Source organism: Qipengyuania sphaerica, from assembly GCF_019711595.1.
GTDB lineage: Bacteria > Pseudomonadota > Alphaproteobacteria > Sphingomonadales > Sphingomonadaceae > Qipengyuania > Qipengyuania sphaerica.
Map to the genome: position 1 here is coordinate 1 of NZ_JAIGNR010000003.1, position 113,647 is coordinate 113,647.

Genomic DNA, 113,647 nt, shown 5'->3' on the forward strand with positions numbered 1-113,647 from the left:
AGCGCGTTCGAACCCGCCACATCCGGATCATTGCCCGCCGTGTAGGACGAACCGACCGTGAGCGTGACCGCTCCGGCTCCGTCGCCGCTCTCGTCGAGCACGACATCGGCATCGGCATCGAGTTCGATCGCGACCGAGGGTACATCGTCGATGATGTTGACCGAGATCTCGTTGTTGTCGAGCGGGTTGGTGATCAGGTTGTTCGACGCATCGCGAACTTCATACTCGAAGCTTTCTGCATTCAGCACGGTGTTGGTCGTATTTTCGACCATGTCCGTGTCGGTAAATGCGGTGTCGAGCGTATAGGTGTACGCACCGGTCGAGGCGTTGAGCACGATCGTGCCGTAGGTTCCATCGATGGTGTACGTGTCATCGCTCGTGTCGCCGGGCGTGCCATTGTCGCTGAAGACACCGCCGACCAGCGAATAGTGGAACGGGCCGGTGGCGTTCTGGACGGTGATCTGGCCATCGGCGTCGACTTCGCTGTCCGACCCGCTGTCGCTGCCGTTGGGCAGGCCGGCTTCATTGACCAGCACGTCGTCGTCGAACACGTCGCCGGCGACATTGTCGATGCCGATGGTCAGCTGCGCTTCGGCTTCGTCGCCGTCGGCATCGCGGATCGTGTAGATGAACACGTCCGATGTATCGACATTGGTCGAGTTCGGGTTGGATTCGTAAGTGTAGCTGCCATCGCGATTGATCGTCAGCGTGCCCAGAGTGGTGGCCACGACATAGTTGCCGTTGCCATCGGGCATTGCGTCGACAACGCTGCCATCGAGCGTGCGGACCTGCACGATCGGACCTTCATCGGCATAGCCGTCGGCACCCGCAGAGTCGTTTCCGAGGACGCTGCCGCCGATCGAGCCGCCTTCGTCGACATTGCCTGCCGAGACATTGTCACCGGCGATCGGAGTGTCATCGTCGATGGTTACGGTGAAGCTGGTTGTGCCTTCCGAATCGTCGACATCCGTGACCGACACATCGACGGTGAAGCTAAGGTTGTCCTCGAAAGCGATTTCGGTGTCGGAAAGCGTCGCGGGATCATCCTGAACAGGATGCGCCACCGGCTGGAGAAGCGTGACGGTGTAATCGGCGCCGATTGCGGTGATGTTCGAAAGGGTGATCGTGAAGACGACATCGCTCGGATCGCCCTGGGCGTAGCCGGTCAGCGTGTTCGTGCCGGCATCCCAGCTGGTGACCACCGCAGTCCCATCGAGCGTGGTGAGACCGGTCGATGCGACCGAAAGCGTGATCGCATCGAGCGCGTCCGCGCCCAGCGTGTAGCTGATCGTGCCGGTAGTGACCTGAGCATCGTCGCCGGGGCCGCCGGGATTACCGTCCAGACCGTCGATATTGTCCTCGTCCACCAGCGTGTCGGTGGCTCCGACGTTGCTGATACCCGTGTCGGTGACGTCGAAGGTGACTTCACGGGTGACCGTGTCGCCATCACTGTCGGTGACGGTGTAGGTGAAGGTTTCGGTGACCGTCGTCGGGCTCGTGACATTCGTCGGCGAGGTATAGACGAGCTCTCCGGCGCCGTTGATTTCGAGCGAGCCGCCAAAGCTGGTGGTCGGCGTGAACACGATGTCCTGCAGCGGTCCGTCGAGACCGTCGGCATTGCCGTCGATTCCGAGAAGCGTCGCCGCATCGCCGATTACATGTGCACCGCTGCCTTCGGCGAAGGCTGCACCGTCGTAGTCATTGGCTTCGGGAATATCGTCCGACACGTCGACGTCGACGCGGCCGGTTGCCGTGTCACCATCGATGTCGGTGGCGATGACGTTGACGAAGCCGAGATCGTCGAGCTCGTCGCCCTGGCTCGAATGGCCGAGGTAGTTGTCGTCCAGGGTCGCGGTGACGGTTGCATTGTTACCGCTGACCGTCAGTTCGAGCGTGACGACGAGGCGGCCGTTGTCTTCACCGATGATCGTGTCGTCATCGACACGGGTCCAGGTGAGATTGCCGCCAAGCGTCGAGAGGTCGGTCGCAAAAGTGAAGCTTTCGAATGCGTCCGAACCTTCGGTGAAGGCGAGGACACCGGCATCCTGCTCGGGAGCGGCAGGGGTGCTGCCGTCGGCCAGGTTCTGGTCGTCGAGCGTGACGGTGACCGGATCCGGATTCGGCGGCCCCGCACCGTCGGTGATTTCGATCGGCTGCTCGGCCATGTCGACATCGCCGTCGGTATCGGTCAGCGTATAGGTGAAGGTCACATCGATCGGGCCGGCGGACTGGTCGAGACCCGGGTTCGGGTCAAAGGTCCAGGTGCCCTGCATATCGATCGTGTAGGTGCCATTGGCTGTAACCAAGACTGCATCGGTGCCGTCCTGCGGAACGACGACAGTCTGGCCACCAACGGTGATGGCGGTCACGGTTGCTGCGTCGGCACCTTCGGTGTCGTTGCCCATGACATTGCCGCCGATGGTGCCGACTGCGTCTTCCGCAACCGATGCGAGCGGATCGTCATTGGCAGTCGGGACATCGTCCGACACGTCGACGTCGACGCGGCCGGTTGCCGTATCGCCATCGATGTCGGTGGCCACAACATTGACGAAGCCGAGATCGTCGAGCTCGTCGCCCTGGCTCGAGTGGCCGAGGTAATTGTCCTCGAGCGTGGCGGTCACGGTGACCTGATTGGTGTCGGTGACCGTCAGTTCAAGCGTCACCACGAGGCGACCGTTGTCGTAACCGCGGATGATGGTGGAGCCATCGGCTACCCAGTCGAGGCCGGTGCCAAGCGTGGTCAGGTCGTCGCTGAACTCGTAGCTCACGAAGGGATCGCTGCCCGGCGTGAATTCGAGCACCCCTGCGTCGACAACCGGTGTAGCCGGCGTGCTTCCGTCGGCCAGGTTCTGGTCGTCCACGGTTACGGTGACCGGCTCGGCATCTTCGGGCGGGGCGCCATCAGTGATCAGGATGGGCTGCACGGCGGTGTCGGCATCGTCATCGCCGCCAGGACCTTCGGTGATGGTATAGGTGAAGCTCGCATCGACCGGGCCGTTCGACTGGTCGAGACCCGGAACGGGAACGAAGGTCCAGTTGCCGAACATGTCGATCGTGTAGGTACCGTTTGCGGTGATCAGGACCGCATCGGTGCCGTCTTGTTCCACCGAAACCGTCTGGTCGCCAACGGTGATCGCGGTCACGTTGGCGCCGTCGGCACCTTCGATGTCGTTGGTCATGACATTGCCGCCGATTCCATCCACGGAATCTTCGGCAACCACTGCCAGCGGGTCGTCATTGGCTTCCGGATTGTCGTCGACAATCGTGATCTTCAGTTCGCCCGGACCCGGATCGCCGTCGAGATCGGTCACGACGAGCGGGAAGGTCACCTCGGTCTCTTCATCGTCGCTGGTATTGTCGGTCAGCGTGTAGATGTAGGTGATCGTGCCGAGGCCGGTTACCGGATCGTAGGTATAATCCGTGATGGTGAGCGTGCCGGTTTCGTCGGAAATGACGTCGAACGGGAAGTTATCCTCGTCGTTGAGGAATTCCGCGGTAAGGACGACGTCGCCGATCGTGATCGTCGACACACCGTCGAGCGAGGTGAACTCGATCACGCCCGTGACGGTTTCATCGTCACCGTCGTACTCCGAGCCTTCGGATTCGTCGTCGCGCCTATCTGTATCGGGCGGCAACTGGTCTTCATCGACGACCGTCGCATCGTCGCCGGTCGGGACCTTGGTGATGACCGGCGGCGCATCGCCGATGTAGATCGTCAGCGTGGCTTCGCTGGGCGTGCCGTCGCCATCGACGATCGTGTAGGTGAAGACGTCGGTGCGGTCGCCCGGCGTGTCGTGGAAGCGATCGTAGACATAGTTGCCGTCTACATCGATGGTGAGCACGCCGTATTCGCCGACGAGAGGATCTCCAACAGTGTCGACCGCACCATTGTCATTCGAATAGCCGGTAACTGTGCCGTCGATGCCATAACCGTCCGCGCCGGATTCGTCGGCACCGCCTTCATCGTTACCAAGGACGACATTGCCGAAGATCGGGCCGAAAGTGCCGGCTTCGACCTCGTCCACATCGTCGCGCGCGATCGGGTTGTCGTCGATGACGTTGATCTGCAGGTTCGCGGTCGAGGTATCGCCATCGATATCGGTGACCGTCATCATGAACGAGCCGTCGACCGTCACGGCCACCAGATTGTCGGTCAGCGTGAAGGTAAAGCCGATTTCGCCGATTGCGACATCGATGCTGGTGATGGTGAGGAATCCGCTATCGCCGGTGATCGTGTCACCCAGTTCGATCGCGGGAACGCCATCCTCGATGATGTTCACGCCATTGACGCTGACCGTGTCGACGCCGTCGGGCGCGCTGAACACGATCGTGCCGGCGGCTTTTTCCGAATTGGTTTCCGAGCGCGTGCCCTGCGGTTCGCCCACACCGTCGACGGTGCGCACCGGAAGGCCGTCTTCATCGACGGTCGCGATGGCATTGATGACGCCGGCCGGACTGTCGGGCGTCTCGATGACGATGACCGGATCCTGGTCGGCGAGGTAGGGAATGACCTCCTCTTCTTCCGGCTGCGGGAACTGCAGTTCGGTATAGGGAAGCAGGTTGCCGATAGCGTAGGCATCCTGGATATTGCCCGGATCCTGTTCGAAGTCGCCGCCCGAGCTTTGCGGGTTGCCCGCGGCCGGCTGCGGCTCGTTGCCGGTCAGCAGCGCAGCGAGGTTGGCGGCGGGGACGGTAACGCCATCGACAACGATCTGCGGCACGATGATGGCGCCTTCGGGAATGATGATGCGGGTGCCGTCTTCCATGACGATGACAAGGTCGCGGCCCTGCGCGCTCATGTTCTCGAGGCTGGCACCTTCGGGAAGGACGACCCTGCCGTCGGCATCGGGCTGCAACACCATATCGCCTGCACGCATTGCCCGCGCGGGAGCCTGGTTGCCCTGCATCTCGCTACCCTGTTCGTCCTGGTTAAGACCAGTTTCCAGGTTTTCGGCGAAATCCTTGCCCGTTTCGAAGCTGTCCATGTCATCCGTCCTTCTTGCGCCGGGCGGGGTTGCCCCCGTTGCGGACAGCTGGCGGATGTTCGGGCCGGTGGCCGGCTTAGGATCCCCGGGCAGGCGCACCAAGCACCTGCATTACAAGGATCATCCGTTCTGTCTCGCGGTCCCGACTTGTTGTTCGCCCCCACGGCGAATCGAGCCGCAGGATAGATGTGTCGTTGCATGGGAAGTAACCACTGCTTAACACGAGATGCAATCTTGTTAACTTGATTGGACAGATCCATCGCGAACAACATTTGGGCAGACATGACCCTCAAGCAACTTAACTATCGGATTTAGAAGGATAAGACCGGACCGTGTCATTTCGGGACAGTCCAGGCGTCCAGCTGGGCTTTGTTCACTAACCGGATCGATCGGAATTTCGCGACTCGACAAAAGGGCGATAGCCGATCCCGCCGAGGCGCAAACGCACGAGGACCGGCAACCCTCTGATCGGAAAGGAAAGGTCGTTGCGCCCTATATAAAGGGGCCAAACAGGAGAACTTCCGAATCGGCCAGGGAGAGACGAATCGCCAGCCCTTCCGTTCGCCAAACCGCTGAATCGGAAATGGAAAACTTGGACAAATCCGACACAAAGTTAACCATTGCCCTTAAGGCCTTTGCGAGGCAAGCAATTGAAATGCCGACATAATCGATAATCGTTGCAAGAAAGTTGACCCCGCGGTACATTTGATCCAACTTTAATGGGCTTCGAGAGGAGCCAGCGTGCAACGATCGGCGCAACGGGCCGATAATAATAATCGGGCCGCGCCGGTTCCACACTACCCCTCTCGAGCGGTCATCCGGAAATAGATGCCGGGGCCATGTATCAGATGCGGTGAGCCATCCTTGGGGGGTGCCAGCCGTGAATTCAGACTTGGGGTAATTATTATGTTCAAAGCTTTTCTTCGTGACGAATCCGGCGCTTCGGCAGCCGAATATGCTCTGATCCTCGCACTGGTTGGTGCAGGCATCGCTCTCGCTGCCGGCTTCCTCGGCACCGAAGTCCAGACCGCACTGAGCGGCGCTGGCGGCGAAATCGAAACCGCCAACACCAACAACGGCTGGTAAGCAGCTATAGAAGACCCCCGCGACCAATTGGCCGCGGGGGTTTTTCGTCTTCTGGCATTAATGCCATGACTTAAAGACGAAATTGCAGTATAGTTATGGTGAGGCGGCAACTTTCGCCTCTTCCCAAAGGGGGGCCTGGGAATGCGAGGACGTAACCTCTTCATCCTTGGAATCGCGATTTTCATCGGCCTAATTGCCGTTTACATCGCCAATTCCTATTTCAGCGGAGTGCAGGAGCGCGAAGAGCGCCGCGCCGACGAATTGCGCATGGCGCGCATCGTGGTGGCGACACAGGATCTCGCCTTCGGCACAGCCATAACCGATACCAACACGCGGCTGGTCAACTGGCCTGCCACTTCCGTGCCCGCAGGTGCCTATACCAGCGTGCAGGAAGCGGTAGCGGGCGGCCGTGTCGCCTTGCGCCCGATCACAGTGGGCGAACCCATCCTGGCAAGCAAGGTCAGCGGCGCCGACGGGCGCGCGACGCTTGCCTCCAACCTTCCCGAAGACATGCGCGCCGTGGCTATTCCCGTGAACCGGGTGGCGGGCGTGGGCGGTTTCGTCCGCCCAGGCGATGTCGTCGACGTGATGCTGACCCGGCAGATACCGGGTGATGGCGCGAGCAACGAAGACAAGATGACCACCGTCGTCCTCGAAAACGTGCTCGTGCTTGCGACCGACCAGGTGGCGGACGAAAAGAATACGCAGCCGACTGTCAGCCAGACCGCAACGCTTCAGACCGATCTTTTCGGCGCCCAGAAACTGGCGCTCGCCCGCGAAGTCGGCACTTTCACTCTCGCCTTGCGCAATGTTGCGAACCAGGAAGTCGGCTCGACCGAGACGGTCGTCACATCCGATCTCGGCGGCTCGGGCTACCGGGTTTACGGGAACCGCAATCGCGGCGGCGCGAATGCAGGTGGCGGTTCCACTCAGCCGGTTATCAATATTACACCCGCCATGCTCGGCGGCAGCGCGCAGGCACAGCGCAGCGCCGCCGTGTCCCGCCCGCGCGGCCCGACCATGAGCGTCATCCGCGGGACCGACAGCACATCCTATGAAGTGGAGCGTTAAGATGGCACATTTGAAAACGCCTCTCGCCGCACTCGCCCTGGCGCTTGCCGGAACCGCACTCGCACCAGCTGCCGCGCAAGCGCAGGTCTACGGTGAAAGCGGTACGAGCATGCATGCCGGCACTGTCGACATCGCTGTCAACAAGAGCCAGGTGCTGACCGCCGATACGGCGATCGACCGCGCGATGATCGGCAACGAGGATATCGCCGACATCCTCCCGGTTTCGAGCAATTCGATCTATGTCCTCGGCAAGTCCGTTGGCACGACCTCGCTTACGCTCTACGATCGCGCCAACCGCGTCATCGCGGTGATGGATATTTCCGTCGGCCCCGATGTCGCCGGTCTGCGCGACCAGATGGGCCAGCTTGTTCCCGGCCAGCCGATCGAGACGCGGGTCTCCAACGGGGCTATCGTCCTTTCCGGTACCGTCAGCGATGCCGGCGTTGCGGAACGCGCGGTCCAGCTTGCCCGCGCCTATGCGCCGGAAGACAAGATCGTGAACCTCATGACGCTCGGCGGCAGCCAGCAGGTCATGCTCGAAGTCCGCTTTGCCGAAGTTTCCCGCAGTGCCGGGAAAGACCTCGGCGGAGGCGCCTTCTTCAGCAACGGCACCGATGTCCAGGGCGTTTACGGGAGTGGTTCCAGCTATCAGGACGGCATCATCAATCGCGAAGCCATTATTGGCAGCTTCGGCATCATCCGCGGCATCTTCGACGATGTTTTCGGCCTGACCCTCGATGCAACTCTCGATGCCCTTGAAGAAAAGGGTATGGCCAAGACGCTCGCCGAGCCGACGCTCATTGCCCTGTCGGGCGAAACTGCGTCCTTCCTGGCCGGCGGCGAATTCCCGATCCCCGTTGTCCAGCAGGGCGGCGGCGGCGGCCAGGGTGGCAGCAATGCCGTGACCGTCGAATTCAAGCCTTTCGGCGTCAGTCTTGGCTTCACGCCGACGGTGCTCTCCGACAAGGTGATCAACCTCGTTGTGCAGCCCGAGGTGTCGTCGATCGACCCGACCGCTTCGATCGAACTCAACGGGTTGCAAATTCCCGGCCTGCAGACCCGCCGGGCCAGCACGGTGCTGGAGCTGCGTGACGGCGAGAGCTTCGCGATTGCCGGCCTTTTGCAGCGGGACTTCAAGACCACTGTCAACCAGGTCCCGCTGCTCGGCTCGATCCCGATCATCGGATCGCTGTTCCGCTCGAGCTCCTTCCAGAAGGGCGAGACCGAACTGCTGATCGTGGTGACGCCGCGCCTGGTGGCGCCAATCAAGCCGAGCCAGGTCCGCCTGCCGACCGATCGTGTCTATGACCCGAGCGAGGCCGACGTACTGCTCAACGGACAGGCCTATCGGCCCAAGCCGCTCGAACCCATTACCGGCGAGCTGCCGGCCGAAGCGACCGACGCAGACGGAGGTGACTATGAATATTGATAGCCGCAGCATCGGCATCCTGGCCGTGGCCACTCTCGGCCTCGGTGCCTGCACCACGTCCGATGGCAAGTTCGGTATTGCGCCGAACGACCCTTCATGGGGTGAAGCCAACCGGGTGACCATGGCCGCACAGGTCATCGATCCTTCGCCCGAATACGAAAATCCGATCCCGCCCACTTCGGCGTCCAACGCGGTACGGGCGATCGACGCCTATCGCGAAGGCAAGGTCGAGGAGGTTGAAGATATCAGCACGACCGAATCCATCAGCAACGGCGGCGGGCCGAACTAAGTCTGCAGGCATGAACGATGAAGGCGATCAAAACTAAAAGGTTTGTCGGCGACGAGAGCGGCGCGGTTGCAGCCACCTATGCGCTCGCGCTTATCCCGTTGATCGCCTTCGCCGGTATCGCAATGGATTATGCCCGGCTGATGGGCATGGACAGCGAATTGCAGAACGGGGCCGACCAGGCCGCGCTCGCAGGCGCCAGCCAACTCGACGGCCGGACGGGTGCCTGCTCGCGGGCTGCCGCCGCGGCATCGGCCATGCTTACGAACAAGGCGATCCTTGCTTCCGACGACGATACGATCAGCCTGCCGAACGAAGGCGTATGCGATGCGGTCGGCCAGATCCGGTTCTGGCAGGACAAGGCAAAGACCACCGCCGCCACCAATGATGACAACGCCAATTACATAGAAGTCGGCGTCGATCTGCGCACAGTCGACTATGCCTTGATGCCCATCACCGGGCTAATCTCTTCCCCGCAAATCCGCGGCGTGGCACTGGCTGGCATGGGATCGGCGATCTGCAAGCTTCCTCCGATCATGATGTGCAATCCGAACGAGCCTGGCTCGCTCGAATTCCCGGTCGAGAACTACGTTGGTTATGGTGTCCGCCTTATCGCCAATGATGGCGGAGGATATGTGCCGGGCAACTTCGGCTATCTCGAAACCGATGCCGGGAACGGGGCTATTGCCACGGCGCGGACCCTCGGCAGAACGGAAGTCCCGGGCGACTGCACAGCAACCGACGATGTGACCACCAAGCCGGGCGAGCAGATCAGCGTGCTGGATGCACTGAATACGCGCCATGGCATCTACGCCAATGGTCTGAACAACGTGTGTGGCCAGGGCGATGGCTTGTGTCCGCCCTCCGGCAATGCCCGGATCGACCTGCTCAAGAATCAGGGCAACAATTGCAGCATTTCCAACGCCGGTTTCCAAGTGGGCCCCAACCCCTATCGACCGACCACGACCGGCGCATATAATCCCGCCACTCTCGATCCGATGGGTTACCCGCGCGACAAATGCCACGCAGTCAGCGTGACTGGTGTGTGCGGCAGCTTCATTGGCAATGCCGATTGGGACCGCACGAATTACTTCCGCTCCAATGCGCATGTCTGGCCGGGCGGTACAATGCCCCTCAACAACAACTGGGGGAACTACGGTTACACGGAATTGCTGACCGTCCCGCAGAATACGCCTACGCGTTACCAGGTTTATCGTTTTGAAGCGGCCAACAACAAGCTGGGTTCGCAAGCGGTTGGCAATCTGACGGCGCAGGGAGCGCCTTTGTGCCCGACGCCCACCGGAGCAATCCCGCCCGGCAGCGCACCCGACCGGCGCGTCCTAAGCATCGCCGTCATCAATTGCCTCGACCAGAACGTTCGCGGGAAGACCGAAGATGTGCAGGTTAAGGAATGGGTGGACGTATTCCTCGTCGAGCCGTCCGCGCGCCGCGGGAATGGCGCATCGTTGGTGACCGAAGCAAGCGACGTATATGTCGAGATCATCGGCCGTTCGACACTGGGCGGCGGAGCCGACCGGGGGCAGGAAATCCGCAAGGATGTTCCTTACCTGGTGGAATGAAAAGGCTACGCAACTTCTTGCGCGATACGCGCGCTTCGGCTGCGACCGAAATGGCGCTCATGCTGCCCCTGCTCCTGCTGCTGATGTTCGGCGGCTTTGAAGCCGGCGCCTATTTCTTTGCGGAACAGAAAGTCATCAAGGCTGTGCGCGAAGGCGCACGTTACGCAGGCCGGCAGCCGTTCGCCAGTTTCCCGTGCGGAGGCACTGCAGATGCTACCACGATTGCACAGATACAGCAGGTAACGCTTACAGGCACCGTTACCGGTTCCGCACCCCGGGTGCCTGGAATGGCACTTGGGGATATCGAGGTCACCCATCGCTGCGACGCCAGCTTCGACAGCCAGGGTATTTTTGCCGGAACCACCGGCGGAGCACCGGTCGTTCTCGTGCGGGCGAGAAGCGGCTATCCTTCGCTGTTTGCCGGGATCGGTCTTATCGATGACAGCTTCACCGTCGGCGCGGGCGCTGAAGCTGTGGTGAGCGGCATATGACCCGCTTCGTCGCCTTTCTGCGAGACGTTCGCGGCGCAACCGCTGCCGAATTCGCCATGGTCGTGCCGATCATGATCATCTTCCTGTTCGGGATCATGGACGCAGGCTTCTATGCCTGGACACTCAACCAGGGTGAAAAAGCAACCCAAATGGGCGCCCGTTGGGCCGTTGCGACCGATATGGTCCCGTCAGACCTCAGAACCTATAGTTTCGCCACCAGCGGGGGAATTTCGCAAGGCGAGGTCGTACCCCAGTCAGCGTTCCCAGGCGTAACCTGTACGAATACGGGTTGCACCTGCAAGGGAACCTGCAGTTTCGGACTGAACCGCGACGCTGCCGCTTTCGACCAGATCGTGGCGCGCATGCAGGACTATTACGCAGATATCGAGGCCGAAAACGTCCAGATCGACTACGATTGGTCGGGCCTCGGATTTTCAGGAGACCCCAACGGTCCCGACGTCGCACCCATCGTCACCGTTCGATTGATCGACATGCAGCACGATCCGTTGTTTGGTCTGTTGATCGGATCGTTCGGTCTTCCCGATTTCGCCTATTCGCTGACCGCAGAGGACAGTGAAGGGACTTTTTCAAACTGATTTAACCATGAGCAACTTCGAAAACATAAACACCGTGGAGACAGGAACTATGGCCGGATTGCCGGAACGGGTCTTTGTCTTTGCATCTGCTGAAGCTCTTTCCGGACTGGAACAGCTGGCCGACACCGTGACACTGGTCGAAATCGATCCAGCACATCCGTTGCCGGCTGATCTCGTTTCGCAGGCACGCATCGCAGTCGTGGAGGTCGACCCGGTCGACAAGCGCTCTGTCGCCAGGCTCGATGCCCTTCGAGCTGCCCGGCCGAATCTCGCAATCGTCGCCGGCTTGCCCCAGATCGATTTGTCGATCACCCGGATGCTGCTGCGCAAAGGTATCGGCGATGTCGTGGCCATGCCCTTTACGGTCGACGAATTGTTGACGGCAGTGCTCGACGTCGAGCGCGAACTTGGGGCTCAGGAACCCATCGCGGAAGTGTCGCTCGCCCCCGTCATTGCGGTGCAGAAATGCGTTGGCGGTACTGGCGCGACAACTATCGCCACACATCTTGGGCAGATCATCTCGGAGACCCTCGAACCGGGTGCACGCGTGTGCCTCGTCGATCTCGACCTGCAAAGCGGGGATGCCGCGTCCTACCTCGAACAGCATTCGCGCAAGTCCCTGGTTGACCTCCTCGAGGCTGGCAACAGGCTTGACGACGAACTCTTCAAATCGGTTGCTCTTCAGGTAAGCGAGGGGCTCGATATCATTGCCGCACCGAGCGACATCATGCCGGTGGAAGAGGTCGAACTCGCTGCCTTGAACTCGGTCATCGCGATCGCGCGCCGCCGCTATGACATGGTGTTGTTCGATATGCCTTCGTCGCTGACCAATTGGGCGATGTCGGCCATGCTCGCTGCGGATGCGGTCCTGCTCGTTGGCAACACCTCCCTACCGGCTTTGCGCCAAGTGAAGCGTCGCCTTCGCTTGCTCCAGGATTTCGATTTCGCCCGCGAGCGCATCGCAATCGCCATGAACAATGTCCAGTCGGGATTGTTCAAGAAAGTGCATCGCGGCGGGATCGAAGACGCGCTCGGCCACCCGATTGCTGCCCTGGTCCATTCTGACACACAGCTGATCGAACAGGCTCAGACGCAGGGTATCTTCGCTATGGATGTCCAAAGCCGGAGCCGTTTCGCTTCGGACATCGAAGCGCTGGCCGATCACCTGCTGGCGCTGGTCGGGGAGGGCTGATCCATGTGGAAGATCAAGCAGGCAAGCGAAGGTTCAACCGGCGGCGAGATCGAAGCCGCCTATGTCCCCGACGAGGACGAGCAGGAGCGCATCCTTTTCGGCGAAAAGGACAAGCAACGCGAAGCCATGCTCGATCTCAAGGTGTCGATCCACAAGGCACTTCTGGACCGGCTGAACCTCGGAATGCTCGACAAGACGCCGGTGGAGCAGATCAAGAACCAGATCAGCGCGATCATGCCCGAGCTGGTGGCCGATTTCGACCAACCGCTCAATCGTCAGGAACGGGAAAACCTGATCCAGGAAGTAGTCGACGAGCTTTTGGGCCTCGGCCCGCTCGAACCGCTTCTCCAGGATGCTGCTATCACCGATATCCTCGTAAACGGTTACGAGACTGTCTTCGTCGAACGGCGCGGCCAGCTCGAGCGTGTGCCGACGCGTTTCCAAGATGAAAAGCACCTCATGCGGGTGATCCAGAAGATCGTCAGCGCAGTCGGCCGCCGTGTCGACGAAAGCTCGCCCTTCGTCGATGCCCGTCTTGCCGACGGCAGCCGCGTCAATGCCATCGTTGCGCCGCTTGCGATCGACGGCTCGCTGCTCTCCATCCGTAAATTCGCAAAGAGCCCGATCAGCATCGAAAAGATGATCGGGCTCGGCTCGATCCCCGAAGACATGGCTCAGGTGCTCGAAGCGATCGTCGCCTCGCGCCGCAATGTCCTGATCTCTGGCGGTACCGGCTCGGGCAAGACGACGCTGCTCAACGCGATGTCGACCTTCATCGACGAGAAAGAGCGTATCGTCACGATCGAGGACTCGGCCGAACTCCAGCTGCAGCAATCGCATGTCGCGCGTCTCGAAACGCGCCCGCCCAATATCGAGGGCAAGGGCGAGGTCACCCAGCGCGACCTCGTCAAGAACGCGCTGCGCATGCGCCCAGACCGCATCATCGTGGGCGAAGTCCGCGCCGGCGAGGCCTTCGACATGCTGCAGGCCATGAACACAGGGCATGACGGCTCGATGACCACGGTTCACGCCAATACGCCGCGCGATGCGCTCTCGCGTGTCGAACAGATGATCGGCATGAGTGGCATCGATATTACCGGAAAGAGTGCACGCGCACAGATCGCATCGGCGCTGAATGTCGTGGTCCAGGTCGGTCGCCTTTCCGATGGCCGTCGCAAGGTGAAGAGCCTGTCAGAACTTACCGGTATGGAAGGCGATACCATCACCATGCAGGAAATCTTCCGGTACAAGATGACCGGACGGGACGATGACGGCACCGTGCAGGGTCATTTCGAGGCAACCGGTATCCGACCAAAGTTCCTGCAGGATGCAGAAGCACACGGCATCCACCTGCCGTCGCACCTCTTCCGCCCAGAAGTAAGGATCGGCTAACATGGCCGATACCGCAGTCCGCATCATGTTCTTGGTCGCCGTCTTCGTCGCGGTGTTCCTCATTGCCCAGACTTTTGCGCGCAGCGCAGCGCAGAAGAAGAGCCAGGTTTCGGCCGTTAACCGACGGCTTTCCATGATCCAGTCGGGAGCAGACCGTGACCAGGTCATTGCCCAGCTTCTGAAGAACAGCCCCCGACAGTTCCCAAATCTTCCGCCGATCATCCGAGGGATAGCGGAAAACTTCCAGCGCACGATTTTCGCCTCTGCGATACCGTTCAGCACACCACAGGTGGCCATCATGATGGCTGCAGCTTTCGCGGTCGTATTTGGCGTAACCCTGCTGGTCGCAGCCGGTCTGGGCGCGAGGCTCGGCTTCGGCACTATCCAGCTGGCTCTGCTGTTTACGATCGCGATCGCCATCGCCTTGCCTTATATGGTCTTGCAGCGAATAGCGGCTTCGCGCAGGGCCAAGGTCGAAAAGCAATTTCCCGTCGCGCTCGACATATTCGTGCGTGCGCTGCGCTCTGGTCACCCGGTCGCTTCAGCCATCGAGCTTCTGACCCGGGAAATGGACGATCCCATCGGAACCGAATTCGGCATTGTCGCGGACGAAGTGACCTACGGCGCCGATCTCGTCACCGCGCTCAACTCGATGGCAGAGCGGTGGGACCTCGAAGACATGCGCATGTTCGTCGTGTCCCTTGCAGTGCAGAGCGAAACCGGCGGCAACCTGGCGGAAATCCTCGAAAACCTTGCGCAGGTCATTCGCGAACGGGCGGCGATGTACATGAAGGTACGCGCGCTCAGCTCGGAAGGCCGGATGACGGGATGGATGCTTTCGATCCTGCCCGTCTTCGCATTCGTCACGACCTTCATGGGTTCGCCCAGCTTTTATCTCGATGTGGTAGACGACATCATCTTCCAGGTCGGCTCGATCGTCTTGGTGGTCCTGTATATTATCGGCGTGATCATGATCCGCCGGATGATCGATATCGAGGTCTGATATGGTCGAATTGGCAACCTCGAACTGGATAATCCGCGCAATGGTGCTGGCGCTGCTGTTTGCGCTGGTCGTCGTGTCGGTCTTTATCGTCTCGAACTGGAATGCACGCAGGCGGGCATCTTCCGAGCAGCTCGCCAAACTGGCCAAGGGGGAGTCGGCCGGGTATTCGGGAAGCCTCCTCGAACAGGAGCGAGAGGGCCGGTGGTCACGGATATCTTCCGCGATCGAAGATTCCGGAATCAAGCTGACCGACACCAATGACGACAAGATGGCCAATCTGCTGAGGTCAGCCGGCTATCGCAATGCATCGGCGCCCCGCATCTTTACTCTTGTCCGGGTCGTGATGGTGATCGGTTTCCCGGCACTCTATCTCCTGTCCGCATCGACTGCGGCCGAACCGCCGTCCATCCTCAAGCTCTACTTCTTTTCGGCACTGTTCGCAGTGTTCGGCTTTTATCTTCCCACCCTGTTCGTGCGCGCGAAAGCCGACCGGCGGCAAAATGCGATGATCAACGGGTTCCCGGATGCGCTGGACCTGCTCCTAGTCTGCGTCGAAGCAGGTCTGGGCCTGGAGGCCGCCCTTGCCCGGGTGGGCCGCGAACTTTCCTCGACCCATCCGCTTGTCGCGGAACTGTTCGCCGAGACCACACTGATGATGCGCGCCGGCGCATCGCGAGAAGACGCGTTGCGCCGTATGGGCACGAGCTCCGGTGTCGACGAGATCCGTTCGTTCTCCACGCTCATGATTCAGTCGGACAAGCTCGGCACGAGCATTGCCAGCACCTTGCGTGTCTACGCTACCGAAATGCGCGAGGCGCGCCGCATGCGGGCGGAGGAAAAGGCCCACCGCCTTCCAGTTCTCATCTCGATACCACTGGTCGCATGCATGCTGCCGACGATGATCGGCGTTCTCATTTTGCCAGCTGCAATTGGCTTTGTTCGCAATGTCGTGCCTGGCCTGTCCGGAGGAGGAGGATAATCATGAAGCCTGCCACCACACTCGCGCTTGTCGCGCTCGCCGCCAGCCTCGGAGGATGCAAGAGCTTCGTCCAGGCGTTCGACTTTTCCAAGCACTCCTCGGCGCCGAAATATGCCATCGGACCAGCCGATCTCGAAGAAGGTCGCGATCACCTGCGCGCCGGGCGCTTCGGCAACGCACTTGCGCCCTTGCATCGCGCGGCGCTCAATCCGGAAACGCGCGGCGAAGCGCTCAATGCGCTCGGCGTTGCCTATGCCAAGATCGGTCGTGCCGACCTGGCGGAACGCTATTTCATCGCGGCTGCTCGCGTGGATTCGGGAAATGAGCGGTTTGCGGCCAATCTCGACCGCTTTTATCGCAGCGACCTCGCCAACGATGCGCGGCTCCTATTCGCCCAGCGCGAACGCGCGCGAGAACAGTTTGCCGCCTTCACGCAGAGCGAACAGGCACTCCATCCGGTTGCTGTGAGCGAAGAGCGCATGGTCACGAGCGGCGGGCAGTCGCACAAGATCACGATCTCGCGCGGTGCGACTTCGCAAAGGGTCAGCCGGGTCGCAGATACTCCGGCCATAACGGCCGCGCCGGCAAGCACTCCTGCTCCGCGGGTTCGCGTTTCGGAAGGTACAGGCGTCCAGCAATCGACGGTCGCGCGTCCCGCCGAGATTTCCATCAGCACCAAGGCGCGCCCTGCTTCGCCGCGCGTGCGTGTAGGCAGCGCAGCCTCGACCGGCAATTACCCGGTCCGCGTCCGCTTGCCCGCACGGACGGGAACTGCACGCGGAAACTGATAAATGATGGCCCTTGCGAGCGTCTGGTTCGGCGCCCTTAGCGTATTTTCCGCGACCGGCGCTGCGCTGGATGCCTTCACGCGCCGGCTACCCAACTGGCTTTGCGGCCTCATGCTGCTTGCCGGTCTGGTCCTGGCATTCGTCGATGGCGGCATCAGCGCTCTCGGCCTCCACTTCGCGCATTCAGCCGTAGCACTGGCCATCGGCTACGGACTTTTCGCTATCGGCGTATGGGGCGGCGGCGACGGCAAGTTCTACGCGGCGACGGCCAGCTTCTTCCCGATTACGCAAATCCTCGGCCTGATGGTCGCGATCACGCTGTGCGGCCTGGTCGTCGCGATACTCTGGTTTGGCGGCAGGCAGATTGCGGGAGTGAAGATCAGCAAGGACAGCGATTTCGGCAAGCTGCCGTACGGACTTCCCATCGCGGCCGGTGCCATCGTCCAGGCGGTGATGCTCGCGTCATGATCAGGATGCGCCAGCAGGGCGATCGTTTTCTCGCCGTCCCACCGCGCCGTTATGCGCGATTCATTGTGCTGGCGCTGACGCTGCTCGCAATCGCACTGTTCTCGTGGAGCATGCGCCCGGTATCGAGCGCAGGCGCAGTCATGCGTGTCGCACTCGACCGTGTCCCGGAAGAGCGCGTGGTCGAGTTCGGCCACGAAAACGCGCCCATCCGGATGATCATGCCCGTGCCCGCCGAGGAAGTGCCTCCCGGCGCGGCTTCCGATCCCCGGTCATCGGGCGGAATGCGTGAGACTGAGCGCGACCGCCCGCGCCTCGCCAAGGCCGCTTCGCCTGCGCGCATGGTCAAGCCCGACAAGCATGGCATCCTGCCGATCGGCTATTCGCTGCCCGAAGGCGTGTCGTCGCAGGCCGGTGGGGTCGGCGTGTCGAAAACGCTCGCGTCGGAACAGGGAGCGGCCACCGGGCTGACGATCTTCCTCATCGGCGGATCGCTGATCGAGGTCGACCGCGGCGAGCTGGTAGCCGCACTGGCGCAGCTTGGTGCAGCCGAAAAGGCGAGCAGCCTGCCACCTGCCAGTGAGAGCGGCCGCCTGTCGCTCGACCGCGTACGCACGGCCGGGCTCGACCTGCGCTACGATGCCATACAGGATCGCCTCGTACTGCGACCGTGATCCTGCCGCGGTCTAGGTCTAGATCGCATCCCAGTTGATATTGATTTCGACATTCGCTTCGTCGACGCCGGCGGCACTGGCAATGCGCCTCCGGCTCGACCGGATAATCTCGGCCAGCGACCCGCTTGCGTTTTCCTCTTCCGCAATGGCCGCTGCTTCTCCGAGGCCCGGAGCGCCATAGACCAGCTCCAGCTCGCTCACGCCCAGTTCGCCTGCCAGCCGGCGCATCGTATCATGGCGGGGGCGCACCTGGTCGCCTTCCCATTTCCACAGGGTCGGCTTGCTCACGCCGACGCGCTCGGCAAGGCCGCGCATGGTGAAGTTCTTCGAGGTCCGCAAACGCTTGATCCGCGAACCAAGCGTCTCGTGATCGACGCCGAAGCGTTTCCCGCCATCTTCGTCGATCGAGGCGAGATCGTTTGCCGCCTGCAATTCGTCGTCGGAGATCGGGCTGAGGAAGCTGCAGCCGTACATTCCGTCGGCAAACCACACCACCTTCGCGCCAACGGCCCCGCTCTTGGGAAGGACCACTTCAAGCGGATCGTCGATGGAAAGCTCGGCGCCGGTTTTCACCAGCATGCCGCTGTTGGAAAGGTTCAGGATTTCCGCGTCGAATGCCTTGCCGGCCTGCCCGACGCCCGTGTTGAGCTGCAGGATGAGCCGTGGTTGGCGGCGATCAGGATCGATTTCATTGTCCACCACGGGCATCTCGCGCAAATTCCCCTCCTCTGCGCCCTGCCCCCATCCTAAGCATTTTCGTCATAATTGGAAGGGATGCCTTTGATTGGGCGGCGAAACTTCGTCGAGGCAAGCGATGGCAATCCCATCGCGACCTGTCTGCGGCATATCGCTTGGAGCGAAGGGCAGCGCAAGAATCCAGAAAAATTCCAGATTCCGACAGGGATGGGTTTACCTCGGGAGTCTACAGAAACCGTGGGTCTAAGAAAAACAACGGGATCGTCAAATGTCTACCGCAGTCCTTGCGGCCCTTGCCTATGTGGTCGGGGCTTTCACTGCCAGTGCGCTCATGGTTCGGTACGCGCCTCGCGCGCACACGTCACGCCAGATACGCAGGCACCTCGTCCTCTTCCTCGTCCTTCCGTTACTGCTCACGAAGGATTTCGTGGGGATCATCGAGAAGCTCGGCAAACCTCTGCTACGCACGGCGCGCAGGGCTTTCGAGCGGCTTTCCGGCACGCCCCTCTATTCGAACGACTATAGCGGATCGCGCTACTTCGCGTACGGGCAACGCCGGCGGAAGCTGCGCCGCAGCAAGCGCCCCACGCGGTCCATGAAGGTGCCGGCGAAAATCGCGAAACAGGCTTGAAGCCCGGCGGCCTGGACCGGCCCGCCCTCGCTTTTCGGCACTTTGCAGGTTTGTGCCACAGGGCCGATCCGCCTAAGCGGGTCGGCTCTTTTCGATTCGCTCGATAAGGAGCGAACGAAGATGACCGATCCGGCACCCCCGATGCCCCTGCCCCCGGAAACGGCAAGCAGTGACGGCTGGCGCGACGAGTTTGGCGCGACGCTGCGGCTGAGCTGGCCGCTGGCGGCAGCGAACCTGCTGCAGATGCTGACCTATGCGGTCGACGTGATCTTCATCGCACGGCTTGGCGAAGCGCAGCTGGCAGCATCGGCGCTCGCGATCGCACTGTTCGGCCTGGTGATGTGGGCGCTGTCCGGCCTTACCGGCGCGGTCGCGCCCGTCGCAGCAGCCGAGCTTGGCGAGCGTGCCCCTGCGCTTCGCGCTGTGCGCCGGTCGGTCCGAATGGCGCTGTGGCTCGCGGTGATATCGGGAATAGCGGGTGTCGGCGTGTGCCTGTTGCTCGGTCCGCTGATGCGGGTGACGGGGCAGGAGCCGCACATCGTCGCGATGGCGACCGAATACAACACGCTGCTCGTGGTCTCGCTGATCCCGTTCCTGTTCAACAATGTCCTGCGCAGCTTCGTCTCGACACTCGACCGGCCGATCTTCGCGACCGCGATCACGGCGGGCGGGATTCTCGTCAACGCGCTGGCGAATTACGCCTTCATCTTCGGCAATCTGGGCGCGCCCGAACTGGGCCTGCGCGGCGCGGCGGTGGCGACGATCATCACCACGCTGGTGACATTTGCCGCCTATGTGATTGCGATCCGCCTCGACCCCAAGCTCCACCGCTACCGCATCTTCGGCCGCTGGTGGTCGCCCGACTGGCAGCGGCTGTGGCACATCACGCGAGTTGGCACACCGATCGCGCTCACTATTACTGCCGAGGCGGGCATCTTCGGGGCCGCCGCCTTCCTGATGGGCAATATCGGCGCGACCCAGCTCGCCGCGCACACGGTTGCGCTGCAGATCGCCGCGCTTGCTTTCCAGGTGCCTTTCGGCGTCGGGCAGGCGGCGACCATCCGCGTGGGCTATTTCTACGGCGCGCGCGACAGCGAGGGGATGAAGCGCGCAGGCTGGACCGGCATCGCGGTCGGCACGGGCTTCATGGTCCTGACCGCGCTCGCGATGATCGTCATCCCCAAGCCGCTGCTCGCCATCTATATCGATCCGTGGGACCCGAAGAACGCCGTGCTGGTCGGCTTCGCGCTCAGATACATCGTCGTCGCCGCGGCCTTCCAGCTGTTCGACGGGATGCAGGCGGTGGCTGCCGGAGCCTTGCGCGGTTTGCAGGATACGCGCGTGCCGATGTGGATCGCTGCCTTCTCATACTGGGTGCCGGGGATCGGCTTCTCGCTCTACCTGGGTTTCTACACCCCGCTCGAGGGAGTGGGCGTCTGGATCGGCCTAGCGACCGGCCTTGTCGTGGCTGCGCTCCTGCTTACCTACCGCTGGTCAAGGCGCGAGAAACTGGGCCTCACCACCCGTCCGGCACGCGCCGGCTAGGCCCCTGCACGCCTCGGCGAAAACTCGGAAAATTTTTTCCGCTCCGACCCGTTGACTCCCCGAAGCGGCGCTCCCAAATGCGCCCTGCTGGCACTCTCGTCCGGGAGTGCCAAAGACTGATTCAAACTCATTAGAGAGGTCATAACCATGGCATTTCGTCCGCTGCACGACCGTGTGCTCGTGCGTCGCATCGAAGCAGAAGAGAAGACCGCCGGCGGGATCATCATTCCCGACAGCGCCAAGGAAAAGCCGAGCGAAGGCGAAGTCGTCGCTGTCGGCGCAGGCGCCAAGGCCGAAGACGGCAGTGTCACCCCGCTCGACGTGAAGGCCGGCGACCGCGTGCTGTTCGGCAAGTGGTCGGGCACCGAGATCAAGCTCGACGGCGAAGACCTGCTGATCATGAAGGAAAGCGACATCATGGGGATCATGGGCTGAGCCCTTCCCGCATAACGCTTTCCAACACTCACTAGAATTCCAGGAGAAACACCAATGGCTGCCAAGGACGTCAAGTTCAGCCGCGACGCGCGCGAAGGTATTCAGCGCGGCGTCGACACCCTCGCCAACGCCGTAAAGGTCACGCTGGGCCCCAAGGGCCGCAATGTCGTGATCGACAAGAGCTTCGGCGCACCGCGCATCACCAAGGACGGCGTTACCGTCGCCAAGGAAATCGAACTGAAGGACAAGTTCGAAAACATGGGCGCGCAGATGCTCAAGGAAGTCGCTTCGAAGTCGAACGACGCCGCCGGTGACGGCACCACCACCGCCACCGTGCTCGGCCAGGCCATCGTCACCGAAGGCATGAAGTCGGTTGCAGCGGGCATGAACCCGATGGATTTGAAGCGCGGCATCGACCTCGCTGTCGAGAAGGTCGTCGCCGATCTCCAGGGCCGTTCGAAGGACGTCTCGGGTTCGGAAGAAATCGCCCAGGTCGGCATCATCTCGGCCAATGGCGACCGTGAAGTCGGCGAAAAGATCGCCGAAGCCATGGAAAAGGTCGGCAAGGAAGGCGTGATCACCGTCGACGAAAGCAAGGGTCTCGAATTCGAGCTCGAAACCGTCGAAGGCATGCAGTTCGACCGCGGCTACCTGTCGCCCTACTTCATCACCAACCCGGACAAGATGACGGTCGAACTCGAAAACCCGTACATCCTGATCCACGAGAAGAAGCTCTCGAACCTGCAGGCGATGCTCCCGGTTCTCGAAGCGGCTGTCCAGTCGGGCCGCCCGCTGCTGATCATCGCGGAAGACATCGAAGGCGAAGCGCTGGCCACCCTCGTGGTCAACAAGCTGCGCGGCGGCCTCAAGGTTGCTGCGGTCAAGGCTCCGGGCTTCGGCGATCGCCGCAAGGCCATGCTGCAGGACATCGCGATCCTCACCAAGGGCGAGATGATCAGCGAAGACCTCGGCATCAAGCTGGAAAACGTCACGCTCGGCATGCTCGGCGAAGCCAAGCGCGTCACCATCGACAAGGACAACACCACCATCGTCGACGGTGCCGGTTCGGAAGACGACATCAAGGCCCGCGTCGGTGAAATCCGCACGCAGATCGACAACACCTCGTCCGACTACGACCGTGAAAAGCTGCAGGAACGCCTGGCGAAGCTCGCCGGCGGAGTTGCAGTCATCAAGGTCGGCGGTGCGACCGAAGTCGAAGTGAAGGAACGCAAGGACCGCGTCGACGATGCGCTGCACGCAACCCGCGCAGCTGTCGAAGAAGGCATCGTTCCGGGCGGCGGTACCGCGCTGCTCTACGCCTCGAAGGCCCTCGAAGGCCTGACCGGCTCGAACGACGACCAGACCCGCGGCATCGACATCGTCCGCCGTGCGCTGCAGGCGCCGGTTCGCCAGATCGCCAGCAACGCCGGCCATGACGGCGCAGTCGTCGCAGGCAAGCTGTTCGACGGCAATGACGAGACCCTCGGCTTCAACGCCGCCACCGACACCTATGAAAACCTGGTGTCGGCCGGTGTGATCGACCCGACCAAGGTCGTGCGTACTGCCCTGCAGAACGCCGCTTCGGTTGCCGGCCTGCTGATCACGACCGAAGCCGCGATCGTCGACAAGCCCGAAGACAAGGCTGCGCCCGCAATGCCCGACATGGGCGGCATGGGCGGTATGGGCGGCATGGGCTTCTAAGCCTTACCGACCAGCAGACAGGCTAAACCTGCAGAAGGCCCGGCGGAGAGATCCGCCGGGCCTTTTCGTTTGCGCGCGCGGCACAGGCGCGGCAGGGACGTGCGCACCCAAGGGAGAGAACCATGAAAGCCGCCATTGCTGCCCTGCCGCTGTTCGCGCTGACCGCTGCCTGCGCCACCTATTCCGAACCGCCTGCTACGACCGCCGTCGTCGCCGACAGCGCGACCGAGACCGAGCGGCTGAACGAGTGGTTCGAGCAGAAGTTCATTGAGGAACTGGCCTTCCGCCCCCAGACCCAGACCGAACTCGGCATCAAGACCGATTACGACAAGCTCAACGATTTCAGCATCGAGGGCATGCAGGCCCATGCGAAATGGTGGCAGGACATGGTCGCCGAAATGGAGGCCACGTTCGATTACGACGCGCTGACCGACGAGGCGCAGATTTCCTGGGATGTGGTCAAGTACCGCGCCCGCGAGGCGCAGCTCGAATATCTGTTCGCCGATCGCACCTATGTCCTCCACCAGATGCATGGCGAGCATGCGGCCCTGCCGAGCTTCCTGCTGAGCCAGCATACGGTCGAAAGCGACAGCGACATGGTGGCCTTCATCGCCCGCCTTCGCGCGCTGGGACCCGCGATCGACCAGCTGCTTGCCCGCGCGCAGGCCAATGCCCAAGGCGGCGTGCGCCCGCCGCGCTTTGCCTATGATGCGGTGATAAGGGAATCGCAGGCGCTGATCACCGGCGCCCCGTTCGACGATGGCGAACCGTCGGCACTCTGGGCGGGGACCGAAGGACATCTGGCGAAGCTGGTGGAAGATGGCGCCATCAGCGAGGCGCGTGCCGGCACTTTGCGCGAACAGGCGCGCAGGGCCCTGCTTGAAAGCATGGCGCCGTCGTATCAGCGCCTGATCGACTGGTTCACCGCGGACCGCCCCAATGCCGACGAGCAGCCGCGCGGGGTCGCGGCCCTGCCTGATGGCGATGCCTATTACACCTACAGGCTCGCCGCTTCGACCACGACCGAGATGACGCCCGACCAGGTCCACCAGTTGGGCCTCTCGGAAGTCGCGCGCATTCGCGGGGAAATGGAAGCCATTCGCGAAAAGGTGGGCTTCGATGGCACGCTGCAGGAGTTCTTCGAATTCGTGCGGACGGACGACCAGTTCTTCTTCCCGAACACCGATGCCGGGGCCGACATGTTCCTTGCCAAGGCCAAGGGCTATATCGATGCAATCACGCCAAAGCTGCCGCAGTATTTCGGACGCCTGCCCAAGGCCCCGCTCGAAGTACGCCGGGTAGAGCCCTTCCGCGAGCAACCCGGCGCAGCCCAGCACTACCGCCCCGGCGCACCCGACGGCTCGCGTCCCGGTATCTACTACGCGCATCTTTCCGACATGCGGGCGATGCCGATCCCCAATATCGAGACCACCGCCTATCACGAGGGCAATCCCGGCCATCACATGCAGGTTTCGATCTCGCAGGAAACGCAGGGCCTGCCCCGCTTCCGCACGCAGGGTTGGTGGATTTCAGCCTTCGGCGAAGGCTGGGCACTCTATTCGGAAAGCCTCGCCAAGGAGATGGGCGGCTTCACCGATCCATACCAGGATTTCGGCCGCCTGCAGGCAGAGATGTGGCGCGCCATCCGGCTCGTGCTCGATACCGGCATCCATTCGAAGGGCTGGACGAGCGAACAGGCCGTGGCCTTTGCGCTGGAAAATTCCTCGCGCCCCGAAACCGCGGTCCGCTCCGAAGTGCGGCGCTATACCGTCTGGCCCGGACAGGCGACCAGCTACAAGATCGGCATGATCCGCATCCAGCAATTGCGCGCGCGCGCCGAGCGGGAGCTGGGCGAGGATTTCGATATTCGCGGGTTCCACGACACGGTGCTCGGCGGCGGGGACATCCCGCTCGGCATTCTCGAACGCCGGGTCGATAACTGGATCGCGAAGAAGAAGGCCAGCTAGCCGAACCTGCCCTTGCGCGGCCCCAGATAGCCGAAGAGGTAGGCGCCCACCTTGCGCATCTGGATCTCCTCCGCGCCTTCGGTGATCCGGTAGCGGCGGTGATGGCGATAGATGTGCTCGAAAGGCTTGTGGCGCGAATAGCCGATGCCGCCATGCACCTGCATTGCGCGGTCGGCGGCTTCGCACACCAGCCGGTTCGCCCAGTAATTGCACATGGAAACCTTGTCGGAGATCGTTGTCTCGATCTCCTCATGCGGCATGTTGTCCATTTCCCAGGCGGTCTTGTAGATCAGCAGGCGCAGCATCTCGCACTGGGTGGCAAGCTCGACCAGCGGGAACTGGATCGCCTGGTTGCGCGCCAGTTCCTCGCCGAAGGGCTTGCGGGTCCGGGCATATTTCACGCTTTCCTCGACGCAATAGGTCGCCGCGCCGAGGCTGCTGGCGGCCTGCCTTATGCGGTTCTGGTGGACGAAGCTCTGCGCCAGCGCGAGACCCAGCCCTTCGCGCCCGAGCATCGCGCTTTCGGGGACCCAGACATCCTTCGCCGATAGGCGCGGATGATCGGTGGGCATGTTGAAGATCCACATCCACTCCTCGATCTCCAGACCCTCGGTCGGGGTGGGCACGAGCAGGCAGGTTATCCCGCGCGCGTCGCCCGCCTCGCCCGATGTGCGGCAGAACATCGCGCAATGGGTGGCGACATGCATGCCGGTGATCCACATTTTCTCGCCATTGAGGAGCCAGCCGTCGACCCCGTCGCGCTTTTCGCGCACGGCAGTGGTTTCCATGTGGGTTGCGTCGCTGCCGTGATCGGGCTCGGTCAGGCCGAAGGCGACGCGGCGATTGCCCTCGAAACCGCCGAGGATGAATTCCTGTTTCTGTTCCTCGGTCCCCCATTGTTCGAACATGGCGACGAAGGGGAAATTGCCGACGATCGAATGCTCGTTCTGGAGGTCGTTGTGGAGGCCAAGTCCGGCTTGCGCGAACCGATCCCGGATTACCGCCATCCAGAGGTTCGAGCCATCCTTGCCGCCGTATTTCCTGGGCGCGGAGAAGCGCCAGTGGCCTGCCTCGTCCGCTACCTTGCGCGCCTGACGCAGCAGGTCTTCCCACTCATGGTCGGGCAGCCCGCCGCGTTCCCAATCGGTCCGCGCATTCTCGCGGCGGTGGTCGAAGAAGCGGATGTTGTCGTCCTTCGCGACCAGCGGCTCGATCTCGGCTTCGATGAAGGAGACGAGTTCAGCGTAATAATCTTCGAGATCCTGCGGGATTGTGAAATCCATCAATCGTCTCCCAACCATTTGCGCCGCGCCACCGCGAGCGAGGGGTATTTGGGCGAGTCCGTTTCCAGCTTCGCCATGGCCGCCCTGCGCAGCCGAGCGCCGAGGAGCGGATCGTCGATCGGCTGGCGACCCGAGAGAATCGCCTGCGCCAATTCCCTGTCGGCCCCGCCCCTATCCGATCGGTGATCGCGGGCGATGATTCCCAGCGCATTGCGCGCCACCGCCAGCTGGAACTTGTCGTGGCCTTCCATCCGGTGCTTCACCGTTGCGAGCCATTCGGAAATGGCCTCGGCGATTTCCGCCACATCTGCCTCGCCATGACGATCAGTCGCGTCCCGAATTTCGGTTCGCTTGCCAAACAGGCTGTCAGCTTCGTCAAGGAAAAGCATCAGGTCGCATTCCTGCTCGCTGGTGCGCCGCGAAATGACCACCCGCTCGAGCATCCTGTCTTCGCCTTTGCGCCAGTAGCTCGCCATCTTGAGGCATCCGAGCGCCCACCACACGATGCGATAAATCGTCCAGAACCGGAATCGCACAGGATCGACTGGTCTGCCGCCTGCAGCTTCGTAGGCTGTGAGATATTCCTCCAGCAAACCCAGCCCCAGCGCCGGCATGTCATAGGCACCGAACCGCCAGACCGGCATGCAGCCGAAGGCGAGGTCCTCGTGCCAGTCGCCGAAATGCGCCAGCTCCCAATCCAGCACTCCGGTCAGCTGCGAATCCTCGACCAGCAGATTGCCCAGCCGGAAATCGCCATGGTTGAGCACCGGCTCGACCGGCTCGGGCAGATTGTCCAACAGCCAGCGCAGGCCCAGCGCAATGATCGGCCGGTCGCCACCTGCTTCCTCGAATTGCTCGCGCAGTTTTTCGACGCCCTCGCGATAATCGAGCGTCGGAACATCGGCGGGCAAATCGGCCGGGTCGATGGCATGGATACACGCGAGGTCTGCAGCGGCCTGTTGAACCAATTGTGCGGGCGATGTGCTGGCCAAAATGGTGCGCGGATCGGGCGTTCCGGGAAGTGCGCGCATCACGAAGCCGCTGCCGATGCCGTCGCTCTTCTGGAGCTCGACGACCACCTCCGGGGCCGTAACCCCGGCAGCTCGCGCCGCACGAATGATCGCCGCCTCGGTTGGATGGCCGAAGGGCCGTTCCTCCATGAACGCAAGGCTGGGCGCGCGGCGCAGCACGAAGTCTTCGCCAGCGGCCGAGAAGCGCCAGCTTTCCATCGTCGCACCGCCGGTAAGGCGCGACAGGTTCACGGGCGCGTCCAGCCCGGCCCGCGCCATTGCTTTCGCCAGTCCGACTTCCAGCGCCATCTCTCCCATGCCTTTCGTTGTGACCCAAGGTGGCGGAGCCTACAAGTCCGGACCTCTTGGCGGTCTCGTCCGTTGGTTTTGCGAATAGACAATATCCCAAGGAGACCCCCCAGATGAAACTCCCCCACAAGGCCCATGTAGCAATCGTCGACGGCAAGCACTTCACGGTCATGCAGAACACCGGCCAGCCCTTCGAGCCCAAGCTTTCCAGCGCGCAGAAACCGGATCTGACCGCCTCGAATTTCAGCGCCGGAGTGAAGCACCAGGACGATATCGGCCAGAAGCATGGCAGGACCGACCTCAACGAACTCGCCCACGGCGCCGCTGCGGCAGAATGGCTCAATGCCAAGGCCATTTCGGGCGAGCTGACCGATGTCCTCGTCATCGCCGATCCCAAGACTCTCGGGGAAATGCGCCGGCACTATCATTCGGAGCTGGAAAAGCGCCTGGTCGGGGAGATCGACAAGACCGTCACCGGCGAACCGACCTCGAAGATCGAACAGGTAATTTCCGCCGCGTGATCGGCTAATGAAATTTCATTGCGCTAAAATTGCCGATCGCTGGCACGACACAATTCATCGTTAATCGACTTGCGCAGGAATCCTGCTTTGCGTTAATATTCCGACAACCATGTTTTTGGTATTGGGAGAGCCATGCGGATCATGAAACTCGGACAGCTGCTGGCAGCAGGCGCTCTCGCGCTGACCCTGCCCGTGCAAGTACAGGCGCAGGGCTATGAGGCCCAGTTCGACAAGGTGCTGGGCACCGAAGTTCGTGCGCCTGAAACGTTCGAGGCCGTCTATGACGACGGGCTGACGCAGCGGATCACGCAGCTGGCCGAAGGGTCGCGGGGACGCATCGGCGTCTACGCGGTCGACCTTACCAGTGGCCAGGAAGTGGGCGTGCTCGCCGACCAGCGTTTTCCCATGGCAAGCACGAGCAAGGTAGCGATCGCGGCTGTCTATCTCGCCGGGGTCGATGCAGGGAAATGGACCCTGACGAGCGAGTGGCGCCTGCCCCGTCCCGGCGGTGCCTATCTCTCGGCGCAGGAACACCTCAACCTGATGATCAGCAAGAGTTGCAACTCCTGCACCGACGCCCTGCTTTATGCGGTTGGCGGGCCGGCTGTGGTCAACGCATGGATGCGCGATAAGGCAGGCATCAAGGATTTCGAGCTTACACGCGATATCGCAACGCTTGTGCGCGAGGATGGCCGGGTCGATCCTGCCTCGGCGGTAGACTTCCGCGACAGCGCGACGCCGCGTGCGATGGGCCAGCTTCTTGCCGGTATATATAAGGGCAAATGGCTTAGTGCGGGTTCGCGGGCCGTCCTGATGGATGCCATGCGCTCGACGACCACGGGCAAGAAGCGGATGCGTTCGGCCCTCCCCGTCAGTGCAGGCCTTGCGCACAAGACCGGGACTCTAAGCCGCACGGCGAGCGACATCGGCATCTTCCATACGCCAGACGGTCGCCCGATTGCCGTAGCGATTTATGTGACCGGCCAGAGCAGCTCGATGGCTGCCGAAAACGGCAATCGCGGGCTGAAGCTGCAGGCGCGCCAGCAGCGCGATGCGCGGATCTCGACTATCACCGGTGCGCTCTATCGCGGATTTACCAATCCGGAAGACAATCGCCGCGTCTGGGCGGATGCCGATTACGGCGGCTGACTTGGCCAATTGACGGTCGGCAAAAGAAAAGGGCGGCGCCTCGCGGCACCGCCCTTTCCTGTATCGAACGATAACCGTTCGAAGCGTGCGACCAATTAGTCAGCAGCAGCTTCTTCAACGGTTTCGCCTTCGACTTCAGCTTCAGCTTCAGCCATTTCGCCGTCGACTTCAGCAGCAGCTTCTTCAGCGCCAGCTTCAACAGCTTCCATGTTGGCTTCGGTGTCGGCAGCAGCCGATTCAGCGGTTTCTTCAGCTGCGTCTTCGGTAGCTTCCGAGCAAGCGGCGAGCGAGAGAGCGGCTGCCGAAGCGGCGGCGACGAGTGCGATCTTGCGCATAATAATAATCCTTAAACAGCGAGTTCTGGATGCGAAGGGCAAGCGACCCTGTCCCTTCGCGCAAGGTCCGGCAATTCGGGCCTTACAGTGTCTAAATAGTGGCCGGATTGTGGCGTAGCAAGGGAAATCGCCACATTTCGCCATCATTCGGCCTCAATTCGCCGCAATTCCGCCATTTTTCGTACCACATTTTTTGGCGTTCTGGCGCTCCCCAAGCCCCCGACTCGCTGCTAGGGCGGCAATAATGGCCGACAAGCAGCATCTCTATCTCGTCGACGGTTCCGCCTATATTTTTCGGGCTTATCACCGCTTGCCTCCGCTGACCGATCCCGAGGGCACACCGGTCGGCGCGGTTTATGGCTACACCACCATGCTGTGGAAGCTGGCCGACGATCTCGACAAGGCAGACGGGCCGACCCACCTCGCGGTGGTGCTCGACAAGTCGAGCCAAAGCTTCCGCAACGAGATCTACGATCAGTACAAGGCCAACCGGCCCGATCCGCCCGAGGACCTTGTCCCCCAGTTCCCGCTGATCCGCGACGCCACCCGCGCCTTCAGCCTGCCCTGCATCGAGGAACCCGATGTCGAGGCGGACGACATGATCGCATCCTATGCCCGCGCGGCGCAGGAAAAGGGCTGGGATGTGACCATCGTATCCTCCGACAAGGATCTGATGCAGCTCGTCGGCGAGAAGGACGGCGCGCGCATCGACATGCTCGACACGATGAAGAATGCGCGCATCTATATCGACGAGGTGAAGGAGAAGTTCGGCGTGCCGCCCGAGCTGGTCGGCGACGTTCTCGCGCTAATGGGAGATTCGGTCGACAATATCCCCGGCATCTTCGGGGTCGGGCCTAAGACCGCGAGCAAGCTCATCGATGAGCACGGCAGTCTCACTGCTGCACTCGATGCAGCCGGCGACATGAAGAAGTCCAAGCTCAAGGAGCGATTGATCGAGCACCGCGAGGATGCAGAACTCAGCCGCGTGCTGGTGACGCTCAAGGAGGATTGCGGCCTGCCGGTCGAGCTGGAGGATATGAAGCTCGACGGCGTGCCGAGCGAACCGCTTGCCGCTTTCCTCGAAAAGCATGGTTTCACCAGCCTTCTCAGACGCCTCGAGTCCGGAACGGGCAGCCCCAACCGCGCCACCGATCTCAATCCGGCCAAGCAGGAAACTGCCGGTGCCGCTACAAGCAGCGAGGGCAACACCCAGCCGCTGCCCGAAATGCCCGCAGTCGACCGGTCGGCCTATGAATGCGTGCAGTCGATGGAGCGGCTGGAAGACTGGATCGCGCGTGCGCACTTGGCGCGCTTGGTCGCTGTCGACACGGAAACCGACAGCCTCGATTCGATCCAGGCGAGACTGGTGGGAGTAAGCCTCGCGGTCGGCCCTAACGAGGCTTGCTACATCCCGCTCGCCCACGGCGGCAGCGACATGTTCGCCGAAAAGCCCGAGCAGGTCGACAAGGCCGCAGCGCTCGCAGCGCTGAAGCCGCTGCTCGAGGACGATGCTGTCCTCAAGGTTTTCCAGAACGGGAAATACGATCTCAACGTTCTGGCCCGCGAAGGGATCGCGGTTGCACCCATCGACGACACAATGATCATCAGCTTCGCGCTGGATGCGGGCCGCAGCGAGGCCGGTATCGGCGGCGGCCACGGCATGGACGAATTGTCCGAGCGCCACCTCGGCCACACCTGTCTCAGCTTCAAGGAAGTTTGCGGCACGGGCAAGAAGGCCATCCCCTTCGCCGAAGTCCCGCTCGACAAGGCCACGGAATACGCTGCCGAGGATGCCGATGTGACTTGGCGGCTGCACGCGCATCTCAAGCGCCGCCTGCCGGTCGAAGGCGGGGCGAAAATCTACGAACGTGTCGATCGCCCGCTGGTGCCCGTGGTGGCGCAAATGGAGCGGCACGGGATCAAGGTCGACCGGACGCGACTAGCCAAACTTTCCGAAGAATTCGCAACCGAGACAGCGCGCCTCGAAGGCGAGATATACGAGCTGGCGGGGCAGGAATTCACCGTCGGCAGCCCCAAGCAGCTTGGCGAGATCCTGTTCGACAAGCTCGGCTACAAGGGCGGCAAGAAAGGCAAGAGCGGGCAATACTCGACCGACCAGTCGGTGCTCGAGCGGCTGTCGGGCGAAGGTGCCGATATCGCCGACAAGGTGCTCGAATGGCGACAGCTGACCAAGCTCAAGTCGACTTATACCGACGCCTTGCAGGAAGCGATCAATCCCGAAACGGGTCGGGTGCACACCAGCTACAGCCTCGTCGGCGCGCAGACCGGGCGCTTGTCCTCGACCGACCCGAACCTGCAAAATATCCCTATCCGCACCGAGATCGGGCGCCAGATCCGCGAGGCATTCGTGGCCGACGAAGGCAATGTCCTGCTGGCCGCCGACTATTCGCAGATCGAGCTTCGCCTCGCCGCGCACATGGCCGATGTCGCGCCCTTGCGCGAAGCCTTCGAGAACGGCGAGGACATCCACGCGCGCACCGCGACCGAAATGTTCGGCGAGGTAACCCGCGACACGCGCGCCCGCGCCAAGACGATCAACTTCGCCATCCTCTACGGCATCTCGCGCTGGGGACTGGCCGGTCGTCTCGATGTCGAGCCGGACGAAGCGCAGGAGATGATCGACACCTATTTCAAGCGCTTCCCCGGCATCCAGAAATACATCCTCCACACGCTCGAAAGCGTGCGCGAAAAAGGATATTCGGAAACGCTGTTCGGGCGGAAGACCTGGTTCCCGCGGATCAACTCGAAGAATCAGGCCGAACGCCAAGGCAGCGAGCGTGCGGCGATCAACGCACCGATCCAGGGTACCAGCGCCGACATCATCAAGCGCGCGATGGTTCGCATGATGCCCGCACTGGAAGAGGCAGGGCTCGGCCACGTCCGCATGTTGCTGCAGGTGCATGACGAACTGGTGTTCGAACTGCCCGAAGGCGATGTCGAAGCGGCATCGAAGGTGATCGAGCAGGTCATGGCCAATGCGGCAGAGCCCGCCTTGAAACTTTCCATCCCGCTCGGTGTCGACATCGGCACAGGCAAGAGCTGGGGAGCTGCGCACTAGCAATGCCGCTGGGGAACCTCATCTGGCGGAGGCGACTCTCGAACGCGGCACTGCTGCTCCTGATCGGCACGGCGATGCTGGCGCTGATCTTCCTCGTCTACCAGACCCTCGAAGCCGAACGCATGCAGCGCGAGCGATCGCAACTGACAGCCGACATTCTCGAAGAACTGGAGCGGGTGGACACTGCCGCGCTCAACGGGGAAACCGGCCAGCGCGGCTATCTCATCACGCTCGACCGGCGCTATCTCGAGCCGTACCGGCAGGGAAGCGAACAGATCGATCCTGCCCTGCGGCGGCTGCGCGAACTGATGGGCGATACGGCCACGACCCGGCAGGAAGAGCTGCTCGACCAGATCGATGCGCTGTCGAAAGCGAAGTTCTCCGAAATGGAGAACACCGTCATGCTGCTCGAGGATGGCCAGCTCCTCGAAGCCCGGCGAGCGGTCCTGACCGACGAGGGGCAGGAAACCATGGAGCGCCTGCGCCGCGCGCTCGATGAAATGGAAGAAATCGAACGCGAATTGCTCGCCGACCAGGCTGCCGAAACCGCGCGCATCGAGGGACGGGTCCTCCCGCTGCTGGGAATGCTTATCGCGCTGATCGGCATTTCGATCCTGCTGGGGTCGCGGCTGGTGTCGAGCGCCGCCCGCCACCAGGCCGAGGCGGCCCAGGCGCTGGAACTGGGAGAAGCACGCGACCGGGCGGACCTGCTCGCGCGCGAGCTCAACCACCGTGTGAAGAACCTGTTCGCCGTGGTTCTCGCGATCGTCCAGATGAGCGCTAAGGACAAGCCCGAAGCGAAGGAGGTCACCGACGTGATCGCCCAGCGGGTGCGCGCCTTGCTGACTGCACATGAGGTAAGCCAGGGCGAACTAGACCGCGATCTCGCCTCGTTGGAGACGCTGATCGAAACCACGCTTGCGCCCTATCGCTCGCAGAACCAGACCGCCGATGTCCACGGCCCCGAGGTCCTGCTGCCGGCCAAGCGCATTTCCCCGCTCGGCCTCGTCTTCCACGAGCTGACGACCAATGCCGTGAAATATGGCGCCTGGAAGCATGGCGGGACGATCGATGTGTCGTGGGAGTGGCAGGGCGACAGCATTCGCCTGACCTGGCGCGAAAGCGGCGTTCCGATCGAGGCAGCTCCCGAGCGAAAAGGTTTCGGTAGCCTGCTCATGGAGAGCGCGGCCCGACAGTTCGGCGGAAGCGTGAGCCGTGAGTTCACGCCCGACGGGCTGGTCGTCACCATCGACCTGCCACAGGCGCAGAACACGCCAAACCTTGCAACCACCCCGCCTGCCCCATAGAGGCGCGCTCGATGCCCGATATCCTTGATCGCTACCGTCCGGAAAACTGGCCCTTGTCCTACGAAGGGCTGATCCACACGCTGATCGCGCTCGGTCCGACGATCTTGGTCGCGCTCGGCGCGCACTGGCTCATCTTCCGTATCCTGAAGAAGATAACCTCGGCTTCGTCCAGCGTGATGGACGACGTGGTAGTCGCCAAGGTCCGCAAGCCCGTGCGCTGGGCGATGATCGCCTTTGCCATCTCGATAGCTGCCGACAACGACGCGCTGGTCGGGGATGGATGGGACAAGTTCGCCGATTTCCTGGTTCCCGCGGTGATCGGCTGGGTCGCATTCGGTCTCGTGAAAGGCCTTGCTCTGGGATACGAACGCCAGATCGATATCGATGGCGACGAGGTCGCCAGCCGTGGCTATCGTACCCGCATCGCCATCCTTTCGCGTACGGCGAGGGTGGCGATCATCATCATCACCGCATCCTTGATGATGTTGAGCATTCCGGCGGTTCGCGATGTCGGCACGACCATGCTGGCCTCCGCCGGTCTTGCTGCTCTCGCCATCGGTGCGGCCGCCCAGCCTGCGCTCAAATCGCTGATTGCCGGCTTGCAGATGGCCCTCACGCAGCCTTTACGCATCGGTGACCTCGTAAAAGTGGACGGCCAGGCCGGCCGGGTCGAGGAAATCCGCATGAGCTACGTCACGGTTCGCACGTGGGACGAGCGCGTGCTCGTCGTGCCCACCAGCCGCTTCCTCGACCAGAGCTTCGAGAACTGGTCGCGCGTGAGCGAGAAGCTGACCGGCCCGATCATGCTTCACCTCGATCCGGCTGCCGAAGTCCAGCCGATCCGCGAGGAGTTCGAGCGGTTCGTGAAGACGCACGAATTGTGGGATGGCCGCAACCTCGCGCTGCTCATGACCGAGGCCTATCCCGAAAGCATCGAACTGCGCCTGTCGATGAGCGCGGACACCATCGGCGACCTGTGGACGCTGCGCTGCGCGGTCCGCGAACACATGCTCAAATGGCTGCGCGAGAACCAGCCCGGCGCGCTGATCCGCCACCGGCTCGAAGTCGAGGCCGCGAACCAGCGCGCGAAGGGCGGCTAATCAGCTCTCGATATTCTCGTGCTTCTTGTCGCGAGTGGATTCGACCATGCCCTCGTGAATGAAGCCGATCGGCTGCACTTCGGCGGCGCGCTTTTTCAGCTCGCCGCGCATTTTCTTGTATTCGGCCTCCATCTTGCTGGTCACCGTTGCTCGGCTGTCCTCGAGCGCTTCGGTAAAGTCAGCGGCAGTTACCTTTTCGACATCGCCGCCCGCGCGCTTGAGCGCGTTGAGCCCCGCGCGGCGGACCACGTCTTCCAGATCTGCACCGGTGAAGCGTTCGGTCTTGCCGGCAATTTCGGCAAGTTTGATATCGTCCGCCAAAGGCATGTTGGCGGTATGGATGCCGAGGATTTGCTCGCGGCCCTTCTTGTCGGGCGTGCCGACATAGACCAGTTCGTCGAAACGGCCAGGACGCAGCAGCGCCGGATCGACCAGCGTCGGTCGATTGGTCGCACCGATTACGACGACCGACTGAAGCTCCTCCAGTCCGTCCATTTCGGCAAGTATCGTATTCACCACTCGCCCGGTGACCTGCGGCTCGCCCTGCCCTGACCCGCGCGCCGGAACGAGGCTGTCGATTTCGTCGATGAAGACGACGCAAGGCGCGACGGCACGGGCGCGCTTGAACATCTTTGCGATCTGCTGCTCGCTCTCGCCATACCATTTGGACAGGAGATCGCTCGACTTCATCGAGATGAAGTTCGCTTCGGCTTCTTTCGCGACAGCCTTGGCGAGCAGGGTCTTGCCCGTTCCCGGGGGACCATAGAGCAGGAAACCCTTGGCCGGCCGGATGCCCAGGCGGTGGAAGGCGTCCGGGTTCTTCATAGGAAGCTCGATGCCTTCCTTCAGCTTCTCGATCGCATCGCCAACGCCGCCGATATCGGACCAGCCGACATTGGGGACCTGCACCATAACCTCGCGCATGGCCGAGGGCTGGATGCGCTTCAGTGCGGAGAGGAAATCCTCGCGCCCGACGTATAGTTCGTCGAGCACTTCGGGCGGGATCGTCCTCTCGTCGAGGTCGATCTTGGGCATGATCCGGCGCACCGCGTCGATCGCCGCTTCGCGTGTGAGCGCGGCAATATCGGCACCGACGAAGCCATAGGTGGCCTTGGCGAGCTCGGTCAAATCGACCTTGTCGCCAAGCGGCATGCCGCGCGTGTGGATGCCGAGGATTTCGCGGCGCCCCTTCTCGTCAGGCACGCCGATCACGATCTCCCGGTCGAACCGGCCCGGACGGCGCAGGGCCTCGTCCATGGCATCAGGGCGATTGGTGGCTGCGATCACCACGAGGTTCGAACGCGCTTCGAGCCCGTCCATCAGCGTGAGCAGCTGTGCGACGAGACGTTTCTCTGCCTCGCCCGGCACGCGGTCGCGCTTGGGGGCGATGGAATCGATCTCGTCGATGAAGACGATCGCGGGCGCGGCCTTGGTTGCCTGCTCGAATACCTCGCGCAGCGCCTTTTCGCTTTCGCCGTAGCCGGAGCCCATGATCTCGGGACCGTTGATAGTGAAAAACTCGGCATCGCTCTCATTGGCAACGGCCTGAGCGAGACGGGTCTTGCCCGTACCGGGAGGACCATGGAGCAGCACGCCCTTGGGCGGATCCACGCCAAGACGGGTGAACAGTTCGGGATAGCGCAGCGGCAGCTCGACCATCTCGCGCAGTTGCTGGATCGTGTCCTCTATGCCGCCGACATCGTCGTAATTGACCACTGCGCGGGCATCGCGCGGTGCCTCGAATTCCGCGCGCAATTCGACTTCGGTATTCTCGTCGATATGGACGATGCCCTTCGGCGTCGTCGAGACAACCGAGAGTCGGATCTGGGTGAGCGCGTAGGCAGGTGCGTTGAACATGCGGCGTACTTCGGGGGGCATGTTCTGGACGGGCTGCTGGCCGGTGGTCGCTACAAGGTCGCCCGCCATGAGCGGCTTACCTGCGAAATTGCGTTTCAATGCCTGTGCGGGTCCCTGCAGGCGCATCTCGCGATTGGCGGGCGCGAAGACGACGCGTGTCGCGGGGCGTGATTCTGCCGAACGGACAACGACGTGTTCGCCGGAACCCACTTCTGCATTCCCGCGCTGGAGGCCGTCGAGCCGGATGACTTCGAGCGACTGGTCCTCGTCATAGGCTGCCATGGCAATCGCCACGGTGGCGCGCTTGCCGGTGATCTCGACCGGGTCTCCCTCGGTTATGCCGAGCGCCTGAAAAGCCGAGCGCGGCATCCGGGCAATGCCCTGCCCGCTTTCTTCCTGCCGCGCTGCCGCAACTTGCAGTCTTACCGTTTTCTCATCCACCGCTGTCGCAGCGTCCGCATCGGCCATATGGCGCAACTCCCTCGCAAAATCATGTCTAACGCCTGCCGGAGATGGGGAGACGTGACAGACATGCAATGAGCGAGAGGGCCCAAGGGGTCCGTATCCGGTCCACAACGGACAAGAAAAAAGCCCGGCTGGAAAACCAACCGGGCTGGAAAAGTCTTGGGAGAGGATGCCTGAAAGGCACGAGGAGATATGCGCCCCGCGCCCTTTTTGTGCAAGTGCGAAATAGACAAGGTTTGTTGCATCGGGCGCAAGTTACAGATTTAAGTCGCTGTAAATCAAAGGCCCTGATTGCACGCTATCTCGCAGATGCAGCACAGGTGCGCCACTGCCGCGGGTTGGCATCCGTGCCCAGCCACGCGTTGAATCTCGTGGTTTCGCCGGAAAACTCGTTTCGGCACGGGCCCCTTTCGATCGTAAGCACGAAGGGAGCCGGATCGTCGGGAATTGCCCCTTCCTTGCCGCGGAAAGTCCAGACACCCGCGTTGCTCGAGGCCGAAACCTCCACCACGCGATAGGACGGTCCTGAGTAGCTCTGGCTGATCGCCATCTTCGAACCGCGGTTCTCGAACCCGATGAAAGGTTCGCCGAAATTCGCCTTGAAATCTCCGCGCGTGGCATCGGCAGAAAGATGGTCGACGCGCTGGGCTTCCTGTTTGACGATGACCGGATCGGGCTGCTTGGGTTCCGGCTGCGGCGTGGGTTCGCGCTCGCAGGCAGCAAGCATGGGAACACAAACCACTATTGCGAGCGCGCGCATCGAGAACTCTCCTTTTGCGGGGGTGACTTATCACAAACACCCCGCTAGCAGCCATGCCGTAACGGAGGTCCGATGAACAAGCTCTTTCCCGATGCCGCTTCCGCCCTCGAAGGGCTTCTCCACGACGACATGCTGATTGCCAGCGGCGGCTTCGGCCTCTGCGGAATTCCCGAGCGCCTGCTCGAGGCGATCCGCGAAAGCGGCGTCAAAGGCCTCACTTTCGCCAGCAACAATGCCGGCATCGACAATGAGGGCATCGGCATGCTGCTGCGCACGCAGCAGGTAAAGAAAATGATTTCCAGCTACGTCGGCGAGAACAAGGAATTCGAACGGCAATTCCTTTCGGGCGAACTCGAGGTCGAATTCTGCCCGCAGGGTACGCTGGCCGAACGCATGCGTGCTGGCGGCGCCGGCATCCCCGGTTTCTATACCAAGACTGGCGTGGGAACACAGGTGGCCGACGGCAAGGAAGTGAAGAATTTCGGGGGCGAGGACTACATCCTCGAGCGCGGAATTTTCGCCGACCTTGCGATCGTCAAGGCGTGGAAGGCGGACGAGACGGGCAATCTCGTCTTCCGCAAGACCGCGCGCAACTTCAACCAGCCCGCCGCAACTTGCGGCAAGGTCTGCGTGGTGGAAGTCGAGGAGGTGGTCCCTGTCGGCAGCCTCGATCCCGATTGCATCCACCTGCCCGGCGTTTACGTTCAGCGCATGATCGTGGGGGCGCCCTACGACAAGAAGATCGAATTCGTGACGACCCGCGAAAGGGAAAGCGCATGATCCGGACCGGCCTCCTTTCGCTGGCGGCAGTGGCGCTTGCGGCATGCGCAACCATGCCCGCCCCCGAGCCCGAAGTACCTCTCGCCAGCACCGATGCTCCCGACAGCATGCAGTGGCTCTACGGCTCGGGAGAGGCAGCAGGTGCCTCGATCCAGGCCTGGCGCAATCTTGCCGATTACGCGATCGCCCGCAGCCGCGAGCGGCGCGTACCGCAATCGGTCGCGATGGGGATCGGCGGCTCAGTGGCAGAACCGCAGCTGTGCTCCGACGGCGACACCATCAAGCCGCTCGCAGTCGTCTTCGACGTCGACGAAACGGTGATCCTCAATAAGGGCTACGAGTATTTTCTCGCCGGCGGGCATGAGTATTCGCGCGAAAGCTGGAAGCTCTGGGAAGAGACGGGCTTCAACTACGTGAAGCCCGTGCCCGGCGCCGTCACTGGCCTGCGCCGCCTGCGCGAAGCGGGTATCACCCCGGTTTTCAATACCAACCGCCAGTACAGCCCCGAAGGTGCGGCCGCGGCCATTGCGGTCGCCGGTCTGGGCGAAGCCGTGCATCTCGACACGCTGTTCCTGCGCGGCGATGACGGGACGGACAGCGGCGGCAAGGACGGTCGGCGTGCCTTGATCGCCGAGCGCTACTGCATCGTTGCGCTGGCCGGAGACAATCTCGGCGACTTCGCCGACGTGTTCAACGATGATGCGCTTGCACCGTCCGCACGTCGCGAGCTGGCCGCGCGCGGCGATCTTGCCCAGCTATGGGGCAATGGCTGGTTCGTCTTGCCCAACCCTGTTTACGGAGACTCGCTGAAAGGCTCCATTGACGAGGTCTTCCCCGAAGGCATGCGCTGGACGCCAGAAACCGTGCCCTCCGACGCGCCCGCAATCATGAACGAAGGCAACTGACATGTCCGATACCGCAACCAAGACCGGCTGGGACCGCAACCAGATGGCCGCGCGCGCCGCACGCGAGCTGGAGGACGGCTATTACGTCAACCTCGGCATCGGTATCCCCACTCTGGTCGCCAACCACATTCCCGAAGGCATGCATGTCACGCTGCAGAGCGAGAACGGGATGCTCGGCATCGGTCCCTTCCCCTATGAAGGCGAAGAGGATGCCGACCTGATCAATGCGGGCAAGCAGACGATCAGCGAACTCCCGCACAGCGCCTATTTCGACAGCTCGCAAAGCTTCGCCATGATCCGCGGCGGGCATATCGACCTGACCGTGCTCGGCGCGATGGAAGTGGCCGAGAACGGTGACATCGCCAACTGGATGATCCCGGGCAAGATGATCAAGGGCATGGGCGGCGCGATGGATCTCGTCGCGGGAGTGAAGAAGATCATCGTGGTGATGGATCACAACGCCAAGGACGGCAGCGCCAAGTTCATTCCCAGCTGCACCTTGCCGCTGACGGGACAGAACGTGGTCGACATGATCATTACCAATCTCGGTGTATTCCGCCGCAAGGATCATGCGAGCCCCTTCCAGCTGATCGAACTCGCTCCCGGCGTGACTGCCGAGGAGATCGCCGACAAGACCACGGCGAAATACGAGGTCGCGCTCGGCTGAGGCAGTATGGCCGATTGGCTCGAAAACCCGCGTAACGAGAACAGTCCGCTTGCGGGCCTGAAGGTACTCGAACTGGCGCGCGTGCTCGCAGGACCGTGGGCAGGACAGATCCTCGCCGATCTGGGCGCCGACGTGATCAAGGTCGAGAGCCCCGAGGGCGACAACACCCGCATCTGGGGACCGCCCTGGGTCGAGCATGGCGGAGAGACGACCAGCGCCTATTACCACGCCTGCAATCGAGGGAAGCGCGGGATCGTCGCCGATTTTCGCAATGCCGGGGACCTGGCGCGGGTGGCAGAACTGGCGAAAAGCGCCGATGTGGTGCTCGAGAACTTCAAGCCCGGCGGTCTCGCCAAGTTCGGCCTCGACTACGAAACCCTCGCCAAGGCCAATCCGGCACTCGTCTATTGCAGCATCACCGGCTTCGGACAGGATGGCCCGCGCCGCGACGAGCCGGGGTACGACTTCGTCATCCAGGCGATGAGCGGTTTCATGGCGCTAACCGGCGAGCCAGAGGGCGACCCTATGAAGATGGGCGTCTCGATCAGCGACCTGTCGACCGGCCTTTGGGCGGCCAACGCCGTGCAGGCCGCGCTGCTGATGCGCCACCGGACCGGCAAGGGACAGTGGATCGACATGAGCCTGCTCGATTGCTCGGTCGGCCTGCTCGCCAACCAGGCGATGAGCTTCCTCGCGACCGGCAAGAACCCGCCCCGCATGGGCAATGCCCACGCACAGGTCAGCGCCTATGGCGTATTCCCGACACAGGATGGCCCGGTGGTGCTGGCGCCTGCAAATGACGGACTTTTCCGGCGGCTGCTCACCGTGCTCGGACGCGATGACCTTAAGGACGACGAGCGCTTTGCCGACAATGAGGCTCGCGTCGCCAACCGGCATGTGCTCGATGCGATCATCGCGGAGGAAGCGTGCAAATGGACAGGGCAGGACCTGCTCGATGCATGCGCCGAGGCAGGCGTGCCCGCCGGCCCGATTAATTCTCTCGACGAAGTCTTCGCCGACAAGCAAGTACGCTTTCGCGGCATGCGGGTCGATATCGATGGCCGGCCCGGCGTGCGCAGCCCCTTTACCTTCTCCGATGCCGAACTCGCGCTGGAGCGGCCGTCGCCGCTGTTGGGCGAAGACACACCGCAGGACTAGCTCAAAGAAGTGCCTCGATCTTGTCCATCGTGGCGCTAAAATCGGCGATATAGTCGCGATAGACATCGGGCTTGGTCATATCGAGCCCGGCCTTCTTGAGGATCTCGACCGGGTAATCCGACCCGCCTGCGCGCAACACGCCAAGGAAAGCCTCACGCTCCTTCTCGCCGCCATCGAGGATCGACTTGGCAAACCAGTTGCCCGCCGAAATCGACGTCGCATACTGGTACACGTAGTAAGGCGAACCGAAGAAATGCGGGACCATCGACCATTCGTGAGCGATGTAATCGGGCAGGATCATGTCTGGCCCGTGATAGCGCCGCAGGATGTCATGGTAGGTTTCGGCAAATTTGCGACCTGACATGCCCTCGCCCTTCTCGCCCATCTCATGCGACCTGAGTTCGAATTCAGCGAACTGGACCTGGCGGAAGAAGACCGAGCGCGCGTCTTCCATCTGCATTCCGAGATAGAAGAGTTTCTCTTCCTTCGATTGCGCCCGCTCGAGCATGTAACGGCTGAGGAAGACCTGGTTGACTGTCGAAGCGATCTCGGCGGTGAAAGTCGAATAGCGATAGGTCTCGTAGGGATTATTGGCCTTGGCCAGCAGCGTATGGATCGCATGGCCCCACTCATGCGTGTAGGTCGAGAGGCTCGAATAATCGTCTTCGAGATTGAGCAACAGATAGGGATGCAGGTCGTAAAGGTTGCCGTTCATATAGGCCCCCGAATACTTGCCCGGGCGCGGGAACGGATCCATCCATTTGCGCCCCGTCGCATCGACCAGCAGATCGACATATTCGCGGCCAAATGGCTTGAGCGAGTCGATCGTGATCGCCCGCATCTGGTCGAGCGAGAATTTCCGGTCGAGCGTCACCAACGGCGGATAGATGTCGTAATAACCAATATCGGGTAGCCCGAGGATGCGTCGTCGCAGGTCGAAGTAGCGATGCAGTTCAGGCAGACCCTTATTGGTCTCGCTGACCAGGTTTCGATAAACGCTTTCAGGAATATTGGGGCCGTCAAGAGATGCAGCCAGCGTATTGGGATAATTGCGCGCCTTTGCGCGGAAAATATTGCCCTTGATCCGTGAAGCATATGCCGCACCAAGCGAATTGCTGAACTCGCCGTACGAGCTAAAATACTTGTCGAAGACGAGTTTGCGATCATCGCGGTTAGGGAAATATCGCGCCGCCTGCGCACCCTGGTCATCCAGCTTGAGCTCGCGACCATCGGACAAGGTTACGGTCGGGCGCGGAATGTCGGAAGCAACCAGTTGGCCTCGCACATCGCCCGGGCCTGTCAGCGGGCCGCTGGCCAAGGCCAGCAGGCTTTCGCCTTTCTCGTCCAGCACATGCTCCGCCCCGCGCAAAGTTTCGCGCAGGTCGAGGGCGAAGCGTGTCCGGAGCGTCTCGTCCTCGGCGATGAAAGCTTCGACTTTTTCCTCGCCGAGCTCGAGCACTTCGGGAAGCACCCAAGATATCGCTGCGCCGAACGCAGTGTACATTTCGCTCGACTGACCAAGCCGCTCCTGGTTCTCCGCAATCCGCACATCCTCGTCGCTGATCATCTTGGAAAAGCTATAGACGCGCGAAGCAGCTTTCCTGATGTCGGATATTTCGCCGAAAACCTTGGCCATGGAGGAGGAGCTGGAACCGAGCGTACCCTGATACGCGGTCAGCCGCGGGAGCGCATCGAGCACGTCCTGCCGGGCTGCATCCCATGCCGCCCAGTCCGAGAAGATCTCGCTAAGGTCCCATGCTCCGGTGGATATGGATTCCCCCACCTGCGCAAAAGCGGGCACAGCACCGGCAATCGGCAAGGAGGCGGCGATGGCAAGCGCGCCGCGGCGATCGGTTTGAAGCATTTGGGCGGTCCCCTGTCTGACGCCCTCGAACGGAGGCGTGATTGGGACGAAGCCTAGGCGGTCTGCAGAATCTAGCAAGCTCTGCAGGAACTTTGGTCGCATGATCTGCGTAGCTTGTCGAAGATCGGGCGGATAACCGCCAAAGTTGAGTCCTTAGCCCAGCGCCGCTTTCAGATCATCAACAAGATCGGTGCGCTCCCAGGGGAAATAATCACCGTCCGCCTGCCGGCCGAAGTGGCCATAGGCAGCGCTGGGCCGGTAGATTGGCTTGTTGAGGCCGAGATGGGTGCGGATGCCGCGCGGGGTCAGGCCGCCGAGCTTTTCGATCGTGCGGATGGCGTCTTCCAGTCCCTCGTCGGTCACGCCGTCGGCGCAGGTGCCGTGCGTATCGACATACAAAGACAAGGGCTTCGACACGCCGATGGCATAGGATAGCTGGATCGTGCAGCGCGACGCGAGGCCCGCCGCCACGATGTTCTTTGCAAGGTAGCGGGTGATATAGGCTGCCGAACGGTCGACCTTGGTCGGATCCTTGCCGCTGAAGGCGCCGCCGCCATGCGGTGCTGCGCCGCCATAGGTGTCGACGATGATCTTGCGGCCGGTAAGGCCGGCATCGCCGTCGGGACCGCCAATCTCGAAGGCCCCTGTGGGATTGATGTGCCACTCGGTTTCTTCGGTGATCCAGCCATCGGGGAGGATGTCGGTGACGACGCCCTTCACATAAGCCTTCAGCTCGGCTTCCTTCTCACCCTCGTGATAGCCCTTGCCGTGCTGGGTCGAGACGACGATCGCGGTGCAGGCGACCGGCTTGCCGTTTTCGTACCGCAGCGAGAGCTGGCTCTTGGCGTCGGGCTCGAGGAAAGGCGCGGCCCCGCTCTTCCGGTCGGCAGCCAGCCGTTCGAGGATCTTGTGCGAATAGTCGAGCGTCGCCGGCATCAGGTCGGGCGTCTCGTCGCAGGCGAAGCCGAACATGATGCCCTGGTCCCCCGCGCCCTCGTCCTTGTTGCCGCTCGCATCGACGCCTTGCGCGATTTCCGAGGACTGTCCGTGGAGGTGGTTTTCGAATTCGAGCGTCTGCCAGTGGAATCCGTCCTGCTCGTAACCGATTTCGCGCACCGTGCGGCGCACCGCCTGCTCGATCTCGTCCTTCGCGCCCGGTGCCCATCCGCCGTTATCGGCCCAGTCGGGATTGTTGCGGTCGTACATCGGCGCGCAGCGGATCTCGCCCGAGAGGATGACGCGCTGGGTAGTCGTCATGGTCTCGCAGGCCACCCGCGATTCCGCGTCTTTCGACAGCATCAGGTCGACGATGGCATCGCTGATCTGGTCGGAAACCTTGTCGGGGTGCCCTTCCGACACGCTTTCGGAAGTGAACAGGTAGTTGCTGCGCATGAATGACCCCGAAGACTTGGATAAGGATATAAAGAAGGCTTTATGTTTCCGCCTGTGGGTAACGAAGGCGCAGGCGCATTACAACAACAGAGGCGAGCAAAAACGCTATCCCCCACACAAGCGTAAGCCAGTGTCCGAATTTCGAGAAAAGCGTGGGCGCGCCTGCAGGCGGAACCAGCGTATCGATCCGGTCGGCACGGTTGCGGCCGATATACTCGCGAACTACGCCGCGGGCATCGATGATCGCGCTGATACCGGTGGTCGTTGAGCGGAGGACCGGCAAGCCCTCCTCGATTGCCCGCATGCGCGCCTGTGCGAGGTGCTGGGGCGGGCCCCATGCACCGAACCAGCCGTCGTTAGAGGGGTTGAAGATATAATCGGGCCGGTTGCCCCGCTCGGCAACCTCGCCCGAAAAGATGATTTCGTAACAGATCTGCATGCCCGACTTGCCGTAAGGGCCCAGATCGATGGTCTGCGGCCCCGGTCCCGGATTGAAGTCGATCGATCCTGCCACGAGGCGTGACATGCCCAGCGGTTCTAGCAAAGTGCGCAGCGGCAGATATTCCCCGTAGGGCACGAGATGCGCCTTGGAATAGCGCTGCCCCAGATTGCCTTCGGCATCGATCGGAGTGATCGCGTTGTAAGCGCCCACCGCCTTCTCGCGCCCGCCGACCTCGCCGATTTCGAGATCGACCGCGCCGGTCAGGAGCAGGCTGCCCTCGCCGATGGTCTGGCCGATGCGATAGCGGGCGAAGGCCGGATCGGCGCCCGCCGTCATCTGGATATAATAGCGCAGCGGATAGCCGTCGCGAAGGTAGTCGGGAACGCCGCTTTCCGGCCAGAGGACGAGGCGGCGACTGACCTCGCGCTGCGGCTTGCTGAGTGCGGCGATACGCTGGAACTGCTCTTCGAATTTGGTCGGATCGTCGAGCTCTTCCTGCCTCAGATTGGGCTGGACGAGCGTTACGGGAAGGTATCCTTCCTCGGCTTCGCCCGCCGGCAGGAGCATGCCCGTAGCGATCACAGCGGCAAAGACAGCAGCCGGCACCCAGCGTTTGCTCGCGATGAACCACGCCATGAATCCGGCAGCACCAACTGCCAGTCCGGACAGTGCATATGTGCCGAGCCAGGGCAGCACAGCAGCTGCACCGGGCCGTTCCCAATCGCCCAGCAGCATCATCGAGAACGGGCCCCAGATATAGCCGGTAAAAACCCAGCTGCGCAGCCATTCCGCGGCGATCCACAAGGCCCCGAAGGCCAGGATGAAGGCTGGCATGCCGCCACGGCGCGCAAGCATCCACGCCCCCAGACCTGCCAGCGCAGGCCATAATGCCAGATAAAGGGAGAGCAGCGGGACCGCGACCCAGCCGAGCGCCGCGGGCATCTCGGCCTGATAGGTGAAGGCCGTCGCGATCCAGTTGTTGGTCAGCGTGAAATGCGCAACGCCGAATAGCCAACCGGTAAGGAATACGCTGCGCCTGCCTTCCTGCCGGAACAGCAGCCACACGAGTGCGGCCATGGCGGCAAGGCCGACCGGCCACAAGTGGAGCGGCTGGAAGCCGGTTGCCGACAGCAGGCCGAGCAGCAGCGCGGACCACTGCGGGTGGCGCTGCATGAAGTCAGGGATACGATCCATCGCGACCCCTGTTACGGTTAGTCGCGATGGTGGCAAGCGAAAGAAGGCGTGCGCGCGATCAGCCGACCGCGCTCACATCCTCGTCTTCGCTCGGCTTGCGTGAGCGGCGCCGGGGCGCGGGCTTTTCGTCGCCGCCGATCGCGGGCGGAAGTACCGCCATGTCGATCTCGCCTTCGTTACCCGGAGAGCCTTCTTCGCCCTTCTTGGCCTTGCGCGGGGCGCGGCGCTTCTTGGGCGCCTCGTCCTCGTCGTCATTGCGGACGAAGGGATTGTCGTCGCTTTCGAAAGCCTCGTCCTCGTCGTCATTCGCCTTGCGGCGCGGCTTGCGCTGACGGTTGCTGTCCTGCTGGCCATCCTGATCGTCGCGGCGACCGCGCGAACGGCGATTGTTGCGACGATCGTCGCCGTCGTCATCCGAATCGTCGTCGTCGGAAGAGTTGCGATCGTCCTGGCGCTTGGATTTGGCCTCTTCCTGGCGCGCCTTGTTGTCGGCGATCACGCGGAAATAGTGGTCGGCAAACTGGAGATAGTACTCGGCCTGCACGCGGTCGCCATTGTGCTGGGCGTCCTGGGCAAGCTTCTTGTACTTGTCGAGCAGCTGCGGCGCATTGCCGCGAGCCCGGCTGTCGATCCGGTTGGCCGAGTTGCCGCCGCCCTGATTACGGTTGTTGTTACGACCGCGGCGACGGTTGTTGTTACGATTGTTGTTCAAGGAAATTCCGTCCTTTTATGGCGCGGCACGAACCCGTTGGTCCGCCTGCTGGCCGCGTAATCCATCGAGCATGCTGCACCCTCTCGCAGCATGTGCGCTCCTGTCTGTGCATGGTATGCTAGGCCAAGGCCTGCACCGTAACTGCCATGTCGGAGCTTCGAACCGGCGGGTCGGAATAGTCCGCGCACCGCTGGCCTGTGGCCAGAGGTAAAGCCTCGAATCGGCTTTGCCAACCCCTTTATGTCAAAATGAGCACCCGCGGCCGATTTGCAAGGTCGCGGCGAAGGGCGACATCGAAACCGCATCCTTGCGCAATTTCTGTGACGGCGGACGATTGTTCGTGTCCGATTTCGAGAATAGCGATGCCTTCCTCTCTCAGGAGATTACGCAATTGGGGAATGATGATGCGGTAATCATCGAGACCTTCGGGTCCGGCAAATAAGGCGGAGTGCGGTTCATAATCGGCCACATCACTATCGAGATTAGCGGAGCTTTCGACATAAGGCGGGTTGCATAGGACGAGATCGAAAAGGCCCAAATCTCGCTCCCAGCCCGCTTGCGACCAGTCGCGATAGAGGAATTTCGCCTGCTTCCTTCCTAGCCCGAGCAGCTGCGCATTGTTCTCGGCCACATGAAGTGCTGCTTGTGACGAATCGATCGCGACACCTGACGCACCTTCGATTTCGAGCAGCGCGGTTATCAGCAGTGCGCCCGATCCCGTTCCAAGATCGAGTATGCGACCGGCATTGGGTACCAGTTCGAGCGCGGCATAAATAAGGGTCTCGCTGTCCGACCGCGGGATCAGGACATCGGGCGTGACCCTGAAGGAGCGGCCATAGAACTCCGCGTGTCCCAGTATGTAGGAGAGTGGCTCCCGCGCGAGACGTCGCTCAACAAGGAGTTCGAACTCTGTTTGCGGAGGAGCAATGCCATCGATATCGAGCCGCCAGAGATCGGCCCGCCCCAGTCGTGCGGCCTTTGCCATCAGGTATTCGGCATCGAGCATCGGCGTGTCGCTGACCTCTGCCAGCCGCTCGCCGGCTGAACGGATCGCGTCGAAAACTTTCACCCTCGCAGATCTCAATCTGCCATCGCCGCGAGACGTTTCGCCTCGTCTTCGGCGATCAGCGCGTCGATCAGTTCGCCCAGCCCTGGCCCGGCGATGATCTGCGGCAATTTCTGCAGCGTCAGCCCGATGCGGTGATCGGTCACGCGGCCCTGCGGGTAATTGTAGGTGCGGATGCGTTCGGAGCGGTCGCCGCTGCCGACCATGGCCTTGCGCGCCTCCGCCTCTGCACCCTGCGTCGCCTCGCGCTGCGCATCGTAGAGGCGGGTGCGCAGGACCTGCATCGCCTTTTCCTTGTTCTTGTGCTGGCTGCGCGCGTCCTGGCAGGTGACGACCGTGCCGGTGGGCAGGTGCGTGATGCGGATCGCGCTGTCGGTCGTGTTGACGTGCTGGCCGCCCGCACCGCTGGCGCGATAGGTGTCGATCTTGAGGTCGTTCGCGTCGATCTGCACGTCGACCTCGTCGGGTTCCGGCAGCACTGCCACGGTCGCCGCCGAAGTATGGATGCGTCCGCCGCTTTCGGTTTCGGGCACGCGCTGGACGCGGTGGACGCCGCTTTCGAACTTCAGCTTGGCGAAGACATTGCTTCCGGTCAGGCTGGCGACGATTTCCTTGAAGCCTCCGACCTCGCTCGCATTCATGCTGACCGGCTCGACCTTCCAGCCCTGCTCGGCGGCGAAGCGTTCGTACATGCGGTAGAGATCGCCTGCGAACAGCGCCGCCTCGTCGCCGCCCGTGCCCGCGCGGATTTCGAGCATGGCGGGCTTGTTGTCGGCACTGTCGCGCGGGAGCATGGCGATGGCGAGCTGGCGTTCAGCCTCCGGAAGGCGTTTCCGGAGGGCCGCAAGCTCTTCCTCTGCCATCGCCTTCATTTCCGGATCGGCGAGCATTTCCTCAAGGCTCGCGATTTCCTCGCGCGCCGCTTTCACCTCGGCGGCCACCTTGGCGACGGGCTCGAGCTCGGCATAGTCGCGGCTCGCCTGGACGAATTCGTCGCCTTCGAGCGTACCCGAAGCCATCCGCGCCTCGAGCTCGGCGAAGCGATGGGCGATCTGGTCGAGGCGTTCGGCGGGGACTTGCATGGAAGGTGAGGCTCGGTGAGTGAAGTTGACGGAGTTGACAGTGTGCCGGGCGGGGTTTTGTCGCGTTAGAAGCTGTTATTGCTTCAGAAATCGGCAAAGAGCGAAGTTGACACTATGCAAAAAAGAGTTGGCGTTTTGAGAAGGGGGATTTCCAGAACGATAGGCGAGAAACCGCCAAGTAGGAAAGCCTCACCTTGCCGTCATCCCGGCCTCCGAGCCGGGATCTCACTTGCTTTGGGTGCTCCAGAAGACAAGCGGGACTCCGGATCAAGTCCGGGGTGACGAATACCTTAACGATTGAATATCCGAAATTCCCGTGTCGCTTTGTTCTCAACGACATGAAACCTTGCTTCGAGTGCTTCGCGAAGTCGACCTCTCACTTTTGGCGCGCTGTCAATGTTCAGGTCACGAATGCGAATTGTGAGGAACTCGTCGGCTATTTTTCCTACAGCAATCGCGCGATATGATCCCGCTTTCTTGGCTTTATCGTAATCTTTTCGAGATGGTTTTCGAAAAGCCATGTCGCAGCTAATGCCGCTTTCCCTCAGGACTCGAATAAGCTGAACGCACGGCAATTTGTCACTCTCCTCGTCAGGGAGAAAAACAAGCTCAGTCTGCTCAATCGCAGGCTCCACCAGCATCGCCAGCCGTTCGATCCCCGCAGCCCAGCCCACCGCTGGCGTTGGCGCGCCGCCGAGGCCTTCCATCAGCCCGTCGTAACGCCCCCCGCCGAGGATCGTGCTCTGGCTGCCGAGCTTGCCCGCCGCCTCGCTGCCCTCGTCGGGAATGAATTCGAAGGCGGTGTGGCGATAATAGTCGAGGCCGCGCACCAGGCTTTCCGCTCTCGTCCACTTCACGCCAGCTGCATCGAGACCGCTGGTCACGGCGTCGAAAAACCCCCGCGCCTCGTCGGTCAGGAAATCGTCGATCTTGGGTGCATCGGCAACGAACGCCATGTCGCGGCGGTCCTTGCTGTCGAGGATGCGCAGCGGGTTCTTCTCCAGCCGCTCCTGCGAATCCTCACTGAGCTCGTCCTTCACCGCGCGGAAGTGTTCGACCAGCGCGGCGCGCCATGCCTCGCGGCTGTCGCCATCGCCCAGCGTGTTGAGGTGCAGCGTCACACCATCGATGCCGAGTTCGCGGATGATCTGGTCGGCCATCGCCAGCAGTTCGACATCGGCCTGCGGTTCGGCAGCGCCGATAATCTCGGCATCGATCTGGTGGAACTGGCGATAGCGGCCCTTCTGCGGGCGCTCGTAACGGAACAGCGGGCCGTGCGTTGCGAGCTTTACCGGCGCATGCTGCTGCCAGCCGTTCGAGAGATAGGCGCGCGCGATGCCGGCGGTGAATTCGGGGCGCAGCGTCAGCGATTCGCCGCCGCGATCCTCGAAGGAATACATCTCCTTCGACACGATATCGGTCGTCTCGCCGATCGAGCGGGCGAAGACCTCGGTCTTTTCGAACACCGGCATTTCCACCCGGCGGAAGCGGTAGAGCTTGCGCACACGCTCGAAGGTTTCGACCACGAAGGCGAAAGCCTCGGCGTCGGGTCCGAATATATCCTGGGTGCCGCGGATGGCTTGGGGCGTTTTCGACATGGCGTGCGCGATTAGGACTATAGTCCCCCTTCCGCAATCCTTCGCGAGGCGCTAGGGCGCGCCGCGAAGTCTTTCTGGGGAGAGGGGCACACAACACGAACCGTCAATCTAGAGAGCATCAATGCGCATCGACATGATCCCCGTGGGCGACAATCCGCCCGAAAGTCTCAACGTCATCATCGAAGTCCCCACCGGCGGCGAACCGGTGAAGTACGAATTCGACAAGGAAAGCGGTGCGCTGTTCGTCGACCGCATCCTCCACACGCCGATGCGCTATCCGGCGAACTATGGCTTCGTGCCGCACACGCTCAGCGACGACGGCGACCCGCTCGATGCGCTGGTCATCTCGCGCTCGCCCTTCATTCCGGGCTGCGTGGTGCGTGCGCGCCCGATCGGCGTTCTCAACCTCGAAGACGAGCATGGCGGCGACGAGAAGCTGATCTGCGTGCCCGTGGACACGACCTTCCCCTATTATTCCGACGTCGGCCAGACGAAGGACCTGCCCTCGATCATCTTCCAGCAGATCGAGCACTTCTTCACCCACTACAAGGATCTCGAAGCCGAAAAGTGGGTGCGCATCGGCAATTGGGGCGATGCCGACGATGCGAAGCGCATCGTCCTCGAATGCATCGAGCGCTACGAGAACGCCAAGAAGTAGAAGTTATTCGACCGGGCGGGAGTGGTCGAGCAGGTCCTTTTCCTGCTCGCCGCCCGCCTTGGCGCGCTCTTCATCCACCATGTCGGCGATTTCGTTGGCGGGGCGAATGTCTTCCGGAGCATCGCTGGCCGCGACCCGCTGTACCTTCTTGGGCGCTTGCGCGCCCTTCTGCGCCTGTCCCTCGACGATATTCTCGAACGGCAAGGTCGCCGAGCGCGGGTCGAACCGGAGGCGGTAGATCGGCTCGGGCAAGCCGAAGCCTGCATCCTCCAGCGCTTCCTTGACCGCCGGGATCGCCTGGCTCTGCGCTTTCCACCAGTCGGTCTCGCGCTGGTCGATCCATCCCAGGAAGCGGATCACGACATTCGAATCCCCGACCTCGATGATTCGCGCTTCGGGCGGCGGGTCGTCGAGGATGAAATCGAGCCCGGCCAGCGTTTCGCGCCCGAGCTGGCGTGCGGCGCGGGCATCGTCGTCGGCATCCACGCCGAGATCGAACTGGAAGCGGCGTTGCGGGTTGCGGGTGAAATTGGTGATGACCGCACGAAACACCTGCCCGTTGGGAATGCGCAGATGGTTGCCTTCGAGCGTCATCAGGATGGTCGCGCGGCTGGTCAGGCGGATGACCCGGCCTTCAAGGTCATCGATCAGCACCCAGTCGTTGGCCCGGAAGGGCTGGCGCAGCGATAGCATGAGCGAAGCGAGGTAATTCTCGATCGTCTCGCGCAGCGCAAAGCCGAGCGCGAGGCCGATTACGCCGGCCCCGCCGAGGACCGCGCCGAGCAGCGCGCTCGCCCCGATGATATCGAGCGCCACCACCAGTCCGCCGACAACGAAGATGAAACGGATCGCGCTGGCGATGAGGTCGGCAAGGAAGCTGTTGGGCGCAAGCCGGTGCCACAGCGCGCCCAGTCCCGCGATAAGATAGCCGACCAGCGCGATCCCCGCCCAGACCAAGAGGGCAAGGCCGATCAGCGGCAGCATGTCGAGCAGGCCGTTCCACTTGTCTGCCAGGCTGGCGATGCCCGAACCTTGCGCGGAAAGCGACACGTCACGCTCCAGTCCGTTTTCGATCGTCACCACTCCGGTGACCCGGCTCGCGATCGCTTCGGCGCGTCCGATGGCTTCCTGGTCGGGGACCGTGCCGGACAGGGTGACGACACCCTGGCTTACCGCGACATCGACCGCCTCGAACGCGGGGAGCTCGGAAAAAATTCCCGTAATGCGCTCCGCAATCCGCTCGTCCGCACCCTCGTCGACCGTATCCTCGATGGCCTGCGCCGGCGCGGCGGGTTCGGCCGCGGGCTCGGCCTCCGGCGCACTCGGCAGCATGGCAGCGGCCGGTGCGGCCAGCATCAGTGCGAGCGCGGCGAAGGCCTTCTTCATTCGCCCGCCACCGTCATCCCGTCGATCCTGAGCGTGGGCACGTTGATAGAGCGGTACATCTCGAGGTCGTCAGCCGGGGTCAGCGCGCGGAACATGTCCTTGAGATTACCCGCTATCGTGATCTCCGCAACCGGCTCGGCGATTTCGCCGCCGCGGATGCGGAAGCCTGTCGCCCCGCGGCTGTAATCGCCGGTCACCGTATTGACGCCCTGACCGAAGAGCGAGGTGACGTAGAGACCGTCCTCGATATCGGCCATCAGCGTTTCGGGGCTGACGCTGCCCCTTTCCATGTGGACGTTGCTGGCGCTGACACCGGGCGAGCCTCCGCCGCTGCGGGAGGCATGGCCGGTCAGGGCCAATCCCAGCTGGTCTGCAGAAGAGACATTGGTGAGCCAACCGAAAATGCGGCCGTTTTCGACCAGCGCGCGGCTGGTGCACGCAACCCCTTCGCCATCGAAGGGGCGTGAGCGCGGTCCGCGCTGCCTCAGCGGGTCTTCGACGATGCGGATGGCGGGGTCGAAGAGCTCGTCCTTCTCGAGCCCGAGAAGGAAGCTGGCCTTGCGCGCCGCAGCGGGCCCCGACATCGCACCGAGCAAATGGCCCACCAGCCCGCCCCCGATGCGCGGCTCGAACACGACGGGGAGCTTGCTGCTGGGGATGGAAACCGGGTTCAATCGCGCGACTGCCCGGCGACCTGCCTCGCTTCCGACCTCTTCGGGAGATGGCAGGTCGCTGCGAAACCGCGCATTGCGCGAGGCGTAGTCGGTCTGCATCGCCCCGCCTTCGCCTGCAATCATGCTTGCCGAAAGCGAAAATCCGCTTCCCGCATAGCCGCGCGCAAAACCGTTCGAGGTCGCCAGCGCGACTACGGCGCGGCTCGCGCTCGCGCTGCCGCCATTGCTGTTGGTGACGCCTGCCACCGCGCGCGCCGCTTCTTCGGTGGCCAGCGCCGCCTCGCGCAGGGATTCAGGATCGGGCTGGTCGGGATCGTCGAGCTCAAGTTCGGGCAGCTCGCCGGCAAACAACGCCTCTTCCGGGGCCAGACCCGAGTGTTTGTCCTCGGGTGCATGACGGGCCATCTGCACTGCGCGTTCGGCCAGCGCCCTGAGGCCGTCTTCCGCGAAATCGCTGGTGTTGATCGAGGCCGACCGCTTGCCGACAAAGACGCGCAGGCCGATCTCCTCGCTCTCGGATCGCTCGACTTCCTCGAGCTTGCCCAGGCGCATGCTCACCGATTCAGAGGCATTGGCGCGCGCGACGGCATCGGCGGCATCCGCACCCATTCGCTGCGCGAGCGCGACGAGGTCCTGGCAGCGCGCCAGCGCGGTGTGCTTGTCGATCATATGGAAATCAAAACTCCGCTACCCTTGGAAGGGTCCGGCTAGGGAGCGGGAGCGCGCGGCGCAAGCCTCAGGCGGTTGCGGCGAAAATGGCCTTGAGCAGGCCGGTGATGAGAAACGGCAGTCCGATCGCCAGTACCCACAGCATCAGCTGGTCACGGCGGAACGCGGAACGCAGCGTTTCGTCGCAAGCTGCCTCTGCGCTCATGTCCTTCCACCGGTTTTCGAACCAGCGGCAGGCAGGGATGATGCCGGCAACGAGGATGATGAGAGCGAAATAGGGGAGGATGGAAGAGAAACCCTGCTTGAGGGCGTGGACCGTCACAAAAATCTGGAGGCCGGTATAGACGATCAGCGCGAGCGCGATGTTGTCGCTCATGGCCTTGGGCCAGTTGCGCACATGCGCAGGGCCCGCCGAAGCTTCGTGATCGTTTTCGATAGCCTTGCCCACGCGAGTCTCCCCAGACTTCCTCTCCGGATAACCATAGTTTCAAATTTGTTGCGCTCTGGCAAGCGATCCGACGCGGGAGCGCGATTTTCATGCAGTCCATGCAGGAATCCTGCCAATTCGTCGATTGACCCGGCCTCGGGGGTTTTCCTCGCGCATTCGCGTGCTATGGCCCCGCTCATGGCCGAAGATCTCCTGAGCGCAGACAACGAAGCCGTCCACGACGCCGCCCCGCCGATCCCGCAGGGAGGTCTCGAGGTGATCTCGATCGCCAAGAGCTACGACAAGCGCCAGGTGCTCACCGATATCTCGCTCACCGTGGGCAAGGGCGAGGTGCTCGGCCTGCTCGGCCCCAACGGCGCGGGCAAGACCACCTGCTTCTATTCGATCATGGGCCTCGTGCGTCCCGATGCCGGCCGCATCCTGATGGATGGCGAGGATGTGACGAAGCTGCCGATGTATCGCCGCGCGATCCTCGGCCTCGGCTATTTGCCGCAGGAAACCAGCATCTTCCGCGGCATGACCGTGGAGCAGAACATCAACTGCGTGCTCGAAATGGTCGAACCGGACAAGGATACGCGCCTTGCGGAACTCGACAGGCTGCTCGACGAGTTCGGCCTCACGCGGCTGCGCGAAAGTCCGGCGATGGCATTGTCGGGCGGTGAACGCAGGCGCGCCGAAATCGCCCGCGCGCTGGCGGCCAAGCCCTCGATCATGCTGCTCGACGAACCCTTCGCCGGGATCGACCCGCTCTCGATCAGCGACATCCGCGACCTGGTGAAAGACCTCAAGACCCGCGGGATCGGCGTGCTGATCACCGATCACAACGTGCGCGAGACGCTCGAAATCGTCGACCGAGCCTGCATCATCTATGGCGGACAGGTGCTGTTCGCCGGAACGCCCGAAGCGCTGGTGGCGGACGAAAACGTCAAACGCCTCTACCTCGGCGAAAACTTTACGCTGTGACTACGGCGCGCGCCCGGAGCTGAGGTCATGGCGCTTGGTCCGAGGCTAGACCTACGGCAAACCCAATCGCTGGTGATGACGCCGCAGCTCCAGCAGGCGATCAAGCTGCTGGCTCTGTCCAACCTCGAGATCGAGAGCTTCGTTGCCGAGGCGCTGGAGAGCAATCCGCTGCTCGAGATCGGCGAGGTGAGCCGCGAGAAGGGCGACGACACAGCCGAGCCAGCAGTTGGCGAACACGAAGCCACACCGGATTTCGACGGCGATGCGGCGCTCGATATTGCCGATTACGCGCGCGACACCGAAAGCGCTCCGGGCGATCGGGGCGACTGGGCTCAAGCCGGCGGGAGTGGCCCGGGAAGCGAGGGCCTGCCCGATCTCGAAAACCGCTCCACCGATGGCCCGAGCCTCGCCGAGCATCTCTCCGGCCAGATCGGGGCGCTGGCGCATGATCCGCGAGAGGCGCTGATTGCGGGAAGGATCGTCCACGAACTCGACGAAGCGGGTTACCTCCACACTGACCTGCGCGAGATTGCCGAGGAAATGGGCGCGCCGCTGGCCGAGGTCGAGCGCGCACTGGTACTCGTCCAGTCGCTCGAACCCACCGGTGTCGGGGCGCGCAACCTGTCCGAATGCCTTGTCCTGCAGGCGAAGGAAGCCGACCGCTACGATCCGTGCATGGCGCGACTGATCGACAATCTCGACCTCCTCGCTCGCGGAGAAATCTCGCGGCTGCGCAGGCTGTGCGATGTCGACGAGGAAGATTTCGCCGACATGCTGGCCGAACTGCGCAGCTACGATCCCAAGCCCGGGTGCCGCTACGGTGGGACCAGCGAGGCAGCCATCGTGCCGGATGTCCTCGTCACTCCAGGCAAGGACGGCGGCTGGCAAATCCGCATCAACGAGGCGAGCTTGCCGCGGCTGGTGGTGAACCGCGAATATTACGTCGAGCTTGAAGCCGGTGCGCGAGACAAGGCCAGCCGCGCATGGCTCAATGAGCAGCTCGGGGAAGCCGACTGGCTGATCCGCGCACTCGACCAGCGCCAGAAGACCATCCTGAAGACCGCGAGCGAGATCGTCACCTTGCAGGAAGGCTTCTTCCGCGAGGGCGTGTCGGCCATGCGCCCGCTCACCTTGCGCGAGGTGGCAGAGCGAATCGAGATGCACGAATCGACCGTCAGCCGCGTCACCAGCAACAAGTACCTCTCGTGCCCGCGCGGGACCTTCGAGATGAAGTATTTCTTTTCGAGCGGCGTCGCGGCCGCCGATGGTGAAGGCGCCAGCAGCGAGGCGATCAAGGCCCGCATCCGCGCGCTATGCGATGCGGAGGACCCGAAGAAAGTCTTGTCCGACCAGAAGCTTGCCGACCTCCTTAACGAGGAAGGCTTCGATCTCGCGCGCCGGACGGTGGCAAAATATCGCGAAGCGATCGGGATCGGCTCCTCGGCGGAAAGGCGGCGGCAGAAGAAGCTCAGAGGCCTCTGAGTCATTCCTGCCACAGGGAAAAAAGTTAACGCCTTTTACCTCACGTTAACCTTTTCCATTCACACCCCAAATGGTTAACAAGGGACAACGCTTCTTCTCAGGGGGAGAGGCATCGGAAACCAGGGCTAGGGGGACGACCCATGCGTGTACTGCTGATTGAAGACGAGCCGACAACCGCGAAAGCGATCGAGCTCATGCTGACCACCGAAGGCTTCAATGTCTACTCGACCGATCTCGGCGAGGAAGGCCTCGATCTGGGCAAGCTGTATGATTACGATATCATCCTGCTCGATCTCAACCTGCCGGACATGCACGGCTACGACGTGCTCAAGAAGCTCCGCGTCGCCAAGGTGCAGACGCCGGTCCTGATCCTTTCGGGCGTTGCCGAGATGGACAGCAAGATCCGCAGCTTCGGATTTGGTGCCGACGATTACGTAACCAAGCCGTTCCACCGCGAAGAACTGATCGCCCGCATCCACGCCGTGGTGCGCCGTTCGAAGGGCCACAGCCAGTCGATCATCCGCACTGGCAAGCTCGCCGTGAACCTCGATGCGAAGACCGTCGAAGTCGACGGCGCCCGGGTCCACCTCACGGGCAAGGAATATGCGATGCTGGAGCTGCTTTCGCTCCGCAAGGGCACCACGCTGACGAAGGAAATGTTCCTCAACCACCTTTACGGCGGCATGGACGAGCCCGAACTCAAGATCATCGACGTCTTCATCTGCAAGCTGCGCAAGAAACTCAGCCATGCATGCGGCGGCGAGAATTATATCGAAACCGTCTGGGGCCGTGGCTACGTGCTGCGCGATCCGGGCGAAGAGGCGGAAGCCGCGTAACGCAATCATCCTTGGATGGGACAGCGAGACGCCCGGAAGCCACGGCCTCCGGGCGTTTTGCCATTCGTTTCAGGTTCATTTGGTCTGAAATAAGTATCCATACGTAGAATACTCATTCCCTCGGCCCGGCTAAGCATGCGATTGAGGGATGGACGAATAAAGTGAAGGGGTCGGCTATGAACACGCCGCGCATCGCAATCGTCGAGGACGACGATATCCTGAGCTTCCTTTTGGCGGAGGTCTGCAAGACTGCCGGCTGGGAAGTCGTGGGTTGCGTGCGTAATGCGCCCGATGCCCTGCGCCTGCTGGCCGATACGCATCCCGAAGCGGTCATCCTCGATTTCGCACTCGAAGGCGATCAGGACGGCATGGATATTCTCGACGCCGTCCGTAGCGAGATGCCGCAGATGAAGACCATCCTCTATACCGGCTGGGATTACGGCAAGCTGCGCCAGCGGATCGATTTCGTCGAACCCGACCACATGCTCCGCAAGCCGGTCATGCCGCACGAACTGAACGCGCTGCTCGCCAAGCTCAGGCGGCAGATCGAGGCCGTGGCCCTGCCCCACGCAGCCTGATCGCGCGCTTTCGAACGCACTGGACAATCTGCGCCCTTTTCGCCTAGCGGCGCGGCCATGTCAGCATTCAAGGAAGGCGATCCGACCACACTGAACCGGCTTTACGGCCGCAGCCAGGGCAAGCCCCTGCGTGCCGCCCAGCAGGAATTGGTCGACAAGCTGCTCCCGCAAATCTCGGTGCCTGCCGGAGGACCGGTCACGTCCGAAACGCTGTTCGGCTTCGACCGCCCGCTGCATTTCGAGATCGGTTTCGGCGCGGGCGAGCACATGGCCTATCGCGCCGACCTGCTGCCCGATCATGGCTTCATCGGCGCCGAACCTTTCCTCAATGGCGTAGCGCAGGCGCTCACCCATGTGCGCGATGGCAGCCTTGCCAATGTCCGCATCCACCACGGCGATGCGCTCGATGCTCTGGCGCGTGTGCCCGATGGCGCGCTCACCATGGTCTATCTCCTCCATCCCGATCCCTGGCCCAAGAACAAGCACGCCAAGCGCCGCATGATGAACGATGGCCCGGTCCGGATGATCGCGGACAAGCTGAAACCCGGCGGCGAGTTTCGCTTCGGCACCGACCATCCGGTCTACCTGCGCCACGCGCTAATGGTGATGCGCCGCTTTACGAATGAGTTCGAATGGGTCGTCGAGGATCGCCACAGCTGGGAGACCCGTCCCTCCGGATGGTGCGAGACGCGCTACGAACACAAGGCGCGCAACACTTATGGCCACGAGGTCTGGTACTTCCGATTCCGGCGGAAGTAGGAACGGCAAGGGAGCGCAGCGATTGGTCAGGTGAGACCAGATGGAGCTTCTCCTTGATCACCACTACCAACCCCGCGACCGGCGAAACGATCGCCGAATACGAAACGCTCGACGAAAACGGCATCGACCGGAAGCTCGAAGCGGCCGCCCGCACCTATCGCGATTGGCGCAGCACGTCGCTTGGCGAGCGCACGAAGCTGCTATCGGCGCTGGGCGATCTCTACGAAGCGAACAAGGACGACCTCGCCCGGCTGGCCGTCACCGAGATGGGCAAGCCGATCACACAGGCGCGCGCCGAGGTCGAGAAATGCGCCAGCCTGCTGCATTACTATGCCGAACACGGCCCGCCGATGCTCGAATCGAAGTTCTGGAACCTGTCCGATGGCGGCCGCGCCGAGGCACGCTGGCTGCCACAGGGGCCGGTGCTGGCAGTCATGCCGTGGAACTTCCCCTATTGGCAGGTCATCCGCTTCCTCGCGCCGACGATCCTCGCGGGCAATGTCGGGCTGCTCAAGCACGCCAGCATCGTACAGGGCGTCGCCGCGCGGATGGAAGAACTCGTGCTCGAAGCCGGTGGGCCCGAGGGCCTGTTCCAAAACCTTTGCGTCTCCTCCGACCCGATTGCCGATGTCATCGCCGATACGCGCGTGGTGGCTGCCACGCTGACCGGCAGCGAGGGCGCGGGTAGTGCCGTGGCAGCGCAGGCGGGCAAGCACCTGAAGAAAGTCGTGCTCGAACTCGGCGGCAGCGACCCTTTCATCGTGATGCCGTCCGCAGACATGAACCAGGCGGTGAAGGACGCGGTCACCGCGCGCATCCAGAACAATGGCCAGTCCTGCATCTGCGGCAAGCGCACCATCGTCCACGCGGATATCTACGACGATTTTGCCGACCGCTTCATCGCCGCCCTGAAGGACGTAAAGCTGGGCGACCCGATGGAGGACGACACCGAGCTCGGGCCCCTGTCGAGCGAGGGCCAGCGCGACACGGTGCTGGAACAGGTCGAAAAGGCGAAAGAGGAAGGCTGCACGCTTCTGTTCGGCGCGGAAAAGATCGACAAGCCCGGCGCGTGGATGACTGCCGGCCTGCTCACCGATGTCCCGCTCGCCAGCGAGACCGGGACCGACGAGATTTTCGGACCCGTCGGCCAGCTCTACGAGGCCAGGGACATCGAGGAGGCGACGACGATCGCCAACGCCATCCCCTACGGCCTCGGCTCGGCTGTCTGGACCAATGACGAAGGCGAGAAGGAGCATTTCGCCAATGCCATCGAAGCGGGCATGACCACTTTCAACGCAGTCAACGGCTCCAAGATCGAAGCGCCCTTCGGCGGTATCAAGCGATCGGGCCACGGGCGCGAACTGGCCGAGTTTGGCCTCCATGAATTCATGAACCTGAAAACGCTGGTCCACGCGGCCTAGGAGACTTTGAAATGAGCAAGCACGTCCTCATCGTAGGCGCATCGCGCGGCATTGGCCTGGGCCTGGCGGAAGAGTTCAAGTCACGCGGCTGGGAAGTGACCGGCACCGAGCGGTCGAAAAGCGAAGAGCTTCACGCGCTCGATGGCGTGAAGATCGCGACGCTGGATGTCACCGATCCGTCCACCTTCGAGGTCGATGGCGAGTTCGATGCAGTGATCGTCAATGCGGGCATCACTGGCGCGAAGCACCAATCGAGCGAGCAGGCCACACCCGATGAAGTTGCCGAAGTGATGATGACCAACGCGTTCGGCCCGGTGCATCTCGGCAAGAAGCTGCTGCCGCAGATCAGGCGCGGCGGTTCGCTGTCCTTCATGAGTTCGCTGATGGGCTCGATCGAGGACAGCTCGGGAGGCTACGAACTCTACCGCACGAGCAAGACCGCGCAGAACATGCTCGCCAAGGGCGTGTCGGAAAACGAGGCCAAGGAGCGCGGTGTCGCTGTTCTCTCCCTGCACCCCGGCTGGGTGCAGACCGACATGGGCGGCCCCAATGCCAAGATCACGGTAGAGGAAAGCGCAAAGGGCCTCGCCGATGTCGTCGAGAATGCGAGCGGGAGCTACGCCTACGTCGACTACACCGGCAAGGCCCTGCCGTTTTAGGTCTATCTAGCGCTTAGAAGCGCAGGCCCAGTCCGGCCACGATCTGGTCGGTCGTCACTTCGCCGAATTCGCCCGAGGCCGAATCGTCGTATTTCGAGCGACGGTATTCGAGGCGTGCTTCGAGTGGGCCGGGCAAGGCGACCTGCAGGCCCCCGCCAAAGCGGAAACCGCCGCTGTTTTCCTTGAGCTCGCTGAGCGAACCTGCCGAGGTAAAGGCGCTCGTGTCGAGCGAAGTGTATCCTGCCTTGCCATAGGCAGCGATGCCGGGGGTCAGCGCCAAACCGGCGCGGGCGCCGACATAGTACTGGCCGCTGGTCTTCAGGCCGTCGTAGGCTGCACCGGCACCGCTGGGGAACTCGGCCGAGCTGTCGCTGGTCGAAATCTCGCCTTCGACGCCGACAAAAGCGCTACCGAGCGACAGGTCGTAACCGGCCGTAAGTCCGTAAACCGCGGCATCGCCATCAAGCGTCACGCTCGATCCGGCACTTTCTACGTCGACTCCCTCGAAGCCTGCGAGTGCGCCGACATACAGGCCGCCAATGGCTTCATTGTCCTGCGCCATGGCGGGCGTAGCTGCGAGGCCTGCGCCGAGAACGGCGAGAGCGAAAATCTTCTTCATGAAAAGTCCTTTCCAGTGCGATCCCTTGCACGTGGGAAGCGACAAACCGCCGCGCCGCTTGCCGTCTGATTAACCGCCCCGGAAGCCTTCGACGAACCGTGCGAGCGGCTCGTTCAGGCGAGACAGTCGGCGAGGGTCTGGAGCAGCGCTTCGCTGTCGGCGGGCGTATTGTAGAGATGCGGGGTGACGCGCAGCGAAATGCCACGCAGCGAGACATGCACCTTCTTCTCCGCCAGGCGCTCGGTCAGCCCCTTGGGAACACCTTCGGGAAAAGCCAGCGAAAGAAAATGCGGCGCACGTGTGCCGATGGGGGCCGAAGCGAGTCCCAATGCCTGCGCTTCGTTTGCCAGTGCTTCGGTGCGCCGCCCGAGTTCTTCGGAGAGCGCCGCGATGCCAAATTCCATCAGCATCTCCATCGCCGCTCCCGCACCCATAAGCAGCGGCGGGTTGGACTTCTCGCCCATGTCGAAGCGCCTCGCACCGGGCTGGAAATCGCTACGGTAATCGACCAGCCGGGCGAAATCCTCCGACCCCGCGCGATTGATCCAATTGTGCTCGATCGGTTCTCCCTCGTGGTGCTTTGAATCGACATAGAGCATCGCGATCCCATACGGCCCGAGCAGCCACTTGTAGCAGGCGGCCACGGCAAAATCGGGCTTCACCGCCTCGAAATCCAGCGGCATCGCGCCGAGCGATTGTGTCAGGTCGAGCACCAGCGCCGCGCCAACGCTTCGAGCCTTCTCCCCCACAGCGACGAGGTCGACCATGCGTCCATCCGCCCAATGGTTGTGCGGCACAGCCACCACCGCGGTATCGGGCCCGATGGCATCGAGTACCGCCTCGCTCCAGCAACTTTGCGAGGGGCGCTCGACGGAAACGACGGTCCCCCCGCTGGCACGTGCCTTCTCCTGCCAGATATAGACATTGGAAGGAAACTGGTCGCCCAGCGTGACGATGGTCTGCCCCGCAGACACCTGGACGTTCCGCGCCGCGACCGCGAGCGCGTAACTGACCGAGGGAACCACTGCTACATTGTCGGGCGATACGCCTGACAACCGCCCTGCCCGCTCGCGAAAGGTTTCGACCACTGAGAAGAAGTCAGTCGGACGGAAGTTCCACGGCTCTTCCTTGAGCCGCGCACCCTCGACCATTGCCGCGCTCACCTCCTGCGCCAGCGGGCCCATGTAGGCGCAGTTCAGATAGTGGACGTCCTCGGGAATCGAGAACCGGTGACGCTGGTCTTCGATCACCCCACCACGCCCGCGCTGGCAAGTACGGCAAGCGTCAGCAGGTCGGGTGCGATCGCCGTCATCGGGGCTATCTGCACGGGCTTTTCGCTGCCGATCATCATCGGTCCGACGGTGGTTTCCCCGCCCAGCTCGCGCAAGAGCTTGGCCGAAAGATTCGCCGATTGCAGGCCGGGCATGATGAGGACGTTTGCGGGTCCGGACAGGCGGCTGAAGGGATAAAGCTCCATCACCTTGCGATTGAGCGCGGCATCGGGCGCCATTTCGCCTTCGTATTCGAAATCCACGCCCTGGTCTGCATCGAGCAGAGCCACCGCATCGCGGATATTGCCCAGCCACTGCCCGCTCGGATTGCCGAAGGTCGAATAGGACAGGAAGGCGACGCGCGGCTCGTGGCCCATGCGGCGTGCGACGGCGGCGGTTTCCTTGGCGATATGCGCCAGTTCCGCGGCGGTCGGACGTTCGTTGATCGTGGTATCGGCGAGGAAGGTCGTCTGGTTCTTGCCGATCATCATGTGGATGCCGAAGGGCGTCGCACCTGGCTTGGGATCGATCACGCGGGCAACCTCGCGCGCGGTCTGTGCGAAGGTGCGGGTCAGGCCCGTGATCATCCCTTCGCCATGGCCGAGTGCGACCAGCAGAGCGGCAAAAACGTTGCGCTCCTGGTTGACCATGCGGCCCACGTCGCGCTCGGTATAGCCGCGGCGCTGCAGGCGCTTGTAGAGATAATCGACCATCGCCGGCACCTTGTCGGAGACGTTCGAGTTCTCGATGATCCAGTCATCGGGATCGTCCACCGCCAGCTCGACCAGCTTCTCCCGAACCTTTTCCGTACGACCCACGAGGATCGGCTCGCCATAGCCGTAGTCGCGGTACTGGATGGCGGCACGAAGGGCGACTTCCTCTTCTGCCTCGGCGAAGACCATCGGCTTGGGATTGTTGCGGGCGATCTCGTAAATATTGGTGAGCGCCCCGGTGGTCGGGTTGAGCCGCACCTTCAGCTGGTGGCGATAGGCATCCATGTCCTCGATCGGCGCCTTGGCCACGCCGCTGTCCATGGCCGCCTGCGCGACGGCGGAGGACACCAGCTCCATCAGGCGCGGGTCGAACGGCGCGGGAATGATGTAGTCTTCGCCAAACTGGTGTGAGACACCGTAGGCCGCAGCCACTTCTTCGGGCACGCGTTCGCGGGCGAGCTGGGCGATGGCGCGGGCGGCGGCAATCTTCATTTCCTCGTTGATCGCAGTTGCCTGCACGTCGAGCGCGCCGCGGAAGATGAAGGGGAAGCCAAGCACGTTATTGACCTGGTTGGGATAATCGCTCCGGCCCGTCGCGATGATCGCGTCGGGACGGACCGCCTTGGCCAGTTCGGGCATGATTTCGGGCGTCGGGTTGGCCATGGCGAAGATAATCGGCTTGTCGGCCATCTTCTCGACCCATTCGGGCTTCAGCGCCCCTGCAGCGGAAAGGCCGAGGAAGACATCGGCACCGACCAGCGCTTCCTCGAGGCTGCGCGCCTCGGTCGGGTTGGCGTGCGCGCTCTTCCACTGGTCGACATCGTCGCGGCCCGGGTAGATCGGACCCGAGCGGTCGCACACGATGACGTTTTCGTGCCGCACGCCCATCGCCTTGATCAGCGCGGTGCAGGCCAGCGCCGAAGCGCCCGCGCCGTTCACCACCATCTTCACGTCGGCAAGGTCGCGGCCGGTCAGATGACAGGCATTGATGAGGCCCGCTGCCGAGATGATCGCAGTGCCATGCTGGTCGTCATGCATCACCGGGATGTTCATCTTCTCGCGCAGCGCCTGCTCGATGATGAAGCACTCGGGCGCGGCGATGTCTTCGAGATTGATGCCGCCGAAGCTCGGCTCCATCAGCGCGACCGCATTGATGAAGGCTTCGGGGTCCTCGGTATCGAGTTCGAGGTCGATCGAATCGACGTCGGCGAAGCGCTTGAACAGCACCGCCTTGCCTTCCATCACCGGCTTCGAAGCCAGCGCGCCGAGATTGCCGAGGCCGAGAATGGCGGTGCCGTTCGAAATCACCGCGACGAGGTTGGAACGGGCCGTATAACGCGCCGCGTCCTGCGGGTTGGCGGCAATCGCCTCGACCGGGGCGGCCACGCCGGGCGAATAGGCTAGCGCGAGGTCGCGCTGGGTCGCCATGGGCTTGGAAGCTATGATCTCGATCTTACCGGGACGGATCGTCTCGTGATAGAACAGCGCCTCGCGCGTATTGAAACCGGTCTGCTTTTCTTCGGCCATCTGGGTCCTCTGGTGTCTTGGCCAAAGCCCCTAAGAGCATTTTCGGCGAAGTCATAGGGGAAAGGCCGCTTGCCCCGACTCCCGAATCGCCGCAGCCCTCGCTAGGCCGGATGCTCATGGCCGACCAACCCACCCCCATGATGCAGCAATATCTCGCGCTCAAACGCGAAGCGGGCGACGCATTGCTGTTCTACCGGATGGGCGATTTCTTCGAGCTGTTCTTCGACGATGCGAAGGTCGCCTCACAGGTGCTCGATATCGCGCTGACCACGCGCGGCGAGCATGGCGGCGAGCCCGTGCCGATGTGCGGCGTGCCGGTCCATTCTGCCGAGGGATATCTGGCTCGTCTGATCAAGGGCGGCTGCCGTGTGGCAATCGCCGAGCAGACAGAGACGCCCGACGAGGCCAGGGAGCGAACGAAGCGCGAAGGCAAACCCGTGTCGAAGGCGCTGGTCTCGCGCGACATCGTGCGCTTCGTCACCGCTGGAACGCTGACCGAGGAAACTCTGCTCGAGCCGCGGCGCGCGAACCTGCTGGTTGCGGTGGCTCCGGTGCGAGACGGGGTGGGCATCGCCTCCTGCGATATCTCGACCGGACGGATGGAGTTGGAGGAGTGCGAACCCGACCGGCTCGATGCGGCGCTGGCACGGCTGGGTGCGAGCGAAGTGGTCGGCCCGGACGATTGGGCGGATGCGCCTTCGGACACCATCCCCCGCCCCCGCCTCGATTTCCGCAGCGACGATGGCGAGGCGCGGCTCAAGGACATTCACGGCATCGCGACGCTCGACGGGCTGGGTGATTTTACGCGCCCGATGCTGGCGGCGGCTGGCGGTCTCATCGCCTATCTCGACCATGCCGGACGCGGGAAGCTGCCCTTCCTGCTGCCGCCGGTGGCAAGGGGAAGCGGCGCGCATCTGGCGATGGATGCTGCAACACGCAGCAGTCTCGAAATCCTTGCCGCGCAAAACGGCGGGCGCGAGGGAAGCCTGGTTGCCTGCGTCGACCGCTGCGCGACCGGAGCAGGTGCGCGGGAGCTGGCGGAAGACCTGTCGGCGCCGCTCGCCGACCTTGCCGCCATCGAAATGCGGCTGGCGAGCGTGCAGCATTTCCATGCCGACCCGCTGCTGCGCGCGGACCTGCGCTCCGTATTGAGGCAGGCGCCCGACATCGGGCGCGCGCTGGGAAGGCTTGTGGCAGGACGTGGCTCACCTCGCGATCTCGGACAGATCCGCGACGGCCTGTCCGAAGCGCAGCGGGTACGCGAGATGCTCTCTGCAAGCGCTGACCTCCCCCCGCTACTTGCGCGGCTGATCGGCGATCTCGGCGGACATGCCGCGCTGGTCGATCATCTTGCCCGGGCGCTGGTGCCCTCCCCTCCGACCGAGCGCAGCCAGGGCGGCTTCATCGCCAGCGGTTACGACCACGCGCTCGACGCTCTGCGCGAGACGAGCGGAAATGCGCGCAAGGCGATCGCCGCGCTCGAAGCCAAATATCGTGAGCAAACCGATACCGCCTCGCTCAAGATCAAGCACAACAAGGTACTCGGCTATTTCATCGAAGTGCCTGCCAAGCACGGCGACAAGCTGATGGCGCCCGACAGCGGCTTCACCCACCGCCAGACCATGGCGGGCGCGGTGCGGTTCAATTCGCTCGGGCTGCACGAGGAAGCGACGCGCATCGCCGAATCCGGCGCACACGCGCTCGCTGCCGAGGAAGCGCATTTCGAGGAACTGGTCGGCGAAGTCGTCACCGCGCGCGAGGCGATTGCCGCGACTGCCGCCGCGCTTGCCCGTATCGATGTCTCCGCCGCGCTGGCAGAGCGCGCGGTCGAAGGTGACTGGGCCCGGCCGGAAATCTTCGATGAACCCTGTCTCGAAGTAAGCGGCGGACGCCATCCGGTTGTCGAGCAGGCGCTGGCCAAGACCGGCGAACGCTTCGTCGCCAACGACTGCTCGCTCGGCAAGGAAGACCGGCTGTGGCTCATCGGCGGTCCCAATATGGGCGGCAAGTCGACCTTCCTGCGCCAGAATGCGCTGATCATGCTTCTGGCACAGGCAGGCAGCTTCGTACCTGCAAGCTCCGCCAGGATCGGCATTGCCGACCGACTGTTCAGCCGCGTCGGCGCATCGGACAATCTCGCGCGGGGTCGCTCGACTTTCATGGTCGAGATGGTCGAGACCGCCGCGATCCTCTCACAAGCCACCGAGCGCAGTTTCGTCATCCTCGACGAGGTCGGGCGCGGGACCTCTACCTATGACGGCATGGCGCTTGCCTGGGCGGTGGTCGAGGCAGTTCACGAGCAGCTGAAATGCCGCTGCCTGTTCGCAACGCATTACCACGAGCTCTCGCGCCTTGCAGATACTTGCGATGCGCTCAGCCTCCACCATGTCCGCGCCCGCGAATGGAAAGGCGACCTCGTCCTCCTCCACGAACTGGCGAAGGGTGCCGCCGACCGCAGCTACGGCCTTTCGGTCGCGAAGCTCGCAGGCGTGCCCCAGCCGGTCATCAAGCGCGCCAGGGCGGTGCTCGACAAGCTTGAGAAGGGCCGGGCGGAAACCGGCGGGCTTGCGGCAGGTCTGGGCGACCTTCCCCTTTTCGCCGTCACGGCGCAGGCCGAAGAAGAAAAGTGCGATTCCCTGCGCGAGGCCCTCGATGCGCTCGACGTGGATTCGCTCTCGCCGCGGGAGGCGCTGGAGGAACTATACCGGCTTAAATCCGAGGCAGCGAAAAGCCGATCTTAACCATTGGCGCTGTAAATCTCGAAGGTCATGAAGCTGCGCACGACCATTATCGCCATGTTCGTCCTGATCGCGATTTGCGGCGGCGCGCTCTATGCGATGCAGAGCTATTTCAGCCGCGATTCGCAAATGCGCGATGCGGAGCTCGCCTTTCGTGACACCCATGCAGACGAGATCGCTGCAAATCGAGCTGCCCTCAATCGCAAGGTGCCCCGCGAGGACGAGGTTCAACCCGTTGTCGAAGGCGAGGAACCGCTTACCCTCGATGACTGGTATGCCGATGCGGGCTCGTCTACCGAGCCATTCGATCCCACGCCCGAAGACAACAGCTATCTGATCAACACGGCCGAACCCTTCGAATAATCCGGAACCCTCGTGCGCCTGACCCGCTAGTGACGCATGGCAGACGACGAGCAGACGAAGGACAAGAGCACCGAGTGGGCGGAATTCCGCACCGATCTTGCAGAAGACCGCAACATCATGGCGATGGAGCGGACTTTCGCCGGGTGGATGCGCACCGCCTTTGCCGCAATCGGTATCGGGCTGGGATTTCGCGCTGTTTTCGGTGAGTTCGATCCGCCGTGGCTAGCCAAGGCCATCGCCACCATGTTCATAGTAGGTGGAGGCTGGCTGGCGATCACTGCCGAGCGAAGAGCTTGCCGCACGCTGGAACGCCTCGATCCGCACAAGTTCGAAGCAATTCCCGCACCGCGCTTCAGGGTAATGGCCTATGCCGTCGCCCTGGGATCCGCCGTCCTGACCGCAGGTCTGTGGATCCTGAACGACGGCGATATTACCGGCTGATCAGTCGTTTTCGTTGGGCAGGTCGGGATCGACCTCGTTCGACTTTCCGTACTTGCCCTCGTTGTCGTCATGGTTCGGTTCGCCGCGATAGGCGTCCATGTCGATCCGGCCCGAACTTTCCATGTCGCGCATGTGATCGACGGTATCCTGCGTGGAATCGCCCATCAGCCCGGATTTGTTGTCGCTCTTGGTGCTTTCCGTCGGACTGCGAAGGCTTTCGGCCTGCGCATCCTGCGAGACGGTCTGCGCCTGGCTGCGCTCGTCGTCTTGCTCGTCATTGTGCGTTTCGGGGGCCATGCCCTGGGGGGTACTCATTTCCGTTTTCTCCTTTGTCGGATCAACGGGCAGTCCCCCCTGCTAGTTCCTACCGCGTGGGCTGCGGCTCATCGCCCGAATAATCGTAGAAACCGCGGCCGGTCTTGCGGCCAAGCCAGCCGGCCTCGACATATTTCACCAACAGCGGCGCTGGGCGATACTTGGTGTCGCGCGTAGTCTTGTAGAGCACCATCAGGATGTCGAGACAGGTATCGAGCCCGACGAAATCGGCCAGCTGCAGCGGCCCCATCGGGTGGTTGAGGCCGAGACGGCAACCCTTGTCGATATCCTCGATCCCCGCCGTCGACTGGCCGAGCACGAAGACGGCCTCGTTGATCATCGGCAGCAGGATGCGGTTGACGACGAAGCCGGGTTCGTCCTGGCTCAGCACCACTTCCTTGCCCAGCGCTTGAGCAAGAGCCTTGGTCCGGTCGGTGGTGGTAGGAGCAGTGGCGAGGCCGGGAATGACCTCGATCAGGCCCATCACCGGCACGGGGTTGAAGAAGTGAAGCCCGATGAAGCGCGCCGGATCGGGCGAATAGTTCGCCATGCGCGTGATGGGGATCGAGCTGGTGTTCGAGGCCATGATCGCGTCGGGACCAAGCTTTTCGCCCGCCTTTTCGAAGATGGCTTTCTTGATCTCTTCCCTTTCGGTCGCCGCCTCGATGATGAATTCGGCCTCGCCCATGCGCGCGTAATCGCCCACCGGGGTGATGCGCTTCATCGCGCTTTCCGCATCGGCGATCTCGATCTTGCCGCGGCCGACCAGCTTGCCGAGAGCCTTGTCGATCCCGGCAACCGATTTCTCCGCGACCTCCAGGCTGACGTCGGCCAGCATCACATCCATGCCGTGCTGCGCGATGGTCTGCGCGATGCCGGAACCCATCTGGCCTGCACCGATAATGGCGATCGTCTTGCTCACTTCAATTGTCCTTCGCACCTGCAGCAAAACGCGCGGTGTAACGAGGGCGTCCGGCCTTGGCTAGCGATTAGCGCCGGGAATCCACTTCACGTCGCCGCCTTCTGTCGCATTGGCCACCCGGGCCAGCACGAAGAGGTAGTCCGACAGGCGGTTGATATAGGCCAGCGCCTGGGGATTGGTGGCATCGGCAGCAGCCAATGCGGTCATGGCGCGCTCGGCGCGTCGGGCTGCGGCGCGCGCCACATGGAGGCGCGCGGCAGCTTCGTTCCCGCCCGGCAGCACGAAACTGGTCAGGGGTTCGAGACCCTCGTTCAGCGCGTCGATGGCCCCTTCGAGCCATTCGACCTGAGCCGGGACGATGCGCAATACCATCTCGGAAGGTGCGAAATCCTCGCCATCGACGGCGGGCGTGGCAAGGTCGGCGCCGAGATCGAACATGTCGTTCTGGATGCGGAAAACTGCCTCCGCATGGCCGGTCCCGCTTAGCGCAACAGCAGCGAGCCCGAGTGCCGAATTGGCCTCGTCGACCGCGCCGATGGCTTCCATCCGTTCCGCGTGCTTGGGCAGCCGCGATCCGTCGACGAGGCCGGTGGTCCCGTCGTCTCCGGTGCGGGTGTAGATCTTGTTGAGCTTGACCACGAGGGCGCGGCCGTCAGGTCGCGACGCCGAGAAGGATCGCGATGACGACGATCGCGATAGCCTGCCACTTCACGCGCGCCATCATGGCCCTGTTCTGCTTCAGCTGCATTTCCGTCGCATCGACTTGTTCGCCCGTCTGGAGATCGACCTTGGTGCTTTGCAGGAAAGCAATGACCCCGCGAACAAGCGAAAAGAGAACCATGGCCATGGCCGCAACGAGCAAAATGACGAGGAAAGTGTTCATGGGCCCTATCTAGGCGCTCGCGAGCGTAATTCCAGCAGGGAATAGTCCGAGGCGCAGCTGTTCTGCCAGCTCCTTGCCATCTTCCCCCGCCTTGCGCCGGTCGGCGAGGCTTGGCGAACCTCGCCGCTTGGCCAGTTTCTCGCCGTCTTCGCCCAGCAGGATCGGGTGGTGGTGCCACATGGGTACGGGCAGTCCGAGCAATTCCTGCAGCACGCGGTGGATATGCGTCATGGCGAAGAGGTCCTGCCCGCGCGTGACCAGCGTCACCCCGTCGGCGGCATCGTCTAGCGTGGCCGCGAGATGATAGCTGGCGGGAGCGTCCTTGCGCACCAGGATGACGTCGCCGAAGGGACGCGGGTCGGCGATCTGCGTGCCATTGACTTCGTCCTCCCAGAAAAGTTCGGGCAATTCCGCCATCGCCCGGTCGACGTCGAGCCGGAGAGCGACAGGCTTTTCGGGGTCGAGCATCTGTCCCTTGCAGGTTCCGGGATAGACCGCGCCTTCCGGCCCCAGCCGCGGTTTGAGCGCCATGATCTCGTTCCGGGTGCATGTGCAAGGGTAGAGATAGCCGCGCGCCAGCAGGTTGCGAGCGAAAGCCTCGTAGGTTTCGAGCCGCGTCGACTGGGCCGGGACTTCCTCCCATTCGAGGCCCAGCCACGCGAGATCCTCGCGAAACTCGTCGGGCTTGTCGGGAAGCGAGCGGACCCCGTCGATATCCTCGATCCGCAGCTGGAACTTGCCGCCGCGCTGCTGCGCGATGTCATGTGCTGCAATTGCCGAAAAGGCGTGGCCAAGATGCAACGAACCATTCGGGCTGGGGGCGAAGCGGGTGACCTCCATCCGCACCTCCTAGGCCCTCTCTTGTGGATATGCACGGGAAAAGCCTGTGGAAATCGGGTGTGTAACAGTCTTGACGCGGAATCCTGCAAATGGATGTATCGCAACAGAGATCGGGAGGGACACGCAAATGTTCAGGGCCGAACTGCTGGAACGGGCCGCGAGGTTCCGAAGTACCGCCGAGGATCCGACGCGAAACCTGCAGTCGTGTCCGAGCCTCGTCCTCAATGCGGACTATACCCCGCTCTCCTATTACCCCTTGAGCCTGTGGCCGTGGCAGACGGCGATCAAGGCGATCTTCCTCGACCGGGTCGACGTGATCGCGACCTACGACCGCGAGGTCCATTCGCCCAATCTCGACATGAAGATTCCCAGCGTGATCGCGCTGAAGCAATATGTGAAACCGAGCGAGTTTCCCGCGTTCACCCGCTTCAACCTGTTCCTGCGAGACCGGTTTTCCTGCCAGTTCTGCGGCGACATGAACAATCTCACCTTCGACCACGTCGTCCCGCGCCGCCTCGGCGGCAAGACGACCTGGGAGAACATCGCCACCGCCTGCGCGCCCTGCAACATGAAGAAGGGTGGCCGAACGCCGAAACAGGCGGGCATGCAGCTCTATTCCGAGCCAATCCGCCCGACCCACTGGCAACTGCAGCAGCACGGCAAGATGTTCCCGCCCAACTACCTCCACGAAACGTGGCGCGACTGGCTTTATTGGGACATCGAACTGGAAGCGTGAGTTCTGCGGAAATCCACTAATATCTTCCGCCATTAAGTATCGACAAAGAATTTGGCGGCATTAAACCGGTCACGCCTCCACTCCGGAGGCAGGGATCGTATTAACAGGGACTCAAATGAACAAACTTTACACCGCACTCGCGGCCGCTGCGGCCGTGGGCCTTTCGGGTTGTGCCACCGTCGTGAACGGGCCGAACCTCGACTATGCCGTCAACACCACTCCTGAAGGTGCCGACATTACCTTCCTCGATGGCCGTACCTGCACCACGCCTTGCGAGCTGGTCATGCCGCGCAAGGACTCGAGCCGCGTCGACATCGTGCGCGAAGGCTACGAACCCACCTACGTCCTGCTCTGGAGCAAGGCTGGCGGCGCTACCTTCGGCAACATCCTGCTTGGCGGCGGGATTGGTGCAGCCGTAGATGCAGGCAGCGGCGCAAACCGCTTCCTCTCGCCGCGTCCGCTGATCGTGCGCCTTGCGCCTGTCGGCTCGGGCGAAGAAGCCGTCCTGCTCGACAAGAAGGGTGAGGTCATCATGACCGTCGCCCAGCATAACGCCGAAGCCTACGAAAAGGTCGCCAAGCAGATCGGCGATGCGGCTGGCGAAGCTCCTCTCGAAGCGACTGCGGAAGCAACGGCTGAAGAAGTTGCCGTGGAAGAAGCTGCTGCGGAAGCGGCCACCTCGGAATAAGCTTACGGCTTATAAGGAATTGCCCGGGCCGCCTCCTGGCGCGCCCGGGCTTTTTCATGTGACGGCTGCGCGGGTTCGGAATTCCTCGCGTTGCCATTCGCTGCTTTCGAGCACCTCGACGAGGTGGCGGGCGGCCTCGGCCATGTCCTCGAAGCGGAGATAGGCAGGCGCGAAGCCGAAGCGAAGGATATCGGGATCGCGGAAGTCGCCGATCACGCCGCGGGCGATGAGGGCCTGGCAGATTGCGTAGGCTTCAGGATGGCGGAAGGAGAGCTGGCTGCCGCGCTGCGCCGGATCGGTGGGACTGACGAGGTCCAGCTCGATGTCGCTTTCCGCAAGGCACTGGCGGAAGAATTCGGACAGCTTCTGCGATTTCGCATAGAGCCGCTCGACCCCGATTTCGGCTATCAGGTCCACGCCGACCTCGAGCGCCGACACGCCGAGTATGCCCGGCGTGCCGCATAGCAGCCGCTCGATACCGGGAGCAGGCCGGTAATCGTCGCTGAATGCGAAAGGCTGCGCATGTCCCATCCAGCCCGATAGCGGTTGCTGCGTATCATGGAGATGCCGCTCGGCCACGAAGGCATAAGCCGGGGCACCGGGGCCGCCGTTCAAATATTTATAGCCGCAGCCGACGGCGAAATCGGCCCCGCACGCATTCAGGTCCACGGGCAAGGCGCCGCCCGAATGCGACAGGTCCCACAGCACCAGCGCGCCGGCCTCATGCGCAGCGCCGGTGAGCCGCGCCATGTCGAAGATCTCGCCCGTCTTGTAATGCGCATGGGTGAGGAGAAGGAGCGCGACGTCCCCGTCCAGCGCGTCGACAAGGCCATCGCGCGAAGCCAGGCGCCGCTGGGCAAGCCCCTGCTTCTCGAGCCCCTCGATCATGTAGATGTCGGTCGGGAAATTTCCCGGTTCGCTCAGCACCACCTTGCGCCCCGGGCGCATGGCAAGCGCCGCGGAGATCAGCTTGAACAGGTTCACCGAGACGCTGTCGGCAACGACCACCTCGTGCGGCTGCGCCCCGATCAGAGGCGCGATCTTGCCGCCGACCTTGGCGGGAAGGTCGATCCAGCCCGCCGAATTCCAGCTACGGATGAGGTCCCTGCCCCACTCCTCGCGCACGACCTGCTCCAGCCGCTTGGGCGTTTCCATGGGGAGACAACCCAGCGAATTGCCGTCGAGGTAGATGACGCCTTCCGGCACATCGAACCGCTCGCGGAATCGGGCCAGCGGATCGCCCGCATCGAGCAGCCGTGCCCGCTCAAGCATCGGCCAGCTCCCGCAGGATCGCGCGGCACAGGCCGGCATCCCCGCCTCCGACCTTCAGCGGTAGCGCGATGAGTTCGTAACGACCGGCAGGAACATCATCGAGCACCAGCCCTTCGAGGATCCGCATGTCGTGTTCCAGCACCGCGTGGTGCGCATCCATCGTCTTGCTTTCCTGCGGGTCGACGCTCGGCGCATCGGTGCCAACCAGCTTGACGCCCTGCCTTGCAAGCCACCCGATAGTCTCCGCCGCAATCGGCAGCCAGTCGCTGCGCCATTTGTCGTGCGGGAAGCTATCCCAGGTGCGGAACAACACGCGTTCGACACCCGCAATCCCGGGCAGGTCCGATACTTCGATCGCGCCCTTCGCATCGCGCGCATCGACCACAAGGCATGGGCCTAGATAGGGCTCGATCCCCATGCTTGCCGCATCGAGACCGTCCTCGGCATAATGCAGCGGCGCATCGGCATGGGTTCCCGAATGCGTGCTCATCGTCATCTTGCCGACATTCACCGGCGAACCCTGATCCATCCGCCACGTCCGCTCGAAAGCGAAATCCGTATCGCCCGGCCAGACAGGCAGGCCGGGCCTCAGCACCTGGCTGATGTCCCAGATGCGCCCGGTCACAAGGCGGTCCTCACGCTGAGGAGTTCGGGGAAGAAAGCGGCTTTCAGAACACCTGCGAGATAGGGCACGCCGGGTGTCCCGCCGGTTCCTTTCTTGAAGCCGATGATCCGCTCGACAGTTTTCAGATGGCCGAAACGCCAGCGCTGGAAATGGTATTCGAGATCCACCAGCTTTTCGGCCAGCTCATAGAGGTCCCAATACTCCTTGGGATCCCGATAGATTTCGGCCCAGGCGGCCTCCACCGCGGGCGAATGTTCCCACGGGCTGGCGTGATCGCGCCCGAGCACCTCTTGCGGGATGTCGAAACCGCGGCGGGCAAGCAGGTCGATGGCCTCGGCATAGATGCTCTTGCGCGTCAGTTCCTCGCGCAGCGCCCCGGCCACCTCGGGCGTCGCCTCGTGCATTGTGATCATGTCCGGGTTACGCCCGCCGAGGAGGAATTCCATCATCCGGTATTGCGCGCTCTGGAAGCCGCTCGATCCGCCCAGATGCGGCCTTATGGTCGAATAGTCGTGCGGGGTCATAGTGCTGAGAACGTCCCAGCTCTGGATCAGCTGCCCCTGCGCGCGCGCCACGCGTGCCAGCATCTTGAAGGCGGGCCGCAGGCGGTCGGCCTGGATGCACTCGCGCGCTTCCTGCAATTCGTGGAGGCAGAGCTTGAGCCACAGCTCACTTGCCTGATGGACAATGATGAACAGCATCTCGTCATGCGCATCGCTCGACGGGTGCTGCGCCGACAGGATGCGGTCGAGGTCGAGATAGCTCGAATAGGTGACGTCTGAAGACATGGGCGAGAGCACTAGCGCCCCTGCCCGATAACGCAAACTACTGGTCGATCACCCGGGTCTGCGGATGGTGCTTGTCGAGATGTTTCTTGATCGTCTTCAGGTTCTTGGTGTTCGAGCGATACACCAGGTCGAAGGCATCGCCCACCAGCGGCACCGCACCCAGCGCGGTATCGAAACCGACGCGGCCCATCATGTGCCAAAGCTTCCACTTTGGCAGGCCGAGGTTGCGCGCTTCCCAGACGATATAGCTGCCCATTGCGGCAGTGATGATGTCGCCCAGGACCGGCACGAGACCCACGATCGTGTCGAGGCCGATCCGGTAATTCGTTCCCGGCAGAACCATCGCCCGCTCGAGGATTGCCTCCATCGCCTCGATCCGGCGGCGGACCGATTGCGGGTCGGTGCCCGTGGGAAAATCGAACCGCAGCGGGCCGGCATTCCCGGCCCCCGCGAAGCCTTCGTCGCGGCTCCTTTCAGGTTCGATCGGCGTCAGGCGATTGTCTTCCATTGCGCCTAGATGGGGGCACGGGACAGCGGGAACAAGGGATGGAAAGCCATGGGGTTTTCAGAGAACCCCTCGACACCTGCGCGCACCTGCGACCAGCGGATCGGCGAACCCAGCGGGATGTATAGATTGGTCTGGGTCAACACCTGCTCGGCTTCGGCGAGATAGGACGCGCCCTCGGCCGGGCTCTCCGCGTCGAGAGAGAGATCGACAAGGTAATCGGCATCTTCGCTGCAAACAGGTGCGGAGAGCGCGCAATTGAACTGGTTCAGGAACCAGCGCGCACCGGCATAGCGTGCCGTCGTGTCGCGGAGCACGAGGTCGGCTTCGTCACGCTCCGTAACGCGGCGTAGCGAAACGCCGATTGCTGCCAGGTCGCGGGATAGCGCGCTGAAGAGGAAGTTCGCGCCGGGGCCGCGCGGGAGAAAGATCGATACCGATGCGTCTGCCCCAGAACCTTCCTCCCATTGCTGCACGATCCCGCCCGCTCGTGCCCGGCGTTGCTCGATGGACTGGTCCGCCCAGCGCTCGCCGACGCTCCCGTCGTCTCCGGGCAAGCCTGCGCCGACAATCCGGGTGGAACCCGACCAGCCGCCGAGATTGAATTGCTGCATCAAACCGGGTCGATCGATCGCCATTGCCAGCGCGGCCCGGTTCTCGGCGGTGGCAAGGAATCCGGTCGGTCGGACCACATCGAGACCGAACAGCCCGATCGCGGAATCCAGCCGGACTGTTCCGCGCGAAAGCGCGCCGGTGATTGCGAGAGGAAGCGTTTCGAGTCGCCCGCCGAGCAGCAGGTCTACTTCGCCCCGGGCGAAGGCCTCGGCTGCCTTAGCGGGCGCATAGGCACCGATGCGAATTTCGCTGACGATATCTTCCCAATCGCCTTGCGCGGATAAACCGCGCTGTTCGGGCGGAATGGCGTCGAGGATGGCTGTCGAGCCGTCGAGGCGTGCCACCATGGGACCCGGGTCGCCTTCACGAAGCGCGATGCCGAGCTCTGGCTGCGCCATAAGCTGGAGGAAGCCGGGCATGGGGCTGCGCAGGCGGATTTCGATGACGCGCCCGGTCATCGCGCGGATGTCCTGTATCTTTTCGAGATCGAGGCCGAGACTCGTCCCGTCGAGCTTGCGGACCGCGCCGCGCAATTCCTCGGCGACAGTCTGGGCCGTGAGCCGTTCCCCGCTCGGCAGGTCGAACTCGGTAATCCGGAAGATGTAGCTTTCACCATCGTCGGTGACGATCCAGCGCTCGGCAAGCGCGGGGACGACCTCGCCCACTTCGTTGAAACGCACCAGCCCCTGCCGCTGCGCCGAGCGAAGGATCTGCGCCCCCGGTTCGAGCTCGGGATCGGAGGAAAACAGTGAGGCGGCAGTGCCGATATAGGCGACATCGACCACGCCGTCCTCGTCCAGCCGATCGCAAGCCGCAACGAGCAGGCAGGCGGTCAGCAGGAAAGAGGCGGCGCGCATGTCTCCGGCAGGTAGCACTCCTGCCGGGTCAGGCAAGCACGTGTATCAGAGCTTGCGCACGCTCCACTGGTCGCTCCTGGGTGCGACTGCCGGACGCGAGTAGCGCGGAGCTTCGGACTCGCCCGAATAAAGCTTTGTGCGCGCAGCGGCTGCATCGATCTCGTCGTCGAAGGCGATGCCGATCTTGCCGTTCTGTTTCCAGGCGACCTTGCCGGCAACCTCGCCGACCTGGCGCAGCGAGACCACCAGCCGCTGGCCCCGCTCGGCGATCAGCCCGCCGTCGATCATCATGCCCGAATTGGAAAGGTTGCGGACCTTGGCCTGCACGGCGGAAGTCGCTCCGTCGAGGCGGATTTCGGCCAGCAGGAAGAGACTGTCCCGCTTCAGGTTACGCGTATCGATTGCAGTCATTACGCTTGCTTCCCGTATATTTTCGCGACCCGGTTTTCCCGGATTTGAGAATCAGCGGGTTAGCGCGCGCGGGATAAGCAAATGTTGAGGGAAAAGGTTAATTCGCTAACTCTGTAAGGCAATGTCCTGCCTCAATCGTCGCGCGAAATCTTCTCTTTGCGCTCGTGGGCTTCCTGCGCTTCGACGGTCATGGTGGCGACCGGGCGGGCGATCAGGCGGCGCAGGCCGATGGGATCGCCGGTCACTTCGCACCAGCCGTATTCACCCTGGTCGATGCGGCGAAGGGCCGAGTCGATCTTGGAAATCAGCTTGCGCTGGCGGTCGCGCGTGCGCAGTTCGATGCCCCAGTCGGTTTCGGAGGAAGCGCGGTCGTTGAGGTCGGGTTCGCGGATCGGGCCGTCCTGCAGCGATTGCAGCGTCTGCCCGGCAGCGTCGTGGATGGATTTCTTCCAATCGAGCAGCAGCATACGAAAATAATCGAGCTGGCGGTCGCCCATATATTCTTCGTCGTCACTCGGGACATAGTCCGGGTCGACCGCGGCTTTTGCCTTGGCAAGCTTTTCGGAAACATTCGATGCCGACGTGGCCATGTGAGCCTGTTCTCCCAACTCTCTCCTGTTCGAAGAGCCGCCATTCCCGCCAGCCCGGATTTTTCCGGTGCCTGCGACGCTCCGATGGCGCGGCCTATAGGAGTGGCTTCCCTACCCCGCAAGCCGCTTTCCGGAATTACATAGCCTGTGACTGATTAAGCTCAGCCTACCGGGCTTCCCGCTTGGGAAAATAGTTGAGGTCGGCGTTAACCATTTATTGACCATAAGGGCCGACATCTTGGTGGACCGGCTGGGGAGCCGGGATTTGAACGGGGGAGTTTTGTTATGGAACTCAAGTCCATCGAAGGCGGCGCAGGCCGCATCGAACAGAGCGATGAAGCACTTGTCACCATCGCCGAATATCTGAACGAATACGCCAAGGGCAGCGTGGATGCGCTCTATGACCTGGGCGTGGCCTTCTCGACCGGCAGCCATGGTTGCAGCACCGACATGATCGAGGCGCACAAGTGGTTTAACATCGCCGCATCGAAGGGACACGAGGAGGCCGCTTGGTGCAGGGCCGATGTTTCGGACGAAATGACCGCTCGCGAAATCGCCGAGGCACAACGCCGGGCCCGCGAATGGCTGATCGACGGACAGCGCAAGGTTGCCTGAGCTAATCGGTTTTCCGGAAGGGCGTTCTTCGCTCGAGATAATTGCGGTCGGCGGCCACGCCTTCGCGCTCTCGCTCGAGGAACTCCGCCACCGCCGCGCCGAAGCCCGGATCGGCGAACCAGTGTGCGCTGAAGGTTTCGACCGGTTCGTAGCCGCGGGCCAGCTTGTGCCCTCCCTGGGCTCCCGCCTCGACCCGCGATAGGCCTAGCTCGATGGCGGCATCGATCGCCTGGTAATAGCACAGCTCGAAATGCAGGAAGGGCAGCTGCTTCGTGCAGCCCCAATAGCGCCCGTAAAGCGCCTCTCCCCCGATGAAATTGAGCGCGCCGGCAATCGGCTCGCCATTCTCCAGCGCCAGCACAAGCACGATCTTTTCGCCCATGCGCTCGCCGAACAGGTCGAAGGCCTCGCGCGTCAAATAGGGATGGCCCCATTTGCGCGCGCCGGTGTCCTGGTAGAAATGCCAGAAAGCGTCCCAGTGGTGCGGCCTGATGTCGTCGCCGGTGAGGCGGACTATCTCCAACCCCTCCTGCGCCGCCGCGCGCTCTTTGCGCAGGTCCTTGCGTTTACGCGAAGTCAGCGTGGCGAGAAAGTCCTCGAAACTCCCGAAATCACGGTTGAGCCAGTGGAACTGGATATCGCTGCGCAGCATCCATCCCGCGTGCTCGAACAGCGGCAACTGGTCCGGCTCGATGAAGGTCGCGTGGGCGGAGGAGAACCGGTTCTGACGGCAGACCTGCTCGGCCGCCGACAGCAAGGGCGCAGCAAGCGACGGATCGGACAGCAACAACCTCGGCCCCGTCGCGGGCGTGAAAGGCGCTGCGATCTGGAGTTTGGGATAGTAATTCCCCCCTGCCCGCTCGTATGCATTGGCCCAGCTGTGGTCGAAGACATATTCGCCCTGGCTGTGCCCCTTGGCATAGGCGGGCATGGCGGCGAGCGGCGGGCCTCCTTCCGAGGAGATCACTATCGGGACGCTCTGCCAGCCGGTGCCCGGCCCCACGCTGCCCGAATCTTCGAGCGCGGTGAGAAATTCGTGGCTCATGAAGGGATTGTCGCCCGCCAGCACATTCCATGCCGCCCGGTCGAAAGCGCCGACCGACCCGGCAATCCGCGCGGCAAGCCCCTCCTCGCTCACGCCAGCCCGTCTCCTTCGGCGATCAGCGCATCGGCATGGGCCTCGCCGGTCCGGCGCGTTTCGGCCGAATTCACCGTCCAGGTCAGCACCGGCATCCCGCGCGCTCGCAGCACGGCGACCATGGGATTGGGCAAGGCGAGGACGTGGTAGGCGATGAATTCTGGCCGTGCCGCCCAGAGCGCGACATGGCGCTGCCATGGCTTCTGCGTCATGCCGACCTCGTCCTCGCGCATGACGAGACCCCGCACAGTTTGCGGAGAGTGTTTGCCGAACCATACGCAAACGCGGGGATCGAAACTCATGACCGCGTGCTTGCCCGCATAGCCTTCGAGCGCTTTCGCCACCGCGCGGCAGCTGCGCTTTACCTCATAGCCGCGCCGCGACTTGATCTCGATCAGGATCGGCACCTGCCCGTCAAGAACCGGAAGCAGATCGTCGAGCCGCGCCAGCTTGTGCTCGCTATCGAGGAAGGCGATCTGCGCGAGTTCCTCGGCGCTATGGTCGGCGAGCGGTCCGTGCACGCCGGTCAGCCGGTCGAGCTCCCAGTCGTGGACCAGCATCGCGCACCCGTCGCGGCTGCGCTGGATATCGCATTCAATACCGAGGCCGCGCCCGGCCGCGAGCGCATAGCCGGCGAGCGAATTTTCGGGCACGCCCTCCCCGTGCAAGCCGCGGTGAGCATAGGTCCACTCACGCAGCCAGCCGACCCGCACGGGGTCGGGCGGGCTTACGATCAGCCGGTCAAGCGGGCTGAAGAGCGACAATCGCGTCCACTTCCACCGCGGCATCGAGCGGCAGCACCGGCACGCCGACAGCGCTCCTCGCATGGCGGCCCGCATCGCCGAACACTTCGGCCATCAAATCGCTGCAGCCGTTCACAACCTTGGGCTGGTCGGTGAAGTCCGGCACGCTGGCGACGAAACCGCCCAGCTTGACCACCTTCTCCACCCGTTCGAGCAGGCCGGCAGCCTTCAGCTGCGCAAGGATCATCATCCCGCAGGCGCGCGCAGCTTCCTGCCCGCGTTCGAGCGTCACGTTCTGCCCCAGCTTGCCGGTGACGAGCTGGCCATCGACGAAGGGCAGCTGGCCCGAGATATAGGCGGTGTCGCCCGAAACCACGAGCGGCTGGTAGCTGGCGACGGGCGCCGCCGCTTGCGGAAGGTCGATACCCAGTTCTTCGAGTTTCGCGGCAATGCTCATGCTGTTTCCTTTTGCAGTTGCGCACGCAGCCACGGCAGCGCTTCGTCCCAGTGATCGATCCGCGCATCGGCATGGCCCGAGGTGTGGGCGCAATCGATATGCGGAGCGAGCATGGGCTCGCCGCACAGATGGAGCGTGGTGATCTCCGAAATCGTTTCGCGCGCCGAGCGGTGGTGCTGCGCGAGATCGTCGATGAAGATGGCCTTCGATGGATTGTATTCGGCGAGGATATTCTGCAGCGCCGGACCCTTGGGCCCCTGGTTGGTGAAGACGCGCGCATTGACGCCGTGGCCCGCCAGCTGCTCGGTCCGCATCTGCTGGCGCTTGTCGACGAGATTGGTGAGGATGACCACGTCGGCCTCCTCGGCCAGCGTATTGATGCCCTCGATCGCGCCGGGAATGGGATTCTGGCGGTACATCTCGGTATCGAAAAACAGGCCGAGCTTTTTCCAGATATCGTCGGGCTCCAGGATTTCGCCGCTGTCCTGCCAGCGCAGCGCCTTGGAAAAATCATTGCCGACCATACGGAATTCGACGCCCTGCGTTTCGGCGAGCCATTCCTTGAAGGGCGTGACCATATAGAGCAGCACTTCGTCGCAATCGGAGATGATCAGCGGGCGGGTCATGAATTGAGTGTCCTAGCGGCTGCGACCAAGGTTTCGGGTGTCGTGTTCAAAGCGTCTGCGGCCGAGATAAGGTCCGGCTCGTGATTTGCGAGGAATTCCAGCACAGCCGCCTGCACGCTGCGATCGTCGATCCCGTGGCGCAATCGCTCCGGCGTCAGGCCGGTCAACGAAAGCAGGCGTTCGGCGCGCTTTTCGTTGGTCAGCGCCCAGCCGAGAGCTTCCAGCGCCAGCACTTCGGGCGCCCGTCCGTCTCCGCCTGCCGATTTATTTCGCTCTAGAATTGTAAGTCCTTCCGCTTGGCTCTAGGCCCTGCCAGCTCATTCGCAGGAGACATTGGCCCCGTGGCAAAGAGAATCCTCGTTGTCGAGGACAACGACCTCAACCGTAAGCTGTTTTGTGACGTGCTGAAGGCGAACGGTTACGAGGTGGTGCCGGTTTCCGACGGGAACAACTTCCTTGCCACGGCGAAGAAGTCCGATCCGCAGCTGGTCATCATGGATATCCAGCTGCCCAATGTCAGCGGGGTGGACCTGATCGCCGAGCTCAAAGCCGACAAGTCCATGGAAAGCGTGCCGGTTCTCGCCGTCACCGCCTATGCCGGAAAAGGCGACGAAGAGCGGATCAGGGATGCAGGCGCGGAGGATTACCTTGCCAAGCCGGTGTCGATCGGACCGTTCATGGCGGCGGTCCGCAAGCTGCTTTCCGACTGAGCCGACGCACGCGAAAACTTGACAAATCCGCGCGGAAACCGCTTTGCCGCCCCATTCGTTAAGACCTGCAACCCTGCGGGTCGCACTGCATTTGAAGAACTGGACCCGTTTATGGACCGCGCAGAAGTCGACGCGAAAATCCGCAGCCTCATCGAACCCTTCAACAAGAAGGGTGTCGAGATCAAGGATGAGACCACCTTCCAGAACGATCTCGAATTCGACAGCCTGACGGTGATGGATTTCGTCGCCGAGATCGAGGACGAATTCGACATCATCATCAGCATGAACCAGCAGGCCGAGATCGAGAATTACGGCCAGCTCGTCGATGCGGTCCACAAGCTGCAGGCCGACGCATGAGCGAAGGCATCATCCAGCCGGACCAGCCCGAAACGCACGAAGCGCACGCGGGCGACAAGGACCTCTTCTCCAAGTTCGACGACATCATTGCGCTGCGCGAAGGCCTGCTTTCGCAAGGGCGCGAGGATCCGTTCAACCTGGTGATGGAAAAGGTCCTCTCGCCCACCCGCGCGATCTGCAACGGGCGCGAGACGATCCTGCTCGGCACCTACAATTACATGGGCATGACCTTCGACCCCGACGTGGTCGAAGCGGGCAAGCAGGCGCTGGCCGATTTCGGTTCGGGCACCACGGGCAGCCGCGTTCTCAACGGGACCTACCAGGGTCACAAGGAATGCGAAGAGGCGCTGCGCGAATTCTACGACATGGACCACGCGATGGTCTTCTCGACCGGCTACCAGGCCAATCTCGGGATCATCTCCACCATCGCGGGCAAGGGCGATTACATCGTCCTTGATATCGACAGCCACGCCAGCATCTGGGACGGCTGCGCGATGGGCAATGCCGAGGTCGTGCCGTTCAAGCACAATGATATCGAGGCGATGGAAAAGCGCCTCAAGCGCATCCCCGAAGGCGCGGGCAAGCTGGTGGTATTGGAAGGCGTCTACTCGATGCTTGGCGATGTCGCGCCGCTCGCCGAAATGGTCGCGGTGGCGAAGAAATACGGCGCCATGGTGCTGGTCGACGAAGCGCATTCGATGGGTTTCATCGGCGAGAACGGTCGCGGCGTGGTCGAGGATGCGGGCGTCATCGACGATGTCGATTTCATCATCGGCACTTTCTCCAAGAGCGTCGGCACGGTGGGCGGTTTCTGCGTGTCGAACCACCCCAAGTTCGAGATCATGCGGCTCGTCTGCCGTCCCTATGTCTTCACCGCCTCGCTGCCGCCGTCCGTTGTGGCGACTGCGGCGACTTCGATCCGCAAGCTCATGCACGGATCGAACAAGCGCGCGCATCTCTGGGAGAATTCGAAGAACCTGCACTCAGGCCTTCGCGAGCTGGGCTTCAAGCTGGGCACCGAGGAACCGCAGAGCGCGATCATCGCGGTGATCATGCCCGACCTCGAAAAGGGCGCGCATATGTGGGAAGCGCTGATCCGCAATGGCCTCTATGTGAACCTTGCAAGGCCGCCGGCAACGCCCGCGGGCATGACCCTGCTGCGCTGCTCGCTCTGTGCTGAGCATAGCGAGGAGGAAGTTGGCCAGATCCTCGAGATTTTCGAGAAGGCGGGCAAGGAAACCGGAATTATCTAAGGCAAAAAGGACCAGCCGGAGGGTCGCAATTCCGGCCGGTCCTTCCGTTCAGGCGGCGCTATGCGCCTGCCCCTCTCCAACCTGTTCCTGCGGAATGCTGCCGAACAGCGGCCACGCCAGCTGCTCGCCGAGCGAGGTCTCGGGCAGGTTCTCGACCCCGTAGCTTTCCGGATAGCTGCGCGTGATCTTCGCCGTGCCGAACAGCACGTCCCAGAAGAACAGCAGGTTCCCGTAATTGCCCTTGTAATGGACCGCCGGATCGCTGGCATGGCGGCCGTGATGCGCGTGATGCGTGGCGGGGGTCGAGATCGTGCGCTCGGCCAGCCACATGACGGGCGAGAGCCACTTCACCTTGTAGAGCGGCCTGTCCCAGGCGACGTCCGAATGCGCGCCGGTGATGACCGCCAGCTTGACCACGATATAGCCCGCATAGACCCAGCCCAGGCCGAGGTAGATCAGCACGCCCGACAACCAGATGCCGGGCATCATCATGTAATAGAACAAATTGTTCCGGTAGACGAGGCGCACGCTCATGTAGCGCGCATTATGGTGCGGGCGGTGGAGGTTGTAGAGCCACGGAAAGGTGTGCGCGGCGCGGTGCCACCAGTATTGCATCATGTCGTCGAGCACGAGGAACAGCCCGATCGCCGCGAAGACGTTGAGCCCCGCCAGCGCATTGGCGTATTGCGGGGCGATCTCTCCTGCCAGCCAGGCCGAGGCGAACAGCACGGCAGGCTGCGTCAGGCCCAGCAGCACCACGATGCTCACCGCCTCCACGATCCCGTCGTCGCGCGTCTGTTCGGGCTTGGCGAACAGGTTCGAACGCCACAGTTCCAGCGCGGCAAAGCCGAGGTAGATGGCGAGGATGGCAATGGTCGACGAGGGCATGGGCTCTCTCCCGGAATCTTGTCGAATCGGGGTCTAGCCTTTACCGGACCGAAAGAATGTCCAGAATTTTACAATTGAACGCGACTCGGCGGTCGCTCGTCACGCCGATGCTGTTTTCGGCGCTCGAGAGCGCGCTGCAGTCGCACCTGCTTCGTCTCTCGCAGCTGCGGACATTCACCGACGGCCAGATCATCCAGCAGCGCGGCGATCCGGCGGACGGCTTCTGGCTGATCGAGGAAGGCGCGGTACGCGTGGGCCAGTTCCTGCCCGAGGGCGAGTTCCGCGCGGTCGCACTGCTCGGCCCGGGCGATTCCTATGGCGAGCTGGCGGTCTTCTCGGGCAAGCCGCGCATCGTCGATGCGATCTCGCGCGGGGAAAGCCGCGTACGGTTGGTCGCGGCCAGGCCCTTCCTCGATGCGCTGGGCAATTACCCCGCCTCCTCGCGCGCTCTGCTCGGCGCCTTGTCGGAGCAGCTGCAGGATACGCTCTCGATCCTTGCCGGACTGCGCCACGGGACCAACCCCGCACGGCTTGCCGGACTACTCGCGACGATGGCAGGCGATGCCCCGGACGAGGCGAGCGTCACCATCACACAGCAGGAACTCGCCGATTTGCTCGGCGTCACCCGCGCCACGGCCAATGCGGCATTGCGGGACCTGGAAAAGCGGCGGCTGGTGAAGCGCGGCTACGGGACAATTGCGATTCCCGACCGCGACGCCCTGTCGCGATTTGCGCTCGGCTAGATCAGCCTGCCGCCGGGTTGACGACCGTTGCGGCGGAACACGGACCGTCGTCCTCGTCCTCGCTCCCGCCGAGCTGGGTAAGCACCAGCACACCGCCGACGACCAGCACCACGAAGGCCGTGGTGACCCAGCCGAGGTATTTGTCGATCACCCGCTTGATCGGCGCGCCGAAGACGCGGAACAGGATCCCAACGGTCATGAAAATGAGCGCGCGGGCGAACAGGCTCGAGAGTACGAAGGTGACGAGGTTCATGCCGACGAAACCGGCGGTGATGGTCAGCAGCTTGAACGGCACCGGCGTCGCGCCCGCGATCAGGATCGCCTCGAAGTCGTATTCGCGCAAATGGCAGGCGGCGACGGGGAAAGCCTCGGTCAGGCCGAGAGCCCCGATCAGCCACACGCCCACCGTGTCGTAGAGCCCCCAGCCGATCGCATAGCCAAGCAGCGCGCCCGCCACCGATGCCAGCGTGGCGACGATCGCGAACTTCACCGCCTTTTTCGGTTCTGCAAGGCACATCAGGCCGAGCAACGGGTGCGGCGGGATCGGGAAGAAGGAGGATTCGACGAAGCAGAAGAACGCCAGCCACCACACGGCATGCGGGTGGGCGGCCTTGTCCATCGTCCAGTCGTACAGCCCGCGCAGCGGTTTCATCAGCATTTGGGGGGTGATTCCTCGCGTCCCGTAAGGTGGTGCGGATTTAGGCCAGCAGGAGGCTGTTGGCAACGCTCTCCGGTATAACCTATTTGGTTCTTTTTTCTTGACATCGTTGCCCTATTTGGCTAGACAAAAGGAACATCGCGATAGTGTGATTCGAACGGGCGAGGCCGGAAGGGCCACCGCCCTTTTTCGTGTCCGCTGTTGGCTTCGGCTCGGGAGGGAGGCGCGTATGGCAAAGAAAAACTGGGAGCGCATTTTCCTCAATGCGCTGGCCGAGACGTCGAATGTGAAGGCGGCCTGCGAACTCGCCACTGTCAGCCAGAGCCTGGTCTACAAGACGCGGCGCGAGAACGCCGATTTCGCGCGGCTATGGTATGCGGCGCTCGCCGAAGGGTACGACAATCTGGAGATGGAACTGCTCAGCCGCCTGCGAGAAGGGCGGCTCGAGGATGTCGACGCGGATGGCAACAAGCGCAAGTTCGATATCGGCACCGCCTTCCGCTGCCTGATCGCGCACCGCGAGACGGTGGCGAAGGAAAAGGGCCGCGCCACGCTCGACGACGAGATCGCCACGATGAAATCGATCAATGCCAAGATCGACGAAATAAGGCGGCGCGAGGAAAAGGCGGCCGAGCTCGAAGCGAAACGGGCGGCGAAACGCGATGGCAAGTGAACCGCGCGCCACTCGCGGAAGCTGGTTCAGGGCAGAGGGCGACAAGGGCTTCGCCAGCCGCGCCGACCTCGACAAGCTGCTCCTGCCGCACGAGCGGAAGGCACTCGCCAGCTGGCACTGGGAAGTCTGGGGCCGCGACGAACAACTGCCCCCGCCGGGCGACTGGCGCGTCTGGTTGATCTGCGCCGGGCGCGGCTTCGGCAAGACGCGCGCGGGCGCCGAATGGGTGCGCGATGTGGCGCGCCACGAACCCGACGCGCGGATCGCGCTGGTCGGCGCTTCGCTGGGCGAAGTGCGCAGCGTGATGGTCGAAGGCGAAAGCGGCATCCTTGCCGCCGCCCCCGGTGCGCTCGCGCCCGATTACGAGCCCTCGCTGAAGCGGTTGTCCTGGCCCAATGGCGCGCAGGCCTTCCTCTATTCGGCTGGCGAGCCGGAGAGCCTGAGAGGCCCGCAGCACAGCCACGCCTGGTGCGACGAGGTGGCCAAGTGGGACAATGCCGGAGGCCGCGCGCTGTCCGCCTGGGACAACCTCCAGATGGGCATGCGGCTGGGCGATCATCCGCGCCTGCTTGCTACCAGCACGCCTCGCCGCGTGGCGCTGATGATGCGCCTGCTCGAAGAAGCGCGCGACGGGGCGGTGGCGGTGGCCAAGGGCCGCACTGCGGACAATGCCGGCGCGCTGCCCGTCGCCTATTACAAGGGGATGCTGGCGCAATACGAAGGCTCGACGCTCGGACGTCAGGAGCTTGAAGGCGAGATGCTGGCCGAGGCCGACGGGGCCTTGTGGACCCGCGCATTGCTGGAAGAGTGTCGCACCGACGGCAAATCGGAAAAACTGAGCCGCGTGGTCATCGGCGTCGACCCGCCCGCCAGCGAGCGCGGCGATGCCTGCGGTATCGTGGTCTGCGGCCTCGGCACATCGGGTGTGGCGCAGGTGCTCGCCGATTGCTCGGTCGAAAAAGCCACGCCCGAACGCTGGGCCCGGGCGGTCGCCAATGCCGCCGAGGCATGGTGTGCCGACCGCGTGGTGGCCGAGGCCAACCAGGGCGGCCAGATGGTCGCCAGCGTGCTGCGCGCCGCCATGCGCGTGGCCAATGGCTGTGGCCCGACGGGGTGGACACACCGCTGGTCGAAGAGGTCGAGGCCTATGAAATCGGCTTCGGACCGATCGATATTCCCTACGCGACATGGTCGACGGGACAGCAGGCATACGAGTTGCCCGCCCTACTCGTCGCTTCGCTGGTCGGGACCTACGGCGTGGGCCCCTTGTGGGTCCGTCAAATCGGCAGCCTGGCCAAATCGCAAGCGAGCCTGATCTGCTCGCTCCTTTAGCTGCAAGTCCAATACCCAAGGAGGAGCCCGCATGGCCGACCCCGCAAGTTCTAATGACACTACTCCGCGCCATTCGCTGCCCTTCCTGTTCGCAGGGCAGTCGCAGAAGGAATTTACCGTCAACGAGGCATTGGCCCGGATCGATTTTCTCCTGCAGCCCGCCATTGCCGGTGAGCTTGGCAGCCCGCCCCCCACACCGGTGGCGGGTGATTGCTACATCGTCGCTTCCAATCCGGACGGCGAATTTACCGGCAAGAAAGATGCGATCGCCAGCTGGGATGGTCAGCAATGGTCTTTCGCCGTCCCGCACAATGGCATGAAAATCTTCGACACCGGCCTGGGCGCCTATCGATCATTCGACGGACAATGGACGGTCCTTGCCAGCCCCGCCGCTCCCAGCGGTGGCGCGACCGTTGATGACGAGGCTCGACAGGCAGTCCAGGCCATCCTGGATGCGCTGCGCAGTTTCGGGATTCTTGGGTGAAACCGGGGAACCGAGCGGGACTTCTGCCGTTACGCGAGCGTCATCATGGGGATTATGCTGCCGGCTCACACAGGTAAGCGACGGGAATTGCGACATTCTTGCAACAGTGCCCGATATTGCCCGCTTGCCACCATGAACAGGCGACTATAGATAAGTTTCACTCGGTGGCTCCAATTCGCAAAAAGGGGAAATCAATAATGCGGAAATTAGTCATAGGAATGGCGTTGGCCTCGACGGCCATTGCATCGCCAGCCCTCGCACGAGATAATTCGTGGTACATCGGTGGCGGTTTCGGCCCGATGCTCGCGGAAGATCTCGAATATACTCTCGAAGATACTGACGACCTCATCGCAACGGCATATTTCGATGAAGGTTACGACGGCGCCGCTTTTGTCGGTTACGATTTCGGTGTCTTCGTTCTGGAAGCAGAAGTCGGCTATCGTGAGGCCGGTCACTCGACCGTCAACCTTTTCGGCACCGACGCTTTCCCGACCAATGGTTCGACCAGCGCGCTTTCGTTCATGCTCAACGGCATGTTCGACTTCGGTCCCGATGATGGCCTCCAGGGCTTTGTAGGCGGCGGTCTCGGCGTAGCTCGCACCAGCGTTGAAGCACGCCTCTTCGGTGCCGGCTTGACGATCGACGATTCGTCGAGCGACCTCGCATGGCAGATCCTTGCAGGCGTTCGCGCTCCGCTGACCGACAATCTCGACGTCGGCCTGCGCTATCGCCTGTTCAACGCGACGGGCGTTGAAGTCGTCACCAGCACCGGCGCGCCGCTTGATGCGCATTTCCGGACGCACTCGCTGCTGGGCACGCTGAGCTACAACTTCGGTGCTCCGCCGCCCCCGCCGCCGCCTCCGCCGCCGCCGCCGCCGCCGCCTCCTCCGCCCCCGCCGCCTCCGCCGCCGCCTCCGCCGGCTCCGGTTTGCCAGCAGGGCCCGTACATCGTCTTCTTCAACTGGGACGAATCGACGATCACTCCGGAAGCGGCAACGATCCTCGACAACGCGGTTTCGGCTTACGCCAACTGCGGCACGGCTTCGGTCATGCTCGCTGGCCACACCGACACCTCGGGTTCGGCGCAGTACAACATGGGCCTCGCCCAGCGTCGTAACGACTCGGTCCGCGACTACCTCACCGCTCGCGGTGTCCCCGGTGGCCGCATCTCGAGCGAAGCCTTCGGCGAAAGCCAGCTTCGCGTTCCGACCGCCGACGGCGTTCGCGAACTGCAGAACCGCCGTGTGGAAGTTACCTACGGCCCGGGTTCGGGCATGTAATCACTCGCAAGAGTTGAAAACACGAGAAGGGGCCGGAGCGATCCGGCCCCTTTTTCGTTGGGTTTGCAAAGCTTCAGCAATTCGGGACCCAATACCATGAGACTGATCCTCGCCGCCTCCTTGCCTGCACTGGCACTTGCTGCCTGCTCAACCGTGGCAGACCTGCCGACGGAGCGTGTCGGCGAAGCGCGGCTCGATTACGCAAACGGAGTACCTGCAGGGACCGCACAACTGCTTTCCGACGGTCAGACCCTATCGCTGGCTGTCGCCGCCACGGGATTGGAACCCGGCGAGCATGGATTCCACCTTCACACTACCGGGCGCTGCGAGGGGCCGGACTTCAAAAGTGCAGGCGGTCACCTCAACCCTGCCCAGCGTGAACACGGTTCACTCAATCCCAAGGGCAAGCATCTGGGCGACATGCCCAACCTCGTCATCGGCGCATCGCGCAGTACCAGCACGCAAGTCGATCTCGGCGCCGATACGGCTCAATTGCGAGACAGCATTTTCGATGCCGACGGCACTGCGATCGTCATCCACGCAGGTGCGGATGATTACCGCAGCGACCCCGCCGGCGATGCGGGTGCGCGGGTTGCTTGCGGGGTCTTGACCCCTGCTAGCTGACTAGACCTCTTCACCCGCTTTGCGCGCGCGTTCGAGGACCGTTTGCTCCGCCTTCGGCACGGTCCGATAGGCGACCAGTAGCAGAACCAGCCCAATCGGAACGGCGATGAGCAGGCTCAGCCCCCCGGTCGAAAGGCTTCCCGACATCGTCGACACCTGTCCTGCCATGTAGGGCCCAAGCGCCAGACCCACGAGCGTGGTGGACAGAAAGAAGGTGGCCGTCGCGGTCCCGCGCATTCTCGGCAGCACGAGGTCCTGCGTGGTTGCGGCCGCCGCGCCGAGTGCGGAACTGCCAAACAGGGATTGCAAGAAGGCCGCAATGTAGAAGGTCGTGGTGTCCTGCGTCGTGAACATCACATACAGAAATGGCGCTGCGCCGACGAGGCCGACAGCGACAACGATGAGCCTGCCCGCGGCAAGTCGTTTGCGCAGGAAGTCGGCTAGCCAGCCACCAGCAATCACTCCGAGGAAACCGCCGAGCGCGCCCGGACCGCCGATCCACCAACCTGCTACCGAAGGCGCTTCGCCCAGAATGCGGATGGCATAGGGCGCTGCCCAGAATGAGGCCGCATAAGACATGAATGCGACCATGCCATAACCAAGGATCGTGGTGAGGAAGGCAGGCGTTCCCCAGATCAAACCGAAGGTTGGGGCATCGCGCCTCTTGAGCGTCGTCGCCCACGAGTAGATCGCGTAATATCCAATGCCCACTGCGCCCCATTGCTGGGCGTTGCCGGTATAGTCGGCCATCAGCCAGGCGATGCCGCCGATGACCAGCGCACCCGCAAGATTGATGAGGATTCCCCGCGTACCGGCTTGCGCGGCTCCGATCAGTGTGAAGGGCGGAATAACCGCGACAAGTTCCTTGAAGAAGCCACGAAACGGATCCTTCGGCGGTGGGGTGACGATCCCTTCGCTCTGGCCGCGCAGGGGTTCGCGAAGAGTGAAGACGAGCATCGCCAGCAACAGCCCGGGCAATCCGACGATGATGAAGGCCGCCTGCCAACCGGCGAGACCCAGCGGCGCATCGACCGGGTAGGCCGCATTCCAGTTTTCGACGATTGCACCGCCAATCAACAAGGAAATGCCGCCACCGATGTATAACCCCGACGAATATATCGCGAGCGCAGTGGCGCGCATGTTCTTCGGAAACCAGTCCGAGATCAGCGAATAAGCGCTGGGGCTGGCCGTCGCTTCACCAACGCCCACGCCGATGCGCGCTACACTGAGCGCGGCGAAATTCTTCGCAAAACCCGAAAGCGCCGTGAAGGCAGACCAGACCGCGAGGCCGATGGTCATCAGCCGGACGCGGTGCCAGCTATCCGCCAGCTTGCCGAGGGGGATGCCGAACAGAGCGTAAAACACCCCGAAGGCAGTGCCATAGAGGAACCCGATCTGGTCGTCGCGCAGTCCCAGATCCGCCTTGATGTCCTCGGCGAGGATCGAAATGATGTTCCGGTCGACGAAGTTCAGGACATAGACGACCACCAACACGCCCAACGCATACCAGCTGTAGGCGGGGACCTTCGCCTCCGCCTCGCCTGCTGGAATTTCGGTGGGTTCGGCAGGCGATGTCTGGCTCAATTCTCTACTCCGTCAGGGCGGGTGCGTCCTTCGAATAGACAGTCGTATCGACAAGTCCCGCTTCTTCAAACCCTTTTCGGCGCAGGCGGCAGGAATCGCAGGCCCCGCAGGCAAGCCCCTCTGGCGTCGGATCGTAGCAGGACCAACTCCATGCCGGATCGAGGCCGAGGCGGTTACACTCGCGCGCTATGTCAGCCTTGCTCATGTGCTGGAGCGGCGCGTGGATCGTAAAGGGTTTTCCCTCGACACCCTGCTTGGTTCCGAGGCGTGCGGTCTCTGCGAAGCTGGCAATGAATTCGGGGCGGCAGTCAGGATAGCCCGAATAGTCGAGCGCGTTGACCCCGATGAAGATGTCGCGCGAATGCGAGCTTTCGGCAAAAGCTGTTGTCAGGGCGAGGAACACAAGGTTGCGCGCCGGGACATAAGTGACGGGAATGTCGTCGCCCACACCGCCTTTCGGCACATCGATATCCGCAGTCAGGGCGGACCCGCCGAACCGGCGCAGGTCCAGCGGCAACTCGACATGACGCCCGACACCCAAACGTTCGGCGATGGCTTTGGCCGATTGCAGTTCGCGGACGTGTCGCTGTCCGTAATCGATGGTCAGGGCATGGACCGCGAAACCCTGCTCCCGTGCCAGCGCAGCGGTGACCATGGAGTCGAGCCCGCCGGACAACAGAACGACGGCGGGAGCGGGAGATTCATGCTTCGGCTGGTTCATGCGGGCCAGCTAGGCGCTGGCGGCGTCATCGGCAAGCCTATCGGCAGGATCCGGTACGGCGCGCTTCGGCGGTAAACTGGAAGGGGCGACCGTCGATAATCCCCTGGCTGTCGATCTGGACCAGCGCAGATCCTTCCTTGCGCACATGCGTCCGGCCATAACCGTTACCGCGGCAGGTATATTGCACGGTCACTTCCTGCTCCGCGTCGACTACGACAAAGCGATTGCAGCCGCTTTCCTTGTGCCGGAGCTGGATGAATTCGCGCCCGTTGCGCACGCAGATGTTTCGCGGTGTACTGCCGTCGCGATACCGGATTTCCCAGCCGCCACGATCAAGCGTATCCAGCATGGCGAGCGACGCCTGCGCAAGCGCAGGCCCGCCCAGCAGCACGGATGCTGCTAACGCCGACATCCCGGCGATCATGCGATTCGAAAACGACTTCATGTCTTACCTATACCACGAATTGTGCAGGATCCGGCTTACCAAACATAGTATATCCCTGCGATGAACCGTTTCGGGACAGCGCCGAACCGAATAAGCGCACGGTAATACGGATGAGAGGGTTAAGCCTCGATCGGGAATTTCCTCGAGCAGAATGCGCAATCGACCACAATGATCCCGTCATCGTTGCGCATGTCCTCTCGATCCGCCTCGGGGAATTTCTGCAGCACATCCCGATAGTGCTCGATCGAGCAGCGGCAACCGCGCTCGATTTGCGCGCCATGTTCGATCCGCACCTCGTCCTCCTCGTGGAAAAGGCGCCAGACGATTGCCTCCAGCGATAGCTCCGGATCGAGGAGCTCTTCATATTTCAACGAGCCGGCGAGCACCGCGACGTGCTCCCATTCGGGATGATCGAGCCGGGCATGCAGCCGTTCGCGCCCTTCCTCACCGTCGGGAAGGTGCTGGACCAGCATACCGGCAGCGGTGGATTTGCCGCCTTCGGAGCGCACTGCGGTGCGGATCAGCGTCGGCACCTGTTCGGACTGGTAGAAATAGGTCTCGCAGGCCTCGGCCAAAGTTTCGCCCTCGAGCGGGACGATACCCTGATAGCGGCCCTTGCCCTTCGCCACATCGAAGGTGATGGCGAGGTAACCCTTGCCGAACAGCGCGAACAGCGAAGGGTTTGCGCCGAGTTCGGCCAGCCTGGCATGGTCGAAATCGACATACCCGCGCAATTCCCCGCCCTTGTAATCGCACACGAGGAGATTGACCGCGCCGGCCTCGGTCTGGGCCTGCATTGTAACCTGCGAACCATCGTCCTTCAGCAGCGAACCCATGAGCGTGGCAAGCACCAGCGCTTCGGCCAGGAGATGCGTGATCGGGGCAGGATAGTCATGCGCGGCGAGAATTTCGTCGAGCGACCTGTCGAGGCGTACGATACGACCGCGCGTGTCGCGCGAGGGAATGGTAAAGGCCAGCGTGCGGCCGGCATAGGTCTCGTTATCTGCTTGGGGGGTCTGCGTCATGCGGGCGCATATGGGTGCCCGCTGCGCAGTTGAACAGGGGCAGTTAGGTCCCGAGCAGCCCGTGACACCATAGCAGGATCGATTTCTGCGCGTGGATGCGGTTCTCGGCCTCGTCGAAAACGACCGATTGCGGACCCTCGAATACGGCTTCGGTCACCTCGTCGCCGACATGGGCCGGCAGGCAGTGCAGGAACTTCGCATCGGGCTTGGCCTGCTCCATGAGCGAGGCCCCCACCTGGAACGGCGCCATGGCCGCAAGCTTGTTGTGTGCGTGCTGCTGGCCCATCGAGACCCAGGTATCGGTCACGATGATGTCGGCCCCGCGGGCCGCCTCGCCCGCGTCCTGCGTCAATGTGACGGTGGAGCCGCCCCTGCGCGCCATCTCGACGAATTCGCTCTCCGGTTCGTATCCCTGGGGCACCCCGACACGGACGTTGAATTTGAACAGGCCGGCTGCCTCGAGGATCGAGTGCAGGACGTTGTTGCCATCTCCCAGCCAAGCCAGTTCGAGCCCGGGCAACGCCTTGCCATGCTCGACCATGGTGAGGAGATCGGCGACGATCTGACAAGGGTGCGATCGATCGGTCAGCCCGTTGATCACAGGAACGCTCGCGTGATGGGCGAGCTCTTCGGCCTTGGCGTGATCGTCGGTGCGAATCATGATCGCATCGACCATCCGGCTCAGCACACGCGCCGTATCGGCAATGCTCTCGCCGCGGCCCAGCTGGCTCGTTCCCGAATCGAGGATCAGCGCCGACCCGCCAAGCTGGCGCATGGCGATGTCGAAGCTCGCCCTTGTGCGGGTCGAGTTCTTTTCGAAGATCATCGCGAGGACGTGGCCGGAAAGGGGCGCATCGGCGTCCACCCTGCCCTTGGGCCAGTCCTTGCGCGCGGCCTTGCGGTCCTGCGCGTCGGCAAGCATGGCGGCAATCGCATCCCCGCCCGCGTCCGAGAGGTCGAGGAAGTGCTTCACCGCCATTCTCCTCAGGCGTCCGGGTGGAAGCTTGCCGCGCCCGCGGACAGCTTTTCCATGAATTCGTCGAATTCGGCATCGTCAGCCACCAGCGGGGGCAGGACGCGCAGAGTCTGGTCGCCCGCCGCCACTGTCAGCAGCTGGTGATTGTCGCGCAGGTGGACGAAGAAAGGCCGGCTTTCGACCTTCATGCGAATACCGAGCATCAGCCCCTTGCCGCGCACGAAATCGAACAGGTCGGGATAATTACCGATGAACTGTTCGAGACGGCTGCGCAGGCGCTCGCCCTTCTCGGTGACTTCGGCCAGGAACTCGTCGTTGGCGACCGCGTCCATCACCGCCATGCCGGCAGCCATGGCGAGCGGATTGCCGCCATAGGTCGACCCATGCGTGCCGAAGCCCATGCCGCGCGCCGCCTTTTCCGTGGCGAGGCAGGCGCCCAGCGGGAAGCCGCCGCCGATCCCCTTGGCGCTCGCCATGATGTCGGGCTCGATGCCGTAATGCTCGTAGGCGTACATCTTGCCGGTACGCGCGACGCCGCACTGGACTTCGTCGAACACCAGCATGAGGTCGTGCTCGTCGCACATGGCCTTGAGGCCGTGCATGAACTCGTCCGATGCGGGGCGGATGCCGCCCTCGCCCTGGATCGGCTCGATAAGGAAGCCGGCAGTCTTGTCGCTGACCAGCGCCTTCGCGCTCTCGAGATTGTCGAATTCGGCATACTGGAACCCGGCGAGCAGCGGCATGAAGCCCTTGTGCATCTTCTCCTGGTTCGAGGCGCTGATGGTCGCCATTGTGCGGCCATGGAAGGCATTGGTGAAGGTGATCAGCTCGGTGCGATTGGAATCGCCATCCTCGTGCTGGTGATAGGCGCGCGCGGTCTTGATTGCCGCCTCGACCGCCTCGGCGCCCGAATTGGTGAAGAACACCGTGTCGGCGAAAGTCTTGTCGACGAGCCGCTGCGCCAATTCCTCGCCCTGCGGGCTGCCGTAGAGGTTCGAGACATGCATCAGCGTTTCGGCCTGTCGCTGGATCGCACCGATCAGGCCTTCGTGGCTGTGGCCGAGCAGGTTCACCGCAATACCGCTGGCAAAGTCGAGATAGCGCGTGCCGTCCTCGTCGATCAGGTGGCAGTGATCGCCCTTGACGGGGCGCACGCCGCAGCGGGGATATACGGGCATCAGCGGGCTGATCGACATGTTCGGATACTCTCCTCGGGGAATCTGAAAGACAAATGGCGGCCCCGAAACGGGAGCCGCCATCTGCGTGTTTGCCAGCGATCTATTCCTTTGCGCGGGTTTGGTCAAACGTCGCGAAAGGGTCGGCCCTGCGCCTTATTCGGAGGCAGGGACCAGGTTGACCGCGGAATATTTGCCGCGTCGGTCGACTTCGAGGTCGAACTCGTAACGCTCGCCCTCGTTGATTTCCGACAGACCCGAACGCTCGACCGCGCTGATGTGCACGAATGCATCGGGCTGGCCATCGTCACGGGTTAGGAAGCCGAAGCCCTTCATCGAGTTGAAGAACTTGACCGTGCCGGTCGCCTTCTCGCCCGTGAGCTCGCGCCGGGGCGCTTCGCTCTTGGTTGCAACGGCGATGACATCGCCAACGACCTGCAGGTCCTGTGCGGACACCTTGCCGCCGCGATCCACGAGGTTGAACTCGAGTTCCTGGCCTTCGGCAAGACCTTCGAGGCCGGCACGTTCGACTGCGCTGATGTGCACGAAGATGTCTTCGCCGCCGGTTTCCTGCTGGATGAAGCCGAAGCCCTTCTGCGAGTTGAAGAACTTCACCGTACCCTTGCCGGTGCCGACGACCTGTGCGGGCATGCGGGCTCCGCCGCCGCCACCGCCACCGCGCGGACCGCCGAAGCCGCCGCCGCCACGATTGCCGCCGCCGAAACCGCCGCGATCGCCACCGCCGAAGCCACCGCCACGGTTTCCACCGCCGCCATAGCCACCGCGATCACCGCCGCCGAAACCGCCACGGTCGCCGCCGCCGAAGCCGCCACCACCGCCACCGAAATCTGCCGGAGGACCACCGAACGGATCGTAGCTGTCTTCGCCGATATTGTCCCGCTTGTCCCGTCCGCGGCGCCGCCCTTTGTCGTAACCCATAAGTCGCAAATAACCTTGTCGTGCAGCCCGGTATTCAATGCGAGAGGCACGTGGTCTGCAAGGCGTGCCAACCGCATGCGGGTGCCAAGATTTCCGAGTGAAACCCTCCCGCATCAAACTCGGCATAGCGCGAAAGATCGCGAGATGCGAATAATTTAACCCTGCCATCTCTTGTCGCGCACAAATGTGACATTTTCGCATGGCGAGTGCCGGACCTGTTTTGCTTGCATGGCTCCGCGCGCTTGGGCATCGAGCACGCCATGGACCTGATAACGCTCTTCTCCGATCCCGCGGCCTGGCTGGCCCTGCTCACCCTCATCGCGCTCGAAGTGGTGCTGGGGGTCGACAATCTGATCTTCATCGCGATCCTGTCGAACAAGCTGCCGGAACACCAGCAACAGCGTGCGCGACGGATCGGCCTTTCCCTCGCGCTTATCATGCGCATCGGCATGCTCATGCTCATCGGCTGGCTGGTCACGCTGCAAACACCCTTGTTCGACCTGGGAATCGTCGGTCCGCCGGTAGAGGGGACCAACAAGGCCAGCTTCGAAACCGCATTTTCGGGACGCGACCTCATCCTGCTGGTTGGCGGGCTGTTCCTCCTGTGGAAGGCAACCAAGGAAATCCATCACTCGATGGAGCCGGACGACAACTCGGGCGATCTGCTCGACAAGACTCCGGGCGTCGTCGATGCCGCCAAGGCCAGTTTCGGTACTGTCATCGCCCAGATCGTCGCGATCGACCTCGTTTTTTCGGTCGATTCGATCCTCACCGCGGTGGGCATGACGGACGAGATCCCGATCATGGTCATCGCCGTCGTCATCACTGTCGGCATCATGATGGTCGCCGCCGATCCGCTCGCCCGGTTCATCGAGAAGAACCCGACGCTGGTGATGCTGGCGCTCGCGTTCCTCGTAATGATCGGGCTGGTCCTGATCGCCGATGGCTTCGGCTTCCACGTGCCAAAGGGCTATATCTATGCGGCAATGGGCTTCTCGGTCGGGGTCGAAATCCTCAATATCGTCCAGCGCAACCGGCGAGCGCGCGCAATTGCATCGAAGGAAGGTGAAATCGCATGAGCGAGTTCAAGAGACTGAACGAAAAGATGCTGGCGGCCGGACAGATCACGGCTGACGACGTTGCCCGCGCCGGTGACGAAGGCGTATGCCTCATCATCAACAACCGGCCCGATGACGAAGTCGAGGGACAGCCTAGCGGAGCGCAGATCGAGGCCGCGGCTGGCGAGCAGGGCATCGCTTACAAGGCCATCCCCGTCAGTTCGGCCGGTTTCAGCCTCCCGCAAGTCGACGAGATGCGCGCTGCTCTCGATTCGACCGAGGGGAAAGTGCTGGCCTTCTGCCGCAGCGGGACACGCTCGACGATTCTCTGGGCGCTGGCCGAGGCGAAGGCCGGCCGCGACCTCGACGAAGTCGCGCGAGAGGCCGAAGGTGCCGGTTACAACACCGCCCCCGTCCGCCCGACGATGGAAATGCTCGCGCGCGGCTGAAGCTACTTGCGGTAGTCCAGCGGCGGAGCACGATCGCCGAGCAGCGATTCGTAGACATAGTCCGCGCCCAGCGCCGCCTCGAATTCGGCCCTCGCCGTCTCCCGCAATTGCGGGTTCGTATAGAGTTCGACGGCAGCGAGGATCATCGCTTTTGCTGCATGCTGTGCGCCCTTCGCGCCATAGCTGTGCCCGCTAGCTGCCACCGCTTGCCAGCTATGCGCCGCGGTTCCCGGGACCCAGGCAGCAGTGCGGACGCTCACGGTTGGCACTGCGCGCGAGACATCGCCGACATCTGTCGAGCCATAGCCCGTCTGCACCATCCACGGCTGGACCTCGTAGGCTGACGCCTGCGCCGGGGCGTCCTCGCCGAAGCTTTCGCGAATTGTATCGGCCCAGGCCAGCTCTTCTGCCGTGTATTGCAACGGATCGAGCTGCTCCAGCTTGGCGGTCATCATCCTCTGCAGCGATTCGAGCGGCAGGGTGGGATTGTTGCCGTGGATGATCTCCCAGTCGACCTCGGTTCCCGTGCCCATGGCCGCACCCTTGGCCGCCGCCTCCAGCCGCGGCCAAAGCGCGCGCACCTCGTCTGCATCCGAGTGGCGCACGTAATAGAAGACTTCGGCAAAGTCGGGTACGACATTGGGCGCCGCCCCGCCCTCGGTGATGACGTAATGGATGCGCGTGTCCATTGTCGTGTGCTCGCGCATCATGTTGACCATCATGTTCATCGCCTCGACCCCGTCGAGTGCGCTGCGCCCACGCTCCGGCGCGCCAGCTGCATGGGCCGAAACGCCGCGGAAACGGAACTTGCCCGAACGGTTGGCGAGGCTCATCCGGGAGGTGGCGCTGTTGCGATCGGCCGGATGCCAGTCGATCACGAAATCGGCATCGTCGAACAGGCCTGCACGGGCCATGTAGACCTTGCCCGAACCGCCTTCTTCGGCAGGCGTACCGTATAGCCGGACCCGCCCGGGCGTGCCGGTCGCCTCGAGCCAGTTCCTGATCGCGATTGCCGCGCTGAGCGAGCCGGCGCCGAACAGATTGTGTCCGCAGGCATGGCCGGCATGCTTGCCCTCGACAGGATCGCGTGTCGGAGCGGTGGACTGGTTGATGCCCGGAAGCGCATCGAATTCGGCAAGCAGGCCGATGACAGGGCCGCCCCTGCCCCATTCCGCGACGAAGGCTGTGGGAATCCCGGCAACACCGGGCCGGATATCGAAGCCTGCTTCCTGCAACTCCTCGACCAGCAGTGCGCTCGATTTCGTCTCGAGATATCCAAGCTCGGCGAATTGCCAGATTTCCTTCGCGACCCGCTCGGTTCGCGCCTTTTGTGCCTCGACCTGTGCGATCGGATCGGCTTCTTGCGCCGCCACCGGCATGGCAAGCAGCGCGCAGCTGGCTGTGAGTGCTATACGCAATTTCATCGGGATCTCCCTCTTCCCCACTTGCTTGCCGCAAAGCGCTCCGCGTGCCAATCGGCAAGTGTGATGAAGCTCGACCCGCAAATCCTGCAATTCCTCGGCTCGCTTGCTGCAATCCTCGTGCTCGCAGCGATCGCTTGGGGGTTGAAGCTCGGACCCGAAAGGCGGCTGGAGGACGAGGCGAGCGCGCGGCGGGCGGCAAACGAAGCGGTCGACGGCTTCGAACCGCAAGATGTAGCACTCGATAGGAATGGCCGGGGGGCGCTGCTGCAGGACGGAGCGGGCGCGATCCTGCTCCTGCGCCCTCACGGCACCCATTTCGCCGGTCGCATCCTCGGCCCATCGGCTACGGCCCGTGTCGAAGATGGCCTGCTCGTGATCGACACCGCCGAGAAGCGGTATGGAGCCGCTCGTCTCGACATCGTGGATGCTCAAGCTTGGGTTAAGCGGATCGAGGCTATAGGATAGCGATCCACCATGCCCGATTTCTCGCCCACCGAATATGCCGTGCCCGGTTTCGTAGCGCTCGTCCTGATCGAGATGATCTGGGCTTGGCGCAAGAACCGGCATGCCTATGAACCGAAGGATACGCTGACCAGCCTCGCCTTCGGTCTCGGCAGCACGGTCGCGGGCCTTCTGTTCGGCGGGCTGTTCTTCGCGCTCTACCTGTTCCTGTGGGAATACCGGCTGTTCGACATCGGCTGGGCCTGGTGGGCGTGGATCGCCTGCTTCGTGCTCGACGATCTCAAATACTACTGGGTTCACCGCTTCGGACACCGCGTGCGCTGGTTCTGGGCGAGCCATGTGAACCACCATTCGAGCCAGCATTACAATCTTTCGACCGCGCTCAGGCAGACCTGGACCGGCTTCCTTACGCTCGGTTTCGTCTTCGCCTTGCCCTTGGTGCTGCTGGGCTTTCATCCGGCGATTATCGCCATCTGCGGCGGATTCAACCTGATCTACCAGTTCTGGATCCACACCGAGGCGATCGACAAGATGCCGCGCTGGTTCGAGGCAGTGATGAACACGCCGAGCCACCACCGCGTCCACCATGCCACCAACCCGCGCTATCTCGACCGCAATTATGCGGGAGTCTTCATCGTATGGGACAAGATGTTCGGCACCTTCGAACCCGAAACGAAGGACGAGAAAATCCGCTACGGCATCGTCAAGCAGCTGGGTAGCTTCAACCTGCTGTGGGCGGTGTTCCACGAATGGATCGGCATTGTGCAGGACATGTGGCGCGCCCCCTGGAAGCACAAGCTGTCCTACCTGTTGCGCGAGCCCGGCTGGACGCATGACGGCAGCCGCCAGACCAGCGACCAGATCCGCGAGGCATGGCTGAAAAGGCAGGGGCAGATCGCGCCCGCGAAACAGGTTTCATCGGAAAACCCGATTGCGGGCGAGGCCGAGCCTGCCTAACCTCTCGAATCGAGAGGAGTTTTGCATGGACGAGTTCGACGTAGTCGTCGTGGGCGGCGGTAGTGGCGGCAGTGCGGTCGCAGGGCGGCTGGCCGAGGCCGGCAAGAGCGTATGTCTGCTCGAGGCGGGAGGCCGCAACAACGGCATGCGAATCACTATGCCGGGCATGCTCGCTATCCCGAACAAGACAGCCAACTACATGTACGAGACCGTGCCGCAGAAGGGGCTCAACGGCCGCATCGGCTACCAGCCGCGCGGCAAGGGCCTGGGCGGCAGTTCGGCGATCAACGCCATGGTCTATATCCGCGGCAACCAGTGGGACTACGACAATTGGGCCGCGCTCGGCTGCACCGGCTGGGCGTTCGACGATGTTCTCCCCTACTTCCGCCGGGCCGAGCACAATGTTCGCGGCGAAAGCCATTTTCATGGCGAAGACGGCCCGCTGTGGGTGAGCGACCAGAAATACATGAACGAGGGCAGCCTCGCCTTCGTCGAGGCGGCACAGGAATTGCAACTACCGCTCAACGCCGATTTCAACGGCGAGAAGCAGGCTGGCTTCGGCATGTACCAGGTGACGCAGAAGGACGGCGAACGCTGGTCCGCGGCGCGCGCCTATGTCGAGCCGAAGCGCGGATCGGACAATCTCGACATCCGCATCGGCGTCACTGTCCAGAAACTCGAGATCGAAAACGGCCGGGTGACCGGCGTTACATATTCGGCCGGCAAGCGCCGACGCACGGTAAAAGCGCGCGGCGGCGTGGTGCTGTCCGCAGGCGCTTTCAATTCGCCCCAGATCCTCATGCTGTCGGGCATCGGTCCGGCAGAGCATTTGCGAGAACACGGCATCGACGTTCTGATCGACAAGCCTGCCGTCGGTTCGGACCTGCAGGACCACATCGACTACGTATCGAGCTGGCAGACCGATAGCGACCAGTTCATCGGCAGCACGATCAAGGGCACTTACCGCATGGCCAAGGCGATCCTCGAGCATCGTCGCCATCGCACCGGCCCGATGACCACGCCCTATGCCGAGGCTGGCGGGTTCTGGACCGTGATGCCCGATGCCCCCGCCCCCGACATCCAGTGGCATTTCGTCCCCGCCATGCTCGAAGACCATGGCCGCACGACGGTGAGAGGTTATGGCTTTTCGCTCCATGCCTGCGTGCTGCGCCCAGAAAGCCGCGGCACAGTAAGGCTGGCCAGCAGCAAGGCAGAAGATGCACCGCTGATCGACCCCAACTTCCTCGACGACGAACGCGATATCGCCACCTTGCGCGAAGGCGTGCGCCTGTCGCACCGGATTGCCGATGCGCCAGCGCTGCAGAGGTACGGCCCCAAGGACCGCTACGCGATCGATTTGCATGACGATGCCAAGCTCGACGAACTCATCCGCAACCGCGCCGACACGGTCTACCACCCGGTTGGCACCTGCCGCATGGGGGCGGACCAAAGCGATGTCGTCGATCCCACGTTGAAGGCACGCGGCGTGGACGGTCTCTGGATTGCCGATGCCAGCATCATGCCCAGGCTCGTATCTGGCAACACCAATGCGCCCAGCATCATGATCGGCGAACGCTGCGCCGATTTCGTGAAGGCAGCACTTGCATGATGCTTGGTTTTTTCGGGCGACCATTTGGCCGCAGGGCATCATGACCGGCGAACGCTGCGCCGATTTCGTGAAGGCCGCGCTAGCTGGGTAGGCTCGCCGACTGGGCGAAGGCGCTCAAACGCGATGTCCTCGCGCTGTGGCTCGCGGCGCGCGATCCGCGCACGCCGCTGGTGGCCAAGCTGCTGGCGGGTGCAGTGGCAGCCTATGCGCTAAGCCCGATCGACCTCATCCCCGATTTCATCCCCGTGCTCGGACTGCTGGACGACCTGCTGATCGTGCCGGCGGGAATCTGGTCCGTCCTGAAACTCGTTCCCAAGGACCTCATGAGCGACTTTCGCGAGCAAGCCGCGAAGCTCGCCGCGCAACCCCAATCCTCCGTCGGCCTGCTTTTCGTCCTCGCCATATGGCTTAGTCTTGCTGCCCTCATCGGACTGTTCCTGATCCGATAAAAAGGGGCCGGAACTTCCTGGAAGTCCCGGCCCATCGGTAGGCTATGTTCGCAGGAGGAACATGGTTAGGCGGGGCCGCCCGGAGGAGAGAGAGGAGAGAGGGCGGCCCCGCCAAACTGGTGTCAGTTGTAGGCGCGCTCCCCGTGTTCGGAGATATCGAGCCCGTCGACTTCGGCTTCTTCGGTGACCCGGAGGCCAACCAGCGCCTTGACGATCAAGCCGGCGACCAGCGTGCCAATACCGGCCCACAGGATCGTGACGATCACGCTGAAGGTCTGGATTCCGAGCTGGGCGCCGAGTGCGGTCGAACCGTCGCCCGGTCCGCCGAGGAAGGGCTGGTAGACAACAGCCGTGCCGATCGCGCCGACGATGCCGCCGATGCCGTGGATGCCGAAAGCATCGAGGCTGTCGTCATAGCCGAACTTGGCCTTCACCTTGGCGACGAAGAAGTAGCACACGGCGGCCGAGAGGATGCCGAGCAGGATCGCTCCGAACGGGCCGGAGTTTCCTGCCGCCGGGGTGACCGCCACGAGACCCGCAATCACGCCCGAGCAGAAGCCGAGGGCCGAGCCCTTGTGGCCTGCCAAGCGTTCGATCACCATCCAGGACAGCGCACCTGCTGCAGTAGCGACGAAGGTGTTGATCATCGCAAGGCCGGCCGAACCGTCCGCTTCGAGCGCCGAACCGGCGTTGAAGCCGAACCAGCCGACCCACAGCAGGCCGGTGCCGACCATGGTCAGCGTCATCGAATGCGGCATCATCGGCTCCTGCGGCCAGCCACGGCGCTTGCCGAGGAGGTATGCGAGGACGAGGCCCGAGACGCCGGCATTGATGTGCACCACGGTGCCGCCTGCAAAGTCGAGCGCGCCGTCCTCGAACAGCAAGCCGCCGCCCGCCCAGACCATGTGCGCGATCGGGAAATAGACGATCGTCAGCCAGATCGGCACGAAAGCCATCACCGCGCTGAACTTCATGCGCTCTGCCGTAGCACCCAGGATCAGGGCGGCAGTGATGGCGGCGAAGGTCATCTGGAAGCTGATGAAGACATATTTGCTGATGACTTCATCGGTGAAGGTGGCTGCCGTGCTGCTCGCATCGGTACCGGCGAGGAAGTAGCTGCCCCCGCTGATAAAGAGGCCGAGCGTGCCTTCATAAGTGGTGTCGCCGAAAGCGAGGCTGTAGCCCCACATGACCCAGATGATCATGGCCAGTGCGGCGGTGGCGCCGATCTGGGTCATGGTCGAGAGCATGTTCTTCGAACGGGTCAGGCCGCCGTAGAACAGCGCGAGGCCCGGCAGGATCATCAGCAGGACGAGGATCGTGGCGGTCATCATCCAGGCATTGTTGCCCGGGTTGGGAACGGCCGCGGCTGCCTCGGCAGCTTCCTGGGCGTGAACGGCAGTGGTGGCGAAAAGCGCGGTCCCGGCAGTGATGGCGGCGCGCGTGAAATTACGCATGGTCATGGGTTCCCTCCAAGGATTCACAGCGCGGTGTCGCCGGTTTCGCCGGTGCGGATGCGAGTGGCGCTGGCGAGGTCGAAGACGAAAATCTTGCCGTCGCCGATGGCTTCGGTGCTGGCGGTTTGCTGGATAGTCTCGACCACCTGGCCGGCGAGATCGTCTGCAACCGCGATCTCGAGCTTCACCTTGGGCAGCATATTGGTCGAATATTCGGCCCCGCGATAAATTTCGGTCTGACCCTTCTGGCGACCGAAGCCCTTGACTTCGGTGACGGTCATTCCGGCCACTCCGATCCCGCCAAGTGCTTCGCGCACCTCGTCGAGCTTGAATGGCTTGATGACTGCGATGATGAACTTCACGCCTTCACCCCCTTCTAAGAATTGCGCACCGGCCAAAGCACCGGCTTCGCACATGCAGCAAAGGGCGTGCCAAAACCGCGAGAGACGCAAAAATGCGTCATGAGAAGAAAGAAATGGGATTTAATTGCCCAGAAATTGGGCTACTGGTTATTTTTTAATCAACTCCAGTCGCGCGACGACGGGCAAATGGTCCGATGCCACCGCCGCCAACCCCGTGTGGTGGACCTCGGCCTCGACACAGCCCCAGTGCTTGCTGGCCACGATCCGGTCGAGAGTGGCGACCGGCTGGCGCGAGGGGTAGCTCTTGCCCGGTGTCACCACCATCCAGCGATCGGCGAATTCGCGCATCGCACCGGTCGCACGGCCCCATTGGTTGAAGTCACCCATGATCACGGTGGGCAGGTCGCGCGAGCAGTTCTCCACGAAACCGACGAGCGAGCGGATCTGGTCGCGTCGCCGCAGGCCCGAAAGGTCGAGATGTGTCCCGATGACCCTTATCCTGTGGCCCTCGACAGTGATCTCGCCGCAAGCAGCGCCTCGCGGCTCGAGCGTCGGCAGGTCGAGCGCCTCACCTTCATGAATGTCGATCTCGCGCCGTACCAGCAGCGCATTGCCGTGCCAGCCAATGCTGCGCGGGCGCTTCGCCACTTCGACCACGCGCCAATGGGAATCGTCGATCTCTGCGCGAGGGATACAGGTTTCGCGCGCACCGATACGCCGGTCCGCCTCCTGCAAGGCAATCACATCGGCGTCGATCTCGTGGAGTACCGACAGTATCCGTTCCGGATCGCGCTTGCGATCAAGGCCGACGGCTTTGTGGATGTTGTAGCTGGCAAAAGTTAGCTGCACGGGTCCTCAACGTGGTTGGGCCAAGGTCGTTGCACGCCCGCTTCAATTGCCGGAAATATATCGGTCGGTGGTCCGAACCGGGATGCCGTCGATACTGCTGTCGCGCCCCTGCTGCCTTGCGAGCCACTCCTCGGGATCGCTCTGCGCCTGCGCTTTCTTCAGAGTGCGACGCTCGTCGCGATACTCCATGAAAGGCACGCCCCAACCACAGCTGGTCTGCACGGTTTCGACCGCGATATCGAATATCTGGCGCGTGCCGGGCAGAAGCTCGAAATGAGCCGAAAGTTCTGGCCAATCCCGGTCCTGCGGCAAGACCGCACGACCTGTCCCGTAGATCCTGAGAATCAGCGCAGGGCGGTCGAAATTGCAGAACATCAGCGTGATGCGTCCGTCGGCGGCGAGGTGGGCGTGGGTCTCGTTCCCCGAACCGGCAAGGTCGAGATAGGCGACCCGCTGCGGTCCCAGGACTCGAAAGGCGTCATAGCCTTTGGGACTGAGGTTGATGCGGGCATCTTCGGCGGCGGTGGCGACAAAGAAGACCGGCTGCTTGCCGATCATGGCGATATGCTTGTCGTCCAGAGCGTCGAAGAATTCTGCCATCAGAGAAAATCCCTTATCGTCTTCATGAACCGGTCGAACTGGTCATGGTGGAGCCAGTGTCCCGCATTCTCGAACTCGATCACCTTCGCGTTGGAAAAGTGGTCGAGCCTTCCATCGCCCTCGGGGTTCGAGGCCCAGCTGTCGGCCCCGTATAGCAGCAAGGTCGGCGCGGTGATCGCAGCCCAGGTCTGCTGCAGAAATTCGTCGGCGATATCTTCTATGTGCCAGACATTGAGGTGGGGGTCGAACTTCCAGCTGTAGGTTCCGTCCTCGTTGCGGTTGACCCCGTGGATCGTCAGATGGCGGGCCTGCTCCTCGGTGAGATAGCTGTTTTCCTCGATCATCCGCGCGAAGGCGGCTTCGATGCTTTCATACTTCCGAGGGGTCCGGCCCGAGGCGGCACGCTTCTTGCCGATCCATTCGGCCATGCGTTCGGGATAGGATTTCTCGCGCATTTCGGCCTGCCGTTTGGGGCTGGGACCTAGGCCCTCGATGGCGACGATCTTCTTGACCATATCGGGGAAGGTCCCGGCATAGCGCAGCGAGACATTGCCACCCATCGAGTGGGAAACAACGGTGACGGGTCCGACACCCAGCTGATGCACGAGCTGGGCAAGGTCGTAGACCATGTCATTGACCTGGTAATTGCCGTCGGAAACCCAGTCGCTGTCGCCATGCCCGCGGTGGTCCATCGCCACGACATGCCAGTCATTGCGTAGTTCTTCGGCGACCCAGTCCCAACTGCGCGCATGGTCCCGCCCGCCATGGACCAGTACCAGCGGCGGCTTTCCGCGGTTGCCCCAGTCGAGATAGTTGAGCCTGAGGCGCTGCGAGATGAAGGTCTGGGAAGTCGGTCCGGAAATCGTCATGTGCGGCCTTTGCATGCGCGCCACAATTGATTCAACCTCACCGTTCCTTCGTAGCGGAGAAGGTCAGCTCCGGATTCTTCTCTTCTTGGTAGTTCACGTCCCACGGGCTCTTGGCCATGAACACCAGATCGCCATCGCGATCCTTGGCAAGGTTGGAGAGGTTGAACTTTTCGAATTCGGCGAGCGATTTTTCGTCGCCCTTGATCCAGCGGGCGGTTGCAAATGGTGAGGCTTCGAGTTTCGCCTCGACCTTGTATTCCGCCGACAATCTCGAAATCAGAACGTCGAGCTGGAGCTGGCCGACCACGCCGATGATCCATTGGCCGCCGATCTCGGGATAGAAGACCTGGATCACGCCCTCTTCGGAGAGGTCGTCGAGCGCTTTTCGCAACTGCTTGGTCTTGGTCGGATCGACCAGCGCGACGCGGCGCAGGATTTCGGGTGCAAAATTGGGCAGGCCGGTGAAGCGGACCTGGTTCTTCTCGCTCAGCGTATCGCCGACGCGCAGCGTGCCGTGGTTGGGAATGCCGATGATGTCGCCCGGCTCGGCGGTATCGGCGACCTCGCGGTCCTGCGCGAAGAAGAGGATCGGCGAATGGATCGCGACCGGCTTGCCGAGGCCGCTGGGCGTCAGCTTCATGCCGCGTTTGAAGGTGCCCGAGACCTGCCGCATGAAGGCGATGCGGTCGCGGTGGTTGGGGTCCATATTGGCCTGCACCTTGAAGATGAAGCCGGTGACCTCGTCGCGATCGGGCGAAATCTGCTCTTCACCAGCAGGCTGCGGGCGCGGCGGCGGGGCGTATTTGGCGATCGCCTCGATCAGCTCCGTGACGCCGAAATTCTTGAGCGCCGAGCCGAAATAGACCGGCGTCAGATCGCCATTGCGATAGGCGTCGAGGTCGAACTCCGGATAGCCGATCTGAGCCAGTTCGATATTTTCGGCCACCGCTTCGGGGAGGTCGAAATCGGCTACCCGCTTGCCCTTGAATTCCTTCGACGGGCCTTCGGGCATTACCACCTCGCCGCTCGCAAAATCGAGGATGCCCTGGAACTCGCCGCCCATGCCGACCGGGTACATTTGCGGCGAGACATCGAGCGCCAGCATGTCGGCAATCTCGTCGAGCAATTCGAAAACCGGACGGCCCTCGCGGTCCACCTTGTTGACGAAGGTGATGATCGGCACGCTGCGCAAGCGGCAGACCTCGAACAGCTTGCGCGTCTGCGGCTCGATCCCCTTGGCCGCATCGATCACCATGATGGCGGAATCGACCGCGGTCAGCGTGCGATAGGTGTCTTCGGAGAAGTCCTCGTGCCCCGGCGTGTCGAGCAGGTTGAAGGTGATCCCGTCTCGCTCGAAGGTCATGACGCTGGAAGTCACCGAGATTCCGCGCTGCTGCTCGATCTTCATCCAGTCCGAGCGCGCCCTGCGCGCCGCCCCGCGCGCCTTGACTTCGCCCGCGAGATGGATCGCGCCTCCGGTCAGCAGCAGCTTCTCGGTCAGCGTGGTCTTACCCGCGTCGGGGTGCGAGATGATCGCGAAAGTACGGCGGTCTGAGGTCATGCGTCCTGTCGTTTCGAATTGATAAGCCGACGGAGGGCAATCACAGCTCCCCCATAAAGTAGAAGTATCCCAGCCACGATCATGATGATGAGTCCCCCGATCGCTCCGTCACCGGACCTTGCCAGCGCCGGCCACGCCAAGCTTGCGAGCAAGCCGCACGCAAGGGCGAGTAGCACGGTTGAAACCTTAGTCGGAAGGAGAGCAAGAAGAGTTGGGAACCCCGCAAGGACCATTATCAAAGCAATCCAATTAGACCGATCATGTGTGTCGAAACCCAGGTACAGCTTCCCCCAACCTAACAGGATGGAGACGCCCAACCCGGCAACGAATACACCTGCCGCGAAAATCCAGCCGCGCATTCTCACTTTGTATCGCGCGCCACCCTGAAGCCGGCAAAGTCCTGGCTTACCGGCATCAGCTCGAGGCGGTTGATGTTGAGGTGCGGGGGCAGTTCGGCGATCCACAAAATCGTGTCGGCGATGTCCTGACCGGTCATCGGGTCGGCGCCGCGATAGAGGTCGTCGCTGGCCTCCTGGCTGCCGGTGCGCACCAGCGTGAATTCGGTTTCGACCATGCCCGGCTCGATGCTGGTCACGCGCACGCCGGTGCCGTGAAGGTCGGCGCGCAGGGCCAGCGTGAAGTGGTTGGCGAATGCCTTGGAGCCTGCATAGACGTTGCCGCCCGGATAGATGTAGCTGCCCGCCACAGAGCCGATGGCAATGATCGCGCCCTTGCGCTCGATCAGAGTGGGCAGGAGCTTGCGGGTCAGAACCACCATGGCCGTCACATTGGTGTCGATCATGGTCTGCCAGTCGTCGAGATCGGCTTCCTGCGCGGGCGAAAGGCCTTGCGCGAGACCGGCGTTGTTCACCAGCAGGTCGATGCCCGCAAAGTCATCGGGCAGCGCGTCAATCGCCGCATCCATCGCCTCGCTATCGCGCACGTCGAAACAGGCGGCGTGGACCTTGTCTGCACCCAGTTCAGCCACGAGCGCGTCGAGCCGCTCCTTGCGCCGCCCGGTCGCCACGCAGCGCCAGCCGCTCGCGACGAGCGTGCGGACGGTCGCCTCGCCAATGCCTGCAGTGGCTCCGGTGACGAAGGCGGTCTTCACCCGCGAAGCTCCGCGCCCTGCTTGGCGGCGTTTTGCACGATGCTGTCCGAGATCGCCTTGATCTCTTCATCGGTGAAGCTCTTTTCGCCCGGCTGGAGCACGACTTCGACCGCGACAGATTTCTTGCCTTCGGGCACGCCTTGCCCTGCAAAGACATCGAACACGCGCGCATCGACCACGGCCTTCTTGTCCGCACCGCGCACGGCCTTCACGAGATCGCCCGCCGCAAGCTCTGCGGGGACGAGGAAGGCGAAGTCGCGGGTGATCGCCTGCAAGGCTGGCGGCGAGTAGGTCGCACGCGCAAAGCCGCCGCCGCCCTTCTTCGCCGGGATCGCATCGAGGAAAATCTCGACCGCCATCACCGGCCCGTCGATATCGAAGGCCTTGAGCGTATTCGGATGGATCGCGCCGAAGCGTGCGAGCACGTTCTTGGGGCCGAGGCGCAGCGTGGCCGACTGGCCGGGGTGGAACTGGTCGCCCGCCTCGCCCATGACCATCAGGTTTGCGACCGGCGCACCGGCGGCTTCGAGCAGCGCCACGGCTTCTGCCTTGGCGTCATAGGCATCGAATTTCGCTGCCTTGCCGCTGGCCCAGCCGCGCGCAGTCTTCTCGCCCGAGAGCACCACGCCTAGCGTCGGTTTCTCGTCGCTCGCGCCGTTTTCCCCGCGGAAATAGCGGCGGCCGATTTCGAACAGGCGTGCCCCGTCCGCACCGCGGTCGGCATTGCGCTTGGCGGCCGAGAGCAAGCCCGGGATAAGCGAGGGGCGCATGGCCTTCATGTCCTCGCTGATCGGGTTTTCGAGCACCCACAGCTCGGCACCATCGGCGAAGTGTTCGGCTTCGTCGGTGGGCAGGAAGGACCAGGTGATTGCCTCGTTCAGGCCGCGCGCGGCCGCGGCGCGGCGCAGCTTGCGCTCGACCTGCTGCAGCGGCGTTGCGGTCGGCAGCGCGACACCGGGACGTCGCGGCAGCGGCGTGCTTGCAACATTGTCGATACCGTGGATGCGCACCACTTCCTCGACGAGGTCGGCAGGGCCTTCGATGTCGTGGCGACGCGGAGGGCAGGTGACCATCCAGTCATCGCCGACCTCGAAGTCGAGCGAAGCCAGGATCGCGCGCTGCTCTTCGTGCGGGACCGCGATACCGCCCAGACGCTCGGTCAGCTCGGGGTCGAACTTCACAGTCTTCGCCTCGGTCGGCGCCGTGCCTGCACGCGTGACCTCGGTCGGCGTGCCACCGCAGGTCTTGAGGATAAGATCGGTCAGCAGCGCGAGGCCATCGTCGAGGAAGGCCGGATCGACACCGCGCTCGAACCGCGTGCGCGCGTCCGAAGCGAGGCCCAGCTTGCGGCCCGTCACGCCGATCCGTTCGGGATCGAAATAAGCGATCTCGAGCAGGACGTCGGTCGTCCCCTCGGTCGCGCCCGAATGTTCGCCGCCCATGATGCCCGCGATATCGTGCACGCCAGCCTCGTCGGCGATCACGGTCATCGTGTCGTCGAGCGTGTAGGTCTTTTCGTTGAGCGCTTCGACCGTCTCGCCGTTGTTCGCGCGGCGGGCGACGACTGCGCCCGACAGCTTGGCGAGGTCGTAGACGTGCGCCGGACGGCCGCAGGCAAGCATGAGGTAGTTGGTGCAATCGACCAGTGCCGAAATCGGACGCTGGCCTGCCGAGATGAGGCGGCGCTGCATCCATTCGGGCGATG

General features: G+C 62.9%; 112 protein-coding genes (1 of these 112 cut by a window edge). 57 read left to right on the plus strand and 55 right to left on the minus strand.

Annotation, left to right across the window (positions count from 1 at the left end):
- A partial coding sequence (locus K3178_RS09770; protein WP_247713718.1) for a beta strand repeat-containing protein occupies positions 1–4,985 on the minus strand: 4,985 nt, incomplete at its 3' end.
- A gap of 906 nt (positions 4,986–5,891) precedes the next feature.
- On the opposite strand from K3178_RS09770, the gene K3178_RS09775 reads away from it, so the two are divergent.
- The 14 genes from K3178_RS09775 to K3178_RS09840 all read left to right on the plus strand — a co-directional run bounded on the left by K3178_RS09775 (position 5,892) and on the right by K3178_RS09840 (position 18,017).
- A complete protein-coding gene (locus K3178_RS09775; protein WP_221571246.1) occupies positions 5,892–6,071 on the plus strand; it encodes a Flp family type IVb pilin in 180 nt (59 codons plus the stop codon).
- 141 nt (positions 6,072–6,212) lie between these two features.
- Complete coding sequence (gene cpaB / locus K3178_RS09780; protein ID WP_221571248.1) at positions 6,213–7,142, plus strand: Flp pilus assembly protein CpaB; 930 nt, start codon at positions 6,213–6,215, stop codon at positions 7,140–7,142.
- 1 nt (position 7,143) lies between these two features.
- Positions 7,144–8,571, plus strand: a complete 1,428-nt coding sequence (locus K3178_RS09785) for a type II and III secretion system protein family protein (protein WP_221571250.1) — start codon at positions 7,144–7,146, stop codon at positions 8,569–8,571.
- Entirely contained in the window at positions 8,561–8,860 is a 300-nt protein-coding gene (locus tag K3178_RS09790) for a hypothetical protein (protein WP_221571252.1), read from the plus strand. The genes K3178_RS09785 and K3178_RS09790 overlap by 11 nt, the downstream gene beginning before the upstream one ends.
- Positions 8,861–8,877: 17 nt before the next feature.
- Positions 8,878–10,437: a TadE/TadG family type IV pilus assembly protein gene (locus K3178_RS09795; RefSeq protein WP_221571253.1), complete on the plus strand. Its 1,560-nt coding sequence runs from the start codon at positions 8,878–8,880 to the stop codon at positions 10,435–10,437.
- Positions 10,434–10,928 carry a TadE/TadG family type IV pilus assembly protein gene (locus K3178_RS09800; protein ID WP_221571254.1) on the plus strand — a complete coding sequence of 165 codons (495 nt, stop codon included), beginning with the start codon at positions 10,434–10,436 and terminating at the stop codon, positions 10,926–10,928. The genes K3178_RS09795 and K3178_RS09800 overlap by 4 nt, the downstream gene beginning before the upstream one ends.
- Entirely contained in the window at positions 10,925–11,524 is a 600-nt protein-coding gene (locus K3178_RS09805) for a TadE/TadG family type IV pilus assembly protein (RefSeq protein ID WP_221571255.1), read from the plus strand. The genes K3178_RS09800 and K3178_RS09805 overlap by 4 nt, the downstream gene beginning before the upstream one ends.
- A 49-nt stretch (positions 11,525–11,573) precedes the next feature.
- Positions 11,574–12,716, plus strand: coding sequence for a CpaE/TadZ family protein (locus K3178_RS09810; RefSeq protein WP_221571256.1), 1,143 nt, complete (start codon positions 11,574–11,576; stop codon positions 12,714–12,716).
- 3 nt (positions 12,717–12,719) lie between these two features.
- Positions 12,720–14,108, plus strand: a complete 1,389-nt coding sequence (locus tag K3178_RS09815) for a TadA family conjugal transfer-associated ATPase (RefSeq protein WP_247713720.1) — start codon at positions 12,720–12,722, stop codon at positions 14,106–14,108.
- A gap of 1 nt (position 14,109) precedes the next feature.
- Complete coding sequence (locus K3178_RS09820) at positions 14,110–15,111, plus strand: type II secretion system F family protein (RefSeq protein WP_221571257.1); 1,002 nt, start codon at positions 14,110–14,112, stop codon at positions 15,109–15,111.
- A gap of 1 nt (position 15,112) precedes the next feature.
- Entirely contained in the window at positions 15,113–16,090 is a 978-nt protein-coding gene (locus tag K3178_RS09825; protein ID WP_221571258.1) for a type II secretion system F family protein, read from the plus strand.
- A gap of 2 nt (positions 16,091–16,092) precedes the next feature.
- Positions 16,093–16,878, plus strand: a complete 786-nt coding sequence (locus K3178_RS09830; RefSeq protein ID WP_221571259.1) for a tetratricopeptide repeat protein — start codon at positions 16,093–16,095, stop codon at positions 16,876–16,878.
- 6 nt (positions 16,879–16,884) lie between these two features.
- Positions 16,885–17,346, plus strand: coding sequence for an A24 family peptidase (locus K3178_RS09835; protein WP_221571260.1), 462 nt, complete (start codon positions 16,885–16,887; stop codon positions 17,344–17,346).
- Positions 17,343–18,017 (plus strand): hypothetical protein, encoded by a 675-nt coding sequence (locus K3178_RS09840; protein ID WP_221571261.1) that lies wholly within the window; start codon positions 17,343–17,345, stop codon positions 18,015–18,017. The genes K3178_RS09835 and K3178_RS09840 overlap by 4 nt, the downstream gene beginning before the upstream one ends.
- An 18-nt stretch (positions 18,018–18,035) precedes the next feature.
- Here K3178_RS09840 and K3178_RS09845 read toward each other — a convergent pair whose 3' ends face one another.
- Positions 18,036–18,725, minus strand: a complete 690-nt coding sequence (locus K3178_RS09845) for a PilZ domain-containing protein (RefSeq protein ID WP_247713737.1) — start codon at positions 18,723–18,725, stop codon at positions 18,036–18,038.
- Positions 18,726–18,981: 256 nt separating this feature from the next.
- On the opposite strand from K3178_RS09845, the gene K3178_RS09850 reads away from it, so the two are divergent.
- The 5 genes from K3178_RS09850 (at position 18,982) to K3178_RS09870 (ending at position 24,992) form a co-directional block, all read left to right on the plus strand.
- The gene (locus K3178_RS09850) at positions 18,982–19,344 is read left to right on the plus strand and encodes a hypothetical protein (RefSeq protein ID WP_221571263.1); all 363 of its coding nucleotides are present in this window, start codon (positions 18,982–18,984) and stop codon (positions 19,342–19,344) included.
- A 120-nt stretch (positions 19,345–19,464) separates the two neighbouring features.
- Positions 19,465–20,889: an MATE family efflux transporter gene (locus tag K3178_RS09855; RefSeq protein WP_221571264.1), complete on the plus strand. Its 1,425-nt coding sequence runs from the start codon at positions 19,465–19,467 to the stop codon at positions 20,887–20,889.
- 147 nt (positions 20,890–21,036) lie between these two features.
- The gene (gene groES / locus K3178_RS09860) at positions 21,037–21,324 is read left to right on the plus strand and encodes a co-chaperone GroES (RefSeq protein WP_221571265.1); all 288 of its coding nucleotides are present in this window, start codon (positions 21,037–21,039) and stop codon (positions 21,322–21,324) included.
- Positions 21,325–21,378: 54 nt separating this feature from the next.
- The gene (gene groL, locus K3178_RS09865) at positions 21,379–23,025 is read left to right on the plus strand and encodes a chaperonin GroEL (protein WP_221571266.1); all 1,647 of its coding nucleotides are present in this window, start codon (positions 21,379–21,381) and stop codon (positions 23,023–23,025) included.
- 122 nt (positions 23,026–23,147) lie between these two features.
- On the plus strand, positions 23,148–24,992 hold the full coding sequence (locus tag K3178_RS09870; protein ID WP_221571267.1) for a DUF885 domain-containing protein: 1,845 nt from the start codon (positions 23,148–23,150) through the stop codon (positions 24,990–24,992).
- Here the strand turns inward: K3178_RS09870 and K3178_RS09875 are convergent.
- Positions 24,989–26,275, minus strand: a complete 1,287-nt coding sequence (locus K3178_RS09875; RefSeq protein ID WP_221571268.1) for an acyl-CoA dehydrogenase family protein — start codon at positions 26,273–26,275, stop codon at positions 24,989–24,991. The two genes, K3178_RS09870 and K3178_RS09875, sit on opposite strands and share 4 nt — an antisense overlap.
- A complete protein-coding gene (locus K3178_RS09880; protein ID WP_345719887.1) occupies positions 26,275–27,594 on the minus strand; it encodes a phosphotransferase in 1,320 nt (439 codons plus the stop codon). Before K3178_RS09880 ends, K3178_RS09875 begins: the two co-directional genes overlap by 1 nt.
- Positions 27,595–27,707: 113 nt before the next feature.
- Here K3178_RS09880 and K3178_RS09885 point away from each other — a divergent pair, with 113 nt between their 5' ends.
- Positions 27,708–28,115, plus strand: a complete 408-nt coding sequence (locus tag K3178_RS09885) for a baeRF12 domain-containing protein (RefSeq protein ID WP_221571270.1) — start codon at positions 27,708–27,710, stop codon at positions 28,113–28,115.
- A gap of 132 nt (positions 28,116–28,247) precedes the next feature.
- Entirely contained in the window at positions 28,248–29,264 is a 1,017-nt protein-coding gene (locus K3178_RS09890) for a serine hydrolase (RefSeq protein WP_221571271.1), read from the plus strand.
- 95 nt (positions 29,265–29,359) lie between these two features.
- Here the strand turns inward: K3178_RS09890 and K3178_RS09895 are convergent, their stop codons facing one another.
- On the minus strand, positions 29,360–29,599 hold the full coding sequence (locus K3178_RS09895) for a hypothetical protein (RefSeq protein ID WP_040966285.1): 240 nt from the start codon (positions 29,597–29,599) through the stop codon (positions 29,360–29,362).
- Positions 29,600–29,843: 244 nt separating this feature from the next.
- On the opposite strand from K3178_RS09895, the gene polA reads away from it, so the two are divergent.
- The 3 genes from polA to K3178_RS09910 are packed head-to-tail and all read left to right on the plus strand — an operon-like array spanning position 29,844 to position 35,085.
- Entirely contained in the window at positions 29,844–32,678 is a 2,835-nt protein-coding gene (gene polA, locus K3178_RS09900) for a DNA polymerase I (RefSeq protein WP_221571272.1), read from the plus strand.
- Between the two features lie 2 nt (positions 32,679–32,680).
- On the plus strand, positions 32,681–33,985 hold the full coding sequence (locus K3178_RS09905; RefSeq protein WP_221571273.1) for a sensor histidine kinase: 1,305 nt from the start codon (positions 32,681–32,683) through the stop codon (positions 33,983–33,985).
- An 11-nt stretch (positions 33,986–33,996) separates the two neighbouring features.
- Positions 33,997–35,085: a mechanosensitive ion channel family protein gene (locus K3178_RS09910; protein ID WP_247713721.1), complete on the plus strand. Its 1,089-nt coding sequence runs from the start codon at positions 33,997–33,999 to the stop codon at positions 35,083–35,085.
- On the opposite strand, the gene K3178_RS09915 is transcribed toward K3178_RS09910, so the two are convergent.
- The gene (locus K3178_RS09915) at positions 35,086–37,410 is read right to left on the minus strand and encodes a CDC48 family AAA ATPase (protein ID WP_221571274.1); all 2,325 of its coding nucleotides are present in this window, start codon (positions 37,408–37,410) and stop codon (positions 35,086–35,088) included. It lies immediately after the preceding gene.
- Positions 37,411–37,705: 295 nt separating this feature from the next.
- On the minus strand, positions 37,706–38,167 hold the full coding sequence (locus tag K3178_RS09920; protein WP_221571275.1) for a hypothetical protein: 462 nt from the start codon (positions 38,165–38,167) through the stop codon (positions 37,706–37,708).
- Positions 38,168–38,239: 72 nt separating this feature from the next.
- Here K3178_RS09920 and K3178_RS09925 point away from each other — a divergent pair, with 72 nt between their 5' ends.
- Genes K3178_RS09925 through K3178_RS09940 form a run of 4 tightly spaced genes read left to right on the plus strand, consistent with a single transcriptional unit; the run spans position 38,240 to position 41,677 of the window.
- Positions 38,240–38,947 carry a CoA transferase subunit A gene (locus K3178_RS09925; protein WP_221571277.1) on the plus strand — a complete coding sequence of 236 codons (708 nt, stop codon included), beginning with the start codon at positions 38,240–38,242 and terminating at the stop codon, positions 38,945–38,947.
- Positions 38,944–39,852, plus strand: a complete 909-nt coding sequence (locus tag K3178_RS09930; RefSeq protein ID WP_221571278.1) for an HAD family acid phosphatase — start codon at positions 38,944–38,946, stop codon at positions 39,850–39,852. The genes K3178_RS09925 and K3178_RS09930 overlap by 4 nt, the downstream gene beginning before the upstream one ends.
- Position 39,853: 1 nt before the next feature.
- Positions 39,854–40,519: a CoA transferase subunit B gene (locus K3178_RS09935; RefSeq protein ID WP_221571279.1), complete on the plus strand. Its 666-nt coding sequence runs from the start codon at positions 39,854–39,856 to the stop codon at positions 40,517–40,519.
- A 6-nt stretch (positions 40,520–40,525) separates the two neighbouring features.
- Positions 40,526–41,677 (plus strand): CaiB/BaiF CoA transferase family protein, encoded by a 1,152-nt coding sequence (locus K3178_RS09940; RefSeq protein WP_221571281.1) that lies wholly within the window; start codon positions 40,526–40,528, stop codon positions 41,675–41,677.
- Between the two features lies 1 nt (position 41,678).
- Here K3178_RS09940 and K3178_RS09945 read toward each other — a convergent pair whose 3' ends face one another.
- From K3178_RS09945 to hisS, 7 genes are all read right to left on the minus strand, one after another.
- Positions 41,679–43,541, minus strand: a complete 1,863-nt coding sequence (locus K3178_RS09945; RefSeq protein WP_221571282.1) for a M3 family oligoendopeptidase — start codon at positions 43,539–43,541, stop codon at positions 41,679–41,681.
- 153 nt (positions 43,542–43,694) lie between these two features.
- Complete coding sequence (gene metK / locus K3178_RS09950; RefSeq protein WP_221571283.1) at positions 43,695–44,933, minus strand: methionine adenosyltransferase; 1,239 nt, start codon at positions 44,931–44,933, stop codon at positions 43,695–43,697.
- 40 nt (positions 44,934–44,973) lie between these two features.
- A complete protein-coding gene (lnt, locus tag K3178_RS09955) occupies positions 44,974–46,569 on the minus strand; it encodes an apolipoprotein N-acyltransferase (protein ID WP_221571284.1) in 1,596 nt (531 codons plus the stop codon).
- Positions 46,570–46,627: 58 nt separating this feature from the next.
- Positions 46,628–47,281, minus strand: coding sequence for a DUF4167 domain-containing protein (locus tag K3178_RS09960; protein ID WP_221571285.1), 654 nt, complete (start codon positions 47,279–47,281; stop codon positions 46,628–46,630).
- 238 nt (positions 47,282–47,519) lie between these two features.
- Positions 47,520–48,350 carry a peptide chain release factor N(5)-glutamine methyltransferase gene (gene prmC, locus K3178_RS09965; protein WP_221571286.1) on the minus strand — a complete coding sequence of 277 codons (831 nt, stop codon included), beginning with the start codon at positions 48,348–48,350 and terminating at the stop codon, positions 47,520–47,522.
- 11 nt (positions 48,351–48,361) lie between these two features.
- Entirely contained in the window at positions 48,362–49,429 is a 1,068-nt protein-coding gene (gene prfA, locus K3178_RS09970; protein ID WP_221571288.1) for a peptide chain release factor 1, read from the minus strand.
- Positions 49,430–49,719: 290 nt separating this feature from the next.
- Positions 49,720–51,027: a histidine--tRNA ligase gene (gene hisS, locus K3178_RS09975; RefSeq protein WP_221571290.1), complete on the minus strand. Its 1,308-nt coding sequence runs from the start codon at positions 51,025–51,027 to the stop codon at positions 49,720–49,722.
- 121 nt (positions 51,028–51,148) lie between these two features.
- On the opposite strand from hisS, the gene ppa reads away from it, so the two are divergent.
- The gene (gene ppa, locus K3178_RS09980) at positions 51,149–51,685 is read left to right on the plus strand and encodes an inorganic diphosphatase (RefSeq protein WP_221571292.1); all 537 of its coding nucleotides are present in this window, start codon (positions 51,149–51,151) and stop codon (positions 51,683–51,685) included.
- A gap of 3 nt (positions 51,686–51,688) precedes the next feature.
- Here the strand turns inward: ppa and K3178_RS09985 are convergent, their stop codons facing one another.
- From K3178_RS09985 to K3178_RS09995, 3 genes are all read right to left on the minus strand, one after another.
- Positions 51,689–53,071, minus strand: a complete 1,383-nt coding sequence (locus tag K3178_RS09985) for a mechanosensitive ion channel family protein (RefSeq protein WP_221571293.1) — start codon at positions 53,069–53,071, stop codon at positions 51,689–51,691.
- Positions 53,068–54,414 carry a TldD/PmbA family protein gene (locus K3178_RS09990; protein ID WP_221571294.1) on the minus strand — a complete coding sequence of 449 codons (1,347 nt, stop codon included), beginning with the start codon at positions 54,412–54,414 and terminating at the stop codon, positions 53,068–53,070. The genes K3178_RS09985 and K3178_RS09990 overlap by 4 nt, the downstream gene beginning before the upstream one ends.
- 67 nt (positions 54,415–54,481) lie before the next feature.
- Positions 54,482–54,862, minus strand: a complete 381-nt coding sequence (locus K3178_RS09995; RefSeq protein ID WP_345719888.1) for a hypothetical protein — start codon at positions 54,860–54,862, stop codon at positions 54,482–54,484.
- A 177-nt stretch (positions 54,863–55,039) separates the two neighbouring features.
- On the opposite strand from K3178_RS09995, the gene lptB reads away from it, so the two are divergent.
- The 7 genes from lptB to K3178_RS10030 all read left to right on the plus strand — a co-directional run bounded on the left by lptB (position 55,040) and on the right by K3178_RS10030 (position 61,560).
- Positions 55,040–55,825, plus strand: a complete 786-nt coding sequence (gene lptB / locus K3178_RS10000) for an LPS export ABC transporter ATP-binding protein (RefSeq protein ID WP_221571295.1) — start codon at positions 55,040–55,042, stop codon at positions 55,823–55,825.
- A 27-nt stretch (positions 55,826–55,852) separates the two neighbouring features.
- Positions 55,853–57,307 carry an RNA polymerase factor sigma-54 gene (gene rpoN, locus K3178_RS10005; protein ID WP_221571296.1) on the plus strand — a complete coding sequence of 485 codons (1,455 nt, stop codon included), beginning with the start codon at positions 55,853–55,855 and terminating at the stop codon, positions 57,305–57,307.
- A gap of 140 nt (positions 57,308–57,447) precedes the next feature.
- Positions 57,448–58,143: a response regulator transcription factor CtrA gene (ctrA, locus tag K3178_RS10010; RefSeq protein ID WP_221546613.1), complete on the plus strand. Its 696-nt coding sequence runs from the start codon at positions 57,448–57,450 to the stop codon at positions 58,141–58,143.
- 176 nt (positions 58,144–58,319) lie between these two features.
- Positions 58,320–58,721: a response regulator gene (locus tag K3178_RS10015; protein ID WP_221571297.1), complete on the plus strand. Its 402-nt coding sequence runs from the start codon at positions 58,320–58,322 to the stop codon at positions 58,719–58,721.
- 57 nt (positions 58,722–58,778) lie between these two features.
- Complete coding sequence (gene trmB, locus K3178_RS10020; RefSeq protein ID WP_221571298.1) at positions 58,779–59,480, plus strand: tRNA (guanine(46)-N(7))-methyltransferase TrmB; 702 nt, start codon at positions 58,779–58,781, stop codon at positions 59,478–59,480.
- Between the two features lie 53 nt (positions 59,481–59,533).
- A complete protein-coding gene (locus K3178_RS10025; RefSeq protein ID WP_221571299.1) occupies positions 59,534–60,901 on the plus strand; it encodes an NAD-dependent succinate-semialdehyde dehydrogenase in 1,368 nt (455 codons plus the stop codon).
- Positions 60,902–60,912: 11 nt separating this feature from the next.
- The gene (locus K3178_RS10030) at positions 60,913–61,560 is read left to right on the plus strand and encodes an SDR family NAD(P)-dependent oxidoreductase (protein ID WP_221571300.1); all 648 of its coding nucleotides are present in this window, start codon (positions 60,913–60,915) and stop codon (positions 61,558–61,560) included.
- 13 nt (positions 61,561–61,573) lie between these two features.
- Here the strand turns inward: K3178_RS10030 and K3178_RS10035 are convergent, their stop codons facing one another.
- The 3 genes from K3178_RS10035 to K3178_RS10045 all read right to left on the minus strand — a co-directional run bounded on the left by K3178_RS10035 (position 61,574) and on the right by K3178_RS10045 (position 65,690).
- Positions 61,574–62,179, minus strand: coding sequence for an outer membrane protein (locus tag K3178_RS10035; RefSeq protein WP_221571301.1), 606 nt, complete (start codon positions 62,177–62,179; stop codon positions 61,574–61,576).
- Positions 62,180–62,292: 113 nt separating this feature from the next.
- The gene (locus tag K3178_RS10040; RefSeq protein ID WP_345719889.1) at positions 62,293–63,429 is read right to left on the minus strand and encodes an aminotransferase class V-fold PLP-dependent enzyme; all 1,137 of its coding nucleotides are present in this window, start codon (positions 63,427–63,429) and stop codon (positions 62,293–62,295) included.
- Positions 63,426–65,690, minus strand: a complete 2,265-nt coding sequence (locus K3178_RS10045; protein ID WP_221571302.1) for an NADP-dependent malic enzyme — start codon at positions 65,688–65,690, stop codon at positions 63,426–63,428. The genes K3178_RS10040 and K3178_RS10045 overlap by 4 nt, the downstream gene beginning before the upstream one ends.
- 116 nt (positions 65,691–65,806) lie before the next feature.
- On the opposite strand from K3178_RS10045, the gene mutS reads away from it, so the two are divergent.
- The 3 genes from mutS to K3178_RS10060 are packed head-to-tail and all read left to right on the plus strand — an operon-like array spanning position 65,807 to position 69,232.
- Positions 65,807–68,431 carry a DNA mismatch repair protein MutS gene (mutS, locus tag K3178_RS10050; protein ID WP_221571303.1) on the plus strand — a complete coding sequence of 875 codons (2,625 nt, stop codon included), beginning with the start codon at positions 65,807–65,809 and terminating at the stop codon, positions 68,429–68,431.
- 27 nt (positions 68,432–68,458) lie between these two features.
- Positions 68,459–68,791 (plus strand): hypothetical protein, encoded by a 333-nt coding sequence (locus K3178_RS10055; protein ID WP_221571304.1) that lies wholly within the window; start codon positions 68,459–68,461, stop codon positions 68,789–68,791.
- Between the two features lie 36 nt (positions 68,792–68,827).
- Positions 68,828–69,232 (plus strand): YidH family protein, encoded by a 405-nt coding sequence (locus K3178_RS10060; protein WP_221571305.1) that lies wholly within the window; start codon positions 68,828–68,830, stop codon positions 69,230–69,232.
- Here the strand turns inward: K3178_RS10060 and K3178_RS10065 are convergent, their stop codons facing one another.
- From K3178_RS10065 to gluQRS, 5 genes are read right to left on the minus strand one after another with little or no spacing between them, the layout of a single operon-like run.
- Complete coding sequence (locus K3178_RS10065; protein ID WP_221571306.1) at positions 69,233–69,547, minus strand: hypothetical protein; 315 nt, start codon at positions 69,545–69,547, stop codon at positions 69,233–69,235.
- Positions 69,548–69,596: 49 nt separating this feature from the next.
- Positions 69,597–70,469, minus strand: coding sequence for a 3-hydroxyacyl-CoA dehydrogenase NAD-binding domain-containing protein (locus K3178_RS10070; protein ID WP_221571307.1), 873 nt, complete (start codon positions 70,467–70,469; stop codon positions 69,597–69,599).
- Positions 70,470–70,529: 60 nt separating this feature from the next.
- Positions 70,530–71,108 carry a cob(I)yrinic acid a,c-diamide adenosyltransferase gene (locus K3178_RS10075; RefSeq protein WP_221571308.1) on the minus strand — a complete coding sequence of 193 codons (579 nt, stop codon included), beginning with the start codon at positions 71,106–71,108 and terminating at the stop codon, positions 70,530–70,532.
- Between the two features lie 13 nt (positions 71,109–71,121).
- Positions 71,122–71,352 (minus strand): HIG1 domain-containing protein, encoded by a 231-nt coding sequence (locus K3178_RS10080; RefSeq protein ID WP_221571309.1) that lies wholly within the window; start codon positions 71,350–71,352, stop codon positions 71,122–71,124.
- Between the two features lie 9 nt (positions 71,353–71,361).
- Positions 71,362–72,192 (minus strand): tRNA glutamyl-Q(34) synthetase GluQRS, encoded by an 831-nt coding sequence (gluQRS, locus tag K3178_RS10085; RefSeq protein WP_221571310.1) that lies wholly within the window; start codon positions 72,190–72,192, stop codon positions 71,362–71,364.
- A 127-nt stretch (positions 72,193–72,319) separates the two neighbouring features.
- On the opposite strand from gluQRS, the gene K3178_RS10090 reads away from it, so the two are divergent.
- Together K3178_RS10090 and K3178_RS10095 are read left to right on the plus strand one after the other, a co-directional pair.
- On the plus strand, positions 72,320–72,928 hold the full coding sequence (locus tag K3178_RS10090) for an HNH endonuclease (protein WP_221571311.1): 609 nt from the start codon (positions 72,320–72,322) through the stop codon (positions 72,926–72,928).
- A gap of 115 nt (positions 72,929–73,043) precedes the next feature.
- Complete coding sequence (locus tag K3178_RS10095; RefSeq protein WP_221571312.1) at positions 73,044–73,616, plus strand: PEGA domain-containing protein; 573 nt, start codon at positions 73,044–73,046, stop codon at positions 73,614–73,616.
- Between the two features lie 54 nt (positions 73,617–73,670).
- Here K3178_RS10095 and kynU read toward each other — a convergent pair whose 3' ends face one another.
- The 7 genes from kynU to dksA form a co-directional block, all read right to left on the minus strand.
- Positions 73,671–74,888 (minus strand): kynureninase, encoded by a 1,218-nt coding sequence (kynU, locus tag K3178_RS10100; RefSeq protein ID WP_221571313.1) that lies wholly within the window; start codon positions 74,886–74,888, stop codon positions 73,671–73,673.
- Positions 74,881–75,513, minus strand: coding sequence for an arylformamidase (gene kynB / locus K3178_RS10105; protein ID WP_221571314.1), 633 nt, complete (start codon positions 75,511–75,513; stop codon positions 74,881–74,883). Before kynB ends, kynU begins: the two co-directional genes overlap by 8 nt.
- On the minus strand, positions 75,510–76,301 hold the full coding sequence (locus tag K3178_RS10110) for a tryptophan 2,3-dioxygenase (protein ID WP_221571315.1): 792 nt from the start codon (positions 76,299–76,301) through the stop codon (positions 75,510–75,512). The genes kynB and K3178_RS10110 overlap by 4 nt, the downstream gene beginning before the upstream one ends.
- A gap of 37 nt (positions 76,302–76,338) precedes the next feature.
- Complete coding sequence (locus K3178_RS10115; RefSeq protein ID WP_221571316.1) at positions 76,339–76,809, minus strand: DUF4112 domain-containing protein; 471 nt, start codon at positions 76,807–76,809, stop codon at positions 76,339–76,341.
- Between the two features lie 5 nt (positions 76,810–76,814).
- A complete protein-coding gene (locus tag K3178_RS10120) occupies positions 76,815–78,278 on the minus strand; it encodes an ABC transporter substrate-binding protein (RefSeq protein ID WP_221571317.1) in 1,464 nt (487 codons plus the stop codon).
- A 45-nt stretch (positions 78,279–78,323) separates the two neighbouring features.
- Entirely contained in the window at positions 78,324–78,689 is a 366-nt protein-coding gene (locus tag K3178_RS10125) for a PilZ domain-containing protein (RefSeq protein ID WP_221571318.1), read from the minus strand.
- Between the two features lie 131 nt (positions 78,690–78,820).
- Positions 78,821–79,279, minus strand: coding sequence for an RNA polymerase-binding protein DksA (gene dksA, locus K3178_RS10130; protein ID WP_221571319.1), 459 nt, complete (start codon positions 79,277–79,279; stop codon positions 78,821–78,823).
- A gap of 285 nt (positions 79,280–79,564) precedes the next feature.
- On the opposite strand from dksA, the gene K3178_RS10135 reads away from it, so the two are divergent.
- Positions 79,565–79,894 (plus strand): SEL1-like repeat protein, encoded by a 330-nt coding sequence (locus K3178_RS10135; protein WP_221571320.1) that lies wholly within the window; start codon positions 79,565–79,567, stop codon positions 79,892–79,894.
- A 1-nt stretch (position 79,895) separates the two neighbouring features.
- Here the strand turns inward: K3178_RS10135 and K3178_RS10140 are convergent, their stop codons facing one another.
- Genes K3178_RS10140 through K3178_RS10160 form a run of 5 tightly spaced genes read right to left on the minus strand, consistent with a single transcriptional unit; the run spans position 79,896 to position 83,088 of the window.
- Positions 79,896–81,032 (minus strand): GNAT family N-acetyltransferase, encoded by a 1,137-nt coding sequence (locus K3178_RS10140; protein WP_221571321.1) that lies wholly within the window; start codon positions 81,030–81,032, stop codon positions 79,896–79,898.
- Positions 81,029–81,796: a glycerophosphodiester phosphodiesterase family protein gene (locus K3178_RS10145; RefSeq protein WP_221571322.1), complete on the minus strand. Its 768-nt coding sequence runs from the start codon at positions 81,794–81,796 to the stop codon at positions 81,029–81,031. The genes K3178_RS10140 and K3178_RS10145 overlap by 4 nt, the downstream gene beginning before the upstream one ends.
- Positions 81,774–82,232, minus strand: a complete 459-nt coding sequence (locus K3178_RS10150; protein ID WP_221571323.1) for a RidA family protein — start codon at positions 82,230–82,232, stop codon at positions 81,774–81,776. The genes K3178_RS10145 and K3178_RS10150 overlap by 23 nt, the downstream gene beginning before the upstream one ends.
- Positions 82,229–82,858 (minus strand): HAD family hydrolase, encoded by a 630-nt coding sequence (locus K3178_RS10155; protein ID WP_221571324.1) that lies wholly within the window; start codon positions 82,856–82,858, stop codon positions 82,229–82,231. The genes K3178_RS10150 and K3178_RS10155 overlap by 4 nt, the downstream gene beginning before the upstream one ends.
- Complete coding sequence (locus tag K3178_RS10160; RefSeq protein ID WP_221571642.1) at positions 82,855–83,088, minus strand: DUF3572 family protein; 234 nt, start codon at positions 83,086–83,088, stop codon at positions 82,855–82,857. Before K3178_RS10160 ends, K3178_RS10155 begins: the two co-directional genes overlap by 4 nt.
- A 111-nt stretch (positions 83,089–83,199) precedes the next feature.
- On the opposite strand from K3178_RS10160, the gene K3178_RS10165 reads away from it, so the two are divergent.
- The 3 genes from K3178_RS10165 (at position 83,200) to spt (ending at position 85,178) form a co-directional block, all read left to right on the plus strand.
- Positions 83,200–83,568, plus strand: a complete 369-nt coding sequence (locus tag K3178_RS10165; RefSeq protein WP_221571325.1) for a response regulator — start codon at positions 83,200–83,202, stop codon at positions 83,566–83,568.
- Positions 83,569–83,679: 111 nt separating this feature from the next.
- A complete protein-coding gene (locus tag K3178_RS10170; RefSeq protein ID WP_221571326.1) occupies positions 83,680–83,925 on the plus strand; it encodes an acyl carrier protein in 246 nt (81 codons plus the stop codon).
- The gene (gene spt, locus K3178_RS10175) at positions 83,922–85,178 is read left to right on the plus strand and encodes a serine palmitoyltransferase (protein ID WP_221571327.1); all 1,257 of its coding nucleotides are present in this window, start codon (positions 83,922–83,924) and stop codon (positions 85,176–85,178) included. Before K3178_RS10170 ends, spt begins: the two co-directional genes overlap by 4 nt.
- A gap of 48 nt (positions 85,179–85,226) precedes the next feature.
- Here spt and K3178_RS10180 read toward each other — a convergent pair whose 3' ends face one another.
- Positions 85,227–86,066: a sterol desaturase family protein gene (locus tag K3178_RS10180; protein ID WP_221571328.1), complete on the minus strand. Its 840-nt coding sequence runs from the start codon at positions 86,064–86,066 to the stop codon at positions 85,227–85,229.
- Between the two features lie 56 nt (positions 86,067–86,122).
- Here K3178_RS10180 and K3178_RS10185 point away from each other — a divergent pair, with 56 nt between their 5' ends.
- Positions 86,123–86,809, plus strand: a complete 687-nt coding sequence (locus tag K3178_RS10185) for a Crp/Fnr family transcriptional regulator (protein ID WP_221571329.1) — start codon at positions 86,123–86,125, stop codon at positions 86,807–86,809.
- A 1-nt stretch (position 86,810) separates the two neighbouring features.
- On the opposite strand, the gene K3178_RS10190 is transcribed toward K3178_RS10185, so the two are convergent.
- Positions 86,811–87,467 (minus strand): YqaA family protein, encoded by a 657-nt coding sequence (locus tag K3178_RS10190; protein WP_221571330.1) that lies wholly within the window; start codon positions 87,465–87,467, stop codon positions 86,811–86,813.
- 229 nt (positions 87,468–87,696) lie between these two features.
- Here K3178_RS10190 and K3178_RS10195 point away from each other — a divergent pair, with 229 nt between their 5' ends.
- The 5 genes from K3178_RS10195 to K3178_RS10215 all read left to right on the plus strand — a co-directional run bounded on the left by K3178_RS10195 (position 87,697) and on the right by K3178_RS10215 (position 91,860).
- Complete coding sequence (locus K3178_RS10195) at positions 87,697–88,140, plus strand: hypothetical protein (RefSeq protein ID WP_221571331.1); 444 nt, start codon at positions 87,697–87,699, stop codon at positions 88,138–88,140.
- A complete protein-coding gene (locus K3178_RS10200) occupies positions 88,130–89,455 on the plus strand; it encodes a terminase large subunit domain-containing protein (protein ID WP_221571332.1) in 1,326 nt (441 codons plus the stop codon). The genes K3178_RS10195 and K3178_RS10200 overlap by 11 nt, the downstream gene beginning before the upstream one ends.
- A 48-nt stretch (positions 89,456–89,503) precedes the next feature.
- Entirely contained in the window at positions 89,504–89,956 is a 453-nt protein-coding gene (locus K3178_RS10205) for a DUF2793 domain-containing protein (RefSeq protein ID WP_221571333.1), read from the plus strand.
- 197 nt (positions 89,957–90,153) lie between these two features.
- Positions 90,154–91,236 carry an OmpA family protein gene (locus K3178_RS10210; RefSeq protein WP_221571334.1) on the plus strand — a complete coding sequence of 361 codons (1,083 nt, stop codon included), beginning with the start codon at positions 90,154–90,156 and terminating at the stop codon, positions 91,234–91,236.
- 96 nt (positions 91,237–91,332) lie between these two features.
- Positions 91,333–91,860: a superoxide dismutase family protein gene (locus tag K3178_RS10215; protein WP_221571335.1), complete on the plus strand. Its 528-nt coding sequence runs from the start codon at positions 91,333–91,335 to the stop codon at positions 91,858–91,860.
- Here K3178_RS10215 and K3178_RS10220 read toward each other — a convergent pair whose 3' ends face one another.
- The 7 genes from K3178_RS10220 to K3178_RS14320 form a co-directional block, all read right to left on the minus strand.
- Positions 91,861–93,444 (minus strand): spinster family MFS transporter, encoded by a 1,584-nt coding sequence (locus tag K3178_RS10220; protein ID WP_221571336.1) that lies wholly within the window; start codon positions 93,442–93,444, stop codon positions 91,861–91,863.
- A gap of 4 nt (positions 93,445–93,448) precedes the next feature.
- Positions 93,449–94,165 carry a 7-cyano-7-deazaguanine synthase QueC gene (queC, locus tag K3178_RS10225; protein WP_221571337.1) on the minus strand — a complete coding sequence of 239 codons (717 nt, stop codon included), beginning with the start codon at positions 94,163–94,165 and terminating at the stop codon, positions 93,449–93,451.
- A gap of 37 nt (positions 94,166–94,202) precedes the next feature.
- The gene (locus K3178_RS10230; protein WP_221571338.1) at positions 94,203–94,610 is read right to left on the minus strand and encodes a hypothetical protein; all 408 of its coding nucleotides are present in this window, start codon (positions 94,608–94,610) and stop codon (positions 94,203–94,205) included.
- 119 nt (positions 94,611–94,729) lie between these two features.
- Positions 94,730–95,635 (minus strand): Hsp33 family molecular chaperone HslO, encoded by a 906-nt coding sequence (gene hslO, locus K3178_RS10235; protein WP_221571339.1) that lies wholly within the window; start codon positions 95,633–95,635, stop codon positions 94,730–94,732.
- A gap of 43 nt (positions 95,636–95,678) precedes the next feature.
- Complete coding sequence (argF, locus tag K3178_RS10240; protein WP_221571340.1) at positions 95,679–96,614, minus strand: ornithine carbamoyltransferase; 936 nt, start codon at positions 96,612–96,614, stop codon at positions 95,679–95,681.
- A 5-nt stretch (positions 96,615–96,619) separates the two neighbouring features.
- Positions 96,620–97,807, minus strand: a complete 1,188-nt coding sequence (locus K3178_RS10245) for an aspartate aminotransferase family protein (protein ID WP_221571341.1) — start codon at positions 97,805–97,807, stop codon at positions 96,620–96,622.
- Positions 97,808–97,942: 135 nt separating this feature from the next.
- Positions 97,943–98,725, minus strand: coding sequence for a cold-shock protein (locus tag K3178_RS14320; RefSeq protein WP_221571342.1), 783 nt, complete (start codon positions 98,723–98,725; stop codon positions 97,943–97,945).
- Positions 98,726–98,985: 260 nt separating this feature from the next.
- Between K3178_RS14320 and K3178_RS10255 the strand changes: the two genes are divergently transcribed.
- Together K3178_RS10255 and K3178_RS10260 are read left to right on the plus strand one after the other, a co-directional pair.
- Positions 98,986–99,804 (plus strand): TerC family protein, encoded by an 819-nt coding sequence (locus K3178_RS10255; protein WP_221571343.1) that lies wholly within the window; start codon positions 98,986–98,988, stop codon positions 99,802–99,804.
- Positions 99,801–100,232, plus strand: coding sequence for a protein tyrosine phosphatase family protein (locus K3178_RS10260; RefSeq protein WP_221571344.1), 432 nt, complete (start codon positions 99,801–99,803; stop codon positions 100,230–100,232). The genes K3178_RS10255 and K3178_RS10260 overlap by 4 nt, the downstream gene beginning before the upstream one ends.
- Positions 100,233–100,234: 2 nt before the next feature.
- On the opposite strand, the gene K3178_RS10265 is transcribed toward K3178_RS10260, so the two are convergent.
- Positions 100,235–101,656: an amidohydrolase gene (locus tag K3178_RS10265; RefSeq protein ID WP_221571345.1), complete on the minus strand. Its 1,422-nt coding sequence runs from the start codon at positions 101,654–101,656 to the stop codon at positions 100,235–100,237.
- A 63-nt stretch (positions 101,657–101,719) separates the two neighbouring features.
- On the opposite strand from K3178_RS10265, the gene K3178_RS10270 reads away from it, so the two are divergent.
- From K3178_RS10270 to K3178_RS10285, 4 genes are all read left to right on the plus strand, one after another.
- Entirely contained in the window at positions 101,720–102,121 is a 402-nt protein-coding gene (locus tag K3178_RS10270) for a hypothetical protein (protein WP_221571643.1), read from the plus strand.
- Positions 102,122–102,130: 9 nt separating this feature from the next.
- On the plus strand, positions 102,131–103,075 hold the full coding sequence (locus tag K3178_RS10275) for a sterol desaturase family protein (protein WP_221571346.1): 945 nt from the start codon (positions 102,131–102,133) through the stop codon (positions 103,073–103,075).
- 25 nt (positions 103,076–103,100) lie between these two features.
- A complete protein-coding gene (locus tag K3178_RS10280) occupies positions 103,101–104,684 on the plus strand; it encodes a GMC family oxidoreductase (protein WP_221571347.1) in 1,584 nt (527 codons plus the stop codon).
- Positions 104,685–104,854: 170 nt separating this feature from the next.
- Positions 104,855–105,133 carry a YkvA family protein gene (locus K3178_RS10285; RefSeq protein ID WP_345719891.1) on the plus strand — a complete coding sequence of 93 codons (279 nt, stop codon included), beginning with the start codon at positions 104,855–104,857 and terminating at the stop codon, positions 105,131–105,133.
- 122 nt (positions 105,134–105,255) lie between these two features.
- On the opposite strand, the gene K3178_RS10290 is transcribed toward K3178_RS10285, so the two are convergent.
- The 8 genes from K3178_RS10290 to pheT form a co-directional block, all read right to left on the minus strand.
- Positions 105,256–106,596, minus strand: coding sequence for an ammonium transporter (locus K3178_RS10290; RefSeq protein ID WP_221571348.1), 1,341 nt, complete (start codon positions 106,594–106,596; stop codon positions 105,256–105,258).
- A gap of 17 nt (positions 106,597–106,613) precedes the next feature.
- Complete coding sequence (locus K3178_RS10295) at positions 106,614–106,952, minus strand: P-II family nitrogen regulator (protein ID WP_221571349.1); 339 nt, start codon at positions 106,950–106,952, stop codon at positions 106,614–106,616.
- Between the two features lie 147 nt (positions 106,953–107,099).
- Positions 107,100–107,801: an endonuclease/exonuclease/phosphatase family protein gene (locus tag K3178_RS10300; RefSeq protein WP_221571350.1), complete on the minus strand. Its 702-nt coding sequence runs from the start codon at positions 107,799–107,801 to the stop codon at positions 107,100–107,102.
- Positions 107,802–107,843: 42 nt separating this feature from the next.
- Complete coding sequence (locus K3178_RS10305) at positions 107,844–108,401, minus strand: pyridoxamine 5'-phosphate oxidase family protein (protein WP_221571351.1); 558 nt, start codon at positions 108,399–108,401, stop codon at positions 107,844–107,846.
- Positions 108,401–109,270, minus strand: a complete 870-nt coding sequence (locus K3178_RS10310) for an alpha/beta fold hydrolase (RefSeq protein ID WP_221571352.1) — start codon at positions 109,268–109,270, stop codon at positions 108,401–108,403. Before K3178_RS10310 ends, K3178_RS10305 begins: the two co-directional genes overlap by 1 nt.
- A gap of 37 nt (positions 109,271–109,307) precedes the next feature.
- A complete protein-coding gene (locus tag K3178_RS10315) occupies positions 109,308–110,831 on the minus strand; it encodes a peptide chain release factor 3 (RefSeq protein WP_221571353.1) in 1,524 nt (507 codons plus the stop codon).
- Between the two features lie 361 nt (positions 110,832–111,192).
- Positions 111,193–111,942 (minus strand): SDR family NAD(P)-dependent oxidoreductase, encoded by a 750-nt coding sequence (locus tag K3178_RS10320; protein ID WP_221571354.1) that lies wholly within the window; start codon positions 111,940–111,942, stop codon positions 111,193–111,195.
- Positions 111,939–113,647: the 3' portion of a phenylalanine--tRNA ligase subunit beta gene (pheT, locus tag K3178_RS10325; RefSeq protein ID WP_221571355.1), read on the minus strand. 685 nt of this gene lie beyond the right edge of the window; 1,709 of the gene's 2,394 nt are visible here — the last part of the coding sequence; the start codon falls outside the window, past its right edge; its stop codon occupies positions 111,939–111,941. Before pheT ends, K3178_RS10320 begins: the two co-directional genes overlap by 4 nt.

Coding starts and splice junctions, on each gene's coding strand:
- cpaB (WP_221571248.1), top strand. CDS start 6,213: ATGCGAGGACGTAACCTCTTCATCCTTGGAATCGCGATTTTCATCGGC.
- K3178_RS09800 (WP_221571254.1), top strand. CDS start 10,434: ATGAAAAGGCTACGCAACTTCTTGCGCGATACGCGCGCTTCGGCTGCG.
- K3178_RS09910 (WP_247713721.1), top strand. CDS start 33,997: ATGCCCGATATCCTTGATCGCTACCGTCCGGAAAACTGGCCCTTGTCC.
- K3178_RS10265 (WP_221571345.1), bottom strand. CDS start 101,656: ATGAAATTGCGTATAGCACTCACAGCCAGCTGCGCGCTGCTTGCCATG.
- kynU (WP_221571313.1), bottom strand. CDS start 74,888: ATGCTTGAGCGGGCACGGCTGCTCGATGCGGGCGATCCGCTGGCCCGA.
- K3178_RS10205 (WP_221571333.1), top strand. CDS start 89,504: ATGGCCGACCCCGCAAGTTCTAATGACACTACTCCGCGCCATTCGCTG.
- ppa (WP_221571292.1), top strand. CDS start 51,149: ATGCGCATCGACATGATCCCCGTGGGCGACAATCCGCCCGAAAGTCTC.
- gluQRS (WP_221571310.1), bottom strand. CDS start 72,192: ATGGAGGTCACCCGCTTCGCCCCCAGCCCGAATGGTTCGTTGCATCTT.
- K3178_RS10305 (WP_221571351.1), bottom strand. CDS start 108,401: ATGGCAGAATTCTTCGACGCTCTGGACGACAAGCATATCGCCATGATC.
- K3178_RS09875 (WP_221571268.1), bottom strand. CDS start 26,275: ATGGATTTCACAATCCCGCAGGATCTCGAAGATTATTACGCTGAACTC.
- K3178_RS09935 (WP_221571279.1), top strand. CDS start 39,854: ATGTCCGATACCGCAACCAAGACCGGCTGGGACCGCAACCAGATGGCC.
- K3178_RS09870 (WP_221571267.1), top strand. CDS start 23,148: ATGAAAGCCGCCATTGCTGCCCTGCCGCTGTTCGCGCTGACCGCTGCC.
- K3178_RS10185 (WP_221571329.1), top strand. CDS start 86,123: ATGTCCAGAATTTTACAATTGAACGCGACTCGGCGGTCGCTCGTCACG.
- K3178_RS10215 (WP_221571335.1), top strand. CDS start 91,333: ATGAGACTGATCCTCGCCGCCTCCTTGCCTGCACTGGCACTTGCTGCC.
- K3178_RS10135 (WP_221571320.1), top strand. CDS start 79,565: ATGGAACTCAAGTCCATCGAAGGCGGCGCAGGCCGCATCGAACAGAGC.
- polA (WP_221571272.1), top strand. CDS start 29,844: ATGGCCGACAAGCAGCATCTCTATCTCGTCGACGGTTCCGCCTATATT.
- K3178_RS09905 (WP_221571273.1), top strand. CDS start 32,681: ATGCCGCTGGGGAACCTCATCTGGCGGAGGCGACTCTCGAACGCGGCA.
- prfA (WP_221571288.1), bottom strand. CDS start 49,429: ATGCAAGTCCCCGCCGAACGCCTCGACCAGATCGCCCATCGCTTCGCC.
- ctrA (WP_221546613.1), top strand. CDS start 57,448: ATGCGTGTACTGCTGATTGAAGACGAGCCGACAACCGCGAAAGCGATC.
- K3178_RS10310 (WP_221571352.1), bottom strand. CDS start 109,270: ATGACGATTTCCGGACCGACTTCCCAGACCTTCATCTCGCAGCGCCTC.
- K3178_RS10155 (WP_221571324.1), bottom strand. CDS start 82,858: ATGACCCGCCCGCTGATCATCTCCGATTGCGACGAAGTGCTGCTCTAT.
- K3178_RS10030 (WP_221571300.1), top strand. CDS start 60,913: ATGAGCAAGCACGTCCTCATCGTAGGCGCATCGCGCGGCATTGGCCTG.
- K3178_RS09845 (WP_247713737.1), bottom strand. CDS start 18,725: ATGCCCGTGGTGGACAATGAAATCGATCCTGATCGCCGCCAACCACGG.
- hisS (WP_221571290.1), bottom strand. CDS start 51,027: ATGTCGAAAACGCCCCAAGCCATCCGCGGCACCCAGGATATATTCGGA.
- rpoN (WP_221571296.1), top strand. CDS start 55,853: ATGGCGCTTGGTCCGAGGCTAGACCTACGGCAAACCCAATCGCTGGTG.
- K3178_RS09985 (WP_221571293.1), bottom strand. CDS start 53,071: ATGAAGAAGGCCTTCGCCGCGCTCGCACTGATGCTGGCCGCACCGGCC.
- K3178_RS09785 (WP_221571250.1), top strand. CDS start 7,144: ATGGCACATTTGAAAACGCCTCTCGCCGCACTCGCCCTGGCGCTTGCC.
- K3178_RS10280 (WP_221571347.1), top strand. CDS start 103,101: ATGGACGAGTTCGACGTAGTCGTCGTGGGCGGCGGTAGTGGCGGCAGT.
- K3178_RS09830 (WP_221571259.1), top strand. CDS start 16,093: ATGAAGCCTGCCACCACACTCGCGCTTGTCGCGCTCGCCGCCAGCCTC.
- K3178_RS09920 (WP_221571275.1), bottom strand. CDS start 38,167: ATGCGCGCGCTCGCAATAGTGGTTTGTGTTCCCATGCTTGCTGCCTGC.
- hslO (WP_221571339.1), bottom strand. CDS start 95,635: ATGACGCAGACCCCCCAAGCAGATAACGAGACCTATGCCGGCCGCACG.
- K3178_RS10150 (WP_221571323.1), bottom strand. CDS start 82,232: ATGAGCATTGCCGCGAAACTCGAAGAACTGGGTATCGACCTTCCGCAA.
- K3178_RS10080 (WP_221571309.1), bottom strand. CDS start 71,352: ATGAACACTTTCCTCGTCATTTTGCTCGTTGCGGCCATGGCCATGGTT.
- K3178_RS10210 (WP_221571334.1), top strand. CDS start 90,154: ATGCGGAAATTAGTCATAGGAATGGCGTTGGCCTCGACGGCCATTGCA.
- K3178_RS09890 (WP_221571271.1), top strand. CDS start 28,248: ATGCGGATCATGAAACTCGGACAGCTGCTGGCAGCAGGCGCTCTCGCG.
- queC (WP_221571337.1), bottom strand. CDS start 94,165: ATGAACCAGCCGAAGCATGAATCTCCCGCTCCCGCCGTCGTTCTGTTG.
- K3178_RS14320 (WP_221571342.1), bottom strand. CDS start 98,725: ATGGGTTACGACAAAGGGCGGCGCCGCGGACGGGACAAGCGGGACAAT.
- K3178_RS10045 (WP_221571302.1), bottom strand. CDS start 65,690: ATGGCCGAAGAAAAGCAGACCGGTTTCAATACGCGCGAGGCGCTGTTC.
- K3178_RS09820 (WP_221571257.1), top strand. CDS start 14,110: ATGGCCGATACCGCAGTCCGCATCATGTTCTTGGTCGCCGTCTTCGTC.
- K3178_RS09855 (WP_221571264.1), top strand. CDS start 19,465: ATGACCGATCCGGCACCCCCGATGCCCCTGCCCCCGGAAACGGCAAGC.
- K3178_RS09790 (WP_221571252.1), top strand. CDS start 8,561: ATGAATATTGATAGCCGCAGCATCGGCATCCTGGCCGTGGCCACTCTC.
- groES (WP_221571265.1), top strand. CDS start 21,037: ATGGCATTTCGTCCGCTGCACGACCGTGTGCTCGTGCGTCGCATCGAA.
- K3178_RS10260 (WP_221571344.1), top strand. CDS start 99,801: ATGAGCGAGTTCAAGAGACTGAACGAAAAGATGCTGGCGGCCGGACAG.
- K3178_RS10015 (WP_221571297.1), top strand. CDS start 58,320: ATGAACACGCCGCGCATCGCAATCGTCGAGGACGACGATATCCTGAGC.
- K3178_RS09990 (WP_221571294.1), bottom strand. CDS start 54,414: ATGATCGACAAGCACACCGCGCTGGCGCGCTGCCAGGACCTCGTCGCG.
- K3178_RS10315 (WP_221571353.1), bottom strand. CDS start 110,831: ATGACCTCAGACCGCCGTACTTTCGCGATCATCTCGCACCCCGACGCG.
- K3178_RS10065 (WP_221571306.1), bottom strand. CDS start 69,547: ATGAGTACCCCCCAGGGCATGGCCCCCGAAACGCACAATGACGAGCAA.
- K3178_RS09815 (WP_247713720.1), top strand. CDS start 12,720: ATGTGGAAGATCAAGCAGGCAAGCGAAGGTTCAACCGGCGGCGAGATC.
- K3178_RS09825 (WP_221571258.1), top strand. CDS start 15,113: ATGGTCGAATTGGCAACCTCGAACTGGATAATCCGCGCAATGGTGCTG.
- K3178_RS10195 (WP_221571331.1), top strand. CDS start 87,697: ATGGCAAAGAAAAACTGGGAGCGCATTTTCCTCAATGCGCTGGCCGAG.
- K3178_RS09915 (WP_221571274.1), bottom strand. CDS start 37,410: ATGGCCGATGCGGACGCTGCGACAGCGGTGGATGAGAAAACGGTAAGA.
- dksA (WP_221571319.1), bottom strand. CDS start 79,279: ATGGCCACGTCGGCATCGAATGTTTCCGAAAAGCTTGCCAAGGCAAAA.
- lnt (WP_221571284.1), bottom strand. CDS start 46,569: ATGGATCGTATCCCTGACTTCATGCAGCGCCACCCGCAGTGGTCCGCG.
- K3178_RS10190 (WP_221571330.1), bottom strand. CDS start 87,467: ATGCTGATGAAACCGCTGCGCGGGCTGTACGACTGGACGATGGACAAG.
- K3178_RS09930 (WP_221571278.1), top strand. CDS start 38,944: ATGATCCGGACCGGCCTCCTTTCGCTGGCGGCAGTGGCGCTTGCGGCA.
- trmB (WP_221571298.1), top strand. CDS start 58,779: ATGTCAGCATTCAAGGAAGGCGATCCGACCACACTGAACCGGCTTTAC.
- K3178_RS09925 (WP_221571277.1), top strand. CDS start 38,240: ATGAACAAGCTCTTTCCCGATGCCGCTTCCGCCCTCGAAGGGCTTCTC.
- spt (WP_221571327.1), top strand. CDS start 83,922: ATGAGCGAAGGCATCATCCAGCCGGACCAGCCCGAAACGCACGAAGCG.
- K3178_RS10095 (WP_221571312.1), top strand. CDS start 73,044: ATGAACAAACTTTACACCGCACTCGCGGCCGCTGCGGCCGTGGGCCTT.
- K3178_RS10090 (WP_221571311.1), top strand. CDS start 72,320: ATGTTCAGGGCCGAACTGCTGGAACGGGCCGCGAGGTTCCGAAGTACC.
- K3178_RS09840 (WP_221571261.1), top strand. CDS start 17,343: ATGATCAGGATGCGCCAGCAGGGCGATCGTTTTCTCGCCGTCCCACCG.
- mutS (WP_221571303.1), top strand. CDS start 65,807: ATGGCCGACCAACCCACCCCCATGATGCAGCAATATCTCGCGCTCAAA.
- K3178_RS10115 (WP_221571316.1), bottom strand. CDS start 76,809: ATGGAAGACAATCGCCTGACGCCGATCGAACCTGAAAGGAGCCGCGAC.
- K3178_RS10180 (WP_221571328.1), bottom strand. CDS start 86,066: ATGCCCTCGTCGACCATTGCCATCCTCGCCATCTACCTCGGCTTTGCC.
- K3178_RS09810 (WP_221571256.1), top strand. CDS start 11,574: ATGGCCGGATTGCCGGAACGGGTCTTTGTCTTTGCATCTGCTGAAGCT.
- argF (WP_221571340.1), bottom strand. CDS start 96,614: ATGGCGGTGAAGCACTTCCTCGACCTCTCGGACGCGGGCGGGGATGCG.
- K3178_RS10245 (WP_221571341.1), bottom strand. CDS start 97,807: ATGTCGATCAGCCCGCTGATGCCCGTATATCCCCGCTGCGGCGTGCGC.
- K3178_RS09805 (WP_221571255.1), top strand. CDS start 10,925: ATGACCCGCTTCGTCGCCTTTCTGCGAGACGTTCGCGGCGCAACCGCT.
- K3178_RS10230 (WP_221571338.1), bottom strand. CDS start 94,610: ATGAAGTCGTTTTCGAATCGCATGATCGCCGGGATGTCGGCGTTAGCA.
- groL (WP_221571266.1), top strand. CDS start 21,379: ATGGCTGCCAAGGACGTCAAGTTCAGCCGCGACGCGCGCGAAGGTATT.
- K3178_RS09850 (WP_221571263.1), top strand. CDS start 18,982: ATGTCTACCGCAGTCCTTGCGGCCCTTGCCTATGTGGTCGGGGCTTTC.
- K3178_RS09775 (WP_221571246.1), top strand. CDS start 5,892: ATGTTCAAAGCTTTTCTTCGTGACGAATCCGGCGCTTCGGCAGCCGAA.
- K3178_RS09895 (WP_040966285.1), bottom strand. CDS start 29,599: ATGCGCAAGATCGCACTCGTCGCCGCCGCTTCGGCAGCCGCTCTCTCG.
- K3178_RS10200 (WP_221571332.1), top strand. CDS start 88,130: ATGGCAAGTGAACCGCGCGCCACTCGCGGAAGCTGGTTCAGGGCAGAG.
- K3178_RS09835 (WP_221571260.1), top strand. CDS start 16,885: ATGGCCCTTGCGAGCGTCTGGTTCGGCGCCCTTAGCGTATTTTCCGCG.
- K3178_RS09795 (WP_221571253.1), top strand. CDS start 8,878: ATGAAGGCGATCAAAACTAAAAGGTTTGTCGGCGACGAGAGCGGCGCG.
- K3178_RS10125 (WP_221571318.1), bottom strand. CDS start 78,689: ATGACTGCAATCGATACGCGTAACCTGAAGCGGGACAGTCTCTTCCTG.
- K3178_RS10290 (WP_221571348.1), bottom strand. CDS start 106,596: ATGACCATGCGTAATTTCACGCGCGCCGCCATCACTGCCGGGACCGCG.
- K3178_RS09885 (WP_221571270.1), top strand. CDS start 27,708: ATGAAACTCCCCCACAAGGCCCATGTAGCAATCGTCGACGGCAAGCAC.
- K3178_RS10120 (WP_221571317.1), bottom strand. CDS start 78,278: ATGCGCGCCGCCTCTTTCCTGCTGACCGCCTGCCTGCTCGTTGCGGCT.
- K3178_RS09945 (WP_221571282.1), bottom strand. CDS start 43,541: ATGCTTCAAACCGATCGCCGCGGCGCGCTTGCCATCGCCGCCTCCTTG.
- K3178_RS10270 (WP_221571643.1), top strand. CDS start 101,720: ATGAAGCTCGACCCGCAAATCCTGCAATTCCTCGGCTCGCTTGCTGCA.
- K3178_RS10170 (WP_221571326.1), top strand. CDS start 83,680: ATGGACCGCGCAGAAGTCGACGCGAAAATCCGCAGCCTCATCGAACCC.
- K3178_RS10255 (WP_221571343.1), top strand. CDS start 98,986: ATGGACCTGATAACGCTCTTCTCCGATCCCGCGGCCTGGCTGGCCCTG.
- K3178_RS10060 (WP_221571305.1), top strand. CDS start 68,828: ATGGCAGACGACGAGCAGACGAAGGACAAGAGCACCGAGTGGGCGGAA.
- K3178_RS10110 (WP_221571315.1), bottom strand. CDS start 76,301: ATGTCTTCAGACGTCACCTATTCGAGCTATCTCGACCTCGACCGCATC.
- K3178_RS10035 (WP_221571301.1), bottom strand. CDS start 62,179: ATGAAGAAGATTTTCGCTCTCGCCGTTCTCGGCGCAGGCCTCGCAGCT.
- K3178_RS10275 (WP_221571346.1), top strand. CDS start 102,131: ATGCCCGATTTCTCGCCCACCGAATATGCCGTGCCCGGTTTCGTAGCG.
- K3178_RS10055 (WP_221571304.1), top strand. CDS start 68,459: ATGAAGCTGCGCACGACCATTATCGCCATGTTCGTCCTGATCGCGATT.
- K3178_RS09880 (WP_345719887.1), bottom strand. CDS start 27,594: ATGGCGCTGGAAGTCGGACTGGCGAAAGCAATGGCGCGGGCCGGGCTG.
- lptB (WP_221571295.1), top strand. CDS start 55,040: ATGGCCGAAGATCTCCTGAGCGCAGACAACGAAGCCGTCCACGACGCC.
- metK (WP_221571283.1), bottom strand. CDS start 44,933: ATGCGCAGCAACTACCTGTTCACTTCCGAAAGCGTGTCGGAAGGGCAC.
- K3178_RS09940 (WP_221571281.1), top strand. CDS start 40,526: ATGGCCGATTGGCTCGAAAACCCGCGTAACGAGAACAGTCCGCTTGCG.